Origin of the sequence: Pseudocolwellia agarivorans, assembly GCF_002000085.1 — a bacterium.
In the GTDB taxonomy this organism is placed as follows: Bacteria; Pseudomonadota; Gammaproteobacteria; order Enterobacterales; family Alteromonadaceae; genus Pseudocolwellia; species Pseudocolwellia agarivorans.
The window spans coordinates 1-115,343 of record NZ_MUZU01000003.1; the positions used below are offsets into that span (position 1 = coordinate 1).

Genomic DNA, 115,343 nt, shown 5'->3' on the forward strand with positions numbered 1-115,343 from the left:
CCGCTGAGATAGCAGCTGTTAACGTTGTTTTACCGTGATCCACGTGTCCGATTGTTCCAACGTTGACGTGTGGTTTATTACGTTCAAATTTTTCTTTAGCCATTTTAAAATACCCTGGGTAGATTAACAAAAGTTTAATGGTTTAAGATAAATAGATAGATGTAATCTTTGAATGGTGCTGATAGGCAGATTCGAACTGCCGACCTCACCCTTACCAAGGGTGCGCTCTACCAACTGAGCCATATCAGCATTCGATTTAAAGATTGGAGCGGGTGGCGGGAATCGAACCCGCTTCATCAGCTTGGAAGGCTGAGGTAATAGCCAGTATACGACACCCGCTAAATTCTATCTGTTTATCCTGTTAAAAATGGTGGAGGGAGGTGGATTCGAACCACCGAAGGCTGAGCCGTCAGATTTACAGTCTGATCCCTTTGGCCACTCGGGAACCCCTCCAAATTCTTATTTACTTTTTATCCGTATAAAATAAAAAGTATTAATGGTGCCGACTGCCGGAGTCGAACTGGCGACCTACTGATTACAAGTCAGTTGCTCTACCAACTGAGCTAAGTCGGCACTACATTAAGTGGAGCGAATTCTAGAGTAATGTTTTCAACCTTGCAATAGAAAAAAACAAAAAAATTCATGTTTTTTTAGGTTTAATGTGCGTTTGATGTTTTTTTACGCTGATTGTATTGGAAAACAGCACTTCTAGTATGCTGAATAACGTTTTAGACCTTCAAAAATTAGATCATCAATAATATCTACCTCTGTATATTCTATAAAAGGTAAAATTTGTTTAGCATTACCTCCTAATATAATACAACGTTTAATATTATATGCTTTTTGTGCTTTTTTTATTCCTGAGTTGATCATGCTTATGGTTGCAACCCAAGCCGCATTATTCACGCATTCTGACGTACTTTTACCGAACCCTGTATTGATAACGTGATTGACTTCAAATTTTACTTTAGATGTATTATTACTTAATTGGGATAGTAATAAGTCTACTCCAGAAAAAATCCACCCTCCTTGGTGTATACCTTGTTCATCTAATACATCAAATGTTGTTGCTGTGCCAGCATCAATAATAACAACCCCCGTCTTAGGGAAAACTATCGATGCACCTAATAATGTTAACCAACGATCGACACCTAAGGATTTAGGTTGTTTGTAACTATTGGTTATGCCAAATCGTTTTTGCTCACTTTCAATAAAAGTAACATTTATATTATATAGGCTTGCCCAGTTATTTATTAAATCAGTCAAAGTCCCTAATTTTACACTGCCTATAATAACCTTATTAGCTTGCCCCCAATGTTCTGTTAGCCATTGCTCTGTGATTTGACTATTTTCAATCACAATACGTGTATTACTTTTATCAACAAGATATTTAGTACGGGTATTACCTATATCAACATAAATAATCACTTAGCACCTCGTAAACTTACTTCTCCGCCGTATATGACCTTAATCTTACTATCAATTAACAATAATAAAGCACCTTGGTCGTTTATCCCTTTACATATACCGTGGGTTTGATTATTACCTGTTATTAATGTTACTGGTTGGTCATAAAAATAATCGAGTTTGTTCCATTCATTAACCATTTGCTCTAACCCTGAACCTTTATGTTGCTCTAAGCGATACGTTAAATACTGAATGATAGTTGCAGCCAACTCGTTTCTATTAATATTTATTGGGGTGTGTTGTTGTAAATCGGTCCAAGGTTGGTCAACTTGTTCCCCACTTTTATCTGGCATATTTAAATTTAGCCCTATACCAATAACAGCATGACATGATTCATTAGGTGTCCCTTCTAAGTCAATTAAAATACCTGCCAACTTTAAACCATTGAGATAAATATCATTTGGCCACTTTAATTGCACATCAATTTGATAAAGCGAGTTAATAGCGTCACTTATTGCTAATGCGACAATTGTGTTCAACCCCATAGCAGCCGTCATCCCCTGAGGAAGTGACCAATACATTGACATATAAATATGTGAACCAAAAGGTGAGATCCATTGCCTACCTCTTCGCCCTCTTCCTGCACTCTGGTATTCAGCAATGCACACTTGTGCATTTTGCACATGGTTAGGGATGCGCCGCATTAAATAATCATTTGTTGAGTCAATAATGTTATGTGTTTCAACCATGCAATGGATTTTTTTTGCTGCCAACTCTTTTACAATAAACTCTTTATCTAATAACTCAATAGGACTAACAAGCTTATAACCTTTACCCGTTACGCTAAAAATATCTAATCCCATTTCGGTTAAGCTCTTAATTTGTTTTGAAATAGCCGTTCGACTAACACCTATTTCATCGCCTAATGTTTGGCCTGAAATAAACTCGCCTGACGCTAATTTATTAATCAATAGCTCTTTAATTGCCTTAGCCATTTTTATACTCTACTAAATTCTTTTCGCCTTGCGGAAAAACCATTCTCACTTCAGGCTCTAAATCAATATTAAATACTGACTTAACCTTATTCGTTATATGTATTGCTAAATCAACAATATACTTACCCTGTTCAGCATTATAATTAACCAACACTAAAGCTTGTTTTTCATGCACTCCAACACCTTTATCTTGATATCCTTTTAAACCTGTTTTTTCAATTAACCAGCCAGCGGCTACTTTTACTTTACCATCACCTTGAGGATAACTAGGCATGTCAGGATATTCAGCAGTCAACATTTCCCATTGTTCACCATCGATTACTGGATTTTTAAAAAAGCTTCCTGCGTTAGGTAGCAGGTGCGGGTCAGGTAACTTTGCTTGCCGAACTTTAATCACTTCATCCATGACTTTTTTTGCAGAAACTGAAGGTGCTAAATGTTCTAAGCCTGCGTATGAAAGATTAGCTTGCCAAGCTTTAGGAAAACAAAACGTAACACTGATAATAAGACCTTTGTTTTTTAAACTGTTTTTAAAAATACTTTCTCGATAATCAAACTGGCAATCTACATGCTTATAGACCATTGTTTTTTTAGTTTTAAAATCAAACCACAAAACTTCCTGACAATAATCAGCAAGCTCTACGCCATAAGCACCAATATTTTGCACAGGTGCAGCACCTACACTACCAGGTATAAGAGCTAAATTTTCTAAACCATTAATCCTCTTTTCTATACAAAACCCTACAAAACTATGCCAGTTTTCACTCGCTGCAGCTTTTACAATAGTGCAATGTTCATGTTCTTGTATCTCAATACCTTTAAACTCAGGTTTGATAATAATAGGAGTTGTTTCTTTAACAAAAAGGGTATTAAAGCCCTCTCCTAATATATAAAAATTCGATAAAGATAAATTTGCCAGTTCGACCAAATCATCTATGGTTTTAGGAAAGTATGCGCGCGGAGCAATAGACTCAACATTAAAGCTATTGGTTTCTTTTACAGAAAAAGGGGATAGTGTTTTCATGTGGGTATCATACATATTACGCTAAGTTTTATCAGCGTTAATTATACTAAGACTTATATAATGATGTGTGAAAAAGTTACATCTGCTTACGCATTGGAAGTTTGATGATATTAGCCATATCGTTATAGTACTTATTTTGATATTTATCTGTATCAATATTCTCGCTTTGATTAATCACCACTCCTTCAATAGGCGCATTAACCTGTTTGAGCATGCGTAAACCTTGGGTTATTTGTTCTCGTTTAGTTTTAGAGCTATGAACAACATAGATAACACTATCAACAATTTTAGAAATGATCACGGCATCGCTTACCGCGTTAACAGGTGGTGTTTCAATTATAATCCTGTCGTAAAAGTTACCAAAAACTTTTATTAACATCCCAAAACGCTTCATAGATAAAAAAGCAAGTGGATTAGCAGGTGATATACCTGAAGTAAGAATATCTAATTTAACGTTTTTATCTCTGATAATACATTCATTAATCTGATGCGTTTTTGCTAATAAGTTTGAAAGACCTGGGCGATGAACATCTAAGTTTAAATTTTTAGCTACCGTTGGATGACGTAAATCGGCTTCAATTAATAGTACTTTTTCCATTTCACTAAATGAACGAGCTAAGTGAAGTGCTACAGTCGATTTACCTTCACTAGGTACTGATGATGTTACAGCGATTACTTTTGGTGGTTTTTTCTCACCATTAAATAGTAATGCTGTTCGAAGTGTTCTAACGGCCTCGGTAAAATGATTATCGTTAACTTCTGAATGAGATTTACTATTTAAATCTAATTTAAACTTCGGTAATACAGCTAAAATAGGCGCTTCTTGGAAGTTATCTAATTTTCGTCTTGAATTTAATGTATCAACTAATAACTCACGCATAATAACTACAATCGAAATAGCTAAAAACGACAATATAAAGCTAATCGCGATATATAAACTTTTATTGGGGGCAATAGGTGATTTAGGCAAAGTTGCTTTATCAATAAAACGAACATAAAAGTTTGTTTTATAGTTCCCCATGGCATCGGCTTCTTTTAGGCGAACCAGATAATTTCCATAAAGCTCTTTATTTGTATCAACCTCACGCTGAAGTTGAAAGAATTTATTTTTTAGGCGACTTAATCTTAAAAAGTCTATTTTGGCCGTTGCTAACCTTTGTTTATTTGCTTGTGCTTTTTGCACTGCTGATAAATATTGTTTTTCAATGGAGGTAATTATGTCATTTGTTTGCTGGTGAATACGAGCTTCAATAGATTCAAGTTCTGCTTCTACAGCAATTTTTTTAGGGTGTTTAGGGCCATACCTTTTAGCTAATTCAAACACCTTGCGCTCAACAATTTCTTGCGAACGACGTAATTGGACATAAGTCGCGTGACTACTCACTTCGGTTAATTCCATTAACCCTCGAATATTTTCCTTATTGTTTTGAATATATTCATAGGTCACTTTAAGGTCATCTCTATACTTTTCCGCTTTCAAAGATGATGACGTAAGCTCGGTAAGCTCCGAAGCAACTAAACCTACAATCCCTTGTATGTCGACAATGCCTTCAGATTCACGATAATCTTGCAATGCTAATTCTGATGCTTCTAATTTTTGCCCTAATTCTTCTAACTGATCAACCAACCATTGTGATGTAGTTTCTTTAGACGAATTATAAATTTCATCTTGATAATGTAGATAAGTTTCACCTATTTGATTAGCCACCTGCTTTGATAACTCGGGCGAATACGAACGAAAAGTAATTTTAACTAATTCGGTATCACCAATTGGAGAGATAGTTAAACGCTCTTTAAAAGCACTTACCACGGTGTTTAACGAGGGTGTGTTTTCATTTTTTCCCATGCTAGATAAAAAAGAAATTTTATCGTTGTACTTATTACTATTAAATTCTTCATGCGTAGATAAATTAAGGCGGGTTATTACTCTTTCAGCAAACTTTCGAGATCTGAGTAATTCATATTGAGTTTTTACCTGTTCTTTACTTGCGTTCGTTTCATTAAAAGCATTATTAATAGAAAGTGTGTTACTTGGCTTATTATTACCTATTTGTAATGTAGCTGTTGCGATAAAAGATGGTTTTAAAAGCGAAACATAAAAAGCAATTAATAGTGTAATAAGCAAAGTAAAAAATATAAGCTTCCAACGACGAACCCACAACGGCCTAAGTATTTCACTTAAAGCGATGTCTTCTACGGGTACCTTTATATTTTCTTGATTACGATTCACATTATTCAAAAAAAGCTCTGCTCTATTTTTATTATATCGTCAGGAAATATTTGAGTGGCGACATTAGCCTCTAACTTTACTGTTTTCCCATTCACTTTTCTTGTTATAGTCCAGTCTGTCAGTGAAGCCCTTGATGATAAACCGCCTGCAACAGCAATCGCTTTATCAAATGTAAGATCGTCCTGATAAGGGTAACCTCCCGGCCTATTCACCTGCCCATGAATAAAAAAAGGCCGATATTGAGAAATTGAGACTGAAACTTGTGGTGAAATTAGATAGTCACCTAATAACCCATCATATATTACTTTTTCCAATTCTTTAACTGATAAATTAATCACTTGTATATCATCCAAAAAAGGAAAAGATATAAAACCTGATTTATCAATTTTTACATGTGCTGTGAGATCGTCTTCCCCATAAACAATAATTTGAATTTTATCGCCTGGGCCTAGCTTATAATCATTTGCAAAGGCAAACTGACTAAATAACAGCAGTAAAATTAAAAAACGCATATACAACCTATTTATACAGAATTATTACTGTTTCGACCATTTGACCTTAAACTTTAATTTAAGACAAGTACACAGTAACATTTATGTCACAATCGAGTAAATAAAAGAGATATAAATAGAATATTGAATAGAGAGTACCGTTTAACACGTCACGGTACTATTAATAAGGGTAGTAGTAGGAACTATATTTCTTTAACAAAAACTTTAGATTTTCGCTGAAAGTTGTACATCTTCTTTTTATCTTCAGGCAGGCTGTCCACTGATTTTTCAATAAAACCTTGCTCTAAAAACCAATGAGCACTTACAGTAGTAAGTACAAATATAGAAGATAATTTTTTTTCTTTAGCTAAGTTTTCAAGCGTATTAATTAACCTAACACCTCTATTACCCTTTCGATAATCAGGGTGTATAGCGACACAGGCCACCTCACCTGAATTTTCTTTTGGATATGGGTAAAGTGCTGCGCAAGCAATAATAACATCTTCTTTTTTAATAACAGTGAAACGTTCAATTTCAACTTCAAGAAGTTCTCTAGAGCGCTTTACTAATACCCCTTCTGCCTCTAGTGGAGCAAGTAGCTCTAAAATACCACCAACATCATCTATTGTTGCAGTAGATATTTGCTCTTGGTAATCTTTTGCGATTAATGTTCCTGCGCCGTCACGAGTAAACAGTTCTTGTAACAAGGCGCTATCACTTTCATAATTTAAACAATGGCAACGCTCTACACCGTTCTCACTACTTTGAATAATTGCACGCATCAGTAATTGCTTCACAGGATCATCGGTTGCATCAAGTAAAGATTTAACGGTACTTACACCACAGCTTTTTATTAACTCGCCATGCTCATTCATTAACCCATCGGTATCTGTAAAGGTAATTAATTTATCAGCTTTTAAAGAAATAACGGTTTGCGTAGCTACATCTTCTAGCGATAAATTAAAAACTTCACCAGTAGATGAATATCCTACAGGTGACAATAATACGATAGAGCCAAAATCTAATTGCGTATTAATTCCTACTGTATCAATTCTTCTGACTGTACCTGTGTATTTAAAATCTACACCGTTTTTTACACCTATAGGCTTAGCAATAACAAAGTTACCCGTGCTTACTCTAATTTGTGAGCCGTGCATAGGTGAATTAACCAAGCCCATGGTTAATAGCGCTTCAATATCAAGTCGTAGTGAGCCTGTAGCATCTTTAACTGCCGATAAAGTGCCAGCATCAGTGATCCGAATATTATCTTCCATTAAGGGCTCTACTTTTTGAAGTTTCATACGCTCTTCAATTTGCGGCCTAGCCCCATGAACCAATACCAGTTTCACACCTAAACTTCTTAATAAAGCAATATCGTGAATGATATTGGCGAAATTAGGGTGCGCAACAGCTTCACCACCAAACATTAACACGACCGTTTTTCCACGGTGCGCATTAATATATGGGGCTGCATTTCTAAACCACTTAACGTTATTTTTATCGTTACTATTCATTTACAGGGTCACTACTACCTTATTTATACTATGAGCGTTGAACAATATATTCCATTGCCACTTCGTCTTCAGGGTTTTTATGAGGACTTTGTTCACTGTCTTCAATAATATTATCTGCTAACGAACTTTTCTCAATTAACGCAAAACCTAACTTAGTAAAATATTCAGGTACATAAGTTAACACTATAATTTTTTGTAATTCGATTTCATAAGCAAATTGCAATAAGTATTGAACCATTGCTTGACCTTGGCCTTGATTATGAAATACTTTATCAACCACTACCGAACGAATTTCAGCTAAGCCTTTTTGGTAAATATAAAGTGACGCACTACCAACAACTTGACCATCAATTTCAGCCACAACAAAATTTTGAATGTCGTGAATAATATTGTCTCGACTGCGTGGTAAAATTTCACCTTTGTCAGCCCAATAAGCCACTATTTCAGTAATTTTTTCTACGTCTGACATACGAGCCCGACGTACAGATAATGCTGCAGCAAGTTGTGCATTTAAACGTTGTTGAACTTGTTTTAATGCATGCTGAATTTGTACTTTACCTGGAGCACCAATAACTTGAGCATTTAAGCTCGCATTTTCGCCTGACATAGTATCAAGTGCTTTTTGAACTTGACCTGGTGAGGTTCCACCTAATACTTCACGCTTGTCTAAACAAGATTCAATAGATAAATATTGATAAACGTCGTTTTCAATTTTATCGCTAAATTCTTGTAACTGCGCCAGCGTAAAGTCTTCTAAAGCATGACCCGCATCAATAGCCGCAAGTACAGCTTCACCTACAATGTGATGAGCTTCACGAAAAGGAATATCTTTAGCAACAAGATAATCAGCTAGCTCAGTTGCATTTGAATAACCTTGTTGTGCTGCTGCTAAAGTACGAGAGCGATTAACTTTCAAACCGTCTGCAACTAACACAGCCATTTCCATAACCTCTAACCAAGTATCTAATGCATCAAACAAACCTTCTTTGTCTTCTTGCATATCTTTGTTATAAGCTAATGGTAAAGCTTTCATAGTAACCATCATGCCAGTTAACGAACCAATCACTCGGCCTGCTTTACCACGAATAAGTTCACATGCATCTGGGTTTTTCTTCTGGGGCATTAATGAAGAACCTGAGCTTACTAAATCGCTCATTTCAACAAAGCCAGCTTCACCCGAGTTGTAGAAGATTAGATCTTCAGCAAAACGTGACATATGCATCATGCTAATACTTGCAGATGATAAAAATTCAATCACATGATCACGATCTGAAACAGCGTCTAAGCTATTTAATGTTGCACGACGAAAACCTAAGTTTTGCGCTAATAAATCACGATCAACTGGGTAAGCTGTTCCAGCTAAGGCACCAGAACCTAACGGTGAAGTATCTGCACGGTATAAGGCGTCTTTTAAACGACCAATATCACGATTAAACATTTCAACATAAGCTAAACACCAGTGACCAAAAGTTACAGGTTGAGCACGTTGTAAATGAGTATAACCGGGTAATACGGTATTCTTTTCACGCTCAGCTAAGTCCATCATGGCTTGTTGTAAATTAACTAATGCTAGTAATAATTCACCGCCCGTTTCTTTACACCATAATTTCAAATCTGTTGCTACTTGGTCATTACGGCTACGGCCAGTGTGTAACTTTTTCCCTAAATCACCTGTCGCTTCAATTAATTTGCCTTCAACCCAACTATGAATATCTTCAGCATCTGAAGTTAAAATTTGTTCTGGATCAGCTTCGACTGATGCTTTTAATTCGTTAAGCGCTTCAACTAAACGTGTATGTTCATCTGCGCTTAATACGCCAACACTGTGTATGGCCCCCGCCCAAGCGATTGACCCTACAATATCTTGCACTGCCATGCGGTAATCCACAGGCAGTGAGTCATTAAACTTTTTAAACTGTACACTCGCTTCGCCTTTAAAGCGGCCGCCCCATAATGCCATGCTTAGCTATCCTTATTTTCTGAAGGAGAAGATTCTAACTTACTGCCTTTTTGAGAAAGCGCCGTTATACGGCTAGACAAGCTGAATAAACGAATAAAACCTTCTGCATGTTTTTGGTCATACACATCATCTGCACCAAATGTTGCAAATGCTTCTGAGTATAAAGAGTTAGGTGAACGACGTTGTGTAACTTGTGCCGTACCTTTATACAGCTTAACCACAACATCACCTGTTAATTGTTCAGCAAAAGATGCCGCGCCAGCAAGTTGAGCTTTAGCTAGTGGAGTGAACCAACGACCGTCATAAATAACATGTGAAAATTCTAAGCCGATTGACTCACGGTATTTTAATGACTCTTTATCTAGAATTAATGTTTCTAAACCTTTATAAGCTGCCATTAAGATTGTGCCACCCGGAGTTTCATAACAACCACGAGACTTCATACCTACTAAGCGGTTTTCGACGATATCGATACGACCAACACCATGTGCAGCACCTTTAGCATTTAAGTACATAAGTGCATCGTGAGCTGGAGAGCCATTTTCAGTAAATTCTTTACCATCTACTGATACTAACTCACCTTTAACAAAGCTTAGTTGAACACGTTCAGCTTCATCAGGAGCATCCATTGGATCTACCGTCATAGTCCAAACTTCTTTTGAAGGCTCACACCAAGGGTCTTCTAACTCGCCACCTTCGTGTGAAATGTGCCATGCGTTTGCGTCACGGCTATAAATTTTAGTTAATGAAGCTGAGCATGGAATGTTACGCTCGGCTAAGTAATCTAATAAGTCTTCACGAGAAACCATGTCCCACTCACGCCATGGAGCAATAACAGTTAGCTCTGGTGCCAATGCAGCAAAACAAGATTCGAAACGAACTTGGTCGTTACCTTTACCCGTACAACCATGACATACTGCGTCTGCACCTACTTTTAAAGCAACTTCAACGTGCGCTTTAGCAATAACTGGACGCGCCATTGAAGTACCTAATAAATATTGGCCTTCGTATACAGCACCTGTTTTAAGAATTGGGTAGATGTAGTCTTTAACGTATTCTTCTTTAAGATCGACAACATGACATTCAGAAGCACCTGAAGCGATTGCTTTTTCTTGAATACCTACTAATTCTTCTTCGCCTTGACCAACATCGGCACAAAAGGCAACAACTTCACAACCTTCATAGTTTTCTTTCAACCATGGAATGATTGCTGATGTGTCTAATCCACCTGAGTACGCGAGTACTACTTTTTTAATTTTTTTCTTTGCTGCTAAAGCCATTTTTTATATTCCTTAATCTTTGTAATCGGCATTTATACGGCTTGAAATGCCGGTTACTTTGATTACAAACTGTTTAATTTAAATTTTAATTTACCGTCTATATCAAGTCAGTAAATATGATTAGTTTTGACCGAATACTATGTTTATATAACTTGCTACAAAAGTAAAAAAGTACAATATCAATAAGCACTTTTTTCGTCATTGTCTCAAATAATTAGCATAGTATTTAATCAGCCAGAAGAGTGACTAGAACAGCGTTTTGTGCCCACATTCTATTTTCTGCTTCTTGGAAAACAACTGACATTTCACTATCAAATAATTCTTCGGTGATCTCTTCACCTAAATGAGCAGGCTGACAATGCATAACAACATTTGCCCCCGCTTTATTCATTAATTCGTGATTAACCTGATAAGAGGCAAACTTTTCTAATATTAAAGCTTTTTTGGTAGGATCTTCGTCCCCCATAGAAACCCAAGTATCAGTATAAATAGCATCTTGCTGACCAAGTTCATCAATGTTATTGGTGTAAGAAAATTTGGCTCCTGATTGTGCTGCAAAACTTGTTGTTTTAGCGAGCATTTCTTTACTCGGACCATGACCTTCAGGACATATCAAAGTAAAGTCTACACCTAACGTAGCAGCCATTAACATTAATGAATTTGAAACATTATTACCATCACCAATATAAGCAAGTTTTACTTTTTCTAAGTCGTCAAAATTTTCCGATAACGTAACAAAGTCAGCTAACGACTGACAAGGATGGTATACGTCACACAAGGCATTAACAACAGGCACACTAGCATGTTTTGCTAGACCTTCAATTGAATCATTACTAAATACACGAGCAACAATAGCATCCGCGTAACACGACAAATTATTTGCATAATCACTAATACGTTCACGTTCGCCTAATTTACCATTTTGCTGTCCTAAATATAAAGCATGTCCGCCAAGTTTATTAATCCCCATATCGAAACTTACATGAGTACGTAACGAAGGTTTTTCAAAAATCATAGCAACTGATTTACCCGCTAAAGCTTGTGCATAGTCAGCAGGGTTTGTTTTAATTTTTTTAGCAAGCTCGATTAGTTCAAGTGTTTGCTTTTTACTTAGCTGATCATCAGCTAAAAAATTCTGTAAAGACATACGAGTAACCTTTTAAGTGTTATGCGACATCAATGACATTTCGCGCAATAAGTTATAACGTAATAAATAACCTGAGCTCAGGATAAATACGTTTAGTCAGCTAAAATACGGGTGCCTATATTGTCACCTTTGATCAAATTTACGATTTGATCAGGAGACTGCCAGCTGGCAACCGCGATGCTTCGTCGTAACTGATTAGCAGCTAATAACGCTGCATTTACTTTTGCTGTCATACCGCCAGCAATAACACCTTGTTCAATTAATTGGGCAGCTTGTTTACTACCAAGCTCTACTAACCACTCACCTTCTGCACCTTTAACACCCGGCACATCGGTTAATAGTAATAATTCTGCTTCTAATAATTGGCAAATAGCAACCGCTGCATCGTCAGCATTTACATTAACCAATTGACCATTATCTAACGTGCCAATTGAAGACACAACAGGGAAAAAGTTATTAGCTAATAACGTTTTTAACAAAGTACTGTTATTGGGGCTTGGATCCCCAACGCTTCCTAACTCGGCGTCAGCTAATGTACAACTTACCATGTTGCCGTCACCTAATGATAACCCTACCGCAGCAAGACTTAATTGATTTGCTTCAGCAACAATAGTTTTATTTACATACCCAGCTAGCGTGCCAGCAATAACAGGTATCTGTTCAACTGGAGTTATGCGTTTACCGTCTTTTTTTTGGGTTGTAAAACCCGCTTGTGCTAACTGCGTATCAACAGAACTACCGCCGCCATGCACTAATACAATTTGTTGCTTATCCAATTTAGCTAATTCAACAAATAACGCGTTTAATGCGGATTTTTTTTCAAGAATAGCTCCGCCGATTTTAATCACTAAAGGTTTCATTATCGCTTTTTTCATGACTTAACGCCTACATTAGGAATTAAGCCGTATTCACTCGGTAATCCCATCGTTAAGTTAGCACATTGAACCGCTTGTGATGCTGCACCTTTTAATAAGTTGTCTATTGCTGTACTTACTACCACAACCTGCTTTTCAGCATCATATTTCCAGTGAATATCAGCAAAAGGCGTATAAGCAACATTATCAATTTTTGGCCATGTTGCCGCAATACGTACTAATGGTTTATCGTCATATGCATTATGATAAGCCTGATTAACTTGCTCTTCATTTACACCTGCTTTTAATTGTAACGTTACTGTTGATAATAGCCCTCGTTTATAAGGCGCTAAATGCGGATTAAAAATAACTTGAGCATTGGCTTCCTGACTAATTTCTGGCTGATGCCTATGCTGTAAAATATTATATGGCGTTAAGCTTACTTCATTAAAGCTAGTACCTAATGATGCTTTACGACCTGCACCCGATACACCGCTAATGCCGTTTACAACAATTAAAGAATTTTCAATATGTAGATTATTCGCTGTAATAGGTTTTAAACCTAATAAACTTGCTGTTGGATAACACCCCGGCACGGCAACAATTTTAGAATCTGCAAACGATTCATCTAACCATTCAGCCAAACCATAATTAGCTTGATCTAACGCAGATAAATTTTTATGTTCAAAACCATAATAGGTTGGGTAATCAGCTGCATCTTTCAAACGGAAGCCACCAGATAAATCAAATACTTTGACACCTACATCTAAAAAGATATTGGCCCATTCAGCGCTGTATTCATGAGGTGTAGCAAAAAATACTGCATCAATTTTATCTGCAGAGTTTTTAATATTTTCATCAAACCAAGTTGGAGAGAATGCTTGTAAAGGCAAATCACAAACACCTTGGTATTTAGCATGAAGATCTGAAAATAATAAACCTTCAGATGAACTATTTTCTGACACCAAAAGATGAACAATTGATATTTTATTGTGAGCCGTTAATAAATTAATTAACTCAGCACCAACGTAACCGCTAGCTCCAATAATGGCGACTTTCATACTATTCCTTAAAACGATTTGATATTCGCAATAACTAAAAGGCAATAACACTTATTTTTATTAAATAAAACAGGATGTTAAATAAGAATTTAAAAAATCACAAAAAGGTAGGATTTTTCTCTCTGTATTTTTCCGTGGCGTTATTGATTCAGGTTATCTACACTAGGGTAGCATATTATCATTCGATAACTAGTTATGCAACAAATCAGCATAACTACCCAAAAATAACTTTTAAGACGAATAGTATGAAAAATGTACCTAATTTTACGACTGCACTTAGAGAATTAATCTCAAGCCCATCTATTAGCTCAAGTCAAGAAAGTTGGGATCAAGGCAATAAAGAAATAATTCATTTATTATCGGGCTGGTTTGAATCTTTAGGTTTCAGCATTAGTATTCAAAAAGTCCCTAATACGCGTGATAAATATAATTTATTGGCAAAACTAGGTTCTGGAGAAGGTGGACTATTACTTGCTGGCCACAGTGACACGGTTCCTTTTGATGAAAACAGATGGCAATCAGATCCCTTTTCAATCATAGAAAAAGACAATAAGTTTTTTGGTTTAGGCACCTGTGATATGAAAGGCTTTTTCGCTTTTATTTTACAAGTATGTAAAGACTTAGATCCTAAGAAACTTCAAAAACCTTTATATGTATTAGCTACCGCTGATGAAGAAACAACTATGGCTGGCGCCCGTTTCTTCTCACAAAATCAAGAAATTAAACCTGATGTCGCTATTATTGGAGAACCCACTAATTTAGTTCCTATTATTATGCATAAAGGGCATATGTCTCACAGAATAAGTGTTGAAGGGCAGTCTGGTCACTCAAGTAAACCAAGCTTAGGTGTAAATGCAATTGAAATAATGTATCAAATAATTGGTGCGCTACTTACCTTAAAAGAAAATTTAGCGCTTAACTATAATAATAATGCATTTGATGTATCTGCGCCTACGCTAAATTTAGGAGCAATTAAAGGCGGAGATAATTCTAATCGTATATGCGGGCACTGTGATTTAGATATAGACATGCGTTCATTACCCGGTATGACAGATGATGAATTAATTACTTGTTTAACTGACGCACTCAAGCCCTTAGCAGAGAAATACCCAGGGAGAATAACAATTGATGAACTTCACCCTAGCTCTCCTAGTTTCGAACAAACTCAACCCAGTGATTTAATTGAGTCTGCCGAACATTTTTCAGGGCATAAATGTTGTGCTGTAAATTACGCGACTGAAGCCCCCTTTATTCAAGAATTAGGTTGCCAAACTATAGTGATGGGCCCTGGTTCAATAGATCAAGCTCATCAACCAAATGAATTTTTAGCCTTATCTGAAATAACAAAAACAGAAGCATTACTGGTTAAGATGATCAGCAAGTACTGCTTAAAAAATAAATAACTCGAACTCGGGATAATGGATTTTGTAATTTATAAATAAAAGATAATAAACATAAATACTATCCAAATAACATGGTATTAACCTACTAATGTTGAAATTTATTTAACAAGGCATTTTTATTCCCGATAAAAACCAAGTATCGCATCCATGCAGGCAACGACGTTAGGTGATTAAATAGTAATATTAGGCATAATTGCTTATCCCCAATTCGGGTTAAATAGATATGAACAATTGATTATTTATATTAAGAGAACGTAAGAACAAATAGTCAGTCTATTTGTTCCATAATTTTTGATGCGCTTTTATTGAAAAATATTCATTAGCAAACCAGCAACGAGGGATCAAATCAAGTTCTTTGCGTTCAGTATAGTTTGAAGATAATAATGCTAAGATTTCGTTTAGCCTTTCCTTACTAATTTTACTTAATTTTTTCGCTGCTTCAGGAAAATGTAAATTACGCTCTTTTGACACAATAATATCTTGACCAAAAGAAATAAACGCTAAGTTCCTTGTTGCTGTTCTACAAATGGGTAATTCAGGATTTTCTGGGTATAAATGCTTAACAATTGCATATTCATAACTAAATTGCATTTCTCCATGAATATTTTCGGCAATGTAGGTTACCCCGTAACCCAATGGAAAAATTCCGGTGATAGTGCGTAAAGCATCAACAACCAGTTGGTAACAGACCCCCTTTTCCGCATTTTTATCAAGTACCTGATACACTTTAGGTAAAAGCTTATAATCATATTTCGGTTTTGTTGATAAGATCATTGAAGTGTAAATTTGAGGGACTTTAAGTAAATTACCTATGCCTTTTTTAGGGCTAATACTGCTTTTTAATAACGTTTTAATAAAAACTAGTTTACGTTTTTCAGCTTCATCAAAAGCTTCACGTTCGTCTCTTAAATTCCCCACATATTTTGCCCGGCCAATACCGTCTATCAAATATTTAACCGTTTCTCGATAATCAATTTGAAGTAACTTTTTTCTTTTTTCAACATCTAACATTCTAAACGGGTTTTCTGTTCCGCTCTCACCTTTTAATATAAGCTGTGCTTCTGGGTGATTATTACCTATATCTTGCAATAAAGCGGCCTTTATCAAAGGGAGCTTGACCTCTTCAACAAATCGCTTAAACCCTGCAGGATCAATGCGAGAAAACATTGTATATTTTTGTGGTGGAATATTTGCTAAACGCTCTTTAATGTAGATTTCTGTAATCGCATTATCAATACATAATCTATCTAATAATCTTAAACATAATACGGCTTTGTATAAGGGCTTATTGAGTTCGTTAGATAAGGCGACTTTACTCCCTTCACTAGGGCTAAGCAATTGAATAGTCGCAAGCACTTGTGAAGATTTACGATTATCTTCAGCAAATGTTTCACCTTCAGATAATGAAAGAATATCTCTACATAGCTTATCTAAATGTTGGTGCCTTTTTTCTCGTTCAAGCTCTCTATGCATTAATTCTTTATCAAGCTTAGCTTGTGATTTTACCGTTTCAGATTCATCAATATTTTGTTCTAAAAAGTAAGCAATGGCATAGTCAAGCATAGATTCTTTTTCATAACTTTTACCGAATATTTGCCGTGAGAGTGTTTTCACACTCGTAGTAAAGTTTGTATCTTGAGTCTGCTTTGATAGGGCCATGTAGAAGATCTATTTGAAATATTAACTATAACGTTAGTAAAAAATTAAAAAGAGACAAGTAAATAAAGAATTTATTTTAATAATCATAACGCAATACCTTTTAATTTTACTTGTTGCTGTTTATGCATAAGTTGCTTACAAATAATAGCAAGATCTGAGTGTAAACCTGCCGCAGTAACATCTCTCCCAGCTCCTGCTCCTCTAATCATTAAAGGATTGTCTTGATAACATTGACTAACAATCTTAAAAATATTATCGCAAGGGGTAAGATTAGCAAAAGCATCTGTTTTCGGGAGTATTTCTAAGCTGACTTTAGCTTTAATATTGGCTTGATTGTCATTTTCACAACTCAATGACGCGACATAGCGGATACAAGCATTTTGATTATTAGCTTCAGTAAGCTTATCTGAAAAATAGGTATCAAGCTGCGCAGCTTGAGCAAGAAAATCTTGTGTAGCTAAGTTTTGTAAATGCTCTGGTACTAAATTTTGGCAATCTATATCATCAAGAGAAAGCTCAAAGCCTGCTAAACGGGCTAAAATGAGTAACTTACGCTGTACATCTCTACCTGATAAATCTTCACGCGGATCGGGTTCGGTTATCCCTTGTGCCAAGGCTGATTTTAGCAATTCAGAAAAAGGCACTGAGCCATCATAAGTTTCAAATAACCAAGAAAGGGTCCCTGAAAATATTCCTGAGATTTCTTGAATAGAATCACCACACTCTAATAAATTGGCAATAGCAAAATTTACAGGTAAACCAGCCCCTACGGTTGTATTACCTAACCATAAGCTATGCTGTTTTTTAGCGGTAGCCACTAATTTATTATACTGAGATGTCGAAGAGGATGCCGCCCACTTATTCGCACCAATAACATGAATACCTTGTTCAAAAAACGCTTGATATAACAAGCTAAAAGTTTCACTTGGCGTTATATCTACCACGATAAGTTCATCGTATGGGTGATTAGCTAGCCACGAGAGTAAGTCATCCTGATCATAAGGTTTAGCATCACTTTCGTAGAGAGATAAAGCTTGAGTGACATCAATCCCGTCGCTTTGAATTAATGCTTTTTTAGAAGTTATCAGTCCAACTACGTGAACATTTTCAAGTGCTGGAATACGTTCAACTTGCGCAGGTAACATCTCTAAAAAACGTGCTCCAATGTTACCCAACCCGGCAATAACGACACCAATATGACGAGCATCTTTTGTCATGTCGTGATGAATATTATTTACCATTTCTCCACTACATACCTGAGGCAAAATAGAAATTAAGCTATGCTCATTAGTAGAGCTAACAATATGAATAGGAAGGTATTTTTTTAATGCGCGTTTGAATCGCGCTTTTACATCACCATGTTTAGATACTTCATGCCCTACCACGGCTAAAATTGAAACGGGAGTAAATGACACCTCAGTATCATGACTTGCTAGCCACTGACTTAATGCCTTTTGTTTATCTTGTGTGATCACAATAAAACCGGTGTCAATATCTGAACAAATAGCAGAAAACTGTTTAATAGCTAACTCACCATACGATCCAGTTAAGCTAATAGATTGAGCTAAAATTAAATCATTAAGATAAGTGACTGAAAGTTCAGATTTAGCAATTTGACCAAATCGTCCGATTTCAGTACCACTTGTATAAGGATCATAACTGCTGGCTATATGTAAATGCGTACTATGATTTTCAAGCGGCTGTAACGTTTTTGCATGCAGTACCGGGTTACCTAGTCGCCCTAGTTCTTTAGCAACACCATTAGGTAAACGATGTAATTTTCGTGCTAACGGTACAATACGGGGATCTGCGCTATAAATACCATCAACATCCGTCCAAAGTGTTACATTTAAAGCACCCACCAATGAAGCAACAATAGTAGCCGAGTAGTCACTGCCGTTTCGCCCTAAGGTACAATTTTCTCCAGCTGCATTTTTAGCGATATAACCGGTTATTACAGCTAATTGTTTAGCTTGTAATAAGGTATTAAATTGCTGATGACTCAAGATATCGTCTACTACACAATTTTGGTCATTATTTACCACAAGAAAATCGCGCGAATCAATATAATAACTTGCACATACACGCTCATTCAGTACCGCAGATAATAAGCGTGCTGACCACACCTCACCAAGCGCAAGTATATTCGCTTCATTCTTTTCTACGTGATTAAGGTCAGTATGAGCAACCCAGCCCTTTAACGCTTCTATATCTTGAGTCAGTAATTGTTCTAATTGATTTGAATGTTTTGATACTAAACTATTAATTAAAGACAATTGAGCCGTTTGTAATGCAGTAATAGAATCATTTAACGCTTCTGACGATTCAATAGCTTGCTGATATATAGCCACTAGTGCATCAGTTGTTTTTCCATTAGCTGAAACCACAACAAAATCATTTAACTTACAATGATTTTTAATAATGTTAACAACACGCTCTATACACTCAACATTAGCTAAGCTACTACCACCAAATTTGTGCACATGTACTGCGTGTTTAGCTAATTGATTTTTTTCACTAACTAATTGTTCAATATCATTTACTGAATTCATATTTACCAACATCAATTGTGTTTATTCTTATTTTTGTGAAGCTAAAAGGCCTTGCGATAAATCAGCGATTAAGTCGTCTACGTCTTCTATTCCAACAGATATACGTACCAACGACTGAGTTATACCCGCTTCTAATTGAGCTGATATTTCCATTCCTGCATGTGTCATGGTTGAAGGGTGACTAATTAAACTTTCTACACCTCCTAAAGATTGGGCTAGCGTAAACATATGAAGGTTTTTAAAGAGTTTTTTTACTGACCCAACACCGCCTTTAACTTCAAAGCTCATCATTGCACCAAAACTAGCTTGCTGTTTTTTAGCAATATCATGGCCAGGATGATCAGGTAAACCAGGATAATAAACAGCATCAACAGCATCGTGTTCATTTAAAAATACAGCCACTTTATCAGCATTAATTTGGTGCTGCTTCATTCTTACAGGTAATGTTTTTAAGCCTCTTAATGCTAAATAACTGTCGAACGGAGATCCTGTTATACCTATACAATTTGCCCACCAAGCTAATTCATCGCCTAAAGCTTCATCTTTTGTTATTAACACGCCACCCACCACATCACTATGACCATTAATGTATTTGGTGGTTGAATGAAACACAATATCAGCACCTAAAAGCAAAGGTTTTTGTAAAAGAGGTGACATAAAAGTATTGTCAACGGCAACAAGTGCGCCTACCGCGTGTGCTGCTTTAGTGACTTTCTCGATATCAACAATACGTAACAATGGATTACTCGGTGATTCAATAAGTACTAATTTAGGTTTTTGTTTAAGGGCTTCAGCTAAAGCATTTTCATCGTTTTGATCAACAATAATTAACTTGAAATTGCCTTTCTTAGCGAGATGCGTGAATAATCGGTAACTACCACCATAACAATCATGTGGCACGACAAGCACATCATCTGTACATAATAATTGACAAATAAGGTGTACAGCCGCCATACCTGTGCTTGTTACAACACCTTTAGCACCTTCCTCTAACTCAACAACCGCTTCTGCAAATGTAGAGCGCGTTGGATTACCAGTGCGTGAATAATCATAATCACGTTTTTCATTAAAGCCTTTTAAAGCATATGTACTTGCTAAATGTATTGCAGGCACTACACCGACGTGTTGCTTGTCACTACTAATACCAGCTCTTGCCGCTATTGTTGCCATACTTTTCTTAGTCATTTGAGACTCCAGCTAGGTATAAGATCAATTGAATTAAAGAATCCCTACTTAGGGAGTAATTCAAATTTAAATACAAACTATTGATTTAAAATAGCGTTTATTTTTTTAAAAAATCAATAACTGACTCTATAGCTTTTCACTGGCCTTTAGACCAATAGTAATAAACCGATAAATTCACAACGTTAATGAAACTCTATTTAAGTCATTTTACTTGTTATAAGTCGGTTACTAAAGCGCTAAGCTAGCTAATTCAATATTTCAATGATCATAATTTCAAATAGATGTTTAGATGTCTAAAACTCTAAACGGTTTACTAAACTTGGTCAAGAAATTTTAGACATCTAAACTTCTACACATTCGTTATTGACTCGGCGGCCACAAACAGTAAAATTAGTGAATTAGTGTCTGTTGATATTATTCAAGCAGATGTACCATATTAAAGGGTGAGTAATTTATGGCAGAGTGGAATGACGAATATATTAATCCATACGCCGAACACGGAAAAAAAAGTGAACAAGTCAAAAAGATCACCGTTTCAATTCCTTTACGTGTTCTTAAGGTGTTAACTGACGAAAGAACTCGTCGACAAGTTAATAATCTTCGCCATGCTACTAATAGCGAATTATTATGCGAAGCATTTTTGCATGCTTTTACCGGACAGCCTTTACCTGATGATAATGATTTAGCTAAAGACAATACTGAAAAACTACCTGCTAGCGTTCGTAAAATATTAGAGGCTAAAGGTATTACAGACTTTAGCGCTTATGAAACTGAAGACGATTAGTTCATAAATTATAAAGGCAAGGTTAACAGCCCTTGTTTTTCAGCAATCTCATTAATCACTTTTTTTACTTTCATTGTAATGTAGCCTGATAATATTTTAGGCTCTTTATCTAACAACTTTATTTCTGATTCAGTGATGGCAACAAAACAGCTTATATCTTTATTGTTAATATAAAGCATAACATCATCTGCAACTTCAATTTTATTGCCTAAAGTATTAAGAGATACTAGTTGTAAATACTCATCATGTTTTTCTATATAAAGCTTAATGGTTAAAACGTTATTTTCATCCTCGTACCAACCTGCTGCGAGTGTTTGAAAGTTAACATGAGCTTCTTGTTTATTAATAATACCTTTTAATTTTACATATTCAGCTAATAGCGTTTCGCTAGCCATAATGCTTATTGGTAAATTGTCTTCCATCTATTTTCACTTTATATACAAAAACATTTTAATGATTATATGCTATTTTGCATACGACAATAAAAAAGGGCTTTCGCCCTCCTTTAATATGATAATTTTTTAACTTATCAAAATTAATACTGAAGAACTATAACATGTAGTTTTCAGGTAACTCTAAAGCCGCCACACCCGAATCTACCGCAGCTTGTGCAACAGCACGTGCTACATTTCCACATAAACGTGGGTCCATCGGTTTAGGAATAATATACTCTTTACCAAAGACTAAACTATTTACTCCACTTGCGTCTAATACGGCTTGTGACACTTCTTCTTTTGCTAACGATCTGATTGCATGAACTGCTGCTATTTTCATTTCATCATTAATTGTTCTTGCGCGAACATCTAAAGCTCCACGGAAGATGAAAGGGAAACACAAAACGTTATTAACTTGATTTGGATAATCAGAACGACCCGTAGCAATAATAAGGTCATCTCTTGTGGCATGTGCTAGCTCAGGCTTTATCTCAGGATCTGGGTTTGAACACGCAAAAATAACAGGCTTTGGCGCCATTAATTTAACATGCTCAGCCGACAATAAATTAGGCCCAGAAACACCAACAAAAACATCAGCGCCTTCTATAGCATCTTCAAGCGTTCTTTTATCAGTATTATTAGCGAAAAGTTTTTTATATTCATTTAAGTCATCACGGCGTGTATGCACAACACCTTTAGTGTCTAACATATAAATTTTTTCACGCTGAGCACCACACTTAATCAACAATTCCATACATGCAATAGCCGCAGCACCAGCTCCCATACAAACTATATTTGCAGACTTTATATCTTTGCCTTGAATTTCAAGCGCATTAATCATACCTGCAGCTGTAACGATTGCCGTGCCGTGCTGATCATCATGAAAGACTGGAATTTTGCAGCGCTCAATGAGAGCTTTTTCAATCACAAAACATTCTGGTGCTTTAATATCTTCTAAGTTAATCCCTCCGAAACTATCAGCAATATTGGCAACTGTGTTAATAAAGTCATCAACAGTATTATGTTTAATTTCGATATCAAAGGAATTAATATTAGCAAAGCGTTTAAATAATAAAGCTTTACCTTCCATTACTGGCTTTGAAGCCATCGGACCTAAATTACCTAAACCTAAAATGGCAGTACCATTAGTAATAACCGCGACAGTATTACCTTTACCGGTGTATTTATAAATATCATCTGGATTATTCGCAATGGCTCTCACGGGCTCTGCCACACCGGGACTATAGGCTAAAGACAAGTCTAAACTTGTTTCAGCGGGTGTTGTTAATTCAACACTAATTTTACCCGGAGTTGGAAATTGATGATAATCGAGAGCTTGTTGGCGGAAATCTGTCATGGTTGCATCCTAATACATAAAAGGTAAGGTGTAATACTTCACATTAAAGAACAAATTATACGAATTATGACTAATTCTTAATAACGCAACAAAATAACACGAAACTCTTGCCTTTGCTTTGTATTTTAAATAGTTTTTGACTATATAAAATACTTAGACGCTCTATAAAAAACTAAAGTATGAACAAATAAACAGAATTATTAAGTAATTAAGCATGTAAAGATACAGGCTTACAAACATTATACTAAAATTTTTTATAATGATAGCCGGAGAGTAGCTTGATGAATAATGATTTAGTTAGAAGGGAAATATTAGCAGGTAATAAAAAAGCCACTTAAAAAGTGGCTTTAATCAAAAAAAACTAATTAGTTACTCGTCAAACGGATTAACTAAAATAATAGTTTCATTACGATCAGGACCAGTTGAAATAATATCAACAGGAACACCCGTCACTTCTTCAATACGCTTGATATAAGCAATAGCGTTAGCCGGAAGATTCTCACGTTGAGTTACACCTGCTGTTTTTTCACTCCAACCTGGAAGTGTTTCATATACAGGAGTAATTTCTTCGTAGCCTTCTGCAGCTGTAGGAGAAACAGTAATAATTTCGCCGTTTGGTTTTTTATAACCTGTACAGATTTTTAATTCTTTTAAGCCATCTAAAACATCAAGCTTTGTTAAACAAAAACCTGTAATGCTGTTAATTTGTACTGCACGATGCATAGCAACGGCATCAAACCAACCACAGCGACGCTCACGTCCAGTAGTCGCACCAAATTCGTGCCCTACAGTACCTAAGTGTTCACCAATCTCATCATCTAATTCTGTAGGAAATGGACCTGAACCAACACGCGTTGTGTAAGCTTTAGTAATACCTAAAATATAATCAAGATTACGAGGACCAAAACCACAACCAGTAGAAACACCACCCGCTGTTGTATTTGATGATGTTACATAAGGATATGTACCGTGATCAATATCTAAAAGAGTGCCTTGAGCACCTTCAAACATAATAGACTCACCCGCTTTGCGAGACTGGTCTAATAGCTCAGGTACATCTGCAATCATATTGATAATCACATCACGAACAGCAAGAGCATCAGCCAGTACTTCTTCGTAACTTACAGCGTCAACTTTATAATATTGTGTTAATGCAAAATTATGGTATTCCATAATTTCTTTAAGCTTTTCAGCAAATGTTTCGGTATTAATTAGATCACCAACACGCAAACCTCTACGAGCAACTTTATCTTCATATGCTGGCCCAATACCACGACCTGTAGTACCGATAGGTTTATTACCACGAGCAATTTCACGCGCTGCATCTAATGCATTGTGATAAGGAAGAATTAAAGGACAAGCGTCACTAATTAATAAACGCTCTCTTACCGGTACACCACGTTCTTCTAACATGCCAATTTCGGTCATTAATGCTTTCGGACATAAAACAACACCATTACCAATTAAGCATTTTACGTTTTCACGTAATACACCAGAAGGAATTAAATGTAATACGGTTTTTTGACCGTCAATTACCAAAGTATGACCTGCATTGTGCCCACCTTGATAACGAACTACGTATTTAGCTTTATCTGTAAGTAAGTCAACTACCTTACCTTTACCTTCGTCACCCCATTGAGTGCCTAGAACTACAACGTTTTTACCCATGTTAGAAAATTTTTAATAGAAAAAATTAGGCGAGGATTCTATCAAATATGAAATGACAGTCCAAGTACTAAATACGGCTTTTCATTGAGATTATAAAATACACAAATCAATATTTATCGACGCGATCAATTATAGCTTTTAAATTTAGTAAGTTAGGTATAAAGCCGTAATGCATTAGTGGTTTTATTTATTTAACTAATTAAAGATAAAAACGGTAATTAAAAGCATATTCGCTTGAGTATTAAATGAGTGCTCTTATATATACGCTATTAGCCAACTCGACTACTCAGGTTTAGTTTTGAGGGTTAAATTTTTTTAAGCGGTTTTAAGTTACTGCTGAAACACTATATGAATAGTGATTATTGTATATATTTATTATCAGTAATTTAAAATAGGTAGAAATGATAAGGCCATGAATAAATCATGGCCTTAAAAAATATTAACTAAAAGTTAGCGCTTTATTTAGCTGCAGCAGGATTTTTTAAGTAATGAAAGAAATCGCTATCTGGTTTTATAACCATGATGTCATTCTTACTATTAAAACTGTTTTCATATGCTTCTAAACTTCTAAAAAATTTATAAAAGTCTGCATCTTTAGTATATGCATCAGAATATACTTTAGCAGCTAAAGCATCACCACTACCTCTAATTTCAAACGAGTTCTTTTGAGCTTCAGCCAACATTACTGTTACTTTAGCGTCAATCGTTGCACGAATAATTTCAGATTGTTCTTGGCCTTGTGAGCGATGCTCTTTAGCCACAGCTGTTCGTTCAGCACGCATACGGTCATAAATTGAAGCACTTACTTCGGCAGGTAAATTTATAGCCTTAATTCGTACATCAATCACTTCTATACCCAGATCTTCTCTACTACTTTTGGCGCTAACAAGTGCTTTTTCCATAATAGAATCACGGTCACCTGAAACAATTTCTTTAATCGTTCGAGAACCAAATTCGGTTCTTAAGCCATTATTTACTTTTTGTTTTAATAATGCTCTCGCGTTATCAATAGAACCTGTTGTACGTAGGTAGTAAGTTGAAAAATCAACAATTCGCCACTTAACAAATGAATCTACAATGACATCTTTCTTTTCAGAAGTAACAAAGCGATCTGCGCCTTCATCAAGTGTTTGTATACGAGCATCAATTTTCTTAACCGTGTTGATGAATGGATACTTTAAGTGAAGTCCTGGATCATATACAAGCATATCTCCAGTCGCCGAGTCTCGTTTAATTTTTGAAAATTCAAATACGATACCACGTTGTCCTTCAGACACAACAAACACTGAAGAAACAGTCAGCAAAAATAATGCTGCAACAATAGCAATAATAAAGTTTTTCATCGCTTAGTTTCTCCCACTGTTAAATCTATCAGCTCGGTTACTATTAGTAGTAGTTGACGAGCTATTTGATATCGGCTGCTGGATATTAGGTTGTAACGTTACGCTATTAGACTGCGATGATTGGTTTTGGATTATTTTATCCAATGGTAAATACATCATGTTATTACCACCATCTACATCAACCATAACTTTACTCGTATTAGCGTATACTTTTTCCATAGTGGCAAGATACATACGTTCTCTAGTAACCACAGGAGCCGCCTGATATTCAGGAAGTAATTTATTAAACTTAGCTACATCACCTTCTGCATCTAATACAATTTGTTCTTTATAAGCTAATGCTTCTTGTTCCATACGTTTCACGCGACCACGAGCTCTTGGTTCAATACCACGAGCATAAGCTTCGGCTTCACGTAAATAGCGAACTTCATCTTCCTGAGCAGATATTGCATCATCAAATGCATCTTTAACCTCTTCAGGTGGACGAGCATCCTTAAAGTTAACGTCTACAACAATTAAACCAAGGTTATAAGGTTCGATAATTTCTTCTAGTTCTTTCCAAACAGCTTGTCTTACAACTTCACGGCCACTTGTTAAAACATCATCCATTTTGGCATGACCTACAACATATCGTAATGCACTATCTAAGGATTGACTTAAGCTGTCGTCAGCATTTGTAACACTGAAAATATAATTACGTGCATTAACTACACGATATTGTATTTGCATTTCAACACGAACAACATTTTCATCTTGCGTAAGCATAAAACCTGAAGCGGGTAGGTTTCTGGTTGTTTGAATATCAACAGGTATGACTTTATCGATGAATGTCCATTTCCAACGAAGACCAGGCTCTACATTTCCAGTGTATTGACCAAATCGTAAAACAATCCCCTGCTCTGCTTCTTTAATGGTGTAAAAACCACTAAAAACATAAACAAGAACGGCAACAATAAGGGCAATACTGATGCCTATACTGGAAAAGTTTTTACTCGCTTTTCCACCATTTGATGAATTACCACCAAATATTCCGCCAAATTTATTACCTAAATCTTTAAACAAGTCATCTAAATCAGGTGGACCTTGATTTTTTCCACCTTTATTTTTCCAGGGGTCTTTATCATTATTCCCCGGTTCATTCCAAGCCATGGTGTTCTCCAATAAATACAATTGTTGCTAATATATCAGTCTGTTAATCTATGATAAAGCGTTCTATTACCGCGTTATCTTGTTTTAATAATTTATTCCACTCACGACTAGGTAGTTTTATATCCAATAAACAATTACCTAATTCGTCGTATGATTCATCCGTAATACAATTTAATGCGTACAAGGTACCACGTAGTTTTCCTTCATGAGGAGGTATTGTGAGTTTTTGTGTAACAATTTCTTTACCTAAACGCTCAGCAAGCGCTTGAAAAAGCAATTCAATACCAATTCCAGCGTGGGCTGATAACCACACACGTATAGGCAAGCCGGTTTCATCCCTGTCAATTCGGGGTTCAATATCATCCAATTTATCAATTTTATTACAAACTAGTAATTGAGGAACATCTCCAGCTTCAATCTCATCCAATACATGTTGTACTTGATCAATATTTTCAGAACGTCTTTCATCAGCAATATCAATAACATGCAATAGCAATTCCGCTTCACGTGTTTCCGTTAGAGTTGCTTTAAATGCATCTACAAGATCATGAGGTAAGTGCCTTATAAATCCAACAGTGTCAGCCAAAATAACACGGCCTACATCTTCAACATCTATTTTTCTTAAAGTAGGATCCAATGTCGCAAAAAGCTGATCTGCGGCATAAACATCTGCATTTGTAATATGATTAAATAAGGTCGACTTACCGGCGTTAGTATATCCAACGAGTGAAATGGTTGGAATTTCAGCACGAGTTCTTGCTCTTCGACCTTGTTGTCTTTGACGTTCTACTTTTTCAAGTCGCTTACGAATACTGGTCATTCGTTCACGCAGTAATCGTCTATCGGTTTCCAGCTGAGTTTCACCAGGCCCCCTTAAACCAACACCACCCTTTTGCCTTTCTAAATGAGTCCAACCTCTGATAAGTCGAGTACTCATATGACGAAGCTGAGCTAGTTCAACTTGTAACTTACCTTCATGTGTACGAGCTCGTTGAGCAAATATGTCAAGAATAAGCGTTGTTCTATCAATCACTCGGCATTCACATAAGGCTTCGACGTTTTTTTCTTGTGAAGGTGATAACGTGTGGTTAAATAAAATAACATTAGCTTCGAATAAACGAACAGCTTCCGCTATTTCCTCTACTTTACCACTGCCAACAAAATACTTTGTATGAGGTTTATCACGCTTTCCGCTAATTACAGTAAGCGCAGAAACGCCCGCAGAACTTACAAGCATTTCAAATTCTTGTAAGTCTTCGCGTGCATTTTCGTCTGGAAAATCTACATGAACAAGTATTGCCTGTTCGCCTGCTTGGTAACGATCAAACAATGAAACAATACCTATTTATTAAATTAAAGTGATAAGAAAAAAACTCAGTAATTACTATCATTTAGTACCATATAACTGAGTTTTTTGAATGAAACATTTAAGTAAATTAATATATTCAGTCCAACAGCGAGTCTTCATATTTAGAATATTTATAACTACTTGTACCATCAATATCATTAATCTTGTGAATCCGCAGATTCATTAGATGCTGCTGGTGTAGTAACCACTGCACGAGAAGGTACTACAGTAGAAATTGCATGTTTGTAAACCATTTGACTTACGGTGTTTTTAAGCAATATTACAAATTGATCAAAAGATTCAACTTGTCCTTGTAATTTAATGCCATTTACTAAGTATATTGCTACTGGAATGCGATCACGACGTAAAGCATTCAAAAACGGGTCTTGTAACGATTGCCCCTTTGCCATTGTTTGGCCCTCTTGTTATTTTTAATAGGTTATGGTTATTTAGTAATAACTATAGCTGTGTATTCAGCCAAGCTATTAATTATACATCAATATTTAAACTTTATTTACGATTGAGATAATTTGTTGCAAATTATTTTCATTTTCCATCGTAAGATTGGTTGCTCCTTGCCAGCTACGTAACCAAGTTAATTGTCGTTTAGCCAATTGCCTTGTTGCGCATATGCCTCTATATATCATTTCTTTGTGATCATAATCTCCATCTAAATATTGCCACATTTGTCGATAACCTACACATCTCATTGATGGTAGATCAATATGTAAATCGTGCCGTTCTTTTAATTTAACGACCTCTTGCTCAAAACCTTGAGCAATCATTTGGTTAAATCGTAATTCAATTCTGTCATGCAGAATACTTCGGTTTTTAGGTGTTAAGGCAAACTGTAATACATTACCTTGTAAACGCTCACCTTTAACCTCTGTCAATTCAGTTAGCGACTTCCCTGTTAATCGATAAACCTCTAAAGCTCTTGATAACCTTTGAGGGTCATTTTTATGAATTCTAGCTGCCGATATGGGATCTATTGTTTCTAACTCTTTATGCAGAACTTCCCAACCTTTATCTGCAACTTCAGCTTCTATTTCTTCTCTTACTTTGGCATTTGCAGCCGGTAACGGTGATATACCTTCAATCAGACTTTTAAAATACATCATAGTTCCACCAACCAGCACAGGAATACGATGATTAATATGTGAATGACGAATAGCCTTCAATGCATCACTACAAAAATCTGAGGCTGAATAACTATCTGCCGCATCTATCATATCAATTAATTGGTGTGGATATTGTTGCAACTCTTCGAATGTGGGTTTTGCTGTACCTATGTCCATATCCTTATAAACTAAAGCAGAGTCAACACTAATAATATCAACAGGTAAATGATCTTGCAGCCCCATAGCTAATGCTGTTTTACCAGAAGCTGTTGGCCCCATGATACAAATAATGGGTAAAGATTTATTTATATCAGCGGTAGTTGGCATAATTAAAACGCTAGGTTACATTAATTGATTTAATTCAGATGTAAGGTCTACTGGTGTAGAATTCAAGAGTAAAAGTTTTTCTTTTACATCGGATTGTAAATTTTGTATTTGACTGAATAAGATATTAGCGGAATCAATCGTATAAGTATCTTGTAATAACAAGGAAATAAGCGCTAAAAGCCAATCTTTATCTTCTATTGGTTTTTGTTCATTTTTATTAAAAAGTGTCGTTAATAAATGTAAAAAACTACTACTAACATCTTTATTACGTAAAAAGGCTGGAAATTCCCTTATTTGTACAGCGCTTTTACTTACCACATTAAAAGTAATACCTAATCGCTCAAAACTGTGTTTATTTTGTTCTAAAAATTCAAGCTGGGACTTTTCACTATGAATTTTAACGGGCAGTAATAAAGGCTGACTAACAAACCCTGCTTCCCACTTTTCCGTTAGTTGATTAATTAAGATACTCATTTCAAATTTTGTTAGCGAGAGTAAGCGTAATTCTTGATGAAATAATATTAATGCGCAATTAGGTTGCACAAGATGAAGAACTAAATAGTCAGCTTCTACTTGATTAACATAGTCTGTATCTGCATGTAAGTTATCACTAATTCTTGATGCTTGCTGCTCTAAGGTGTCAGTTGCATTGCTCATTAACTCATAGTAAGCGTCTGTTCCTTTAGCCGAAGGTCGTACACTATTATAGTGAGAACCAGAAGAACTATATTGAGAAGCACTGGCTTCATTAACATACGACAAAGGCTTTATATAACTTTGGTTTACCGTAGGTTGTTGGTACGATGCTTCATATTGTATGCTTTTGCTTTCTGTACACTCTGATGGAACTGTTGCCTTAGTTTCTTCTTGGGCAATATGCTGAAAATCTATTAATGAACTTTGAACTATTCCTTCATCATTAAACGCTCTTTGGCAAACAGAAAATATAAAGTCGTGAATATATCGCCCTTGATGAAACCGCACTTCATGTTTAGCCGGATGTACATTTACATCTACATCCCGATGATTTAATGTTAAAAAAAGTACAAAGGCAGGATAAGTGTCAGGCGGCAATAAATCACTATATGCCTGCCTAATTGCATGGTTAATGAGTTTATCGCGCATCATACGACCATTAACGTAGCTGTAGCATAAATCGTTTTGATTACGCGCAAAACTTGGTTTAGCTAGCCAACCACTAAAATGTAAATCGTCGTGAACACATTCAACTTCTATGGCATGGTCTATAAACTTTTGTCCACAAATTTGCGCGACACGCTTAGTATATTGAGCTTTAGTTGTTGCAGCTCTGTATTGACGTATAATTTTATCGTTATGTATTAAAACAAAGGTTACATCTAAACAAGCAAGAGCAATTCTTTTAATCACTTCTTCAATATGAGTAAATTCAGTTTTATCTGTTCGTAAAAATTTTCGTCTGGCTGGTGTATTAAAAAATAAATCTTGTACGTCTATAGTCGTACCATTGGGGTGTGCGGCAGGTTTAATATCAACAACCATATCTCGACCTTCAGCCGATGCTTGCCAAGCTGATTCCTGATCTGCAGGTTTAGACGTTAATGTGAGGCGTGAAACTGAGCTAATAGAAGCTAAAGCTTCCCCTCTAAATCCTAGGCTGCTTATACTTTCAAGATCATTTAATGTTTTAATTTTGCTGGTTGCATGTCGACTAAGCGCTAAAGAAAGCTCACCTTTAGCTATACCTTTTCCGTTATCAGTGATTTTTATGCGTTTAGAACCGCCCTTCTCAACCTGAATTTTAATTGTGGTTGCGCCAGCATCTAAGCTATTTTCAACTAATTCTTTAATTACCGAGGCTGGTCGTTCAACCACTTCACCTGCCGCAATTTGGTTTGCTAATTGGGCGGGTAATATTTCTATAGACATTATTTTTATTCAGCTCGAGGTATAATTAGCGTTTGACCAATTTTAATTACATTGGATTTGATATTATTTTTTTGTTTTAAATGATTCAATGACACATTATAGCGTTTAGCGATGACACTTAATGACTCACCTGAACGCACTCTATGTTTTTTTAATTGAGTGCCTGCATACAGAGTTCCGTCAGGCGGATTTTCACTAAAAAAGTTATCAACCGCGGTATAAATAGCTTTTGCTAACTTTTGCTGATGAGCCGAACTTGTTAAATTACGCTCTTCTTGAGGATTCGAAATAAACCCTGTTTCAATTAATACAGAGGGAATATCAGAAGACTTCAATACCGCTAAACTTAAGCCTTCTGGCCGGCTTTTATGCATTTTGGTGACTCTTTTAAGTTGTCGTATAACATGCTCTGCAAATGCATAACTGCTCGCCATAGTGTATTCTTTTTTCATATCAGCTAGGGTTATCGCCAAGTTTTTATCTTTTGTTTTTTTGATAGTTTCACCCGCTCCACCAAGGAGTTCTGATTCTTTTTGGCGATTAGCGATCCAACGAGTAAACTCGGAATTAGCTCGTCTTGTTGATTGAACAAGAACTGAAGCTCCACTCGGTTTTGATGAAGTAAAAGCATCCGCATGAATAGAAATAAGAAGGTCAGCCTTACTCTTTCTCGCTAATTCAGTTTTTCTGTCATGATTAACGTAGTAATCACCTTTTCTGATCATTACGGCTTTTAGACCAGGTTGACGATCAATTAATGCTTCTAATTTTTTGGCTATGCTTAAAGTGACTCGTTTTTCGTAGGTACCACGAGCCCCAATAGAACCTGGATCTTCACCACCATGCCCTGCAACAATAGCAATAACAATATCCCTTTTAGTTGGTATGTTAACACTTGCTGTTGCAGTATCTGATTCATTCTTATCATATATATCTATCACCAATCTATCGCCATAAGTACCTGCTGGGGCAAGTGGAAAAATAGATAATTGGTAATTTTGAGCTAACTCTAACACAAGCCTAGTCGTTCCTTTTTTAGTGGATTGACTGGTACGAAGTTTTTTAATTCGATTGTCGCCGTTTAAAACATCATTCAATGCTACAGATAAATGACTATTGGCGAAGTCGATCACTAATCGATCGGGTTTAGATAAGCTAAAATAGGAAAACTCTGGCTTGTTAGATAAATCAAAAACAACGCGAGTACTATCTGGAGCTGGCCAAATACGAACTCCCTTAATGTTATTCGCTGCATAAACTTGTGTCGGCAATAGACAAAACAAAGTAATGAGTAAAATAAGTTGTCTTTTGGTTACAGCAAAGAGCATGAAGGTCCTATAGTAAATGTGTTTTTATTAATTATATTGAGTTAGTTTTTCTAAAAGTAACTGAGATAATGCTGTTTTAGCATCAAAACGTATAGTTCTTTCGGCATTTTTATATTCAATATTAATGATTAAGTCTGCTTCAGGTAAAAAACCCTCACCTTTATCAGGCCATTCAATAAAGCTGCAGTTGTTTTTTCCAAAATAATCCCTAATGCCCATATACTCGAGCTCTTCAGGATCAGCTAACCGATATAAATCAAAATGATAAATATTCCAAAGGCCTAATTCATATGGTTCAACTAAAGTATAAGTAGGACTTTTTACATTCCCTTTATGTCCCATACCTTGTACAAAGCCTCGTGTTAACGTGGTTTTTCCAGCACCTAAATCACCATGTAAATATACAATAAGCCCTTGTTTGAGATCATCTTTAATAATTTTTGCTAATAGACTTCCCATAGCAATAGTTGCTTTAGAGTTTACTAAGTCGTAGGTTAATTCATCAGTTTTATTATTCATTACGAATAGTTCATTTTAATATTCTATTTTACTCATCTCGATAGTTTACCTAAATGATCTTTTGCCGCAATAACAGATCCCGTTAAATTGTTATTTATGTGTAACTTTTTGTGCTTCTTTTCACTAATAACAATTACATATATAAATTTTATACCTTAATCGTATTATTTATCCCATTAAAACGATGATAAACTATAAAAAATGCACTCTAGCCCTAATATCTCATGACAATAACTGCTATCAATTACACTGAGTTAACTGAAAAAATTAAAGTCTGGAGTAAAGAATTAGGATTTTCTCAAGTGGGCTTTTCTGATATAGATTTATCAGCATATGAAAGTAAGTTTACTCAATGGATAGAGAATAATTACCATGGCAATATGGACTATATGGCAAGACATGGGTTAATGCGTACAAGACCTGATGAACTAGTAGAAGGTACACTTAGCTGTATCAGTGTTCGAATGGATTATCTACCTGAAAACGCAAAGTTTGCGCAAATTCTAAAGCAACCTGATCATGCTTATATTAGCCGATATGCTCTGGGCAGAGATTACCACAAGCTCATGAGAAAACGGCTCAAGCAATTAGGAAATAAAATTAGCGGATATTGTGAGGACTTTAATTTTAGACCTTTTGTAGATTCAGCCCCCATACTTGAAAGACCTTTAGCTGAAAAAGCTGGATTAGGTTGGACAGGTAAACATAGCTTAATCATTAATAGAGAGGCTGGGTCTTGGTTCTTTTTAGGTGAGCTATTAGTTAATATTCCCCTACCAACAACAAGCTCGCCAGCGAATGAATGTGGTAAGTGTGTTTCATGCATTAAGATTTGCCCTACCGGTGCGATCACAGAACCTTACGTTGTCGATGCACGCCGCTGTATCTCGTATTTAACCATTGAATTAAAAGAGGCGATACCCATTGAGTTCAGAGCCCCAATGGGTAATCGAATATATGGCTGCGATGATTGCCAGCTTATTTGCCCATGGAACAAGTTTGCTAAAACAACACAAGAAGAAGACTTTAATGCCAGAGAAGAACTAGATAATAGTAAACTGTTATCTTTATTTGCATGGGATGAAACGTATTTTCTTCGGAAAACTGAAGGTTCTCCTATAAGAAGAATTGGCTATGAGTGCTGGCAACGAAATATTGCCATTGCTTTAGGTAATGCTCCTTATGACGAAACGATAATCAAGACATTAAACGAGAAAGTAACGATCAGTTCTCCTATGGTTGTTGAACATATTGAGTGGGCATTACAACAACAAATAGAAAAAAAGAATCAAGCTGTTCAGACAACTAACGAGAGATTAACTGGCCGTTTAATTAGAACCATTGAAAAAGGCTTACCTAGAGATGCTTAGCTGGATGTACGTGTGTTATATTTATATTTTTTAACTGCGCTTTTCGCTCTTCGCAACTAGCTAACACTGTTTTTTTACCTTCATCAGTAAGATTTTTCCAACCAACAATTTCTTTAATATGACGAAAGCATCCCACACAAACATCTTCTTTGTCTAAACAACAATTACGTACGCATGGACTTTCTATCACTAATTTTTCCTTTAAAATATTGCATTAAAATCATTATATCGCATCAGTATAAGCTTTAAGTGATTTCAAGTGTGAACGTAAATACTCAATAGTAGCTCTATATTTTTTCATATGAGTTTCACTTGGAGCATCATCCATCATTTCTTTTAACGATAGACATGACGTGTGAATATTTTTGGCAGCCATCACTTCAGAGACTTTTAAAATAATTTGAATCGGCTTGGCTGTTTGGTTAAATTCATGTTTCTCTATAGCTTTTTCGAGAGAGGTTATCGATTTATCTAGATCATCAATATATTCATCTATCATGTATGCCGCTAGTTCTGAAGAACCTTGATTGAAAGCATATTTTTCCATATCTAAAATATCGCTAGGTTGATAGTCAGTTTCTTCAGCAATAAAAGTCTGTGAGTAATTAATATACTCTTTATCTGAATCATCTAATTTATTCGTTTCATCTAAAAAGGCATCAAACGATTGCTCCTCATTAACAGTAGCAACTGCTTTCTCTTTCACTCCAATATGAACTGCTTTTGATTTAAGCCACGGAGTCAGAATAACGATAAGCGCTTTTATATCTAATACCTGCGGCAAGGTTGACACTTTCCAATGCTTAGTTGCCTTTAAAAGGTTACCTGTTGGAGTATCAAATAGAATATCTTTAAACGTGAAAACGCCACGCAGAATATTCTGTCCTGCGGCTAACATAATGAAAGGTGAGCGTTCAAACTCAGACATAAGTATCAAGTATCGTCCTGATTGCCAATGCTTAACCATGGCAATAGGTTGAGAAACAACATGTACTTTTAACCCCAGCCATTGAAGAATTCTGATCAATAATTGGTGCTCTTCTGGTACAGAAACAGCCAATAGCACCTCAACTCTTGTAGATTGATATTGATATTCGCTCAATACTTCAGCTTCAACAAGCATATTATCAGACGAGTCACTTGCTAATAACTCAAGTATTCTCGCTTGAAAGCTACTTTGACATAATGGCATAGATGATTGATTGTATAGCCCTTCTTTATGATAAGCACTATTAACCGGTGACTGCATAACTAACAATTTAGGTTTTTGCTTTTCAGGTAAGTGATTAATATGTTTTTTAATATTTTCATAATCAAGTCGTGAAACATCGTCGCCAATAATAATCAATGCAATAGGCTGACTAGAAAGGATTTCAGCACTATAATTTTTCGTAAAATCATCAATACTATTTATTGAAAATACTGTGCCATCCGCTGCATTGATAGCATGAGTAATCGCTTTTTGTAAAAATGAACAAGCGCTTACTGAAACAATAGACCGCTGTTTTAAACTGCTTGTTTTTAATGTTTGCTCTAATAGGCTATGTTTTTGCTCAACAAGTAACATGCTGAACATAACTTTGAAACCATCATCTTGCAATTCACTCTCTATTTGATTGATATTAAAGCGCTGCATTAAAGTTTTAATATAAAAAATAATATCAGAAATAGAAGCCGACTTTATGTCTTCATTTACTAATCTACTAACCAAATTAGGAAGTTGTTTTAACTTTTTAACTGGGGAAACGGTTAATGTGAACTGAACTGTTTGAGAACCAGTATCACGATCAATCACTTTTAAACCTAATAACATTTTAGCATTAAATAATTCTGCTAGGGTTACTCTAATAACGCCTAATAACATACGATGAAATAAGCGATGATCGACACTTGTATAATTAAGTAGTAGCCTGTCTGTTAGTAAATAAATTTGATTACGTTGAAGATGAGCTTCCGATATTGCATTAAATACAATCGCATGGAGTTCATCTTTAAAGCTGATATCTGTATTGTTTAACTGACGAGGGCTTTGTTGAAGTCTTGTTACAATATTACTTTGACGACACCAGTCAAAAATTCGCGTTAATTGTCGGTAAACAGGCAAAGAGCTTCCATTAACATCAACTGAGCTCCCCTGACTTTGCAACATGGCTCTTAATACCATTTTACTAAATCTATCTGTTGTTGTTGTCAATTCTTCAATGGAATGTGCTTCCACCGTTTTTAATCTATTTTTTAGTGAAACAATGGTATTTTTTAACTGCTCACTTTTTTCATTTCTACTTAATGTTCCAAACCAGCGGGTACCGTCAAAACCTATAAACATTTCCAATACAATATTATTTTTGGTTTTGATCTGACAAGATTGTGTTATTTGAGAATCGCGAACATTTTTAGCGACAATAATTACCTCTGATAATGACTGAGCCGTTATTAACTGACGCCAATGGTTTACCTTATTATTTGGTGAACTTGCTAACCTTAAAATGTCTTCGTTTAAATGAATATATTGACTAAACGGTTGATACTGCCAAATAGCAATACCATGATTTTTATAAATAAAAGAAAATTCATTATGTTGTGTATCAACCAAAGATTGGTATTGATTTTCACTATGTTCTGGTTTCTGAATTTGATGAATTAAACCGACAATACGTAAATGCTCTGCTGCTGTAACGTAATCAGCCTGCTCTTGCTTTTTATCATCGCCAGCTAATAAATTTTCACATAAATTAACAGTATTTTCGCCATACGCTTTAATCCTACTTTTCAGTTTTAGCAGTATCAATAAAATCAGCACTAAACTAACCAAAACGCCAGCTATCAATCCATAGTAATAATGTTTTGCTGACAGTTCGTACGATACTTTTTCTAGCGTGTTAGCGATAAATGGGGGAACGATATACTGAGAAGATGTGAACTTCACACGTTTATTATCTGAAATATAAAGTTCGTTAAGTGTTTGATTAACTTCTTTGATTCGATTAAAAACTTCCTCAGCCAATCTTAGGTGGCTATACCATTTAGCCAAAACTCTTTGGTCTACATTGAGTAAAGTTTGTAGCTCTTCAATTCGATTTCTTATTGCTATATCCATCGGTTCACTTGTTAATACACTTAGCCAAGTACTTACCGCTAAATCTATTTTTTTGGTCACCGTATCAAAACTATCCACCGACTTATTGATGCTCACGGATTCAAAACCTAAAATCGCTTCATCAAATAATATTAGTGATTTATTCAACTGGCTTAATATTTTAGTCACTTCAATATATTTAATAGCATTACCTGCAGGTATATAGCCGTTTTCACCATTTATAGTGACTTTATGATGCAATACAATTTGATCCTGAGTTTTATTCTCTATTTGTTCAATCAGATTATTAATAAGTAATCGCAACTGAACGATCGCGGTATTTTTCAAAACTTCATTTCTAGGCTCATTAATTTTGATTCGATTTACAATATCTTTTATACGACTAACTTCAGCAGCTATAGAGCCTACTTTCCTTCCATTAATTAAAGGTAATCTCGATATATTATCTATATTTTGTTGAATGAGTGCTAAAACAGAAGTTAATTCACTTGCGGTTTCACTATTTTTAAGAGATAAAAAATATTCATTATTTTCAAATACTAATCTCTGATATTCACGAGTATATTCATATTGAGGGAGTTGTTTTGTTATCAGTTCATTGACTTGAATATTACGTTGATAAAAAAGAAAAGATATAATTCCCACGATCAATAAAATAGATGAAAACAGAAAAATTAATGATCCTGAAATTTGACGATGAAAAGGTATATGTGACTTAAAACTCATGAATATATAATTCTCTATTTACACGTACAAATAAAAATACGCATATGAATTCATTTATTGTGAGCCATAGTTTATTTAAATACAGATAAGAATCAATGTTTATTAATATAAGAGATAGGCTGTAATCACATTAAAGTAATAGCACTACAACCTTTATTCAAAAAGTGAAATAAGTAATTAAAACCTTACAACTTAAAAAAATGTTCTTGATAAACTTTAAGTTCTGCAATTGATTCACGAATATCATCCATTGCTAGATGTGTTCCTGTTTTTACTACTTTATCTAACACTTCTGGCTTCCAGCGTCTTGCAAGCTCTTTTACCGTACTTACATCAAGGTTTCTATAATGGAAATAGTCTTCAAAATCAGGCATATATTTATTAATAAAACGGCGATCTTGCCCTATGCTATTCCCACACATAGGTGATTTGCCTTTTGGTACATATTGCTCAACAAATTTAATCGTTTCTGTAGAAGCTGTAGCTATATCCGTCGTACTTTCTTGACAGCGTTTGGTTAATCCTGATTGCCCATGATGTTCAATACACCATGGATTCATATTCTCTAAAGTTTCATTAGATTGATGAATGGCAAATACAGGACCTTCAGCCAATATATTAAGTTGACTGTCAGTAACAATACTCGCGATTTCCAAAATCACATCCGTTTCTGGTTCTAGGCCTGTCATTTCAAGATCAAGCCAAATTAAATTCGTATCATTACGCGCCATAAATGTTTCCTTGTTCCATGCTAATTCACTTATTATTTATTAATGATCAGACAATGGTTAGATGAATTACTATTTTTAAGTATAATACGTGAGAACAAATAATGTTTAAAACCCTTTAAGCGAATAATAAGCAATAAAATATGATTACTTCTCGTGACTAAACGTAGAAAACTGACTAAAGGTCAGGTTAGACGCATTAATGCGAATCAGGATAAAAAACTCAGTAAAAAAACGGATAGCGTACAATGGCTAGATGATGAGTTAAGTGAACCACAAACCGGTACTGTTATTAGCCGATTTGGTCAGCATGCCGATGTTGAAGACGAGCAAAAAAATTGTCATCGTTGTAACATTCGTCGGAGTGTTAAATCTTTAGTCTGCGGTGATAAAGTTTTATGGCGTTTAGGCAAAGAAACAAAACATAGTATTACAGGAGTTATTGAAGCCGTACATGACAGAACGTCTATTCTAAGCCGACCTGATGTATATGATGGCGTAAAACCTATTGCCGCTAATATTACTCAAATTCTTATCGTGTCTTCTGTTTTACCCGCCTTTAATCCTGATATTATTGATCGATATTTAGTTGCTGCCGAACAAACCGGTATTACACCTATTATTGTATTAAATAAGACAGATTTATTTGATGATACAAACCGCACTATCATTGAAAAACAATTAAGCATCTATAAAGACATTGGCTATCAAATACTCTATGTAAGTAATGAAACACAAGAAGGTATAGATACCTTAAAAGCACAGCTCAATCAGAACGTTAGTATTTTTGTCGGGCAGTCAGGTGTAGGAAAGTCGACATTAACCAATAGCTTAATGCCTGAGCTGGGATTAATAACTAAACAAGTTTCTGAAAACTCAGGATTAGGACAGCATACGACAACTGTTGCCCGATTATTTCATTTTAATGATGGCGGTGATCTCATTGACTCTCCAGGTATAAGAGAGTTTGGCTTATGGCATTTAACACCTGAGCAAGTTTGCTCTGGTTTTATAGAGTTTTCAGATTACATTGGCACTTGTAAATTTAGAGATTGCAAGCATCAAAACGATCCTGGCTGTGCTCTGATTGAAGCGACTGAACAAAATAAAATACATAAAAAAAGGTTGGCTAGTTTTCAAAGAATACTCGCCAGTTTAGACGAAAACACACTAACTTCTCGTTTTAACGATTAAGTAAAAAATTAATATATTGAAAGGAAAACCTGTGATCATTGATAGAATAAAAATAGCACTTCAATACATAATGCCTAAGCATGCTATTTCACGTTTAGTTGGAAAATTTGCTGCAGCGAAAGCAGGTTGGTTAACCACTAAAGCCATTAAATGGTTCATAAAAGCTTACAACATTAACATGAGCGAAGCTAAACTAAAAAATGCAGAAGATTTTGAAACTTTCAATGATTTTTTCACTCGTGAATTGGAAGAAGGCGCTCGACATATCGATAATGACAGTAAAACCCTTTGTTACCCTGTAGATGGCGCAATAAGCCAACAAGGCGATATTGAACAAGGTCAGCTAATACAGGCTAAAGGCTTTAATTATAGTTTAACAAGTTTATTAGGTGGCGATGCGAATGATGCTAAACCTTTTGAAAAAGGTAAGTTTTCTTGTATTTATTTGGCACCTAAAGATTATCACCGTATTCATATGCCGATGGCCGCAACGCTAAGAAAAATGATCTATGTACCTGGTGATTTATTTTCAGTAAATCCCCTCACGGCTCAAAACGTACCTGACTTATTCGCTAGGAATGAAAGAGTAGTCACTATTTTTGATACAGAACATGGATCACTTGCCATGGTATTAGTGGGTGCCACAATTGTTGCTAGCATAGAAACAATATGGGCTGGAACGATTACACCACCTGCTGGTAAAGATGTATTTACTTGGGATTATCCTGCAAAAGGCGTTGATGCCATTCACCTAAAAAAAGGTGATGAAATGGGCCGATTTAAACTTGGCTCTACTGTTGTTTCTACTTTCTCTCCTAACATGATCGAATTTAACAAGTCAGCAGGAGAAGAAACTGTAACGCGCCTGGGTGAACATTACGCAGATATTTGTAGTTAACTTATATGTAAAAATGTATATAAATAATCACAACGTAAATAAAGAATTGCGTAAATAAATAGCAATAAACAACAAAAATGCTACTTAATTACCATAAGCAATAATATTGTTTAATACTTTTTAGTTGCTCATTTTAGCGACAAGAGATAGGATTAGAGGATATAAGTTTACTGTAAAACTTAGCATTTATTATAAATTTCGGGGAAATTCAATGAGTCGTAGTAAGTCTGGTCTCAAACCTACTGAAGCAGAACTAACACTTTTAAATATTTTATGGGAATTAGGGCCTGCAACTGTAAGACAGATTCATGACCACCTCAGTAATACTCAAAACACTGGGTATACAACTGTTTTAAAAATATTACAGATTATGCATGAAAAAACCTTAGTTATTCGTGACGAAAGTAATAGAGCTCATGTATATGCTGCTGCAAACAGTGAGATGCAAACACAATCATCGTTATTGAAAGATTTGGTGTCTAAAGCATTTGGGGGTTCTACCTCTAAACTTGTTATGCGAGCTTTAGATGATTCAACAAGTAGTGAAGAAATAGCAGATATTCGAAAACTACTTAATAAACTAGAAGAACAATAATAAATAATACGGAAGTGTAATGCAGGAAAGCTTTTTAAACAGCCCACTGATATATAGCATAGCACTTACTCTTATCCATTTTTTATGGCAAGGAGTGCTTGTTGCACTCGTATTAAAAACTCTACTGGCATTTACTCCCAATCAAAAATCACAATTAAGATATGCCTTTGCTTCAGGCGCAATGATACTAAATTTAATTTTGCCTCTGGTTACTTTTTTTATTATTTTTAAACCTGATTATCTTCAATTGTCTCAACATCTATCACAAACATCTATAACAGGCTTCGAGTTTACACAAATAATATCGCAGCAAGGTGAATGGTATTCTAACGTAATAGACTATTTACCCTATATAACATTTGCTTGGTTAACTGTTATATCTATTTTATCTTTAAAGTTATTATTTGAATTGTATTCTGTTAATCAACTGCCTAAGCAAGACACCTTGATACCAGATACAGATTTACTTACTCGTTTTCAGGCTTTATCTCTTCAAATTGGTATTAAAAAAGTACCTACTTTATTGATCTCATTAAATACCAGCGTACCTATGGCAATTGGATGGATAAAACCTATCGTGTTAATACCCGTAAGTATGCTTACAGGCCTTACTCCAACTCAATTAGATATGCTAATATTGCATGAGTTGGCACATATTCGAAGATACGACTATATCGTTAACTTTATTCAATCTCTTGTAGAAATCATTCTTTTCTTTCACCCATGCGTAATATGGGTTTCCAACCAAATGCGCAACGAAAGAGAATATTGTAGTGACGATATTGCAGTTAAACACTGTGGCAACCCTATCGCCTATGCTCACACGCTTGCAGATACAGCTTCACTCTGTAATAAACATCGTCATCATTCTATACCTAGCATGGCAATGGCGGCGTCTGGTGGAGATCTAACCCAAAGAGTTTTACGATTGGTAAACGAACATCATTGCTCCTCAAATAACCAAGTAAGTAAGTGGTTTGCATCTTTAACTATATTATCTGTTATTCTTTTTATTTCATCCCAACAACTTATTACACAATTGGAGGTTGAGCTTACCTCTTCGAGCTATACACCTAAAATTGAAGAACCTCACAACAAAAGAGTTCTAAATAGTAATAATGAGTTGTTTAATAAAAATGTAGAAAAAACGAATACTACTAATGATGAGCAATTGGCTAAGTCTAAAAAAGTAAAAGCACAAGTTGACTCACAAAGTATTGAACAAGTTCAAAATAACACTATTGAACAAAAAGAAGTTAATCAATCTAATATTGAAAAAAGTACAATCATCTCAAAAAACAAGCAAAAATTAGATGTATCTACCCAACAGATTTCTAATGATATTGAAGATAAATTAGTAGAAATAGAAGTATCTACTATCAAAAAATACGCAAGCTCAAATAATAAATCGATATCTCAATTAACTTTTAAACAAACAAATTCAAATAAACAAACATCATTAACTAAAAGTGCTTACTCTAAACAGTTAGCTGAATTGAATACCGAACTTAATGATAACGAGTTAAGAACACCAGCTAAAAAGCTAAACATGAGTAACTCTTCAAAGCCTTACCAGAGTACTCAGCAAGCCACTTTAAATTCAAAAACGGAATTTGACAGGCAGCTAACTCAAAGCGCAGAACTTATTTATTCAGTGCCTCCTAGGTATCCTTCTACAGCAAAACGCAAAGGTATTGAACTGGAAGTAAAAGTAGATTTTACTATTGATGCTAAAGGTAATGTGAAAGATATTGTTTTTCCGACGGTAAAACATAAAATAAATTATTTTAAAACATCAGTACGTTTAGCTATTGAGAAATGGCGCTTTAAACCTGCAAAAAATAATGGTGAAGCAATTGATAGTAAAATGTCTAAAATTTTTTCTTTCAGCTTGCACGAGTAATTCACTCCTAGCTATATATCAAAAAATAGAAATATTGAAAAACACAGCCTTCCCTTAGCGACAAAAATTCTTACTTAATTTAAGATGAAACCTAGCATACTCTAATGTATTGTAGGGCACTCATATTTATAGAAAAAGAAAGGCTGTATACAATACATTTATTGTAATAAGTGATTGGCCGTTTCTCCTAGCATCAATCAACCCAATGATGGGGTTAAATATAGCTCAACTGAAAAATAATTTAATAAAATTGTATTATAAATAAGTTATATGGAATGAAGATCATGACGTCCCCACACATATTAATGATAGATGATGATCAAGAGCTTACAGAACTACTCGAAGAGTACTTTGTAAGTGAGGGCTTTCAATTTACTTGTTGTCATGACGGTGAGTCAGGTTTACATAACGCTTATAATAATGATATTGACCTTATATTACTCGACGTAATGATGCCAAAGTTAAACGGTTTTGAAGTTTTAAAAGCCCTTGGAGGAAGACACACAACCCCCATACTTATGTTAACAGCAAAAGGTGATGATACTGACAAAGTTTTAGGCTTAGAGTTGGGTGCCGATGACTATTTACCTAAGCCATTTAAACATAAAGAGCTGCTAGCTAGAATTAATGCCATATTACGCCGCATAGAAATAACTGAAAAAGATGGAATACTTAACACAAACACAGAGCTTTCAGTTAACCATGTAACATTGAACTACGCTACAAGAAAGGTGTTGTGTTATGGGCATGTGATTGAGTTAACGGGTACAGAATATCAATTACTCGAAATGTTAATGATGCAGCCGAATGTTATTGTTAGTAAAAGCGAACTTTCGGAAAAAGTACTACATCGCAAACTTTCCGCATTCGATAGAAGTATAGATATGCATATTAGCAATATAAGAAGAAAGTTATTACCTTATAGTCCTTCAGATAAACTAAAAACAATTAGAGGCGCTGGATATATTTTTTTATCTGGGGAAAATAAATGATCGGCTCAATAACCCGTTATTTATCTTCTATTGGTGTAAAACTTTTTTTATGGTTTTGGCTAATCATTGTTATATCCGTTTCATCAACAAGTTTTATCTCACACCAATTAGCACAAGAGGTAATTATCCTTCCTCCTTTAGCATCAGATATAAAAAAGCTAAAATCGACCACGGCTAAAATCTCAAAGAATACACCTAAAAATATTCAAAAATTTATTCAACAAGCCCATTTCAGTCAAAATTCATTTTTTGTAATTAAAAATATTCAAAATAATAATATCTACCCACAACCCGAAAAATTTAATGATGCAACAGACTATATAAAAAAAAGTACGTTTAACAATCTGACCACGATTAAATTACCCGATAGTCGAATAACTGGGCCTATAAAAATTTCAGCTCAACAAACAAAATATCTTCTCTTTATTGTTCATAAAAATAAGAGAAGTATTCATATGGTTTTAAAACAACTTCCATATTGGTTACTAATAAGTATACCTGTAATTATCAGCTTTATTCTTTGTTGGTTTTTAGCAAAAACATTAAGTAAACCTATTTCACAAATGAAAAAGGTAGCGAATCAATTTGGTAACGGTAATTTAGCAATTAGACTCGAAGAAAATTGTCAACGCAGCGATGAAATAGGTGATTTAGCTCGAACATTTAATAACATGGCTGATAAAATACAAAGTAATGTTGAAGCTCATCAACGTTTACTTGGAGATATGTCACATGAATTACGTTCTCCAATGACAAGACTACAAGTTGCTTTAGCCTTAGCAGATAAATCTAAAGATCAACCAGAGACGCTGAACAAGCATATATTAAGATGCGAAAAAGAAGTAGAAAACCTAGATAACATGCTTTCAGATGTATTATCTTTATCTCGGTTAGAAAGTTCGATGCACCATATTCATTTCGATAAAGTAAAATTATCTGACATTTTAATTCCTCTTATTGAAGATAACCAGTACCTTGCCGAAGACAAAAACATTGCAATAACCTCTAAACTCTTAGACGAGTGTTTTATCGAAGCAGATCCCCAATTACTCTCCAGTGCTTTTAATAACGTATTGCTTAATGCCGTAAAATATAGCCCTGAAAACAGTAAAATTACGGTACAAATGAAATTAGTTGATAATACTGTACTCGTGAGTATTTCAGACCAAGGAAGTGGAGTTCCTGAACATACTACTGAATCATTATTTACTCCATTTTTTAGAACATCAACAGCTCGAGAACGTAAAACAGGTGGTACAGGTCTTGGTTTAGCCATATCAAAGCAAGCCGTATTAATTCATCATGGAGAAATTTCAGCCCAAAATAATGAAACAGATGGGTTAACCGTCACCATTTCATTACCTTTGTTAGCATAAAATAATACCTATAAAATGATAACTCTCAAAAAAATTACGAGAAAATAATACAATGCAAAATGAGCTAAAAGAATTTTGGTCTCAAGGTGAATTTCAGAGTTTTACAGGAAAAAATGCCATAACCATTCGTTATGCTCATTTTAGTAACAAAACAGGTTCACCTACAGTTGTTATTTCTTCAGGGCGTTCTGAAAGTTATTTAAAATACAAAGATATTATTTTTGAGCTTCATCAACAAGGTTATAGTATTTTTATTTTAGATCATCGAGGTCAAGGGCTTTCACAACGTATGCTATCGAATACCCATAAAGGCTACGTGGAACATTTTGATGATTACGCTCATGATTTACACCAATTCATAACCTCAATTGTCAACCCAAAATCAACAAATTCTCTTCCTTATTTATTAGCTCACTCCATGGGCTGTGCAATATCATTAAGAATGTTTCAACTTTTTCCTCAAGTGGTAAAAAAGGCAGCTTTACTTTCCCCTATGATTGCTATAAATACAGGTGTGCTACCTCACTTTCTTGCGCCTTTTATCGTAAATATAGGTAGAGTAATTAATCACATATTTTCAAATGAGCCTTGGTTCTTTATAGGGCTATCAGCATATAAAGCTAAACCCTTTCATAATAATCAACTTACTCACTGTAAAAAACGTTATAAAAGTACAATTAATTTATACGAAGAAAACACAAATATTCAACTCGGTGGAGTTACTTTCCATTGGCTTAGTGAAGCACTTAAAGCAGAGCATAATATTTTCTCAGATTTAAATAAAATCCATACACCTTTATGTGTATTTCAGGCAGCTAATGACAATATTGTAGATAACAAAAAACAAAATATATTTTGCGATGAATTAAATCAGCTCGCCCCTCACTTAAGTGCCAAATCGCCTATAATTATTGAAGGGGCTTGGCATGAGTTACTATTTGAAACAGACGAAATAAGAACTAAAGCACTCACAAGAGCACTACAGTTTTTGGAATATTAAACGACTGATTTAGGATCATGATGAATGAAAACTTCACACGGTGATAACTCTTCCTCAATTTCTTTTTCAATTAACTCCCCTATCGCATGCGCTTCAAATAAAGATAAGTTATCATCTAGCTCTAAATGAAATTGAATAAACTTTACAGGCCCTGCTTGTCGAGTTCTTAGGTCATGCAAGCCATGCGTTTTTTTATGATTAACAACAATATTCGTAATAATATTTTGTTCATCTTCTGTAAGTTCGTGATCCATTAAGTGATATACACTTAACCATACTATTTTTCCCGCTCCCCATAATAAAAATAACCCAACTAAAATAGTAAAAAAGCCATCTGCATTTTTCCAGATGCCTTGGCTTAAAAATAAGGCTAATAACACCCCTATATTGAGAATTAAATCAGATTGGTAATGAAGAGCATCAGCACTTATAGCAACAGATTGTGTTTTCTTAATAACTATTTTTTGGATAACGACTAAGCCCAGCGTCACAATAATGGCCACAATAGTCACTCCTATCCCAACGTCTGAGCGAATTATCGCTTGTGGTGTAATCATGCGTCCTACACCATGAAAAACAAGTAACAAAGCGGACCCCATAACAAAAGCTGATTGTACGAGACCAGCTAAGCTTTCCGCTTTCCCATGGCCAAATCTATGCTCATTATCGGCAGGAGCAAGTGCATAACGCAGAATAACCACATTCATTAGAGAGGCAAAAAGATCCAATAAAGAATCGGTTGTTGACGCTAACATAGCACTGGCATCAGTAATGAACCAAGCGTATAGCTTTATAACAACAAGTAGTAATGCAGCACTTGTTGCACTGTATGCTGCAATTTTCACTAAAGTATTATACTTTTTGTCGTGAGTTACTGTATCCAAAATAAGTCCCTACTTATTGACCTAAACACTTAATTATCAATTAATATACCTTAAAAAGTCGGTACCAAAATTAAATATCTTTTAGCAAGGCGACTAAGATGCGTATAATTAATATATTAGACAAAATAAAGAGTTTTAGCATGTTAGACGTTGTACTTTTTCAACCTCAAATCCCACCTAATACTGGGAATATTATTCGCTTATGCGCAAATTCAGGTTTCAGATTGCACTTAATTGAGCCTTTGGGGTTTGATTTTGATGATAAAAAATTAAAACGCGCAGGTTTAGACTACCACGAATTTGCAGCAACTAAACGCCACGCAAATTTTGATAAATTTTTAGCTGCAGAAAAACCTAAACGAATATTAGCAATAACGACTAAAACCGATAACTATTATGGCGATGTAAAATTTACTGAAGGTGATTATTTACTTTTTGGTTCTGAAACGAGTGGGTTACCAGAAGAAGTGAGGCAGCAAATACCGGATGAAAATAAAATACGTATTCCCATGTTAAAAGGTAGTAGGAGTATGAACCTATCGAATGCAACAGCAGTAATCGTATACGATGCTTGGAGACAACTAGGCTTCCCTAATGCAGTATAGCTTTATACTATTCGTATGTACGTTCTCGCGAAAGTAAATCAGCCGCCGCTAATTTTGCAGGTTTATCACAGTATAATACTTGATAAACTTGCTCTACGATTGGCATTTCAACATTCATTCGTTTAGCCAACATATACACTTCATGAGTATTTCTGTAACCTTCAACCACTTGACCAATATCTTTCATAGCTTGCTCAGTATCAATACCTCTACCAAGAGCTAAGCCAAAACGTCGGTTTCTTGATTGATCATCTGTACAGGTTAATACTAAGTCACCCAACCCAGCCATTCCCATAAATGTGTTAGCTTCTGCACCAAGAGCAGTACCTAATCGAGTCATCTCAACTAACCCGCGAGTAATAAGTGCTGTTCGAGCATTAGCACCAAAACCTATACCATCAGCCATACCTGCACCAATAGCAATAACATTTTTTACTGCTCCGCCTAGCTGGACACCAATAAAGTCATTATTACTATACACGCGAAATGTTTTTTCACAGTGAAGTAGATTGGAAATATCTTTAACAAACTCATCATCTGTGGAAGAAACAGAAATTGCGGTAGGTAATCCCATAGCCATTTCTCTGGCAAAAGTAGGGCCAGATAAAACTGCTAAAGATATCTCATCCCCCAAAACTTCACGTGCTACATCTTGCAAAAGACGACCTGAATCCGGTTCTAAACCTTTTGTTGCCCAAGCAACACGAGAAGAACTATCAAGAAAAGGTTTGATTTGTTTGAGTGTATCCGCGAATGCATGACTTGGAACAACCACAAGAATATTAGCACTAGAACGGACAGCTTCACCTAAATCACTTTCTAAAATTAAAGTCTTAGGGAACACACAACCGGGGAGATACTTACTATTCTCTCTGGTTGTGTTCATTTCAGTAATATGTGCGCTATCACGCGCCCACAAAGTTGTTCTGTGACCATTACGTGCTAATGATACTGCAAGAGCAGTACCATAAGAGCCAGCACCAATAACTGAAATGCTTTTATTACGAGGTAACATTAAAATTAATGAGTCTCAATTCCTGAAGGCGTACCTTCAGTTTCAGCAGCTTGTGCTTTTTGCTGAACATAAGAAGCAAATAATGCTTCAAAGTTAACCGGTGCTAAATTCAGCTGAGGGAAAGAACCTCTACTTACAAGGTTAGCAACCGTTTCACGTGCATATGGAAATAATGTAGTAGGACAAAAAGCACCAATAGCATGAGCTAACTGAGCTTCAGGTAAGTTACCAATAGTAAAAATACCCGCTTGTTGTACTTCTGCTAAAAATGCAGTTTTTTCATTAACAATTGCAGTAACAGTTAAAGACAATACAACTTCATATGTATCTTCAGCGAGTTTGTCTGAACGAGTATCAATATCTAATTTTACTTCAGGCTTCCAATCTTGCTGAAAAATAGCTGGAGAATTTGGCGTTTCAAATGAAACATCTTTTGTATAAACACGCTGGATTGCAAATTGAGGAGCTGATTCAGATGTTGCTGCTTCGTTGTTTTGAATGTCATCAGACATAATAAATATTTCCTATTTTAATGGTACTCAACAGCACCTAATTATTTTATTCAATATGAACACATTATAATTTATATAATGTTAATTTTACTTTAGTAACTCGTCTAATTTACCACTTGTGTGTAATGCATATAAATCATCACAACCACCAATATGGTTATCACCAAAAAAGATTTGTGGAACAGTATATGCTCCATTACTACGCTCGATCATCTTAGTACGAAGATCGTTATCGCCATCAATTTTAATTTCATTAAATGTTACATTTTTTTGTGCTAAAAGCGCTTTTGCTCTCATACAATAAGGGCATGTTACTTTAGTATAAATGTCTACAACAGGCATAATATCTCTACTTATTTATTTTGAAACAGGTAAGCCACCACTCACCCAGGAATTCATGCCGCCTTTAAGTAAACTGGTTTTTGTGAATCCTGCTTTATACAAAGAATTCGCAACTTTAACAGCAGTTAAACCAGCAGCGCATACTACAATGATGGGTTTATCTTTATATTTTTCAAGGCTTGCAAAGTCATTCTTGTTAGCTTTTTCGCTACTTAAATGTTGTGCATCAAGAATATGCCCAGCTTTAAATTCTTTTTCTCCTCTAATATCTACAACAATACCTTCTTCTTTATTCATCAAAAAAGTAAGCTCTTGCGTGCTGATTTTTTTAACTGGAGATAGTTGAATTTTGATCGTTGTGTATATAAGTAAAAGTACAATCCCACCCCAAGCTCCACTCAATAAAGGATGATTGCTTGTAAAAGCGATAAGTTGTTCCATAAAAAACCATTTTCTCTATAAATTTGCCAATAGTATACAGGCTATTAAGTTGTTGCCGCAATAAAGAATAGGATCCGCTTGCTAGTTGTTTAAACTAACACTGATGAAAGTTAAAAAGGATTATTTTATCCGCATCAACACAAGAAATTATATCTTCGCCTTGGTATAATGTGTCACTATTCATTTTTTCGTAGCGTACCATATATAACATTTGGGCTATTGATATATAAACTCAGTTCTATAGGAAAACTTTATGTCACATAAAAAATCAACTGTACTCATTATTTTAGATGGTTGGGGTTATCGAGAAAATCAAGATTCAAATGCTATCTTTCATGCTAAGACGCCTTTTATAGATAATTTAATGACAACGTGCCCAAGTATGTTAATTGAAACTTCAGGCATGGCTGTAGGTCTACCTGATGGGCAAATGGGGAATTCTGAAGTTGGGCATGTAAACTTAGGTGCTGGTCGAGTAGTTTACCAAGATTTCACTCGTATCACTAAATCCATTGCAGATAATGAATTTAATAGTAACCCAACATTATCAGCTGCGGTGAATAAAGCCGTAGAAAATGATAAAGCAGTTCATATTTTTGGTTTACTTTCTCCAGGTGGAGTACATAGCCATGACGAACATATTATGGCCATGATAGAACTTGCTAAAGAAAAAGGTGCCAAAAAGGTCTACCTTCATGCATTTTTAGATGGTAGAGACACCCCGCCACGTAGTGCTGAATCACCAATAACTAAAGCACAAAATAAATTTGAAGAATTATTTTCTGATCCTGACTCCACAGGACAAATTGCTTCAATTATTGGTCGTTATTACGCGATGGATAGAGATCAACGCTGGGATCGTGTTGAGAAGGCATACAACTTAATAGTTGATGGCGAAGGCGAATACCAATTTAACAATGCTATTGATGCACTAAATGCCGCATACGAAAGAGATGAAAACGACGAATTTGTTGATGCTTCTGCTATTTTAGATGCTGATGGTAATACAATAAAAGTAAACGATGGCGACTCACTCATTTTTATGAATTTTAGAGCTGATAGAGCAAGACAATTTAGCCGTTGTTTTACAGAGAAAAACTTTGAAGGCTTTACTCGTAATAGAACTCCTGAATTATCTAGCTTTGTTACGCTTACCCAATATGCTGATGACATTGACGCAGCTAATGCCTTTCCTCCAGTAGCATTAAATAATGTTATGGGTGAATGGCTAGAAAAAAACAATAAAACCCAATTGCGTATTTCTGAAACAGAAAAGTATGCACACGTTACATTTTTCTTTAGTGGTGGCCGAGAAGATGAATTTACGGGCGAAAAGCGTATTTTAGTTCCGTCTCCTTCTGTAGCAACTTATGATTTACAGCCAGAAATGAATTCCAAACTATTAACAGATGAATTAGTAGCTGCGATTAAAAGTGGCGAGTACGACTTTATTGTTTGTAATTATCCAAATGGTGACATGGTAGGTCATACAGGTGACTTTGATGCTGCAGTAAAAGCTTGTGAAGCTGTTGATGGCGCAATTAAACAAGTTGTAGAAGCGGTAAGAGCAACAGGCAGCGAATGTTTAATTACAGCGGATCACGGTAATGCAGAACAAATGCTTGATCCAATTACTGGTCAAGCTCATACCGCACATACTTGTGAGCCTGTCCCATTAATTTATGTTGGTAGAGAAGCAACTCCTGCAGAAACAGGTACATTAAGTGATATTTCGCCTACTATTTTAAAACTAATGGGATTACCTCAACCTGAAGAAATGACAGGCTTCATATTAATGAATTTAAAAGATTAATATTTATTAATGAAGTTTCTTCATTTTATTAAAATCACGATAAGATTATGCACATTACTTTGTGTGTTTTCTTTATCGTGTTTAGCTACCCCTTTTTTAGATAATCAATCATCTACAAACAAAAAATTAAAAGATGTTAAATCTGAAATTTCTAACGCACAATCAGCACTTAATGACGTCTTAAAAAAAAGAACGCGCCTGGAAAATCAACTCAAAGAGAGTGATATTGCAATTTCATCAATCACACAAAAAATACAAGAAAATACAAATAACAAAAAGATTATTCAAAATAAATTAACAGAACTTGAAAAAAACAAAAGTACATTAATTACAAGTAAAGCACTTCAAGAAAAATTACTAGCAAAACAGCTAAGAGCTGCATATTCAGCAGGACATCATGACTATATAAAATTACTTCTCAACCAAAAGAACCCTGCAACCATTCAACGTACTATTACTCACTATCAATATGTTAACAATGCTCGAATTAAAGAAATAGAAAATTTTAAAAAGACAATAGATGAACTTATTCTTGTAGAAGAGAAACATAAAAAACAATCAATCGCATTAGATACAATTACAAATGAACTTGCTATCAATAAAAAATCGCTAGAACAAAACAAAGAAAAAAGAACAAGCACTTTAACACTTATAAAAAAAGAACAATTAACTAAACAACAACAGTTAGACAAATTGATTTCCGAAGAAAAAAGCTTAAAAGATACGTTAAACAAACTTGAGCTATTAGCCAAAGCGAGTAAAAATTTAGACGGGCTTGCTAAATTAAAAAGAAAATTAAAATGGCCTGTATCTGGACGTATTACCCACAATTTTGGCACCCAAAAACATGGTTATATTAAGTGGAAAGGTGTATTAATAAAGGCAACGCTTGGTAAACAAATAAAGTCTATATATAACGGTAAAGTGTTATTTTCTGATTGGTTAAAAGGTTACGGACTAGTAACTATTATTGATCATGGCAAAGGCTACATGAGCTTATATGGGTATAATCAAACCTTACTCAAAAAAGTAGGTGACTACGTAGAGCAAGGTGAACCTATTGCATTAGCGGGACAAAGTGGAGGGCAATCTCAGCCAGGACTCTATTTTGAAATTCGTCATGCAGGGCAAGCCCAAAACCCCAAATTATGGTGTAGGTAAACTAAAAACACGTTAAATACTAATATTTCAATTCGATTTACAAAGCGTAAAATGTTAATCTTCACGCCCATTAACTAACCACCTCAGACTTTTATCTTGCGTATATTTCTCTTACTCATTTTCAGTATTACTTCTTATTCGTCTATTGCAGTTCAAGATAAAATTGCCATTATTATTGATGATATTGGATACCGAAAAACAGATGTTAATGTATTAAACCTTCCTCCTAATGTTACATTATCTATTTTACCTCATACGCCGTACGGAAAAGACCTCGCAGAGCAAGGTTTTTTAGATAAGCATGAAATCATGCTGCATATTCCTATGGAAGCTGAAAATGGAAAATTTTTAGGCCCTGGTGGCTTAACAAGCCATATGAATGAAATGGCGATCCGTACAAACCTAAAAGAAGCATTTGCAGAAATTCCCTTTGCTATTGGTATTAACAATCACATGGGAAGTTTACTCACTGCGTTACATCAACCTATGTCATGGGTAATGAAATTTATTAAAGAACAAAATGTTATTTTTATCGACAGTGCAACATCATCACATAGCAAAGCGGCTTCAATAGCCAAAAAGCTTGGGATACCAACTCGGCAAAGAGATATTTTTTTAGATAATGATCTTGAATATAACTACATAGCGAAACAGTTTTCGTTACTTATAAAACAAGCTAAAAAGCATGGCATAGCAATTGCCATAGCTCACCCTCATCCCGAAAGTATAGAATCAATCAATAAATTATTACCACAATTAGCAGAAGAAAATATTAAACTAGTTTCTATATCTCAGTTATTTAATCAAAAAAAAATAGTAAAAAGCAAACAGCTCACTGATTAACGAAATATGTATTTTTGCCACTTTACTATGGTAAAAATTTAAATTTTAATATTGTTTTCTTTCAATAACTGATGAAGGTATTTAACTGGAATTGCATAAGTAATACCGCTAGGTTTGCTTATTACAGCTTCCTTACTCTCTTGAATGAAAACTTTATTTATAATACCAACAACTTCACCCGTTTCTTTATCATACATGGCGCTACCGCTATTTCCGGGATAAGCGGTTGCGTCTAATTGATACACCATAAAAGGATCACGTAATTGTTTAAGCATTCTCATACTTAATTGTTTTATATCATTAACCGGCGTTATTGTAGGAGTGATTGCAGCAATAATCCCTCTATGGGTTACAGGATACAGTCCAAGTACAGCACCAATAGGAAAACCTGTAAACGCAATATCAGATCCCTCTCTGATATATTTAGAACCAGCAAGAGTCATAGGAGGTAATGGTAACCCGGACACTTTCAAAATAGCTAAATCATACTTTTTAGATTCAGCAACTAGAGATGCTTTTCTCATTAAAGCCGTTTTTCCTGTACCTACAAACACAGCCACTTCTTGCAGCAGCTGCTCATCTAACTCTTGCGATACAACATGATAATTAGTGACAACGTATTCTCCATTAGCTATAACAAAACCGCTCCCTTTTAATATATTTTTTGGATGTCCCGTTGGTGTATAAATGCCAATTCCAACAATAGAAGGTTTTACTTTTTCAAGCGTATCGGCCAATTCGGCAGAAGCAGTTTGAAATAAAAAGATAGATAACAGCAAAAGACATTTAAATAAATAATTCATTAGAGACCCTTTTAATTTTCAATATCTTAACAGATAAATAAATTTAAATATTCATTATGACTTACTTTACGCGTATTTTTAGCCATAATTAAAGCTATATTTAGTCAATATGTACAAAAAGTTATTAAAACTTATATGTGTGTATTTTAGCTCCATAAAAAACAAGGCTTTGCATTGAAAAAATTAGCATTAAACCTTGTTATACTGTTATATTTATAAACAGTTAATCGTTATATATCTAAGTAGAGTGCTATAAATTATGAACTCATACTCCATTGCCGATAATTTTAATCATTTTTTTAAAATTAAATTTGCCAATAACAAACTACTTAGGCAGGAAGCCTTCAGAATTCGTTACGGTGTTTACAGTCGAGAATTAGGATGGGAACCTGAAAATGAATTAGAGTTAGAAACAGACGAATGTGATGATTACTCATATCATTGCTTATTAGAACACAGACGCACAAACGTTTATGCTGGCTGTGTTAGGCTTGTGATCCCTCCTGTTTCAAACCCCACTCTCCCATTACCTTTTGAAGCTAATTGCTTACATAGTGCAAGAACTGACATTGTAGATTCAACTACCTTTGCAAGAGGCAGTTTTGGGGAAATATCAAGACTAGCCGTTTTAGAAACATTTAGACGCCGTGCTAAAGAAAAAAGCGTGCCTTTTGTTCTTCAGGATATTAACCCTGAAACGGTATATACCGAAGAGGAACGGAGAAACTTTCCCAATATAGCTATGGGATTATATTTAGCGGCGGTAGCACTTGCCGACATCTGCAGACATAGAGGCATGTTTGTTATGATGGAACCTAGATTAAATAAAAGATTACAACGCTTTGGCTTACCCTTTGAACAAGTGGGTGATGAAATTGATTATCATGGTCTAAGAGCAATGTTTTATTTAGATAAAGATAACTTTAATTCTCAACTTTCAGACGAATTACTAGCTCTTTATAAAATAATTTATAATGATTTAGCCCAACAAATGAGCCTTATTCCGTTTTCGGACTGTACGGATAAATAAAAAGGAAACAAAACATGAGCCACTCTTTTAATTACGAACTCGCATTTTCTCGTAATATTGGCTGGGTTACAGATGAAGAACAAGCAATATTAAAAACCAAACGTGTTGCTATAGCTGGCATGGGAGGCGTTGGCGGCTCTCATGTATTAACCTTAGTTAGACTTGGTATTACCAAATTTCACCTTTCTGATTTCGACGAGTTTGCTTGTGAAAATACGAATCGCCAAGCTGGGGCTAATGTTGATACTTACGATAAAAAGAAACTTGATACTATGGTTTCCATGGCCAAGGCAATCAACCCCGAAATAGAATTTAAACTATGGCCTGAAGGTATAACACCAGAGAATACTGATGAGTTTCTGGAAGGTGTAGATTGCTATGTTGATTCTTTAGACTTTTTCGCACTTGAAGCAAGAAAACTTGTATTTAAACTGTGCGCAGAAAAAGGTATTCCAGCTACAACAGCAGCCCCAATCGGAATGGGTACAGCTTATTTGAATTTTTTACCTGGCAAAATGACTTTTGAAGAATACTTTCAACTCGATGGTTACTCTGAGAATGAGCAATATTTACGTTTTTTTCTAGGATTAACACCCGCAGCCTTACAACAGGCCTATTTAGTTGACCCAAGTAGATTAGATCTAGCGAATAAAAAAGGGCCTTCTACTATAATAGGCTGTCAACTTGCCGCGGGGGTTACCGCAGCTCAAGTCGCTAAAATATTCTTAAATAGAGGTGATGTTTTAAACGTTCCTCATGGCTTGCATTTTGATGCCTATACAAATCAATACAAAAAAACATGGCGTCCTATGGGCAACAGCAATCCAATACAAAAACTGGCCTTTAAAATAGGGAAAAAACGTTTACTCGATAACCCTCCCCCTCAAAAAGCCGCTGACAATCATGAACTAACTAATGCTGAAAAAATAATTGATTTAGCAAGGTGGGCTCCAAGCGGTGACAACACGCAATGCTGGCGATTCAAACTGATTGATGAAGATAACTTTATTATTATCGCTAATGACACTCGTGATTCTGTTGTTTATGACTTAGATGGCCATTCGAGCCACCTAGCTCACGGAGCTCTTTTAGAGACTATTGATATTGCAGCAAGTCAATATGGATTTTCGGTAAATATTGAACCTGACTATTCAGACAAAACCCTTTTACAAATAAAAGTATCTTTAAGTAAAGATGATTCTGTTAAAACTCATGCTTTAGCGCCATATATCAAAACTAGAACAGTTCAACGTCGTGCTATGGGAGTTAACCCGTTAACGCATGCGGAAAAAGAACAATTAATACAAGCTCTACCTGAAGGCTATAGTATTCAATGGTTTGAAACTAAAGAAGATAAATTAGCGATCGCCAAACTGAATTTTTGTAATGCAAAAACCCGCTTAACCATGTACGAAGCTTATAACGTACACAAAGAAATAATAGAGTGGAATAAACAGTTCAGCGAAACCAAAATACCTGAGCAAGCATTAGGAGTAGACTGGCCTACGGCAAGATTGATGCAATGGTTATTTAAAAGCTGGGGAAGAGTTAAGTTTTTCAATACTTTTTTAGCAGGAACCATACTCCCCCGAATTCAGCTTGATTTCATTCCAAGCTTAAAAAGCTCTGCTCATTTCGCTATTGTAGCAAGTAAAGCGCCTGAAACGATCGAAGAGTATATTAATGCGGGTAGAGCGTTGCAAAGGTTTTGGTTAACAGCAACAAAATTACAATTAGGCTTTCAACCCGAACAAACACCCGTTATTTTTTCTAGGTATATAGATAATGACATTCAATTTACTCAAGATAATGACGTTATTGCAAATGCGAATAAAGGAAAGGCTATGTATGAGTCTCTTCTACAACAGCCTAAAAACACGGTATTTCTTGGTCGTGTGGGACGTTCTAAAGCACCAAAATCTCGTTCAATCCGTAAACCACTAGATGACTTAATCATTCGATAAAAACATAATAAGCCAGTAGGAAGCTATTGGCTTATTTATCATTAGATAACAACTTATCAAAAAAATGAATAAAGTTAAGCACTAGCAAAATACCATTCTATGATGATAGAAATCAATTTAACAACCTTTCTCTTTCATCAAACCAATAGATACAAAAAAGCCGAATATTAATTCGGCTTATAGTTTAAGTTATTTTGTTTACTATGCTTTACGGCGACGAGCTCCAGCAAAACCTAATAAACCTAACCCAAGAATAGCTACTGAAGCTGGCTCAGGAACATTAAAAGTCATATTTCCATCATGTTGAATTTGGAAGTTTTGCGTTCCACCAACTACTGGGTAATTAAAATTTAAGCCTAATATATCTTGTACTGTAACAATCAATGTAGCTGATTTCGCAATTGCAGCTGTAGATAAATCAACTCCATTTTGATCAAAGAAGTAGCCTGTTGAGAAGTTAAGGTTTAAATCTAGTCCACAAAAACCTTTATTTTGTAATGGCCCTGGTGTGATATCAATTGAACAACCTCCTTCATTTAAACCAAGTGAAGCAATTTGAGTTCCACCATCAAGCACTCCATTTCCAACATTAGTTGTATCTACGTATAAACCTGATGTACCAGCATTAAAAGTAACTTCTAAAGTACGTTTGCCATTGACATCTGTTGTTGTAGCTATTCCTGAAAAAGCATATTTATAAAACACTTCATAAGCAGCATCAACACCTAACTGTGTAGTACCCATCTTGAAGTTAACAATATCCGTAACACCTTCTTCAGAAAATGCTTCATTAACAGTGATGTTACCATTATTGTCAGAATCGGTTTGCGTTACATTAGCTTTATCTGTATCAAAATCAATAAAATCAAATACTACTTTTGAACCTGCAGTAAGGTTAAAAGAAGAATCGTCAAATGTAACAACATCAGCTGAAGCTGCAAAAGAAGCACTGGTAATTAAAGAAGCTAAAAGTAATTTTTTCATCGTTATGTCCTTGTGTTTTTCGTTAATTAATGATTTCTCTATCATTAAATCTACATACTAGCACGCGCATGAATGCAAAAAACACACCAAATAAAAATTAAATATAAAAAACAAAATCTTAAAAAAAACAAATTTATAAGAATTTTTTTTTTGTAAAAAAAACCGACACTATTAATATTAAAATTGTTTCATCAACGTATTATATTGAGCCTTTAAGTTTTCAGGAATACTCGTGAGCTTATCGAGTTCACTTTTAGCCTCACTTCTTTGGCCTAATAAAAGGTAAGTTTCAACTAAAGTTAATTGCAGCTTTTCATTAATAAAAGTCTTATTTTCTGCATTTTTAAGAAGCTCTAAAACCTTATTACTCTTATTATTAGCAATTAATACCGTTACAAGCGTATCGATAGTTGTACTAGATCTTTTATTCTTATAAGCTTTTTCTGCATATAATAATGCTTCATCAAAATTAGATTGATTGTAGATTGCCCACGCAAGATTATTTAAAACCGCTACATTATTCGGATATTTATCTTCTAAACTTAGATAAAGTTTCTCAGACTTTTGTGGATTATTCTTTAATAATAACTCAGCTAATAGCGCTTTATTGGGGTCGGTCAAAGGAAATGAAGCCTCATGCTTTTCCAGTATTTCAATAGCCTTATTATCTTCACCACTTTTAATTAAAGCTTTAGCCCAACTAAGTGCTAACTCATTACTAGGCTTATTCTCATACAATTTAGAAAATTGCTCGGCTGCATATTTAACTTTATTTTTCGTCAAGTTTAACTGAGCTTGAAGATAAAGAACGTTTGGATTATTAGGGTAGTTAGAATAAAGTTCGCTAATTATTGTTTCAGCAGAATCGTCCCTTTTTAACATTAAAAGCATATTAGCTTTTAATAAGAGTAATTGTTCCTTAGTATCAACAACATTTAATGCATCATTAATGACAGTTAAAGCAAGTTCAACGTTACCAAGTTGCTCTTCTACAGCAGCATATTCTACCCAAATATTATGGTCTACAGGTTTAAATTCTGCTAAAAACTGGTACAACTCTTTAGCTTCTTTTAATTTTAAATCACTTACATACAATTTTGCTAAGCCCCTTATATATCGAGGACTTTTTTCTTTTATGTTTGAAGTTTCAAGTAACTTTATAGCTTCTTTGGTTTTACCATCTGCACTTAAGTTTATTGATAGGTCAACCATAATATCTTCATTATTAGGATATTTATTAAGTAAACCTTCTAAATAACTAATTGTTTCATTTATTTTATTTAATTGAAGATTAATATAAGACAAGCGTGCTACAGAGGCTTTATGAGTAGGCTCAAATGCTAATATTGTTGTAAAATACGATTTAGCTTTTTTCCAATCCTTATTATTAAATGCAAATTCTCCCAGGTAATAGTTTGCCGGTATATTACCTTCATCAATAAGTAAAACCTGATTAAAAATCTCCTCAGCTTGCTTGCCGTCGCCTTTATTTACATAAATAAAACCTTCTAGCAGAGTCCCCTTTATTTTTTGTTTTTCTGTTGATTTTAACTGTTCAGCCACTTTAAATGCGCCAGCATAATCCTTTTTATTGATATAGTGAGTGGCTAAAATTAATGATGCGCCTACAGACTTATCACTACTTTGTGCTAACTTCTCTAACAGAGGCATTTGACTTTCGTCGCCTTGAGATAATTTCAAAGCACTATATTGGAGAGCGAGATCGCTGTTTTCAGGATTAGCCGTCACTACTTTTTTAAGCAGTCTTTCAGCTACATCGTTTTGCCCTTTTTTGGCAAAAGCTTTACTTGCTGCATTAATAATATTGATATCATTAATATTTGTTGCATTCATGTCTTCAAAAGATAATTCGGCTTCGCCATCAAAACCGAGTTGTAATTGCAGCATAGCTAGCAATTTTTTTACCTCGTGATTTGCAGGAAGGAATTGACCTATTTTACTTAAATGACTATAGGCTAACTCTAATTCGCCTAATTTAAATGCACTCATTCCTGCAATTAATTGCCCCATATGCAATGAGGGAGTTATGTTAATTGCTTTTTCAGCATGTATTTTTGCTTCAGCATATTTCTTATGATTGTAATCCACTTGAGCGTTATATAAGTTAACAATAGGGTGGTCTTTATATAATTGGTTCAGTAAAGATAAATGTTTTTCTGCATTTTCAAAATCTCCAGCACCCAGTAAACTATTAATTAAATAGAGTTTTACTTGAAAATGACGTGGGTGAAGTTTTAAATAAGCGGAATACATTTCAGTTGCTTTATCAAATTGAAATTGCGCTTGATGTAAATGCCCTGAGAGTAATAGCGCTTCAGAAAATTCATTTGATTGAGATAATATCTTGTTCAATGTGTTAGAAACGTCTTCAAACTTTTCACTTGAAAAATTTAACCAAGCATTACCAACTTGACTATATAGTGAGTCTTCACTGAGCATTGAAGCTTGCCCAATATAATCTTCAGCCATATCCATTTTTCCATCAGAAATAGCTGATAAGCCCGCATAAGTGAGGATCATGACATACTGTTCATCATTATATCCTCCTGAGTTATCCGCCAGCTCATACACTTCTTTGTATTTACTCAAAAGCATTTTAACTTTAGCTATCTTGGGTAATAATCCAGGAAAGTCAGCACCTAGTTCAAGTGCCTTATCCAATTCTTTTTCCGCTGAAAACAAGTCTCCCTCATTTAAATAAACAGTCCCTAATTCATAACGAGCTTCTATATTTTTAGGCTCCATTCTAACGGCATTTTTTAAAGATAATATAGCACTTGCATGATCCCCTTGCTCTACTTGAGATTTAGCTTCTGTAATATATTCATCATACGACAAGTTTTTCCCACAACCGCTTAAATTAGCCATAGCGATAATTGCCGTTAGCGTTAAAATTTTAATATGCTTGTTTTCCATTATTATATGCTCTTATGTTATTAAAACTTAGGGATTAAAGGCGTTTTTTTAGTTCCGCAACACGTTGTTTCTGCCCACTAGTTAAGAGAGTTATAGATTCGATAATCTGCTCTGCTTTTTTCAAGCGTTTATTTGCAATTAACACTTCGATGTAATTCAACGTCACATCATTATTTTTTCCTTCGGACAATTCGTAAGCTTTCACTAAAAGGCTTAGCGCCTCGCTCTTTTTATCCATTTTTAACAATATCATAGCCTGAGTATCAATAACATTTACAAACTCTGGCGCTAATTTATACGCTTCTTCAGAATAAGTTAATGCCTCCTCAAAATTACCTTGCTCCATAGTTAACCAAGCTACATTATTCAAAACCATAACATTGCCAGGATATTGTTGGAGAATTTTTTTATAAGAGGCAATAGCTTTATTCGGATCAACTGTTACATAAATACTAGCCAGTATTGCTCGTACAGCATTATCACTATCATTTTTTGCTAAATGCTTTTCTAACAAGGTTATTGCTTTATTATTTTCACGATGACCTTGATATGCTCCAGCTAGAAGAATAGCATTCTTAGATGAAGGAAAAGCGTCATAAAACTTAGATAATAAGAGTGTTGCATTAGCGTAGTCTTCACTTAAAAGTGCAATTCTCCCTTCAATTCCATAAGTTATTTCAGATTTAATACCTTCTTTTTTCAACTCTTGATAATATGCTTTAGCTTCTCTTACATCTTTATTATCGAGTAAAAGTTGCATCTTCCCCATTTTCAACATGTCATTGTCTGCATGTTGCCCTCTTAAAGCTTTATCAATTAAGTTTATTGCGTTTTCAATATTATTACTTCGTGCAAAGTAATCGGCTAACATGACTACTGGCTCGATATGATATGGATTTGTTTTGATCCAATCTTCTAATACCGTCTGCGATTTATGAACGTTGTTTAAACCGCTATGACTAAGTACTTTCAATTGCCATAATTTTTTAGGTGTTTTGACTGTTGTTTCGTATTTATCAATAACGTTAATGGCTTCATTAAACTTTTTAGCTTTTATCAATAGCTCTGTATATAACATACCTATCGTTTGGTTTTTCTCATCCGACTTATACAATTCTTTAATTTTATCAAAGGCTTCTTCATTATTAAAAACAGAATAATATTGTCTTAAAATGTTTACATTTTCAGGAAATGAGTCGATAGCAATGCCAGAGAGACGCTTAGCTTCATCTACATCTTTAGCAATAATGGCTAAATTGGTTAACTCGAGTAAGGCAAATACACTATTTTGAATTGCTAAACTTTTATCAAGCTCCACTTTGGCTTTTTCTATTGCACCTTGTTTTAAATAAACAGCCGCTAAAACATTATACCCACCTGGTTTTTCAGGATACTTCTCTTTCCACTTTTCAGAAATAGTAATAGCTTGTTCGTAATCCTTAGCCTGTATTGCAGCGTAAGCAAGTGCTAACTCAGCACCTAAAAAATCAGGTTGTAGAGCAACTGCATCTTTTAAATTTTGCATACCTGATGGGTCATTTAACATTAACTTTAAAATACCATCGCGCATATTTTGTTCTGCACCTTCTGGTGCGCTATTTAATGCTTTCTTTGCAACAGCTTTAGCATTATCAAAAGCGCCTAATTCAGCTAGTTGATAACTTAATGATGAAAGAAACTTTTCATCTTCTGCCGTAGTTGAATGGAAACCTTCTAGTGTTTCAGGGATGTCTTCTACCATGCCTAACTGTAACTGACTTACAGCAAACATTTTTCTTGCAGGATGCTCAGGCACTAAATATTTAACAACAGACTCTAAATGATAGTGGCTTTGTTCATAGTTGCCTAAAAAGTAAGCACTGACTCCTGCAATAAGTTTAAGTGGTCCTTGATTAAATTGAGATTTGAGTGCTGTTTCAGCATATTCTTTAGCTTTTTGATAATTTTTCAACTCAAATTGCGACATGGCTTTAACGTAATTTGCAAAAGGTTGGTTAGGAGCTGCACTTAAAATACTATCAGCATACCTTTCTGCTTCTAAGAATTTTTCTTCTTTTAACAAAGACTGTGCTAAAAATAAGACAATAACATTAGATTTAGGTTGTAATTTAGCATACTTTAAATAGCTTTCGGTGGCTTCTTTATGCTCTCCTAAAGCTGTACTTATTTGCCCTAAAAGTAATAAAGAATCAACCTGCGTTGGAGAAATAGCAAGAGCCTTATTAACATGACCTTTTGCAAGTTCTAGCTTATTTTCCGCCATTTCTAAATAAGCATTTGCTAACAGTGTGTAAGTATTATTAGGTAATAATTTATTTGCCGACTCAACACTCTCTGAAGCTAGCTCCATATTATTTGTGCGTATAGCAGCAAGTGTTTTATAAGCTAAATAATGAACCTTTGTGTCATCAATCAAATTAGCTGTATGTTTATCAAGATCTAATAAATCTTCATCTGCAGTGGTTAAAAGGTATGCTCGTGCCAATAATGGAATTAATTTATTTTCGTCATATTTAAAGTCGTATGCTTTTTGTAGCTCTTTTACAGCGCCGACACCAAAACCTTGACTTAAATATGCTTCACCTAATAAAAATCGAGCTTCCCCGTTTTTAGGTTCAATCTTCACTGCATTTTTTAATTCGATTAATATAGAGTCAATCTCTGTAGACTTAAAGCTTTTCGCTTTTTCAATATGAGTGCGAGCCGTATCGTTTTCACCACACCCAGCTAGTACGGATATGACCCCTACGCTTACCAATAACTTTGCTAGCTTCATTTCTACGAATTCCTTTATCAGTTTATTATCTAAGAGAAAAATGTATTCACATAATATTTTTATTTGATTATTCTAACGCTAAACTAAATATTTTACAGAAATTTTTATAGTGCAGTTAAGTTCAAAAACAAATGAAATTATAGAAACACCAAATTACTCATAGTCACTTCAATTAAACATTGTTAAAGTGCTATCTATAAACGGAAATGGAAATGAACTTTTAAATACGGAGTAATAAAAGCTAAATACAATAGCTTTAATCCATTTAGATATTCATAAACCTATCACTAAAGTTCGGTTGTACTAAAAAATGAATATACCAAACAATTACAAGCCTTTTGTTGGCGTAGTTTTATTATTTGCCATAATCTCTCTATTAAACATCCCTCTTTTAGCGACATTATGGAGACACAGCTTTGACGATGGGACATACTCTCACGCTTATTTAATTCCTTTTATTGTTTTATATCTTTATTTTAAACTTTCTGAAATTGGTAAATTAGTTTATCGCGACAAACTATCTTCATTATCTATTGTTATGTTATTGGTTTCAGGCGGAGCTTTATTTGTAACCTCTAACGCTCAAATAAGCATAGGTTTTTGGTTATCTTTTTTAGCTATTGCTGTAGCGGGTATTCATACTTTATTTCGATTTAATTGGTACGTTATTTTCCCTGCCTGTTTTTTAATATTTATTTTTCCTCTATGGGGGTTACTTACAAATATATTACAAGACATATCGGTAATTGCCGTAACTTATATGATGAGCTTTACCAACATACCTACCTATGTAGAAGCACAGTATATAACTATCCCTTCCGGTGTATTTGAAATTGCTGATGGTTGTAGTGGTTTACGTTATATCATTGTATCTCTTGCAATAAGTTCTCTGTTTATCTTTCTTTATATAAACAATATTAAAAAGGCATTGATCTTTTTATCTATTGCAATATTAGGAGCATTAATTACTAATTGGATACGAATAACAGCTCTTATTTTAATTGGCGACTATACCGAAATGCAAAGTAGCTTAATGGAAGATCATAATACTTTTGGTTGGTATTTATACATACCGTTTATGTTCTTACTATTTATGTGGGGTAATAAATTAGCCAATCATGACCTATTGTCAGACACGCCTAATAATATCGCATCAGCAAGTAGTGTTTATCCTGCACGGGTGAATACTTTAATTCTCTTCGTCACTATCATTATTTCATCAACGACGCTAAAATCATTATTTCTAAACGACTTATCATCAAGCACTGAAATATCAGAGATTAAACCGATCATTAAACGCTATACCACTGTAGAGCAAATATCATCGAGCACCGCCAACACGCCTGATATTTACTTAAAGTACTTTTTCAATGGTACGTTAGATAATGGCAAACCAACGGCTCATGACAATATTTATATACCACTCGGCTGGCATTCCATAAATCAAGAGATCATTGGTTCTTGGATGTATGTAACTATTTCTAATAAAGAAAAAACTGCATTAATTCGTTATAGCTTTGAAATTAATAACCAAAAAAGAGCCTCCAGTGGTTCATTCAAGAAGCTACGAATACTTGAAACATTAAAAGGTAATAGTGAAACTTATTTATACTGGCAGTATTCCGATTGTTCAAATAGATGTGACCAAAAGAAAAAGTTACTACAGCAACTCAATTAATCATTAAATAAAATTCATACGCAAAGATTTATATGATTAGTTAATTTTTAGAGCAGACTCAAAGATAGATTTTATCCAAAAAATAATATATGAGGTTATAAATGAGTAAATGATGGCATTAATGGCACATATCACTTAAAACTATGGATAAGCATTAGTGCATGTTAATGTTTGGTGAAATTCATATATAAGATATGTTTCATTGATAGAACGGTTACATTAACAAAATATATAACTCTAAAAAGTTCCTACTGAAATAATATTACATAATTTATCAGAAAATTAAGATAAGCAAAGATCAACAGACCTAGCTATAATAAGAAAATCGATGATAGTAATTGTTTATGAATTACTTACTTATTACTTTATATGAAGATCTGCGATTTTTATGTTGAAAAGGATGCTAAAAGATAATGAATGTTTGTCATAGTATGTTAAAGGTTAAATTTATTTATGTGTTTTTTATTCTGCTACTCATACTGTCGTGTGGTGAGAGTGGAGTTACAAAAACTAGTGATGAAGTTACGCAAACTAGTGATGAAGTTACGCAAACTAGTGATGAAGTTAAAATTATCTCAATTGAGAGTGATGGACTACTGTATGAAGCAAGCGACGTATCTGTCACTGGCAACATATTAGCACCAGATAGCAATCAATTGTCTTATCAATGGAACCAAATATCAGGTGTTCCCCTCACTTTAAGAAATACAACTCAGCAAACAGCAATGTTTACTATTCCTAATTTAAAAACTAATGAAGAAGTTACTCTCGAGTTAACAGTTAAAGACACTAACAATGCGACTCAAACTAGGCAAACTAAGCTTACATTATTATATATTAACACCCCCCCTATTATAGAAATAGAACCAAAAGTTACAGTTAACGAACTTTCAGAAGTCGTACTCTCCGGAAATATCATTGATGAAGAAGGTGATGTAACAAGTCAATGGCAACAAAGCTCAGGTACAACTGTAGAAATAACGCCATTGCAAGGTTTGGGAATATCATTTGAAACACCTAAAGTTAGCACTATCGAAACATTAACCTTTGAGCTAACAGCAGTAGACACTGATGGTGCCATGGCTGAAGAAACAATCACTGTCACAGTGTTACCTTACACAGATGAGATTCCACAACATGTTTTACTACTAACCAACGACAGAATTAACCAAGTTAAAAGAAAAATAGCAGAAGATGATACCGCATGGAATGATCTCACAAATAACCTTGTGAGATATTTTAACCAAATACCATATAATTCAGGAGAATACGCAGGTAGCTTTGCTTTAGCTTTCTATGTGTCAGGTGAAATGAAATACATGGAAAGGGTTATTGAACTATTAGAACATACCTACTTTAGTGAGCCTGATATCGGCTGGAAGTATTACCAGGACCGCAACGCTTTCAGAAGCGCATCTCGCTGGGCTATTATGGGTTACACATGGATAAAATTATATATACCACTTACGCAACAAATAAAAATAGAAAATATACTCTCTCTATGGGGTGAGTACTGGCTGGAATACATTGATTTTGAAAATGATTTTAAAAACTTCCGAATTGGTGATAGTGATGAAGTAACTTCGCTAGCTGAAAACCTAACTCTATTAGGCTATGCACTAAATGGTTCACCCAAATACATTGACTTAAGCCAACAACTTTTAAATGCAGGCGACGCTCTACTTAATCGCTTTGTTGTTGATTATTACATGAAAGACATAATGGCAGGCGGAGCTTGGGCCGAAGGCTCAGACTATGGCCCTGCTACACAAGCACATTGGATGAGAATATTTATGATCAATAAAGATCAGCGTGATATTCCTTATCCAATTAATTACGCTCATGACGCTCTTCAAGTGCTTATACACCAAACACTCGCTAACTATTCAGGAGTTTATAAATATGGTGATGAAGAACGCGCTACCGATTATGAGCCTGTGTTTGACGACAATCGTTACCTCTTTGCCTTTGAGTTAATGGGTTTGTTAGAGGATGAAGAAGATATTGCACAATTAACTCAATGGTTCAACACGCTATTAGCCAAAGAGGGTTATAAAACAACGTCAATAACCACTCATTTTCAACGTTTATTACATCATGATCCAAAACTTAAAAATAATGTGCCCGTTTTCCCAAAAAGCACAATCAACATATCCCCTGGGGTGGGTATTGTGAGTAGTAGAAGCAATTGGACGAGCTCAGCCACTAACCTCTATTTTATCAACAGAGAAATACGTGTTCATCATGAGCATAGAGATGCATTATCCTACGACTTAGCCTATAAAGGAAATTGGATTACTAAAGAAAAAACTGGATATGATGGTGTTGCTTCCTCAAGTTTGGCCCATAATACAATTTTAATAGAAAATGCTGACAAGGGCTCATCGAACCCAACTCTTAGAGCCGCAGGAACACCAAAATATCTGCATATATCCGATGACCAATATACAACATTGATTTCTGCCGATGCCACAGATACATACAATATGTCGGGTTATTATGCTACGAATTATGCGGAATTAGTCAATAGACAATTAGCTTTTATTAAACCAAACATAGTTATTGCCTATGATCATGTAAAAACTTTTCCTGATCAAATAAAAGATTTAATACAATATAGCGATCAAGGCTTAACTCAAGGTATGAGCCATACAAGATGGGTAAAAACCATTCAGCACTTTCAAGCGAAGCCAGAAAGACAAGAGCTATCAAGTAATACCTTTGTAATCAATGATGGTAAGAACCAAGTCTTATTTCAAAATATTTGGCCAATAAATACAAATATAGAAGTAGTTGATGAACAAAAACTATGGGCTGACATCGTTGAATATCAAATACCAGAGAATCAAAAAAAATGGCATTTAAGTATTTCTAATGATTCAAAAACCCCTGATAGTGAAATTATTAATATCATACAATTTGCTTCTGTAGATGAGGTGAAAAATTTTGATCAATATCCAATAGTGATGACAAAAGAAAATGGGTTAATAAAAAGTAACAACATTATTGGGGTGGCCGTTTCCTCATCTTCTGAAAAATTTGTAATACTCTTTAATCAATCTCCAAATAAAACTATAAACAATGTCGAATATATCCTCCCAAGTGGTTATGATGATGCATTAGTGTATGGCATTGGAATTGAATTAAAATAACATATAATAGATGCAAAATAGATTACCTTTTTGATTACAATAACTAACTTTACAAACCTTGAGAAAACATTCACATGAGAAAAGGCATTATATTAGCCGGCGGCAGTGGCACTAGACTTTACCCTTTAACAAAAGTTGTCAGTAAACAATTAATGCCTGTTTACGATAAACCAATGATTTATTACCCGTTAGCAACCTTAATGCAAGCAAGTATCAATGAAATTCTAATTATTTCAACACCTGAAGAAATACACAGATTTCGTGATTTACTTGGCAATGGTGATAATTTTGGCATCAAGCTCTGTTATGAAGTACAAGCAAGCCCTGATGGTCTTGCACAAGCATTTATCATTGCAGAAGAGTTTTTAAATGGTAATTCAGCCGCTTTAGTACTTGGCGATAATATGTTCTATGGTCACGACTTAGTCAAATCACTTAAAAATGCCAATGTACAAATGTCAGGCGGAACTGTATTTGGTTATCATGTGTCTAATCCTAGATCATACGGTGTTGTTGAATTTGACAAAAACGGTACTGCCATTTCAATTGAAGAAAAGCCTGAAGTGCCTAAATCAAACTATGCCGTTCCTGGTATCTATTTCTTTGATGAACGCGTAGTAGAATTTGCTAAAAAGGTAAAACCCTCAGCACGGGGCGAATTAGAAATAACCGATGTTATCGACCAATATTTACAAGCCGGTGAGTTACGTGTAGAAATAATGGGTCGAGGCACTGCTTGGTTAGATACGGGTACCCATGACGATCTTCTCGCGGCTGCACAGTTTATTGCCACAATAGATAAACGACAAGGGTTAAAAGTAAACTGCCCTGAAGAAGTTGCCTATCGAAATGGCTGGATATCAGATCAAAAATTAAAAGAAATTGCTGGACCATTACGTAAAAGTGGCTACGGCGAATACTTATTAAAACTAATTAACGAGACGGTTTTTTAATGAAGGTTATAGAGACCAAAATTGCGGATGTAAAAATTTTAGAACCAAAAGTGTTTGGTGATGAACGAGGTTTTTTTATGGAAACCTTTCGCGACGATACTTTTAACAAGTTATGTTGTACACGAACATTTATCCAAGATAATCACAGTAAGTCAACTCAAGGTATCTTAAGAGGCTTGCATTATCAACTACAACAAACTCAAGGTAAATTGGTAAGAGTTAGTGCCGGCGAAGTATATGATGTTGCGGTAGATATGAGAAAAGATTCCCCAACCTACGGACAACATGTGGGTGTAATATTATCAGCTGAGAACAAGCATCAACTGTGGGTACCAGAAGGTTTTGCTCATGGCTTTTATGTCATGAGTGAATCAGCTGAGTTTGTCTATAAGTGTACCGACTATTACGCACCAGAACATGAAGTTTCAATGTTATGGAATGATCCAGAATTAGCAATTCAATGGCCACTTATTAACAATGAGTTGCCCCAATTGTCTGCGAAAGATAAAAACGGTTTAGCTTTCTCAAATGCGCCAACATTTTAATAACATCATGACACTAACAAGGTTTTAAAATGAAAATTGTTGTTATCGGAAAAAGTGGTCAACTAGCAACCGAATTAAGTTACCTAGCAAGTGATGAAATAGAGATCACTTGTTTAGGTCGACATGATATTAATATCGAAGATAAAAGTGCCATTGAAAAAGCGCTAACGTACTTAAACCCTGATGCGGTAATAAATGCTGCCGCATACACTGCTGTCGACCTTGCAGAGAAAGAATCTGAACAAGCAAATCAAATTAATGGCTATGCAGTAGGTTATTTAGCACAAGTTTGTAATTCACTTGCCATGCACTTAGTTCATCTATCTACCGATTTTGTTTTCGATGGCAATAATTCAACGCCCTACTTAACTACCAATAAGCATGCGCCCGTTAATACTTATGGTGCAAGTAAAGCGATTGGCGAAAAATCACTCATAGAAATCATGCCTAAAAACAGCTGCATCATCAGAACCGCATGGGTCTATTCAACTCACGGTAATAACTTTGTAAAAACCATGCTTACTTTAATGGAAAACAAGCCTGAATTAGGTGTTATTAGTGATCAGATAGGTACACCAACTTATGCAAAAACATTGGCAAAGGCATGTATTCACGCAGCGGTAAATAAGCTACCAGGTATTTATCATTGGACCGACCAAGGTGTTGCTAGCTGGTATGACTTTGCTGTTGCCATCCAAGAGCTAGCATTAGAGAAAAATTTAATTAGTAAAAGCATTCCAATTAAAGCAATTACTACTGCTGACTACCCAACACCAGCAAAAAGACCAAGTTTTAGCGTGTTAGATAAATCACAAAATGTAAATACATTTCCATCAGGGTTAATTATGCACTGGCGACAACAGCTTAATGGCATGTTAAATGACTTAAAAAATAGAGAAAACTTATAAATGAAAAAATTACTCGTTACTGGTGGAGCAGGGTTTATTGGCGCAAATTTCGTGCATTATTGGACGCAACACTACCCTTCAGACAAGGTTGTCGTGATTGACGCGCTTACATACGCAGGTAATATAGCTAATTTAGCCTCAGTAAAAAACAATCAAAATTTTACCTTTGTTCATGGTGATATTTGCGATCAGAACCTGATAGAAACACTATTAACTGAGCATGATATTGACACGGTAGTGCACTTTGCTGCTGAATCTCATGTAGACCGCTCGATAACAGGGCCTGATGCTTTTATTGAAACCAATATTCTTGGTACATACGCATTACTAAAAGCCGCGAAAATAGTATGGTTAGACGCGCCTAAAGCCGAAGGAAAAGAACCTAAAGAAAATCATCGATTTCATCACGTATCAACCGATGAAGTATACGGCACATTATCTTCGGCTGATCCTGCATTTACTGAAGATACCGCTTACGCACCTAATTCTCCTTATTCAGCCAGTAAAGCAGCAAGTGACCATTTAGTTCGTGCCTATCACCACACTTATGGATTAAATGTCACAACCAGTAATTGTTCAAATAATTATGGCCCTTACCATTTCCCTGAAAAGCTTATTCCGCTTGTTATTACTAACATTCTTCACAATAAATCATTACCTATTTATGGTGATGGCCAGCAAATTAGAGATTGGTTATACGTAGAAGATCATGCTTACGGCATAGACTTAGTATTGCAAAAAGGTCTAATTGGCGAAAACTACAATATTGGTGGTAATAACGAATGGGCAAATATCGATATTGTTAAAGAAATATCAACACTCGTTGAAAAGGCCTTTGCAGATGACAAGTCATTACAACAACGCTTCCCAGACGCCAAAGCCGCCATTAGCGCCAATACGGAATCATTGATTACTTATGTAACTGACAGACCGGGTCATGATCGCCGCTATGCTATTGACGCAACAAAAACCAATAACGAACTTGGCTACAAACCCAAAGAGTCCTTTCAAACGGGTATAGAAAAAACTGTTCAATGGTACTTAAACAATGAACAATGGTGGCAAAGTATAATGGATGGCAGTTATGCGGTTTAAATAACTTAATAATCAATGCACATATAAAATCGTCTATAAAGAATAGGAATAATCAGTTTAAAGAGTCGAGTAATAAGTGAATAAAAATAACCTTTATAGACCAGTTCTGAATGCTCTAAGAGCAATAGTTTTAATAATACCAACATAGAATGCAGAACTTTTGTTATTTTCGGCTAAAGTCAGCTATTGCATCCCCCAATCACTTGCGACCATATACTATTAAAATGTTAAAAATAAAAAAATCATATCTAAATATTGTAACCCAAACATTATATTGGTTTTTATTTCTAACCTCTTTAGCTATTATTTTATCGAAAATATTCCCTCACAGTGATGCATTGCTTACGTTAAAGTACATAGGTTTTTCCTTGCCTCGTTATTGGTTTATATTCTGTTGCTTGCTTTTAGCGACTCAATGGCAGCGGTTAAGTGCCCTGAAAAAATACTCTTTTCCTCTGATTTTTGCCACGAGTTTTTATTATTTAGACTTTCAATTAAATATTATGCCTAAAGACCTAAATACAAAAAACTTGAACTCGTACACGCTTGTCTCTGCCAACCTCGGTGAAGGTGTAGAACTAGAGCGTTTGGAGTATTTAATAAGACTTTACAACCCCGATATCTTTACATTTCAAGAATCTCAAAATCTAAGTAATTTTGAGACCTTTAAAGATTATCCATTTAAAGACTGCAGAGGTCACTTATGTTTCATCAGTAAACATGAGTTTAAAATGATTAATTTTTTAGAATACTCCATGTTTAGTGGGTACGGTAATTGGGCTGCTTTTTATGAAGTAGAAATCAATAATATTAAAGTCAGTATTGCTAATGTTCATTTACCAACAGTTAGGAGAGTCTTTAACAATTATAGTAATTTTGATGATATTCATTCCAGTAGAGTTATTTCCGCAAGTATTTTGAACCAATGGGCTTCTTTGAAGAAAAACGTTATCATTGCTGGAGACTTCAACATGACAGTAACTGACAACTTGTATCAACGAAACTTTATCGAGTATCAAAATGCTATTACGGATTATGGTTTGGGTTTTAACAATACTTTTGACTACATCTACAGAGGTTTTACGATACCAGGAGTAAGAGTAGACCACATTTTATTTTCAAGAGAATTTATCATTGAAAAAGCGAATACTTTAGAGAGTTTAGGTGGTGACCATCGGCCTGTTTTATCGACGTTCACATCAAATAATGGTGAAATGTAATGCATAAGATTAACCTAGTAAAATTTTTATCTATAATCTTTATTTTGATAATCTCTTATACAGGACAGACGGAAGAATATTCTATTAAGTTTTTAGCTCCTGTCAATAAATCAATATTGCTCTTGCCTGTACCTAACATGCACATAGCATTAAATTCTGTATTAAAAATTAGTCAGCAAGATAAAGTAATAAACGCTTCATTCTCTTTACTTAACACATGGAACACAGATAAAAATCAAAAATTTGTCCGGTTATTAATCATTAAATTAGAAAATGTAAATCAAATAAAAAATGATGAGTATAAAGAACTCACCTTAAGTTGGTCTCATTCTAATCAGAACCTTCAACTAGAAGCTCCTATTTTTGAAACACAACCCTATTTAATATACCCAAATAAATCATGGTTAGCAGAAAGCATTTTATTGCACTCTGAAACTAAAGACACAAATAGTGCTTGGTACACACAAACACAATCTTTATATGCCAACTTTGTTACTAATGAGGAGTTATTAAATGAGAATGGCTATCCTAGCACTCAACATTCTCAATGGTTGTTTGATCGCCCGAGAGCCATTTATCAATTGTATATTTTAACTGGTGATAGTAAATGGCTAAAGAAAGGTTCTAAGTTAGCCCTCTTTTACTTAAAAAATTTAGACAATACAGGAAAATTCAAATTAAAAGAAAATTTCGACTTAAAATATTTAATGCCTAACGGCTTACTTTACCATTACTTTCTAACAGGTGATAACCAAATAAAAAACATATTAGAAGTTCTTTTTGAAAGATCATTAAGCTGGACTCCTCAATACGACAACGAATACTCATTCTGGACTGAACGTCACCAAGCTGCAGCATTAAACATAGCGATAGCTTATTGGGAATTATCTGGTAATCAAAGAGCTAGAAAAAGAATAGATGAAATTGTTGAGGCGACTGTTCAAATGGTTTTTAATCCTATAAATAATTGGCCATTAAGAGGCTGCCCTCAACATACATATAAATCACATGAAGGTAAATCAGGCGTTTCACCTGTTTGTTCACCATGGATGATGGCATTACTAGGTGATGGTTTATGGCGTTATTACCGTTTAACTGATGATAAAAAATCTGCTGCCTTACTCAATGCCTTTGGAGATTTTATACCTAACCATGGAATTCATTTTGCTGACAAAAGATTAAAAAATATGGTACTCCCACTCTACCTTTCTTCAATGGATAACAAACTCCTAGAAATAAAAAATCAATGGACTGATGGTCAACATTCATGTGATGTTGCTAGTCTTATTGGTAAATCTTTATATATAAAAAGAAAAACAAATGAAGATCTTTTTTTGCTAAAAGAGCTATTCAATGTGTTTTTACAACAATGTAAAGACATTAACAAAAAATCTAGAAATGCTAAAAAAGAATATCTACCTATGTTACCACCTCGACGATTTGGTTGGACATATTCAACAACAAGTGATTTACCTTGGTTAGATTATTGGTTAAATCAAACTACAAATAATGAATAAAAAAAATTTTGAATGGCATATAATTAAAAATATTGCCGAACTCAATAAAATATCTACGCAGTGGGCTTCACTTATTGAAAGCACCACAGGTACACCCTTCTTTTCTCATCCTGACTGGATTTTAAATTGGTACAATATTTACTGGCAAGAAAATTGGCAGCTATATGTTATCGTTGGTTTTCATAATAAAAAATTAACGGTAATACTGCCTAGTTATCTTCAACATTCAACGTCTTGGCCCAATATTTCTACTCTATATCCATTAGGTCAAGGAGAACCTGAAAATGAAGAAGTTTCATCTGAATATTGCGATCTAATTGTAAATTCTGAAGATCTCGAGCAAGTTATCACGGAACTTGCCCCTTTAATCTTAAACATAAAAATTGATCAAATTATATGGCGCTCAGTGTTAATTGATAGTGCAATCAATGAATTGTTAACAAGACTCTTTAACTCTCCAAACGTAATAACTAATTATCAGTACTACATTGAACAGCCAAAGTGGTCTATCGACCTACTAAGCAAAAATACACGATCACGCTATAAACGAGCTTGTAATCAATTCACTAAGTTAGGTGCCAAATTTCAATGGGTTAATCCTAACGAATATGATCTATACGTCCAAAATATGATTGAGTACCATCAAGGTCGATGGACTGAAAAAGGTAAGCTTGGTGCATTTTCACATAAAAATTTTCAACTATTCCACCAAAAACTAATGAAACTTGATAATGGTAAACTTGTAGCGATGAGCGCTATTATTATTAAAAACAACCCCATTGCAATAAATTATTACCTAGCCAGCAATAACACGTTATATTTTTACCAATGTGGTTGGGATGAATTAAACTATGCGCGGCTTTCGCCAGGATTAATTTTACATCTATGGTCTATTACAAATAGTCAGCACTCAATATATGACTTTATGATGGGTGAATTAACTGATAGCTACAAAGCGAAGTATGGTTGTGACAAAAAATCAATGACTAATATTATTATTCCTATTAATAAAGTAAAATTAATATTAAACAAACTAATAAAAAAATCAAATATATTAAGAACTTGAATTGTTCATTTGGTCTATTAAAATAACGTTGTAAACTATGAACAATATACTAAAATTAAACTTTCTAGAACCTAAGGCTTTTTTCTAATGACAAGGCAACTCCCTCAAGCTAAAGAAAAGGATTCCACTCTAGCCTTCTTTTTTCTATTTCTTTACACTTTTGCTTCACTCATTCGTCCTCACGAGATGTGGCAAACCAGCGTTGATTGGATAATTATTAAAGTCTTTGCCATTATTACCTTCTGTCTAGTATTAGTTGCCCAAAGACCGTTAAAATTCCCCCCTCAACACTGGATGTTATTCTTATTGCTACCATTAATTATAATGTCGGGTTTTTTCAATGGTTCCGGTATGTTTGGAATTGATGAAGCAAATAAATTGCTTGTTAGTGCAGTAATTCCTTTGTTTTTGATGACAACTTGTATCACGACCATTAAACGCCAACATATTCTTATGGTTGTATGTCTTATTGCAGCGATGTTAATGGTACATAACGGTTATGTACAACAAACCGCCTTTCAAGGGTTTGGCTGGGCGTTAAATTCTCATTCCGTAGGTTATATCGATTTAGGAGAAAGGCGTATTACCTATCTGGGTTTTTTTAATGACCCTAACGACCTTGGTATGTTTCTAGTCATGAATATACCCTTTGCGATTTATTTTTATAAAAAAGGACAATTTTTATTAAAATTAACTATGTTAGTTATTTTGGCCGCTCTCACTTATGGCATATACTTAACTGGTTCTAGAGGTAGTATGTTAGGTGCAGGCGGGTTAGTTGGTATTTACATTCTCGTGGTAAATGCAGGCCCAAAGTTATTTATTTCGGCTGTCATACTATCCCCCATTGCAGCTACTGTTGTAGCCTCATTACAAAGTAACATTGATGCCTCAGCAAATGGACGACTAGAAGCTTGGTATGCTGGAATACAAATGCTATTGTCTAACCCTATTTTTGGTATCGGTAAAGGCAACTTTTTTGATTACCATGGCTTAGTTGCTCATAATTCATACATCCATGTCGCTGGGGAGTTAGGGGTTCCCGGTTATTCTTTATGGGGAGGAGCTTTAATTTTTACGATCATAACTGGCTATCTATTTATTAAAGCAAGTAAAGTAAACAATAATACTGGCATTGATACATCGGCATTAGATGAAGATAAAAACAAAGCAATTAAAAACGAACAAATGCTCAACAAAACCTTATTCTTCTCAATGATTGGCTTTATGATCACAGGCTTTTTTATCAGCCGAATGTTTACGTTATTATTATTCATTTTTATGGGTATGGCTATCGCCTCTCATATTCGTATGGTTAAACTCAAACCTGAATACCAAGAATATTTCAATAACTCACTCGCTTTAAGGTCTATGGGTTATTGCTGGGTTGTTATCGTTGCTGTTTATATTTCTTTAAAGTTAGGACTTTAGTATATCATTACAATCCTGAACGACTTTTTATTTCAAAAGTTTCCTCAGCATTGATTATATTCATATAAGGCTGGGATAATAGGCACCATAAAATCTGGCATTCTGGCTGCTGTAAAGTTACGCAAGCATTATAAACTTCGTTGCAAAGAGATCTTATCCTAGTATTTTTTGTATTCATAGCATATGCGATAATACCAGTATTCATAACTCGGTTATTAGCGAAATAGCCTTGGGTTAGTTTAGCATTAATAAAATCAATAGTTTTATCCATATGCTTAGCATACCTTTCCTGCCCTTTAGCTTCATCTACTTCGTGCCATATGCTTGGTTTTAGCTTAGCCTCGTACCGAATAAGAATTCCTTTTTCGTTCCTCTGAATAATATTAAAAATATCATCGGTAATTCGTCGACTGTCCATATATATAATATGTTCAAAATGGCTAAAACTAGTATTATAAATCTGTAAAAACTTAACTTTCTTAGCAAGCAATGAGGAAGCTATACTTTCCCCATTACTAAGCTCTCCCTCAACAAAACAGAAAAGCCACCCCTTAAACTGAATTTCAGTTTTTAACTTTTTATTATTTGAATAAAAGTAACAGCAACCAACCCCATTAGGAGCATGAGGAATTATAGAAATAAATCCCAACGTATCTAAAAACTTAAATGGTAAGAAGTTTTTTATTGTTGCGTAAATCCATATCTTACAGGTCTTAAATGAATTAACTTTTTGTGGTTTATTAAATCTAAGACCAAACCAGCACGACAATACAGCTACGTTGTTCATTTATTCAACCCCTGCCACTTTGAGTTCAAAAGTATAATTATCCATAATTATGCTAGGAGTACCTACACAACATATATATCTAAGAATTAATCAAAGCGCTAATTTTGTCAAAATTCTCCATATATTTGTTAGTTAAATATTTTTCTTTGTTGATAAGATCTTGCTTAGGGATACTCATTGCTCTATCTATTGCATCTGACAATTCATTAGGTAAAACACCGCTAGGCATTTCTGGCAGATCCCACGTTGCCATATAATTTCGTTGTTTACGTAGTTTTGGTAATAAACCAACTCTTGGAACATAAAAAGCCATTGAAGTTATAAGACCATGTAAACTCGTACCGCAGTAACACTCTGAATTTTTTATAATATTCATCACATCGAATACGCCACCATCAACATATTCAGCAACCTTAATATTATTATCTAAATAGCGCTTTATTTTCTCTATTCCGTGAGAGTCGCTATGACCCGCGGCATTTCCAATTGCAATAAAAACAATAGTTAAATCATGTTTATTTGCTATAGCAGTTAAGTTCTGAGCAAACTCCTCTTCTAAACCTGCACTATGAGCCGATGAAATTTGGAAAACTAAATATTTGTTTTCTAATTTATTGATCAATGTACTTGCCTTCTCTCCTGTTTTTTTGTTTATTTCCTCTTCAGAAAATATACTTGACATCACAGTCGCAGAATCAGGATATATATCATTAACATTAGCACCTATTCTTCTAATATTATCAGATGAAAACTCGTCTCGAACTGTTACATAATCAGCATCATTTAAAGCTGCCGAAAGAGATTTAGCAGACTCACCTTCAACGCCTGATACAGCTGTAGCACCTACAGAGTTATAAATTAACTTCATGTTACTATCAAGATCTTTTGACGTTAGATCGAATGGGTTATCAGATTTCAAACCAATAATATTTTTTATTATTTTTTCAGTTAATTTAGGAATGTAACGAGCAAATGTGCGCTGAAATATTGAAAAAGAGAAATCAGATAGTAAATAACTATAAGCAGAAAGCCAATCACAAGAAACAACATCGCCTCCAGCAAGAATAATAGTAACATCAGGCTTACTCCCTTTTAGCGCTTTTTTAATGCTGACAGTAGGCAATGCATTAAACTCTGTTAAATCACTATCTATTAATCCTGCTATTACAATTTTTTTTTCAGGAAATTTTTTAGATAACATTTTTTCCATAACAAGAGGGAACAATAAGTCACCATAATTATGCCTATCAAATGCACCATACAATACAACGTCATTCATCTTTTTAATTTCCTTTAAATATTTTTCTTAGTGTAGGCATAAAAACACCACTTTTTATCATTTCATACAAATTTAAAATTATATTTTTGACTTAAATAGTACTCTCCCTTTAAACATTAATGCTTTTTTTTCTATACAGTGCCAAGAAAAGTAAGACAACAATGCAGTTATAAGGAGAGAATATAAACATAATTCTAAAGGGCTAATCCCTGGTATAAAAGCAATTACACTTTGCTGTATTGGCCATGCATAAATGTAAATACCGTAAGAATAATCACCATATTGGTTAAACTTACGAATCCAGCCTTTAGGTATATAAGCGATATAAAATATAACATAAAATATAACAACATTATAAACGATAAAAAAAAGGTCAATATGTATTGTTGATATTAATAGAGATACAACTGCAGCATAAAATATATGCTTAGATAGCACCAAACTATCTTTAAAAATATAACATGCAGTCCCTATAAAAAATAATGAGTACAGTCTGAAATCTTCAGAAGAAAAATATGAAATGGGTAAAAAAGTATAAAAGTAATCAGAAATATAAATTAACATACCTAATAAAGGTATCAGTAAATAGAGTAAACGATCATTTAAAGTGTGTTTTGACCATACAATCACTCGATGAATAACAATACTACAAAAAACTAACAGGCAATATGCTCTCACTTCAAATGGCAATGTCCATAATGAACCATTCACCACACCAGCCCAAGGTAATGATTCAAATACACCAGGTAAGCGGGCTTCTTCTCCCCAAAAAAGTACAGCATTCTTAGCAAGAAAAATATAGGTTTGGGTATCCATCAAGTATTCTTCTAATGGGTAAGTTGTAAAATATACACCAACAAAAAACACACAAAATAATAGAGCTACAAACAACCCGGGGTAAATACGAAGAAACCTTGCCCACAAAAAATTAAGTAAGTTCTTTTTAACAAATAAACTGTTTGCGATTAAGAAACCACTTGAAATAAAAAATATATCAACGGCAATCTGCCCAAATGACATACCAAAAAGCAGCTTAAAAGGCTCTGTATCACTACTTCCCATAGCTAAAGAAAAACTATGACTAAATAAAACCCCAAAAGCAGCAATAAAACGGATTAAGTTAAAATTATTATCTCTCGACGCTAAAAAATGTACCAAAGGTTTACGCAAAATGTCTTCCTCAATAAAGAGCTCTATTGTGAAAGACTAATACTAAAATAATTCAGCATGAAGCTTTAATTAGTTTTCACCACACTATAAATGACCAGAAATCACTCTACTGTTTACGAATGATTTTTTTACTAATAGAAATGAAGTAATCTCCTGATATTTTTCTTAAATTCGTATCGAGTACCAATAGCCAACTGAGTATTAAAAAGAATACAAAACTCACCGCGCCGTACAAAACAAGCTCAAACCAAGTAACTTCTATCATAACAACAAGAGAAAGCCATAAACCAACACCAAAGACCAAAAAATTAGCCCAGAATAATTTACGAATAATTAGCCAAAATTTTAATTTATTATAAAAACTGTACAACCATAAACTTAGCACGACATTAGCAATAAAAGAACCGATAGACGTACCTATAGCCACACCGATAAGTCCATATTTCAAGCCTAGTACAATAGACAATGAAATATTAGTAATAGCCCCTAAAAGACTCACTAACGAAATATATTTATGCTGAGCCTGTGCCAACAATACTTGATTAACTGATGTATAAATTGATTGGCAAAAGAAAGTAAAAATCAAAAAATACAGTATATTTGCAGCCGACTCAAACTCCTCACCAACCCAAAGAATGATAAAGGCTTTCCCTAAAATAATTAATGGTCCAGAAAATAGTGTCGCAAAGAACAAATTTATCATTATCGCATTGTGAAATAAGTCATCTAAGTTCTCATTCTTCGACATTTTCTTCATAAAAACCGGAGACAAAAAACCATTCACTGTAAAAACAAACGACTTAATATGTTCAGCTAAGCGATTAGCTACACCATAAACAGCAACTGATGAAAGACCAATAAGCTTAGTCACTATAAATGGATCAGCTTTTGAATTTAAGGTATTAGCAACACCATTTGCTACAACATGTTTTGAAAAGGCAAAAAGTGATTTCAACTCGTCTTTAGAAACTAACTTAAAGCTGAATCCCATTGCAGGGTAAAGTTTCTTTATGTAATAGATCTTCACTCCATTCGTTAATACATCTGCAAAAAGAGTGGCGATTATAGCCCCCCAGATATTCATCGTAGGTATCAATAAAAAGATCAAAACAGACTTTATTAACACATTAACCATAACCAAATTAGAGTCAATATCTAGCCTTAAGAAGGCCGTAATGAAGCCATGAAAAGGGTTCATTAGAAAGTCCATCAGTATCTTTGCTGAAAGAACAAATAAAGCCATCCTCAATGCATCAGCATCAACCGTAGCCCCAAAAAAATCAGCTGAAAATAAAGCAACGCAAGTTAATAAAGCAACAGCAGCAAAACCAAGACAACCAAAAAGTACAATACTTGTGGAAAAAACAGTATTTACTTCTATAGGATCGTCTTTCTCCAAAGCTAATATAGTATGGCGTTGAACTGCAGAGGGAAAGCCTAGTTCAATCACGTTAAACCAACCAATTATCGATAGAATCAGCAACCAAAATCCGTATCCATTAGCGCCAAGTACATTGATAAAATAAGGAGTAAGTAATAATGAAGATACAACTAATACAATTCTTTCTATAAACCTGAAAACCGAACTCTTAAAAAATAGTTTTTTAGTACTCATTGTTCAGTACTCGTGGAAAAACATTCATAATTAACTCTTTGTAGATAATGGCTTTGTCTTTTACGCTATTTAACAAATTAGATAGCGCGTTTGGTTTTTTGCATGAATCGCCAAATAAAATTAGGCACGATTTTAAATAACCTGCCTTTTACTGACAGTTTACTGTTGTTTTTTAATTTAGAGGCTTTAAGTAATGTGTCGCCTGCTAGATTAAACATCCCATTATAAATGTAGGTATTTGCGTATCTCACATGCAGATTCTGCTTAATTTCGTTCCAATCTACTGACTTGTTATGCTTCTCAGCCATAGGTTGAATTTTATCTAAACAGACTAACTCCGCAGCATGCATTTTTTCTTCATTTGATGAATAGTTATCACCATGAAATACATGAATAGCTAAATGCTCAGGTACAAAATCAAGCTCACAAACTAACGCAAGTTTTAACCATGCCAGCCAGTCATCTACTCCCATTAGGCTACGTTCATCATCAAACGCTTGAGTTTCTTGTAATAAGTTTTTGCGAGCAATAGCCGTACAGCATGTAAACATATTGACCTGTATAAGCTTATCGAAAACGTCGCCACGATATTTATTATCAAAACTGGGCTTATTCTGCTTATTTAAATGGGTATAGTCAGCAATAGCCCCACAGTAAACAAGACCCACCTTAGGGTTTTCAAATAAAGGAACTTGTTTACTTAATTTAGTTGGTAGCCAAAAATCATCTTGATCACAAAAAGCAACAAGCTCTCCACTCGCTCTCTCTATACCATAATTTCGAGCTGCCGCAACACCCCCATTTTTTTTATGAAAACCTTTAATAGAGTTATATTTTTCAACTAAATTATTTATTAATTGTTCAGAATTATCTTTACTGCCATCGTTAATTAGCAATATTTCAACGTTATCGTAGTCTTGAGCTAAAATGGTATTAACCGTTGCTTCTAGGTATTCAACCCCGTTATATACGGGTATAACAACAGAAACTAATGCGTTCATGCAAAGTCCTTAAAAATTAGTGTTCAATCAGCTATAAAGCTTTATATATTTTTGTGCGACTGTTTCTAGTGAATAACCTTGTTCCACTAATTTATAAGCTTCGCTACCCCACTTTTCAATAAGTTGAGGGGTTTCGGCTATATCAGTTAACCGTCTTGAAAGCTCTTTATCATCGTTATAATTGAATAACTGACCTGTTACATTACTTTCTACTAGTTTAGGGTTTCCACCAACCTTAGTCGCTAACACAGGTATACGTCGCGCCATAGCTTCTAAAATAGCAATGGATAAGCCTTCCATTTCAGAAGTCACAACCATGACATCGATGTGTTTATAAATTTCCTCTCGATCGACTAACATGCCATGGAAATAAACATTGTCAGGAAAAGCACTCTCGGCCGCTGTAGACTTTAATAACTCTTCACACGGACCATTACCAAAAAAGTGAATTTCAAACTTATTTGCTACTGATTTAGGCATTAATGAGATAGCTTTTAACAAACAGATCTGATTTTTCAAAGGTACCATTCTAGCGACGGAGCCTAATTTTATTTTAGTTTTTTGTTGTTCAATTGGCTGCTGATGACTTTCTTTTGGAATTAAAATACCGTTATCAACCACTGATTGTGGCTTACTTTGCCAACCATTTACTTGATTAAACACTGTTTGTCCTTCATTTGAAACAAAGGTAATTTGATCGACAATTGAATAGGTTATTTTATGCATAACTCGCCACTTAAACTGATTAAATGGTTCAGCTCCGTGACGTGTATAAATAACTTTTTTTCGTCTACATAATATTGGGCTATAACAAGTAAACAATAAGGTGAAGGGCGAATGAAAATGTAAAACATCAAACTCGCTTACCACACGTTTAAATGTTTGTATTTTCTCTAAGCGGCTACCTTTAACAAAATACACAGGAATATTATTTTTTATACATTCAGCAACTAAAACATCATCCTCTTCACCAAAGGATAAAATAACACTATTAAGCTTTAATGATTGACGTTGTTCAATAGCTAAGTCGATAACAAAACGCTCTGCGCCACCTATATTTAAACTTGATAATATATGCAGCACACTTTTAGGCTTACTAGTCACGTTTTCTCCTGATGTGCTTTCTATATTTTGCACACTGTTACTCGTCTTTTACCTGAAGGAGTTAGAGGAATATCATCCACAATATCAAAATTAATGGCTAAACTATCTTCCGAATATTTATTGATTATTTTCTCTATCGGCTGAAAATCTGGCGATGTACTTTGATCATTAAGTACAATTTTTACGTTAATAGATTCTAACTCTGTTTGTACAACTTGAAACTTTGCAATCCAAGAAAAATCTTTAAACATATGTGGAAATAACTCTCCAGGAAGTAACTGACCATTAGGACATTTTATAATGTCTAACTTCCTTCCATCAACAGAGTTCATCATAGGTAGCGGGTTGCCACAGTCACATGTTTCATGAGATAGGGTTGCACAATCTCCATTAAGATATCGCACAAGTGGCATGCCGTAATTCGTTAGGTCGGTTATGGCAATGTCCCCACTTTCACCTGTTACACTTTTGCCATCAACAAGGGTCTCAACCACGAGTTGATCAATGTTGATGTGCAAGCCTTGCTGTTTTTTACATTCAGAAGAGATAAGCATCACTTCACGACAGCCATAAGTATTATGCACAGGACAATTAAATGCTTTTTCGATGAGTTCTCTTTGATGTTCATAAAGGGCTTCGGCCCCTGTAACAATAGTCTTTGGCTGATGCATTTTGATATTGTTAGCGATAATATATTTTGCTAATTCAACAAGAGGGTTTACGTAGCTTACAATCGCATCGGGTTTTATTTTATTAATACGCTTGGCATATTCATCAATATTACTGCTGTTCATTTCAAAAGAGTTAAGCATGTAGTTATTAAAAAAACGATGGTAAAGATCTTCTTTAAGCTGACGAAATGCAGATACCTTACCTAAACTAGCACCCCATAAATATACAGCTTTAGTACCTAAATCAGCACCGACTTCACCATACCCGCGCCATGCGATAGCTAACCTGGCTTCATGGCTTTCCATATTTAACTCAAAATGAAAAGGTTGCCCTGTAGAGCCGCCTGTAGATTTTTTTATGTTTGTTGCTTTATTACATGCTGGCACAAGCTCGTCATAGTAGGTCATAACATCTTGTTTAGTTAATACAGGTAATGTTGAAAATTTTTCGAGGCTGTCTATTTGTTCTACTGATTCGATACCGATACTTTGCCAAACTCGCTTGTAGTAAGGTACATTGTTCCAACAAAAGTGGAGGAGTTTCTCAAGTTGTTGCCATTGATAAGCTTTAAGTTCGTCTTGCTTCCAACCTAAACGTTCATTCGCCTCATTAACCTTTTCTACAACATTACTTTTTTTTAAGGTTGTATAATAAAAAGGAAACAACACTTTAATAAAAAAATTTTTATAATTCATTTTTACTTCCAAACACTTTTATGTACTTTTCTTAATAAAAGCTTTAATAACTTATGAGATAGCTGTGTAGCGTTACAATTACTATCGACAGATATTCTTTCAATACAAAATTCATCTAAGTTTTTAGAAGTATTTATGCCTGAAATAAAAGAAAATGATATTTGGTAATATTTCTTTATAATTTTAACTGTCTCTGGAGTAAAGCTATCTTTACCGCCAACTGGATAAGCAAAAGCTTTAATACTTGTATTGAGCTCTTTTTCTATAAGTTCTTTGGAAGTTTTGGCTTCATAATCTTGCTCTTCGATACGTAAATGAGACATGATTCTATGACTGCAAGTTTGTGAGCCAAACTCCATACCTGCGGCGCTCATTTCTCTTGCCATATCCCAAGTCATGAATAGAGGCTCTTGGTCCATAAGTTTAGAGTCAGGTATTTGTAATTTTTGCTCTAGCTCTATGAGTATTTCTTCAATAGTTGAACCATTATTTATTTTAACAACATCAAGCACTTTTCTAATACTTGTAGGCACATCTTCTTTAGACAAAGTGATGCTATCAGGCCAATTATTAAGTTTAATTTCATCAACTTGAGCATGACGAACCAGATAAGCAATTCTATCCCACCATGGAATTTCAGCATTATTCATAAAATTAGTGGCTAAAAAGAAAGTTGCCGATATTTTATTTTCTAGCAGAATAGGAAATGCTTTAGTGTAGTTATCAATATAACCGTCATCAAAAGTAATTAATGCGTACCTTTTGTCTCGGATTTTTCCATTCAGTATTATAGAAATATCATCAAGAGTAATAATGGTGAAATGTTGCTTAATATATTCCATATGCTCAGAAAAATTCGCTTCATCACAACTGAAAACATTAGGATCATACTCGGTTAGGCTAGCTTCGCCTATTCGATGATAGTTAAAACAATAAAGTCCATTCGGCAGAACTGCATTAGCTATATATCTACCGACTGCATGTTTAACATTTGTAAGCATCCTGGCTCCCATACAGCTATAGCTGCTTAAATGTCGGTTTAGCTAGAATAAAGTCTCTGTACTCATTAGGATTGCCATCTTTACCAGCCTCTGCAGCTTTAGCAATATTGTACATCTCTCTTGCTGATACATAATGAAGAATGTAATTTTCACCATCGTTATATTTTGTTTCTAAATAGGTATGCATGTCATGTCTAGATTGACCAAGCAAAGTATCCATATCAGCTTCTTGAGTACCATGAGTATGCACTTTGATGAAAGTCCATTCTGGTCTGCCCTTTACATGTATATGTGAGCTAACCCATTGATCAATTCTACTTTTCAGTGGTGGGCATGCTTTTCTCACGTCAGCATTTTCTACATGCGGTAAACCTTTTGCCGTTCGCCACTTAAAGTTTATTCCGATAGGCCCTTGAATTAACATGATATCACCAGACTCATTTTTACCCACTTCAACATCAACACCACTATCATGACTCTTACACATACCCGGTCTTCCCGTTGCATAATAAATCGAATTAATCTTACTCGTTTGAGCTGGACTTGGTGTTGCAGGCAATGTCATATCGACATAACAACCTGTTTGATTTAACAAAGCCAGTTCATTATCAATACCACACATATAACCATCGGGTAGTGAATTATCAAGTGACCAATTACCATGGATAAAGGCATACATGATTTGTTCAGTTTCAGGATGAACAGGTAATGCACCATGTTCATGATGTAGTTTATAAGCAAAATCAGTCATGACTTTAGTGAAGTTTTCTGGCGTGTCATTATCGTGATGTAAATGTATTTCTATTTCACCAAAGCCGCGGTAACACATATCTGATAATTTGGCTAAATGTTCATGTCTGTATTCTTCTTCAGGATAAAAGAATGAATGTTTAGGCATCACGCCATCAGCATCTATATGTTGCTCAGCCATTAAAGGATAATCTTTAAACCAACGATCAACCCTTTCACGCTCTAATTCAATATTATCGCGATTTTTCCATTGGGGTTCAAAATGATCTACAAAACAAAATAAAACATGGATAGGTTTATCTGTTTTAGGGTTGTTTAATCTATTTTTTAAATAAGGAAAGAACCACATATCCATATTCTTCTTTTTTAATACTAGCCAAAATAAAGTACTTGCGGCTAACAATAATAGTACCGTGATAAAGCCTAACATTATTTAGTTTCCCCTTGTCTTGCTGTTCGTTGCCAGCCGCCGTTCTTTTGACCTTTTAAAAAGAGTAAGAAGCCTTTAGCTAATGCTGTATTCATAGATAAAAAGAAGCTGATAATAGCGACGATACTACCGACTTTAATGCCTTGACTGATTTTTTTAGTCCCGTACCAACCAATAGCATAAAAAGCTATTTGTCCAATTAATAGAGTAATATATAAAGGTTCTCTCAATAAAAATAAATTAGAAAAAAATACTAGCAGCATTAAGTGTGGCGCATACCATCTAAAGACTTTATGAGACCAATAACAAAAACTAAACCAGCCCTGTGTTGGCGACAAAGCCCATAAATTACTGTTGAAAGCTTTATAATTACCAACACCAATTCTTACTCGACGGCCCACTTCATCATGCAAAGATGGGGCAACCTCTTCGGAAGCGATTGCTTTATCATTATATAAAACCTCATAGCCCTGCTTTTTAACATTCATTGCAATGCAAAAATCATCAACAATTGTGTCTTTCGATAAAGGAATATATAACTCTTTGCGGATAGCATAAATAGCACCATTAGCTCCTAATATACCACCTAAAGCAGACTCACATTTTTTAAGGAATTGTTCGTACTTCCAATAGAGACCATCTTTATTTTGATTACCGTCGTCGGTAATTAATAAAAGCTCACCGGAAACCGCACCAGTTTTTTCAGAAAAACTATTCATTAGTATATTAACAGCATTAGTTTCAAATTCAGTATTTGCGTCGGTGAAAACTAAAAATTCAGCTTGAGATTCCGCGACCAGATCATTAAGAATTGATATTTTCCCTCGGTTCTCTTCAAAATCAAATGCCTTAACTCTAGGATCAGTGAAACTTGTAATTATTACACCGGTATTATCTTTACTACCGTCGGATGCAACAAGCACATTTAAATTGCCTTCGTAACTTTGAGCTAAAGCATTTTCAATGCGTTCTTTTATACATGACTCTTCGTTATACGCTGCAATAATGATATCAACATCAGGGTATTCTTTAAGCTCGGAACTTCCAATACTTTTTGGCGTAACAAATACTTTCAACAATAAAGGAAAAATAAGATACGAATATACCAATAGAGCTAAAGAGATCCAGAATAGGGTTAGCATTTTTTTTCCTGAGATTTATTAATTATTCTTCCGGGAATACCAACAACAGTTACATTGCTCGGTACGTCTTTAACAACAACAGCATTAGCACCAATTTTAACGTTGTCGCCAATAGTAATGCCACCAATAATTTTTGCTCCTGCTCCAATAAAAATGTTATTCCCTAATAGCGGAGCCTTCCCTTTTTCGTCACCGATAACAACACCACTTTCAACGGTAATATCGATTCCACCGCGTACTTTCGAATTGATAACAACACCTACAGGATGCATTATCACAAACCCTTTATCAAACATAGCTTGAGCACCAATAACACAGCCATTAATCACTCTATTTAACCAAAGGGTAATCAACGCTATAGGAGATAAACGGTACTTCATTAAAAACTGGGTAGCTCTGTATAGGAAGTTAGCTGAAGTGCCGTCACTCACTAAAGTTCTAAAGGTAGATACTTGATATCCTTCACCCATTAGAATTTGTTTTTTACGTTTTATATCACTTTTTAGGTATTGCATTAGCTGCTTCCATTCTTTGTAGAACACACTCTACGTTTTTTTGCCAATCAAACCCTCTAGAATGCTCCAATATTTTGCTTTGTTCCCATTCAATAGTTAGAGCTTCTGAAATTGCTTTTTCTAGTTGAACGGTATTTTTAGACTCAACTAATAACCCCACATCTTTTGTTACTACCTCAGGTATCCCTCCGACAGTTGTAGCAACAACAGGAATACCGCATGCAAAAGCTTCAAGTAACACGTTAGGCACGCCTTCTCGGTAACTTGGTAAAACAAGTAAAGAGCTGGCTCTAACCTTTTCAGCAACAAGATTTAAGGGAATTGAACCATGCACATTAATATTTAAATTTTGTGCTTGAGTGCATTGATTAATCGATTCTTTTAACGGTCCTTCACCTATAATATCTAGGTTTGCATCAGGATGGTATTTTTGCACTTCGGCAAAAGCTAATACAAGTTCATTTAGGCCTTTAGTGGGGATTAAACTACCAACAAATATAATACGCTTTTCATTAGTTGATTGGCTGTTTGGATAAAATATGTCTCGATTTACACCGTTATAATTCACAAGTAATTTTTCTTTAGCAATGCCTGTATTTTCAAGAGAATCAGCTAAAGCTTGGCTAGCACAAAAGATAGTACCGGCTTTTGAAAGCCACTTTTTAATAAGCTTACGCCTAGATGGAAATAATGTATTTTCATTAACATCAGTGCCATGAACTTTTACGAATAAAGGCAACTTCAACCATTTATTAATCATAGAAGATGCTACAGCATCAGGAAATCCCCATGATGTATATAAAACGTCTGGCTTGTGTTTCTTCATCCAAGGCAACATAAAGAACAATGAAAATGCCTGAAAAAAAGGTACCAATCTTCGACCTATCTTAGGTATATAAAAATATGGACAATATTGCAGATTATTATTCGATTTACAGGCGGCTCTATTCTTGAAAAATTCAGTCCAAGGGAGTAGTAATACAATTTGAACATTATTATTTGCTGCTAATAAGTCGAACTGTTGCTTATTAAAACTTGCTCGATTAGGTCCCCAAGGTACGGGATACAAATTAGTAATTATTAGAATATTTTTACTTTGTGCTGACATTACTTGGCCAGTCGCTCATAAACAGAAATATACTGTTTTGCGGTATTTAACCAGTTTCTCTCTTCGGTCACAAAAGCCAATCCAGTTTCACTAATTTGGGTTAAAAGCTCTTCATCATCAATCACATTTAAAATTGTATTAGCTAATGCTTCACTGTTATCAGCTTCAAATAGAAAACCTGTTTTATTGTGCTCTATAAGTTCACGATGACCACCGATATCAGAAGCAATAACAGGCTTGAATTGTGCCATTGACTCTAACGGTTTAAGTGGTGTTACTAACTCTGTTAATCTAATACTTTCACGAGGAAACACCATCACATTAGCCAAGCTATAATAGTCTCCAACATTTTCAAAAGGTACTCTGCCAACAAAAGTGACAAATTTGTCTAACTTCAATGCTGACACTTGTTTCTTTAAACTATCTAGCTCATTACCCGCACCTACGAGTAGTAGATGAATATCATCACGAGTCTTCGAAATAATGCTTATCGCATCAATAGCATATGACAAGCCTTCGTATTTAAAAAAGGTACCAATAAATGCAACCACTTTTTTTCCTGATAAATTAAGAGACTTTTCAAGTTCAGCATTACGTTCATGTAAAGGCTTAAAGTTATCGATATCAACTGCATTAGGTGTTACATAAAGTTTAGATTCAGAAATACCACGCTTTATTAAATCTTGTTTTAAGCCATTACATATACAACTTACTGCATCAGCTTTATCAAAAGCGCTTTGTTCGATGGCTTTAATTGTTTTATATTTTAAGCTACCTTCAGTAGTTTTTCCTGTATCAACCGCTGCATCTTCCCATAAAGCTCTAACTTCGTAAGTCACAGGAATATTATATTTTTTACCTACTTTAATTGCAGCTAAAGCATTAAACATTGGGGAGTGTGTTTGAATAACATCTGGTTTATCAGCAAGTACAGCTTGCTCAATTCTTTTAGCTAAGTGATTAATATGATGAAGATAGTTAACAAATGGTATTTTTGTTAAAAAAGAACGAGATATTTGAGTACGTTCGTATACAACGCCATCTACATTCTCTTCCATTTCCTTAAAGTCTTGATATCGCTGACTTGTAAGTTGTCTAGTGATAATACCAAGTTTTCTTTGATGTCTAATAATGGCATCAGATCTTAATGAATAACCACTGATGTTGGGTCGTGAATATTCTAATATGTGTAAAACTTTCAATTGAAATCCTTAAAACCACGTACAAAAACTAAAATTATCGACCCTTACCAAATAAGACTATTTCGACTGTTCTTATCAAAATCAATAAATCTAATAAAAAGCTTCTATGTTTTATATAATAAAGATCGTATTTCAGCTTTTCTAAAGAATCTTTTTCTGTAGAACCATATGGGTACTTTAATTGTGCCCAACCTGTAAGGCCTGGTTTTACATTGTGCCTTTCATTGTAGTAAGGTATATTTTTAATTAATTGCTGTACAAACTCAGGTCTTTCTGGCCTAGGCCCAACAAATCCCATATCGCCTAAAATAACATTATATATTTGGGGTAACTCATCAATTCTATATTTACGAATGAACTTTCCAATTTTAGTTGTACGATCATCATTTAGTTGCGCCATTTGTGCGCCATCTTTCTCAGCATCAATACGCATACTTCTAAATTTAATAATATTGAAGGCTTTACCATCTAAACCAACTCGTTCTTGAAAATAAAAAACAGGCGCCTTTAATCCTTCATCAAGTTTAATTAGAATCGTAGTAATTAGCATGACGGGCCATGTAATCAAAAGAAGAGTAAATGCCATACTCGCATTAAAAAACCAATCTAAAGTATTTCTTAAATGGTTAGCCGATGAAAAACCATTCGAGTATATAACCCAGCTTGGATAAATAAGATTAACGGCTATTTGCCCCGTTTCTCTTTCAATGAAATCTAAAATTTCAGTAATTTCAACACCACGAATTTTACAAGCAAACAGTTCATCAACAGGTAAGTTATTTCGTCGTTCATCACTCGCGACTACAATTTCATCTATTCCGTGTTCTAATGCGTAATTTACTAAAGAGCCATCAAAGTCAATGCGATTTTCATTTACAACACCGGCATCTAAATCACCTTCCATCACAATAAAGCCATGAACATGAAAACCCTGTCGATCAACATCTCTTCTCATTCTTTTTTCAATAATAGACGCTCTTTCTCCAGCACCTAAAACTAATATTTTTCTTTTATTAAAACCAAAAAAATCTAGTTTTAAAGTGATATAACGAAAGCTACAACCTAACACTAAACTCATCAATGATGACATTGCTAAAATATCAATAGGTAAAGATTTAATCCCATAAAAAGGATTAATTAAGGTAACGATAAAGAAACCTATAGCAACAGCAACTAATTGACGTCTGGCCACTCCTCGGAAATTCTCTCGAAGTTTAGAGTCATACAAGCCTAAAGCTAGTGAAGAAAGTTGAATAACCAAAGCAAAAACAAAGGAATACACGAAAAGAGTATTAATAGGAGTATTTATATTACTAATGAAATTAAATAGATCATTAATATATACAGTAATTAACAACGCACCTGCAAATAAAAGCAATTCCACTAATACTATTGTTTTACTACCCATAGACAGATCTTGAAACTTAGGACTAGACATATGAAATTAACATTCCCTTATGAAATATGCTTATAATGCTTTGAAACTGGTGCATATTAGAATTCATACCATTACAAATGTAAAGATACTAATAAGCTTATAGTATCAATATAATTAATTATTTAACATCAATTAAATAATGTGCATCGCGACCAAAAATAAAATACAATCATAAAAATATATATCTCTTTTAATTTTGACAATAAAGGTTACCACCATGGAAAATCGCTGGATTAAACAATTTATACTTACTATTTTGATATGCTCAGCCCAGTTTCTATTGGGCTGTAGTTCTCATAATACGCTACCATCGGCTACAGTACACTCATCTACCACGGTAGATGTATCATCTTACAAATATTTAATTGGTGCAGGTGATGTTGTTAACATATTTGTTTGGCGAGAGCCTGAAGTATCTGGCACATTTACTGTTAGACCTGACGGTATGATAACGACTTCATTAGTTGAAGATATTAAAGTTTCAGGCAAAACACCTACAGAGTTAGCTAGAACGATAGAAAATGTTTTAAGCACTTATGTTAAAGAGCCTGTAGTTACTGTTACTGTTAACGAATTTAATGGTCCTTTTAGCGAGCAGATACGCGTTATTGGCGAAGCTACATCTCCTCGTGCAATAAATTATAAACAACACATGACTTTGCTCGATGTTATGATTGGTGTAGGCGGATTAACAGAGTTTGCAAATGGTAATGGCGCTTTATTGGTTAGAGTAGAAAATGGCGAACAAAAACAATATCAAGTTTTAATTGAAGATTTAATTAAAAACGGTGAGATATCGGCTAATGTTGATGTGTTACCTGGCGATATTATTGTAATCCCTGAAACGTGGTTTTAAATATAGTTATAACGAATAAAATTTAAATTTTATTGTAATATTTTATCCCATATTTTTAGAGGTAGGGAATGCAAGAAATAATTGAACAAGTATTGGATTATTTGAAAGGTATATGGATAAAACGTAGATATCTAATGATATCTACTTGGATTATCTGTCCTATTGGATGGTTGTTTATTGCTCAGCTAGATGATGTATATGAATCCGAAGCTATCGTTTTTGCAGATACGCAATCTATTTTAGGACCATTATTAAAAGGTATAACTGTTGAAACTAATACAGAAGCCCAAATTCAATTAATGGTTAAAACCTTACTAAGTCGTTCAAACTTAGAGCGTATCACTCGTATGACTGATTTTGATGTACGAGTTAAAAACGATAAAGAATATGAATTGCTCATCGATAGCCTAAAAGAAGATATAATCATTAAAAAAACGGGGGGGAAACGTCAGAATATCTTCAAAATTTCTTTTGAAGACAAAGATCCCGAAATGGCCAGAGATGTTGTTCAAGCAGTGCTTACTGTATTTATCGAAACAACGATAGGTGAAAATAGAAACGATTCTGATTCTGCACAAAAATTCTTAACAACTCAGATTAATGAATATGAAAGTAGACTATTAGCAGCAGAAAATAGACTAACTGATTTTAAACAAAAATATAACGACGTTTTACCTAACCAATATGGTGGATATTACCAAAAACTGACCGTTGCGAAAGAACAATTAAAAGGTATTGAGCTTGGACTTCTTGAAACTCAAACGCAATTAAAATCAGCAAAAGCTCAGTTACCCGATAAAAACACCGAAAAAAGTCAAGCTCCTGACAGTATAAAAAATAATAATTCAATTGAAACAACTTATGATGAGCGCATAACCGAATTAGAAACATCATTAGACAGTTTACTTGTTAGATATACAGAGAAGCATCCTGATATTATTGAAATTAAAAACAGACTAGCACACCTTAAAAAGCAACGAAGTGATGAGATTGATAAGTATTTAGAAACATCTACTGATGAAAATGCTAATTACTCATTAAGTCAAAGCCCTGTTACTCAAGGGATTTTAATGCAAATAAATCAACTAGAAAATCAAGTTGCTTCATTTACTGTTAGAGCTGAAAACTATAGAAAGGAAGTAGCTGATTTAGAAAGCAAAATACATATTCTTCCCGAAATAGAGGCTGAGTTAGTAGCCCTTAATCGAGGTTACAACATCACCAAAGAAAAGTATGAAGAATTATTAACACGTAGAGAAACAGCTCAACTAGCTAAACAAGCTGACGACTCTAATAGTAAAATAAAGTTTAATGTCATTGAACCCCCGCGAGCACCTGCAGAACCAACAGGGCCAAAACGCATCTTACTTACTATAGTAATGTTATTTTTAGGGCTTGGTGCTGGAACAGCTTTATCTCTCTTGGTGAGTCAAATAAATCCTGTGGTAACTTCAGGCTCTCAAGTATCAAGGTTAACGGGTATCCCTATTTTTGGTGTGGTTTCAGCATCCGAACATTTAGGGTTGCAGAAATGGCATAAAAAGAAAACGCTGATATTTATCATATCAAATATACTATTACTGATATTATTAGCTGCTTTTCTAGCTTACGCTTTATATCCTGAAGCAATTAAAGCACCGTTAAGAAGGATTTTTTAAATTATGAGTACTATAGAAAAAGCTTTAGCTAAACAAAATAGTACAGATACATCTAAAGTTGAAGTATCTGCTCAAGAAAATATAATTCAAACACCTTCTGAACATATTAAGAATCAAATATCAGAAGATTTAAAAATAGATAAAGTATCTTTAGCTGAGCGCGGCTATCTTATTGATTCAGGTTCGAGACAAAGCATCAAAGACGAATTCAGACAAATAAAACGTAAATTATTAAATAATGCTTTTGGTGCCGCTTCTAAAACATTAGATAACAGTAACCTTGTAATGGTAAGTAGCTCAAAGCCTAATGAAGGGAAAACATTTGTTTCAATAAATCTTGCACTCAGCATCGCCTTAGAGCAAGATAAAACAGTTCTTTTAATAGATGCGGATGTATTAAGACCTAGTATCAATAGAGAGCTAGGAGTGGGCAATGTTCCCGGATTAATTGAATATTTATTAGGAGAAAAGGCGGGGATAGCTGATATAATTTATAATACAAATATTGATAAGTTAAAAATTATACCAGCCGGTGAACCTCACCATTTATCAAACGAATTATTAGCAAGCGATAAAATGGAATCACTAGCGAAAGAATTAGCAGAGCGCTACCCTGATAGAATAGTGATTTTTGATTGCCCTCCATTAATCGGCGTAACCGAAACTCTTGTGCTCGCCAACTTAATGGGGCAAGCAATAGTTGTAGTTGAAGAATCCAAAACTCAACTCTCTGACATTCAAAAAGCTACTGAAAACTTAAGTGATGATTTAGCTTTAGGTTTAGTTTTAAATAAAGCAATAAAATCCCATAAGGATATGTATGGCTACTATGGCTATGGATATGGTTCGAAAGCATAAATATTTATTAAGTATAGTTTTATTATCTACGCACTCATTAGTGCAAGCTAATGAGTGGACTTTTGATCCTGCTATAAAAATTAATGAAACTTATTCCGATAATATTAACTTTAACAACCAAAATAAAAATTCTACGTTTGTTAATCAAACCGGCTTAAGTTTAAGTTCAACATATATTGCTCAGTATGCTTCATATAATATTGATCTTGAATCATTCTATGCCTCTTATAGTCATGATAGCGCCCTTAATGATAGCTTCATTTCTTTGGATGGCGACTTTAATATTCAATTATGGCCAAATGGTATATCTTTAGTAGGCTCAGCATCAATACAAAACAGCCCTCGTAATACTTCTGCTAATGTTTACGCTGATATAGTATCAGGGGATACAGTTCAGGTGGAACGATACTCAAGTGGTTTGAGTTATAACATTAGCAATAGCCAATACAATTTATCATCGACTTTGGTATATAACACGACAAGATCAGAAGATAACATCTCTGAACAGGATGGCTATACTGCAACACTTAATTCAAGAAATGGTAATAATAGTCGTTATATATTCTGGGACTTATCCAATAACTATAATGAACGGGAAAATAACAACCGTACAAGCCGATCATATCAAAGTGAAACTAAAATAGGTTTGATCACACCTTACAAACTTAATCCCTTTATACGTTATTATGATGAAGATAACTCTGGTAATTTAGCTTCTAACCAGCAGATAGAATCAAATTCGTATGGTGCTGGTCTACGCTGGTTATTGACACCACGTTTGATAGTAGACCTATCGTACAATATCCCTTTAAACAAAAGTAAATTAACAGATAACGAACAAAAAGATAATTACTACGACATTAGTATTAATTGGCAGCCATCGAGAAGAACCACTTTAAACGCTAATATTTCTCAACGTTTTTATGGCGATAGCTACAATCTAAATTTAACTCATAAAAACAAGCGATTAACTAATACAATAATTTACGATGAATCAATTCAAACATTCACTAGAGATAGCTTTGAAATCGATAATGAAGGTTTTTTTCTTTGTCCACAAGACATAGATAACTTTACTTACGATCAGTGTTTTATCAATAATACAAACCCGTTAGACGATAATTCATTAAGAGTTATACCTAGCCTAAAACTAGTTGAAGATGATAATTTTTCTTTAAATAAAAGACTAAATTGGATTTCATCTTTAGCATTAAGTCGTACAACCTTTAGATTAAGCCTTCAGCGCAATGAACGTTTAAACCTTTCTACTAACGTTGAAGGTTTACGACAGAATGCTGACTTTTCAATATCTAGAAAGATAAGTGGTTATTCGACAATAGAAGCATCTGCTTCATATACAGAAACGAATAACTTTATTAATTTACCTCGCGAGCAAAATAGTCAATATAGATATTACAAGATCAACTACAAAAGAGAGCTCAACAAAACACTTTCATTTGATATAAATATAAGCCATTTAAATAGAGCATCAGATCCTGCAGTATTTGTATATAAAGAAAATCGTATAAGTTTAGAATTGAAAAAGGTTTTATAGCAGTATGTACGAAAGTTATTATGGATTTAAAGAACGCCCTTTTCAGCTTAGTCCTGATCCGCGTTTCTTCTTTGCATCTAATCACCATCAACGTGCAATGTCTTATCTACAGTACGGATTAGATCAAGGCGAAGGCTTTATTGTTATTACAGGTCCAATAGGGACAGGTAAGTCTACACTTGCTCGTAACCTATTAAACAATATTAAAGATTCTAAAATTGTTGCCGCGCAACTCGTCACGACTAAGCTTAATCCCCAAGAATTATTAGAACTGGTTATCTCAGAGTTTAATATACAGACTAACGGAAACAGCAAAGCAGAATTGCTTCAAGCCATTGAAAAATTTTTAATCTCTCTACATCAACAAGGTAAAAAAGCATTACTGTTAGTGGATGAAGCACAAAACTTACCACTTGAAACTGTAGAAGAATTAAGAATGTTGTCTAATTTTCAATTAGACAACAAACCACTAATTCAAAGCTTTTTATTAGGGCAAGAAGAATTAAAAGGAATTATACAGGCGCCATCAATGGAGCAATTCAGGCAACGCATTATTGCTTCAGCCCATTTAAAACCATTAACAACCGAAGAAGTTAAAGAGTATATCAATCATCGACTTCAACAAGCAGGCTGCACTAAAGAAAATGTATTCTCTGAGTCGGCTTTTGAGATTATTCATGCAAAAACCTTAGGCGTACCTCGAAAAATCAATATTTTTGTAGATCGTTTATTACTTTTTGGTTTCCTCGAAGAGCTTTCATGTATTGATGATAAAGCTATTAATGAAGTTGCTATTGAAATGGAAGTGGAGCTTACAGGTTCTATTAATAATAATGTTTTAGAAAGCAATGAACCTTCTCAAAAACAAGCTATTGTTAATTCACCTGAAAAAGTTGAAAATATTAAAGATGTTTTGCGAGAAGTTGAAGAAATACTCGAAACCTCAATTAAACAAAAAATAAAAATGGCGAGGTATGTCGATAAACTACTTAAGCATAAAAATAGACTTTACGCTGAAACAAACTTTGATGATAAAAAATAAAATCATGATAAAAGAGCTTAATTTTAAGCTCTTTTTAATTTATAACTAGCAATCACCTATACTCCTATCTTCGCTATAATACGCATCGACAGTCCTTTAATATTACGAGATTTTTATGAAAGTATGGATCCATTTTGTCAGAGCGCCTGTTCGCGTAATATCTATCAGTAAAAGGCGAACCCATTCTAAACTAAAACGCCAAATGGTAGGACTCAAATTAGCACTTTCTCAGGAAAAGGCTGAAACTAAAGAAATGCTAAGTACGTACAAAAAGTACACTCGAAAACAAGCCACTCCCGAAGAGATGATAAACGCGAATAAACAATTCATAGATATATTAAAAGGCTTAGGGTTAGGCGTATTTGCGGTTTTACCTTTCGCACCTATTACCATACCAATACTTATAAAAGTAGGCAAAATGGTTGGCGTAGATATTTTACCTAGCTCGTTTAATCGAGATAAAAAATCAAAATAAGTGCCTATGTTACCTAATTCTGTACTATTTCAAATAACTGATAGACTGATCAGTTACACATTGAGTAAAGCTTTTTTTTCGTTCTTCTTTAGATAAAGAAGAAATAGCTTTTTTCACCAATTTCATTCTTTCTACTTTTTTATCTTCAGGTAAATCATCTAGCTGACCATGAAAACATCCTAATAGACCATAATTAATAGCCGTATCAGAGCTTACTAACTCTCCTCCCAAGCAACTCTCAAGCTTCTCAGCTAATCTTTCCTTACTCATTTTTGTGATAAGTGTATCTAAAGTATATTTACCATAGGCATTATTATTGGCGTTATTGCACGCAAATAAAATATCTGCCACAGCAACGATAGGAATTAAATTATTATGCTGTTCATTGAACTTATTTTTGAGCCACTGCTGATGCTCTGTTAATTCATTTACTTTAGGATTTTCAGCTGATAAAGCAGTAAAACTAAGCGTCAGTGATACGACTACAGGTAATGTTAATACAAAAAACTTCATATAAGATCTTATCCAGGAAAACTTAGCGCTATTTTACTAAAAATACAGGGAAGTTCATATTCCAATTTGTAAATGAGACTTCTCATTCATACCACCCCATGGTTAAATAAGAAAATGTCATTAGTGAAATAAATTTTAGGCGAAATTAATTATGTTTAGACGCGTTATTTTTTCATGTTTTATTCTTATTAGCCTAACAAGCAATAGCTTTGCTCACCCCCCATCTGAAGAGTTACAGCAACTATTACAGCAACATAAAGGAAGTGTCATTTATGTTGATTTTTGGGCCTCTTGGTGCGGTCCATGTCGTAAATCATTTCCTTGGATGAATGAAATACAACAAAAATACGAAAACTTAAAAATTATAAGTGTAAATGTTGATAATGAAAGGGCTTTAGCTGCTGAATTTTTAAGCAAAGTCTCCGCAAACTTTCCGATCATCTATGATCCTAAAGGTAAAATAGCCAAAAAGTACAAACTAAAAGGTATGCCGAGCAGTTATATATATAACAAAGCGGGGCTACTTGTTAGCTCTCACGTAGGCTTCACAGAATCTAAACAAAAAAAATACGAAGAAGAATTACAATACCTTTTAGCTCAGTGAAGCGTTAACCCTAACAAGCAACCCAAGTATGACTGACTAAGGTTTTACCTTCGTGAATTATGCTTCCAGCAAAGCAATCTTTTGCGTTAATCACTCCAACCCCTTTTGGGGTTCCAGTCATAACAACATCACCATCTTCTAAAGTCATAAATGATTGTAACTCTGCTAATATTTCTGCAGGAGAATACATCATTAAACTAACATCTCCTTGTTGAGTTAATACATTATTTATTGTGAGTTGAACTTCGTAATTACTCCGCATATCCTCAATCAGGATAAACTCACTAAAAACTGCCGCGCCATCAAACGACTTAGCTCGCTCCCAAGGTAAACCTTTTTCTTTCAAGCGAGTCTGTAATTTACGTTTAGTTAGATCTAAGCCAAAACCTATAGCAGTAAATGCCCCTTTTTCATATATAAAGCAAATTTCTCCTTCATAATGTAATGGCTCATCATGTACTGAAATTAAGGTGCTACTAATCGATGAGTTAGGCTTAGTAAATACCACCATATTTTCTGGTATTTCATTACCTAACTCAGCAATATGTTCTACATAATTCCTTCCTATACATACGATTTTTGAAGGTGTTATTAATTTTTCATTTACCTTAATTTTATTCAAAATATTTACCTTAAATTTCTAATGCTTTATTGACCAAATTAGCTATCGCTAAACTTGCCGTAAGTCCCGGAGATTCGATACCAAACAAATTAACCAAACCTTTAATACCGTGTTTAGTTTCATCTTGAATGATAAAGTCATTAAACTGATTTTTATTTAATTTAGGTCGAATACCCGCATAGTCAGGCTGTAATTTACTTCCATCAATTAAAGGGAAGTAGTTTTGTATTGCTCGTACAAACTTGCCTTTTAATAATTCAGGAACAGTGTAATCTATCCCGTTAATAAACTCGGTATCTGGGCCAAACTTTAATTGCCCTGACATATCAATTGTTGCATGAATACCTAAGCCATTTTCAGACGGTACAGGATAAATTAAATGCTTGAATGGACTTACGCCTGAATACGAAAAGTAATGCCCTCGGCAAAAATTAACGTTAGGGATAAACTTTTCAGATAATGAACGAATACATCTGGCAATTTTATCAGCATGTAAGCCTCCACTATTAATTAAATTTCTACATTGAAATATAAAAGTTTCTCCCTGACAACTCACCTTCACTATAAAACCATTTTTGATCACTTCAACATTCATGAGTTCGGTCAGTGGTGAAAATAATGCGCCATTAGCCTCTGCTTCAGCAAGCAAACTTTGCATAAAACTATGTGAATCAATAATACCTGTTGAGGGTGAATATAATGCTGAAGTCGATTTTACTTGAGGCTCTAAATTATTAACCTCTCTACGACTTAATATTTTTAAATCTGAAACATGATTCGCTTTTGCTTTACATAAAATATCACTAAGTAAACTATCTTGCTCATTGTCAGTTGCGACAATAAGTTTACCGATACGAGAAAAGGATATATTGCGATTCGTACAATATTGATAAAGCAACTCTTTACCTTCAACACAAAATTTGGTTTTTAGTGTATTTTCAGGGTAGTAAATACCGGCATGAATCACTTCGCTATTACGACTACTGGTTTCTTCACCAAAAGAAGTATTTTTATCAATAATTAATACATTAGATAAAGTTTTACTCAGCTGAGCTGCTATAGCCAAACCAACAACACCTGCACCAACTATAAGTGTATCAACAGTTTCCAAGCGTCCTCTGAATAAATTTACAAAATAAATTAATCATACCAGTTTAATTAGTGAGATTGGTATGACTAAAATAAAAGCTACACTCAAAAAGCTTTTTTATTCATGTATTACTAAGTACTATACTGATGCCATATCAAGATGCGGATGAATAACCGATTACACGATAGTTTGACTCATTGTAAACATGCACCGACAAACAAATAACAATAAAAACAAAATATTAGGTATTAATTATGATCAAAAGAGCCATGGACATTATTATTTCATTAATAACCTTATCTTTATTATTCCCTGTGATACTTTTTACCGCGATCATATTATTTAGCCTCAAATGCCGTCCTGTTTTATTTAAACAACCTAGGCCCGGATTGAATAACCAAGTATTTAACATGTATAAATTTCGTTCAATGAACGATATGAAAGATAATAAGGGTGAGTTATTACCAGACAGTGAACGTTTAACGCCATTCGGTAAATTTATACGCAATACCAGTATTGATGAATTACCTGGGTTGTGGAGTGTATTAAAAGGCGATATGAGTATTGTAGGGCCTCGTCCTTTACTAGTTGAATATCTTCCCTTATACACAACAGAACAAGCTCGTAGGCATAACGTAAAACCCGGCATCACTGGTTGGGCACAAGTAAACGGACGTAACACCCTTTCTTGGGAAGAAAAGTTTGCATTCGATGTATGGTATGTGGACAACCGAACTTTTTGGCTAGACATTAAAATTATTTTTATGACAATTAAAAAGGTTTTTGCTCAAGCAGATATCAATGCATCTGGCGAAGCAACTATGACTAAGTTTAAAGGCTAAGGATTAAATATGAGTACATTAATTATCATAGGTGCAGGTGGCCACGGAAGAGTTGTTGCTGATTGCGCACAACAAATAAATACATATCAAGAAATATACTTTTTAGACGACAGCTTCCCTGAACGTAAAAACAATAGCATTTGGGACATTATTGGCAAAATAGATAAATATACTCGTTACCTTGATAACGCTGATTTTATTGTGGCCTTTGGCAACAACAAACTTCGTCAACAAATGCTAAACACCTTGATCAACGCAAATGCAAAAATTGTCTCTTTAATTCATCCCCGTGCTTACGTAAGCCCGCATTCAACTATTGAAGCAGGTGTTGTAGTATTTGCCCAATCGGTTATCAACATTGGCAGTACCATTAAAACCGGTTGCATAATTAATACAGGAGCAACGATAGACCACGACTGCACAATAGAAGCTATGGTACATATATCTCCAGGAGTTAATATTGCTGGAGGAGTCATCGTTGGTGAGCGTTCATGGATTGGTATTGGAGCATCCGTTATAGAAAGCATTACACTGGCACCCAATACACAAGTTGCAGCCGGCTCAAGCATTATTAAAGCAACACAAAAAAATTCGCTATACGCTGGTGTACCTGCTGTTTTTAAAAAGTCTATTCCATCAAAAAATAATTTATAGGATAAATCGTGCTAAATACTGAGTTTTCACCTTGGCCTAATTTTACAGAAGAAGAAATAACAGCAGTATCTAAGGTACTTGCTTCTAATAAAGTAAATTATTGGACAGGAGACGAAGGAAGAAAGTTTGAAACCGAATTTGCAGCTTATACCGACTGTAAATACGCGGTAGCCCTTGCCAACGGAACTCTCGCATTAGATCTCGCATTACAGACTTTAGATATTGGGCACGGTGATGAAGTTATTGTTACTTCAAGAACCTTCATTGCCTCTATTAGTAGTATTGTAAATGCAGGCGCAACGCCAGTATTTGCAGATGTAGAACTTGATAATCAAAATATTAGCGCTCAAACAATTTCGACGGTATTAACCGACAAAACCAAAGCTATTATTTGTGTACATCTAGCTGGTTGGCCATGTGAAATGGACGACATTATGACATTAGCCGAGCAACATAAGCTTTTCGTGATTGAAGATTGCGCACAAGCTCACGGAGCAAAGTATAAAGGCCGTTCTGTTGGTAGTATTGGGCATATCGGTGCTTGGTCTTTCTGCCAAGACAAAATAATGACGACTGGTGGCGAAGGAGGCATGCTTACAACGAATAATGAAAAATTATGGCGTAAAGCTTGGGCTTTTAAAGATCACGGAAAATCGTATCAAGCTGTATACGAAACCGAACATCCTCCAGGATATCGATGGTTACATGAATCTTTTGGTACCAATTGGCGCTTAACAGAAATGCAATCAACCATTGGACGCATACAAGTGAAACGCATGCCGCAATGGACAAAAATTAGAACACAATACGCTAAAGACATATTCAATGTTTGCCAAAATTATAACTTTATTAATGTGCCTCAAATACCTGATTATATCGAACACGCTTTTTATAAATGTTACGTCACAATAAACCCTGAAAATTTACCTCGCTCATGGAATCGAGATAAAATTATCAACGCTATAACAGCACAAGGCGTTCCATGTTTTTCAGGCAGTTGTTCAGAGGTCTATAGAGAGAAAGCTTTTGAAAATACATCATATTTACCTAAAAATCCGCTTAAAAATGCTCAAAACCTTGGCGAGAACTCATTGATGTTCCTCGTGCACCCAACACTAAAAAAAGAAGAAATATCAAAGACTTGCAAAACATTAACCCAAGTGTTCGATCAAATAGTATGCCTTTAACTTTTTTATATGAAAAAAAAGCATGACAACGCCATAAAAAATTGTGAAGATATTGTTACTATAGTGTTACACGGATGTCCTATTTTACTAATAAAAACAATAAAAAAGGCGTTGTATCATGATCAGAAAAATAGATCTCATTCCAAGTTATTTAAAACTTATTATGGGGGTTGGTTTTGACCTTTTAGCGTTATCCATTGCGTTCTTTTTGGCTTACTTTATACGAATGGGCCTTAATAATACTGCATTCACGTTATCTGAACTTTTTGTATACCTAACTATTACCTTATCTACACTCTTACTTTTTACCTATTTCGATGTCTATCGATCCGTTGTACGCTACTTTAATGCTAAAGCATTTCTGAAAATCTTTATTATATTAATTTGTACTACCACTATTTTTTATCTTGCTGGTTACATTTTTGATGCATTTATTCCTCGCTCTGTACCTATCGTATTTTTTGTACTCGCTATTTTACAAATTACCAGCATTCGCGCTTTATTTGGCATTATCTTCGAGAAAAAGCTTTTTAACGAACGCGAAGGCGTTGTTATCTACGGAGCAAGCACAACAGGCCGAGAGCTTGTTAACGCCTTAACGCTAGGAAAAAAATATCAACCTCTTGCGTTTATTGATGAAAAAACACGCTATCAAAACCGAAATGTTTTAGGCTTACATGTATATTCTCATAACAAAATAGGTAACTTACTTAAACGATTTGGCAAATTTAAAGTCCTTATTGCTGTGTCTAATGTTGATCCACATCGACTTAAAGAAATTGTTGCCGCCTTAGAACCTCATGCGCTTGAGCTACTTACAGTACCCACCATGTCAGATATAGTCTCAGGCAAACGAAGTATTGATCAGTTACGTGAAGTATCTGTTAAAGAATTATTAGGTAGAAAGTCCGTTGACCCCGTTCCTGAATTACTCTCGGCCAACGTGACTAACAAAGTGGTTATGGTGTCGGGTGCCGGCGGCTCAATAGGTAAAGAACTTTGCCGACAAATACTATTAAATGCACCTAAAAAATTGGTTTTGCTAGATATCAGTGAAGCTTTTTTGTATGAAATTCATCAAGAACTGACAGAATTTCTTGCAGAAACGAATAACCCTTTAGAAATAATTCCGCTTATTGGTAATGTACAAAATGACACCTTAATGAAATCTATTTTCGTGCAACAACACGTTCAAACTATATATCATGCTGCTGCTTATAAGCATGTACCTATGGTTGAAGGTAATGTTATTTCTGGTGTTAGTAATAATATTTTTGGTACTTATGCTATAGCAAAAGCAGCTGTCGCGAGTAAAGTAGAAACCTTCGTGCTTATTTCAACAGACAAAGCTGTTAGACCCACTAATGTAATGGGTGCCACCAAGCGTATGGCTGAACTGGTGTTACAAGGTCTTGCAAACAAACAAAAAGAAACACGTTTTGCTATGGTTCGCTTCGGTAATGTACTTGGCTCTTCAGGTTCCGTTGTGCCTTTATTTAAAAAACAAATTGAGCGTGGTGGTCCTATCACCATTACTCATCCAGATATTATCCGATACTTTATGACCATACCTGAAGCTGCTCAATTAGTTATCCAAGCAGGAGCCATGGGAAAAGGCGGCGATGTCTTTGTTTTAGACATGGGTGAACCTGTAAAAATTGTAGATTTAGCCCATAAAATGACTCACTTAATGGGATTTACTATCAAAAATGATGATAATCCTATGGGAGACATTGCTATTGAATACAGTGGCCTAAGACCAGGAGAAAAACTTTACGAAGAGTTACTGATTGATGATCATGCCCAACAAACGTCCCACGAACGTATATTAACGGCAAATGAAAAGTCTATACCGTGGGATGATGTCACTACTATCCTTGAGCATTTAAGCCAAGCCATTACTAATGATGACGACAAGCAAATTAGACAAATACTAGTAAATGCTCCCCTGGGTTATAACCCTTCAACGGCAGAACAGAAAGAAAAAACCCTTTCACAATTTACAGATACACTATCTATTCTAAAACCTAATATACAACAGCCCGAATTAATAGGCGCACTTTAAAGTAAAGCACGCTTTTCTTACTTTCTAATCAATAACCATGCTTGAGCATAATCAGGCATGGTTTTATTAGCCTGATGGTAATCTTCCCAACCTTTATAGCTATCAACCAATAAATCTAACTGAAATAGATTATTGTCAAATGCTCCACCTTGATCCGCTAAAACGCCCATTCTACTTACCTGCTCACCTTCTTGAATAAAGCTCACTAAAAAAAGCTTTCCTAAACCCAACTCTTTAACATTGCCAGCAAAGGTTACATGAGGTTTAACTGCAATTTTACTCGCCAATGTTTTCCCGTACCCCATAATGCTAGGTACCTCAGCAAAGTACCAATAACGCGCTTGCTCTCTTTTACCTATACTATAATCGTAAGCAATGCCATTATTACGATGCACATTAAAATAACGTATTTCGTTATTTACCGTCAGCACACCTGTGCCCTGCAATAACACATCGTGTAACGACTCTTCGCTTATCCATACCAAAGGTTTAGCTAAATTATTTTTTAATAACGCGCCCGCAATAACCTCTTGTCGAGTATATTTAAATCGTGTTAGCGCTTTGTTCTCATCGGCTTGTTCAAGCGAAAGTCCCTTTTCATCATAAGGTAAAGCATACAAAGCTTGATTAAACTCTGCCGTTTTTACGGGACTCGCTGATAATGTTTTAGTGTAGTATTTAGTTAAAAATATCTGATCATTAGGAATGTTATTCAACAACCGCGATTTAACTTCATTATTACTTTTTTGTGCGATAGCTTTCGCTGTTTTAACATCCGGCATCCAGCGATAAAAAGTAAAATGCTGTTTTAAAAACTCAATATTATGTAATCGACTTTGTCTTTTAGCTCTCACATCATCACGATACGTGTCGCAAATAAACGTTAAGGTATCTTTAACTTGCTGTAGTGATATTTTATCTTCAAATACATGCCCTACTTTTACCGCAAAGGTATCTTCAGCATAAGTATTTAAATAGTGTTGTGTATTTTCAGCAACAGCACACAACTGGCTAGCTTTAAAGTTTTTCATTACCCCTAAATCAGGATCTTTAACAATGCTAAAAGTAAACGCGAATGAGGTATGAGAAAATAAAATAACCAATAACAATAAAACTTTATTTAGCATGGAGTGCCCTAAATTAATGAAGTGTTCAATAATAACTAGCATATTAGCGTAAATATAATGGCCTGACTATTTTGCACTCTCTTTGCCCCAACCAAAACAAACTGTCATAATAGCCCCATCATTACTACTGGTTTTAACTTATGACTATTGAAAATACTTTACGCGAAAAACTACAATCTGAATTCTCTCCACTCTTTTTAGAAATTGAAAATGAAAGTCATAATCATGGTGGTAGTTCTACTACAAGTCACTTCAGAGTTGTTATCGTAACCGACGCCTTTGAAGGCTTGCGACTTATTGGCAGACACCGCAAAATAAACGCCTTATTAGCCTATGAACTTGCCAACGAAATACATGCGTTAGCATTACATACGTTTACCCCAAAAGAATGGGAAGAAAAAGAACAAAAAGCAGCGCTATCGCCTGCATGTGCAGGTGGTTCAAAAGCTTAATATGAAAGTCAGTGCTGCTTTATCAAAATCGCCTATTGAAAAAATCAGCCTTGATAACCACAGCATTTATATAAAACGAGACGACTTACTTAACCCACATTTCTCAGGTAATAAAGCGCGTAAATTTGCTTATTACCTTGAGCACAACTCAACAAGCATAACTAAACTCGTTAGCTATGGTTCAATTCAAGCCAACTCTTTATATTCTCTAGCGGCACTAGCCCACTTAAAAGGTTGGCAGCTTGATTATTATGTTAGCCGCATTCCTGATTGGTTAAAGGATTCTACCTTAGGTAATTACGGACAAGCATTAGCTTTAGGCGCAAAAATTATAGTGGTTGATAGCTCCTTACTTACCGACTCAAATAACCTTGATGGCTATATGCATCAGTATGCTGAAACCTTACCTGAAACCTCATTATTTATCCCCGAAGGTGGTCGAAGTTGTCACGCCAGCCTAGGTGTTTATACTTTAGCAAAAGAAATAGCTGACTATTGCAATACTCATAAGCTTTTTGAAAAAGATACTTTTGCAAAAACTAACCAAGCACAAGTTATGTTACCTTCAGGTACAGGCACTACCGCGTTATTTTTACAAACGTGGTTTAAAGAAAACAACCAGCCCATTAAGGTATTAACCTGTGCGTGTGTTGGTGATGATGTCTACCTAAAAAAACAATTCAATCAACTAAATCCTGATCAAACGCAATGGCCAACCATCATTTCTAGCCGCAAAAAATTTCACTTTGGACAGCTCAATAAAAATCACTACTTGTTATGGCAACATCTACTTAAAGAAACCGGTATTGAGTTTGACTTACTTTACGATCCCATAGGTTGGCATTGCTTACTTGATTACTTATCAAATAACTACGCATCAAACAATAACTCAACTATTCCCACCTTTTATATTCATCAAGGTGGTTTAGTGGGTAATCAAACCATGCTCCCCCGTTACCAACGTAAATACCCCGAACTGTTTTAAACAATTTGTTTCCTTTTAACTCTAGTTTTTATTTAAAAGACTAAAGCTATTTAACATCGCCTTTGATAAAATTAACGTTCCCAAGCCCTTTATTCAATCAGCCAAGGATAGCTTTCATGCCATCAAAATCATTACCTCTTTATAAACGCATACTATTTACAATACTTGCTTTTATATTTGCGCTTTACTGTTTAATTTGGGTGCTTTCTTCACCTATTATTAAACATTTTGCGAAAGAGCCTTTGGCTGAATACGGGTTAACACTTTCGTCTGATTCTACAATCAGCTTTAATCCGTTTTTAACACGTATTACCGTTGCTGATTTAGCGCTATTAAAAGACAACAGTCCGGTGTTAAAAGCTGAACAGTTAGCTTTACAACTTGCGCTACACAAAATCCCTTTTGATATCATTAAATTAGAAGAATTCTCTATCAAGGGTGTCGTTGTTAATGTTGAAAAAACTAACGACGATTTATGGGTAGCAGGCGTAAACCTTACCCCTAAAAGTGCCGAGTTAGATCCGCAAACCAAACCTGAAATAGAAGAAGCCACCGAAAAAAATAAAAAAAGCACACCCACAGAACCATCACCTTACCAAGTGCAACTAGATAACTTAGTCTTATCTAATACCACCATCGATATTTTGTTAAACGGTTCACCACATGCTTTCGATATTAAAGAACTACTGATCAGTAATATTAACGCAAGCCAAGCGCAACAATCGGCTAACCTTAAACTCAACGCTTTATTTGATAAGGCAGCTATCAAGCTAACCAGTGAGTTCAATTTACAGAATAATGAAGGCGATATAAGCAGTAAGTTAATAGTAAGTAAGTATTCACTTAACAACATAAAACATTTAATAGAACCTGTTGAATCACTTGACGGTTTGTTTTCATTTTCAAGTAATCAAAACGTAAAAATCACCTCACAAGGTATGGATATTACGGTTAAACAAGCCGAGTTAAGTACTGAAAATGTGATCACAAGTACTAAAGAACAAAACATTAGTTTAGAAAATTTAGTTTATAGCATGAATGATTTTTCAATGAACATTGCTAACAACGAGCTTGAAAAAAATCAGTTAAAAGCTATCACAGGTACAGCCCAACTCACCTTAAAAAATGCTTTAGTTGAAGCTTTGCCAAGTCATAATGAAAAAAGCGAAAACGACAAATCACAACAAATACTATCGTTCGCACAACTTAACGTTAATAACATTACGCCTAAATTATCTGCAGTGTCAGAAAGTGACTTAACATTAGCGCCATCAGTATTTATTGAATCGCTTGATCTAAACCAATTACTTTTTTCTCAAAACACGACAAACGAATTACCACCAGTTGCAACAATTAATAATATTAATATAAGTGATATAGCAGGCTCAGCCGAAGCACTGTCAATCAACGAAATTAATATTGATAGCATCACAAGCCATATTATTTTAAATAAAGAAAAAGCCTTAGCGAACCTTGTTACTTTAACTCCAGCGAAAGAAACAGAAAGTGAAGCAGTTCAGGAAGTTGAGCAAACCGCACAAACGCAAGATACGGCTACAAGCTCTCCTAAAGTACCTGAAACGGCAACGCCTGAAACAACCACTCAAAAGCCGTTTTACATTAGCGTAAACGCTTTCAATATCATTAATAAAAACCAAATCGACTTTATTGATAATAGTGTTAATCCCATTTATAAACGCAGCTTCATGATTGATGAACTTACTATGGGTAAACTTAGCAACTTACAAGAAAGCACAGAAGCTAAAACACCTATAACATTAAAAGGTCGTAGTAACGAATATGCAAACTTCGCCTTTAACGGTTTTATTCAGCCTTTCGCAAAGAAAAAAACCTATCACATTAAAGGTGATTTAAACGAACTATCATTACCTGATGTTTCAACCTACATGAAAGACGCCTTAAAACTTGAATTAAAAAGTGGTCAACTCAATACAAAACTTGATGTTACTTTAATAGATGACGATATAGATGGTGATGTAAGCATTAACATTAATGGTCTTGAAACTGCAGCTGCCAACAACCACGAAACAAATTTAGTAAAAGACCAAGTAGGCATACCGTTTAACGTAGCTTTAGGTATGCTTAAAGACGGTAACGGCGACTTAATACTCGATGTACCACTGTCAGGTAAAACATCTTCACCTTCGTTTGGTATTAGTAGTTTTATTGCGCTTATAACTAAAAAAGCCGTAATGTCAGCAACTCAAGATTACTTAATGACAACCTTTGTTCCTTACGCAAATATAGTATCTGTCGCAATGACGGCCGGAGAGTTTATATTAAAATTACGCTTTGAAGATTTACCTTATGAACCTAAACAAGTCACTCCTAACGAAAAACAGGCTGAATACATAAAACAATTTATTGCCGTAATGAAAGATCAAAAGAACACCCGCGTAAAAATTTGTGCCATCAGCACTCCTTCAGATATTGGTTTACCTGCTAAACACAAATTATCGGAAGCTGATATAAAAGCACTGAAAACAATAGGTGATGAACGTGAAAGAGCGTTCAAAGCGAGCGTAGTACAAGATAAACAAATAGAAACGGGTCGAATATTACTCTGTACACCTCAAATAGATAATAGCGAAGGTGCTATACCTAGAATGGTGATATCAGTTTAATACCCATTTAATCCTGTCACCAATCAAGATATATATTTCAAAATACTCCTTGAATGGTGACGGGTATATTAGAAAAATAAGTATTCTCAATAAAATGAGTACAGAACCTTTAATTAACCTAAAATATCAATAAAACAAAGCTCCAGTATTGTAAGATTTAAAAAACTAATATTTCTACTGAAGTTAAATTATATCCATTTAGCAAGTTGCTAATCCACCCTACAATTATGTTCAATCATCACAACAAATAACCACATTTATTAACTATTTGTTACCTAACTACTCTCTTACAATACCACCATAGATAAATAATTATCCAAGGCTAAATCACTACTCTTTATTCTAATTATTGAATAAAGACCTAGGTGTAGGATTGATATATACCCGTAACCATTCAGATGCTCTGAAATACATATTTTGATTGGTTACGGGTAAGCCCTGTATTCACTAACGTTAGAGGTATTTATGATTGTAATTAGGCCCGTATCACTAAACGATTTAGATAGATTGTTTCAACTTGCACAAAAAGTAGCACCGGGCATGACAACTTTCCCACCTGACCGAGCCGTGCTACTCAATAAAATACATGCTTCTAATAGCGC

At 34.7% G+C, this 115,343-nt stretch carries 97 protein-coding genes and 4 tRNA genes (1 of these 101 running past the window's edge); 41 read left to right on the top strand and 60 right to left on the bottom strand.

The window, feature by feature from the left end:
• The 16 genes from B0X80_RS05685 to argC form a co-directional block, all read right to left on the bottom strand.
• A partial coding sequence (locus B0X80_RS05685) for a GTP-binding protein (protein ID WP_245825411.1) occupies positions 1-103 on the bottom strand: 103 nt, incomplete at its 3' end.
• 70 nt (positions 104-173) lie between these two features.
• Positions 174-249: transfer RNA gene (locus B0X80_RS05690), tRNA-Thr, on the bottom strand.
• A 15-nt stretch (positions 250-264) separates the two neighbouring features.
• Positions 265-339, bottom strand: a tRNA-Gly gene (locus B0X80_RS05695).
• Between the two features lie 29 nt (positions 340-368).
• Positions 369-453: transfer RNA gene (locus B0X80_RS05700), tRNA-Tyr, on the bottom strand.
• A 44-nt stretch (positions 454-497) separates the two neighbouring features.
• A tRNA-Thr gene (locus B0X80_RS05705) sits at positions 498-573 on the bottom strand.
• Positions 574-708: 135 nt separating this feature from the next.
• Positions 709-1,428, bottom strand: a complete 720-nt coding sequence (locus tag B0X80_RS05710) for a type III pantothenate kinase (protein ID WP_077338870.1) — start codon at positions 1,426-1,428, stop codon at positions 709-711.
• Complete coding sequence (gene birA, locus B0X80_RS05715) at positions 1,425-2,402, bottom strand: bifunctional biotin--[acetyl-CoA-carboxylase] ligase/biotin operon repressor BirA (protein ID WP_077338872.1); 978 nt, start codon at positions 2,400-2,402, stop codon at positions 1,425-1,427. The genes B0X80_RS05710 and birA overlap by 4 nt, the downstream gene beginning before the upstream one ends.
• Positions 2,395-3,426, bottom strand: a complete 1,032-nt coding sequence (gene murB, locus B0X80_RS05720) for a UDP-N-acetylmuramate dehydrogenase (protein ID WP_175623883.1) — start codon at positions 3,424-3,426, stop codon at positions 2,395-2,397. Before murB ends, birA begins: the two co-directional genes overlap by 8 nt.
• A gap of 76 nt (positions 3,427-3,502) precedes the next feature.
• Complete coding sequence (locus B0X80_RS05725; RefSeq protein ID WP_245825412.1) at positions 3,503-5,656, bottom strand: GumC family protein; 2,154 nt, start codon at positions 5,654-5,656, stop codon at positions 3,503-3,505.
• 5 nt (positions 5,657-5,661) lie between these two features.
• Positions 5,662-6,168, bottom strand: coding sequence for a polysaccharide biosynthesis/export family protein (locus tag B0X80_RS05730; RefSeq protein WP_077338877.1), 507 nt, complete (start codon positions 6,166-6,168; stop codon positions 5,662-5,664).
• A 182-nt stretch (positions 6,169-6,350) separates the two neighbouring features.
• Complete coding sequence (gene argA / locus B0X80_RS05735; RefSeq protein WP_077338879.1) at positions 6,351-7,661, bottom strand: amino-acid N-acetyltransferase; 1,311 nt, start codon at positions 7,659-7,661, stop codon at positions 6,351-6,353.
• Positions 7,662-7,689: 28 nt separating this feature from the next.
• A complete protein-coding gene (gene argH / locus B0X80_RS05740; RefSeq protein WP_077338881.1) occupies positions 7,690-9,621 on the bottom strand; it encodes an argininosuccinate lyase in 1,932 nt (643 codons plus the stop codon).
• Positions 9,622-9,623: 2 nt separating this feature from the next.
• Positions 9,624-10,901: an argininosuccinate synthase gene (locus B0X80_RS05745; protein ID WP_077338883.1), complete on the bottom strand. Its 1,278-nt coding sequence runs from the start codon at positions 10,899-10,901 to the stop codon at positions 9,624-9,626.
• A gap of 226 nt (positions 10,902-11,127) precedes the next feature.
• On the bottom strand, positions 11,128-12,048 hold the full coding sequence (locus B0X80_RS05750) for an ornithine carbamoyltransferase (RefSeq protein WP_077338885.1): 921 nt from the start codon (positions 12,046-12,048) through the stop codon (positions 11,128-11,130).
• Positions 12,049-12,140: 92 nt separating this feature from the next.
• The gene (argB, locus tag B0X80_RS05755) at positions 12,141-12,923 is read right to left on the bottom strand and encodes an acetylglutamate kinase (protein WP_077338887.1); all 783 of its coding nucleotides are present in this window, start codon (positions 12,921-12,923) and stop codon (positions 12,141-12,143) included.
• Positions 12,920-13,963, bottom strand: a complete 1,044-nt coding sequence (gene argC, locus B0X80_RS05760; protein ID WP_077338888.1) for an N-acetyl-gamma-glutamyl-phosphate reductase — start codon at positions 13,961-13,963, stop codon at positions 12,920-12,922. The genes argB and argC overlap by 4 nt, the downstream gene beginning before the upstream one ends.
• Before the next feature lie 245 nt (positions 13,964-14,208).
• On the opposite strand from argC, the gene argE reads away from it, so the two are divergent.
• A complete protein-coding gene (argE, locus tag B0X80_RS05765; protein ID WP_077338890.1) occupies positions 14,209-15,366 on the top strand; it encodes an acetylornithine deacetylase in 1,158 nt (385 codons plus the stop codon).
• Positions 15,367-15,639: 273 nt separating this feature from the next.
• Here argE and B0X80_RS05770 read toward each other — a convergent pair whose 3' ends face one another.
• The 3 genes from B0X80_RS05770 to metB all read right to left on the bottom strand — a co-directional run bounded on the left by B0X80_RS05770 (position 15,640) and on the right by metB (position 20,762).
• Entirely contained in the window at positions 15,640-17,025 is a 1,386-nt protein-coding gene (locus tag B0X80_RS05770; protein WP_077338892.1) for a hypothetical protein, read from the bottom strand.
• A gap of 83 nt (positions 17,026-17,108) precedes the next feature.
• A complete protein-coding gene (gene metL, locus B0X80_RS05775; RefSeq protein ID WP_245825402.1) occupies positions 17,109-19,577 on the bottom strand; it encodes a bifunctional aspartate kinase/homoserine dehydrogenase II in 2,469 nt (822 codons plus the stop codon).
• Between the two features lie 27 nt (positions 19,578-19,604).
• Positions 19,605-20,762, bottom strand: a complete 1,158-nt coding sequence (gene metB, locus B0X80_RS05780) for a cystathionine gamma-synthase (protein ID WP_077338894.1) — start codon at positions 20,760-20,762, stop codon at positions 19,605-19,607.
• A 454-nt stretch (positions 20,763-21,216) separates the two neighbouring features.
• On the opposite strand from metB, the gene metJ reads away from it, so the two are divergent.
• Complete coding sequence (metJ, locus tag B0X80_RS05785; protein WP_077338895.1) at positions 21,217-21,546, top strand: met regulon transcriptional regulator MetJ; 330 nt, start codon at positions 21,217-21,219, stop codon at positions 21,544-21,546.
• 8 nt (positions 21,547-21,554) lie between these two features.
• On the opposite strand, the gene B0X80_RS05790 is transcribed toward metJ, so the two are convergent.
• The 11 genes from B0X80_RS05790 to tsaE form a co-directional block, all read right to left on the bottom strand.
• Positions 21,555-21,968, bottom strand: a complete 414-nt coding sequence (locus tag B0X80_RS05790; RefSeq protein WP_077338897.1) for a hypothetical protein — start codon at positions 21,966-21,968, stop codon at positions 21,555-21,557.
• A 127-nt stretch (positions 21,969-22,095) separates the two neighbouring features.
• A complete protein-coding gene (locus B0X80_RS05795) occupies positions 22,096-23,337 on the bottom strand; it encodes a malic enzyme-like NAD(P)-binding protein (protein ID WP_077338899.1) in 1,242 nt (413 codons plus the stop codon).
• Positions 23,338-23,706: 369 nt separating this feature from the next.
• A complete protein-coding gene (locus tag B0X80_RS05800; RefSeq protein ID WP_077338901.1) occupies positions 23,707-25,005 on the bottom strand; it encodes an adenylosuccinate synthase in 1,299 nt (432 codons plus the stop codon).
• A 458-nt stretch (positions 25,006-25,463) separates the two neighbouring features.
• Positions 25,464-26,348, bottom strand: a complete 885-nt coding sequence (gene hflC, locus B0X80_RS05805) for a protease modulator HflC (protein WP_077338902.1) — start codon at positions 26,346-26,348, stop codon at positions 25,464-25,466.
• A 3-nt stretch (positions 26,349-26,351) separates the two neighbouring features.
• On the bottom strand, positions 26,352-27,497 hold the full coding sequence (hflK, locus tag B0X80_RS05810) for an FtsH protease activity modulator HflK (protein ID WP_077338904.1): 1,146 nt from the start codon (positions 27,495-27,497) through the stop codon (positions 26,352-26,354).
• Between the two features lie 43 nt (positions 27,498-27,540).
• Positions 27,541-28,827, bottom strand: coding sequence for a ribosome rescue GTPase HflX (gene hflX, locus B0X80_RS05815; RefSeq protein WP_077338905.1), 1,287 nt, complete (start codon positions 28,825-28,827; stop codon positions 27,541-27,543).
• 176 nt (positions 28,828-29,003) lie between these two features.
• Positions 29,004-29,255 carry an RNA chaperone Hfq gene (gene hfq / locus B0X80_RS05820; protein WP_077338906.1) on the bottom strand — a complete coding sequence of 84 codons (252 nt, stop codon included), beginning with the start codon at positions 29,253-29,255 and terminating at the stop codon, positions 29,004-29,006.
• Between the two features lie 93 nt (positions 29,256-29,348).
• Positions 29,349-30,293 (bottom strand): tRNA (adenosine(37)-N6)-dimethylallyltransferase MiaA, encoded by a 945-nt coding sequence (miaA, locus tag B0X80_RS05825; RefSeq protein WP_077338908.1) that lies wholly within the window; start codon positions 30,291-30,293, stop codon positions 29,349-29,351.
• A gap of 15 nt (positions 30,294-30,308) precedes the next feature.
• Positions 30,309-32,201 carry a DNA mismatch repair endonuclease MutL gene (gene mutL, locus B0X80_RS05830; RefSeq protein WP_077338909.1) on the bottom strand — a complete coding sequence of 631 codons (1,893 nt, stop codon included), beginning with the start codon at positions 32,199-32,201 and terminating at the stop codon, positions 30,309-30,311.
• A 5-nt stretch (positions 32,202-32,206) separates the two neighbouring features.
• Positions 32,207-33,529: an N-acetylmuramoyl-L-alanine amidase gene (locus tag B0X80_RS05835; RefSeq protein ID WP_077338911.1), complete on the bottom strand. Its 1,323-nt coding sequence runs from the start codon at positions 33,527-33,529 to the stop codon at positions 32,207-32,209.
• 27 nt (positions 33,530-33,556) lie between these two features.
• Positions 33,557-34,048, bottom strand: coding sequence for a tRNA (adenosine(37)-N6)-threonylcarbamoyltransferase complex ATPase subunit type 1 TsaE (gene tsaE, locus B0X80_RS05840; RefSeq protein ID WP_077338913.1), 492 nt, complete (start codon positions 34,046-34,048; stop codon positions 33,557-33,559).
• A gap of 224 nt (positions 34,049-34,272) precedes the next feature.
• Here tsaE and queG point away from each other — a divergent pair, with 224 nt between their 5' ends.
• Entirely contained in the window at positions 34,273-35,418 is a 1,146-nt protein-coding gene (gene queG / locus B0X80_RS05845; RefSeq protein WP_077338914.1) for a tRNA epoxyqueuosine(34) reductase QueG, read from the top strand.
• On the opposite strand, the gene B0X80_RS05850 is transcribed toward queG, so the two are convergent.
• From B0X80_RS05850 to orn, 3 genes are all read right to left on the bottom strand, one after another.
• Positions 35,405-35,608 carry a DUF1289 domain-containing protein gene (locus B0X80_RS05850; protein ID WP_245825403.1) on the bottom strand — a complete coding sequence of 68 codons (204 nt, stop codon included), beginning with the start codon at positions 35,606-35,608 and terminating at the stop codon, positions 35,405-35,407. The two genes, queG and B0X80_RS05850, sit on opposite strands and share 14 nt — an antisense overlap.
• A 33-nt stretch (positions 35,609-35,641) precedes the next feature.
• Positions 35,642-39,241 (bottom strand): hypothetical protein, encoded by a 3,600-nt coding sequence (locus B0X80_RS05855; protein ID WP_077338916.1) that lies wholly within the window; start codon positions 39,239-39,241, stop codon positions 35,642-35,644.
• Positions 39,242-39,426: 185 nt separating this feature from the next.
• Positions 39,427-39,972: an oligoribonuclease gene (gene orn / locus B0X80_RS05860; RefSeq protein WP_077338917.1), complete on the bottom strand. Its 546-nt coding sequence runs from the start codon at positions 39,970-39,972 to the stop codon at positions 39,427-39,429.
• A gap of 153 nt (positions 39,973-40,125) precedes the next feature.
• Here orn and rsgA point away from each other — a divergent pair, with 153 nt between their 5' ends.
• From rsgA to B0X80_RS05895, 7 genes are all read left to right on the top strand, one after another.
• A complete protein-coding gene (rsgA, locus tag B0X80_RS05865) occupies positions 40,126-41,163 on the top strand; it encodes a small ribosomal subunit biogenesis GTPase RsgA (RefSeq protein WP_077338918.1) in 1,038 nt (345 codons plus the stop codon).
• 70 nt (positions 41,164-41,233) lie between these two features.
• Positions 41,234-42,061, top strand: coding sequence for an archaetidylserine decarboxylase (asd, locus tag B0X80_RS05870; protein ID WP_425439693.1), 828 nt, complete (start codon positions 41,234-41,236; stop codon positions 42,059-42,061).
• A 211-nt stretch (positions 42,062-42,272) separates the two neighbouring features.
• A complete protein-coding gene (locus B0X80_RS05875) occupies positions 42,273-42,656 on the top strand; it encodes a BlaI/MecI/CopY family transcriptional regulator (protein ID WP_077338920.1) in 384 nt (127 codons plus the stop codon).
• A 19-nt stretch (positions 42,657-42,675) separates the two neighbouring features.
• On the top strand, positions 42,676-44,559 hold the full coding sequence (locus B0X80_RS05880; protein ID WP_077338921.1) for a M56 family metallopeptidase: 1,884 nt from the start codon (positions 42,676-42,678) through the stop codon (positions 44,557-44,559).
• A 284-nt stretch (positions 44,560-44,843) separates the two neighbouring features.
• Positions 44,844-45,551 (top strand): response regulator transcription factor, encoded by a 708-nt coding sequence (locus tag B0X80_RS05885; protein WP_077338922.1) that lies wholly within the window; start codon positions 44,844-44,846, stop codon positions 45,549-45,551.
• Positions 45,548-46,927, top strand: a complete 1,380-nt coding sequence (locus tag B0X80_RS05890; RefSeq protein ID WP_077338923.1) for a HAMP domain-containing histidine kinase — start codon at positions 45,548-45,550, stop codon at positions 46,925-46,927. The genes B0X80_RS05885 and B0X80_RS05890 overlap by 4 nt, the downstream gene beginning before the upstream one ends.
• A 52-nt stretch (positions 46,928-46,979) precedes the next feature.
• Positions 46,980-47,927 (top strand): alpha/beta fold hydrolase, encoded by a 948-nt coding sequence (locus B0X80_RS05895; protein ID WP_077338924.1) that lies wholly within the window; start codon positions 46,980-46,982, stop codon positions 47,925-47,927.
• On the opposite strand, the gene B0X80_RS05900 is transcribed toward B0X80_RS05895, so the two are convergent.
• A complete protein-coding gene (locus B0X80_RS05900; RefSeq protein WP_077338925.1) occupies positions 47,924-48,811 on the bottom strand; it encodes a cation diffusion facilitator family transporter in 888 nt (295 codons plus the stop codon). The genes B0X80_RS05895 and B0X80_RS05900 overlap by 4 nt on opposite strands.
• Before the next feature lie 140 nt (positions 48,812-48,951).
• Here B0X80_RS05900 and trmL point away from each other — a divergent pair, with 140 nt between their 5' ends.
• Positions 48,952-49,416: a tRNA (uridine(34)/cytosine(34)/5-carboxymethylaminomethyluridine(34)-2'-O)-methyltransferase TrmL gene (trmL, locus tag B0X80_RS05905; RefSeq protein WP_077339183.1), complete on the top strand. Its 465-nt coding sequence runs from the start codon at positions 48,952-48,954 to the stop codon at positions 49,414-49,416.
• Positions 49,417-49,423: 7 nt separating this feature from the next.
• Here the strand turns inward: trmL and gpsA are convergent, their stop codons facing one another.
• From gpsA to B0X80_RS05925, 4 genes are all read right to left on the bottom strand, one after another.
• Positions 49,424-50,431, bottom strand: a complete 1,008-nt coding sequence (gene gpsA / locus B0X80_RS05910; RefSeq protein WP_077338926.1) for an NAD(P)H-dependent glycerol-3-phosphate dehydrogenase — start codon at positions 50,429-50,431, stop codon at positions 49,424-49,426.
• Between the two features lie 5 nt (positions 50,432-50,436).
• A complete protein-coding gene (gene secB / locus B0X80_RS05915; RefSeq protein WP_076417765.1) occupies positions 50,437-50,943 on the bottom strand; it encodes a protein-export chaperone SecB in 507 nt (168 codons plus the stop codon).
• An 87-nt stretch (positions 50,944-51,030) separates the two neighbouring features.
• On the bottom strand, positions 51,031-51,285 hold the full coding sequence (gene grxC / locus B0X80_RS05920; protein WP_077338927.1) for a glutaredoxin 3: 255 nt from the start codon (positions 51,283-51,285) through the stop codon (positions 51,031-51,033).
• A 15-nt stretch (positions 51,286-51,300) separates the two neighbouring features.
• Positions 51,301-51,726 carry a rhodanese-like domain-containing protein gene (locus B0X80_RS05925; RefSeq protein WP_076417763.1) on the bottom strand — a complete coding sequence of 142 codons (426 nt, stop codon included), beginning with the start codon at positions 51,724-51,726 and terminating at the stop codon, positions 51,301-51,303.
• Positions 51,727-51,979: 253 nt separating this feature from the next.
• Here B0X80_RS05925 and gpmI point away from each other — a divergent pair, with 253 nt between their 5' ends.
• From gpmI to B0X80_RS05940, 3 genes are all read left to right on the top strand, one after another.
• On the top strand, positions 51,980-53,539 hold the full coding sequence (gpmI, locus tag B0X80_RS05930) for a 2,3-bisphosphoglycerate-independent phosphoglycerate mutase (protein WP_077338928.1): 1,560 nt from the start codon (positions 51,980-51,982) through the stop codon (positions 53,537-53,539).
• 9 nt (positions 53,540-53,548) lie between these two features.
• Entirely contained in the window at positions 53,549-54,700 is a 1,152-nt protein-coding gene (locus B0X80_RS05935; protein WP_077338929.1) for a murein hydrolase activator EnvC family protein, read from the top strand.
• A 96-nt stretch (positions 54,701-54,796) separates the two neighbouring features.
• Positions 54,797-55,543, top strand: coding sequence for a divergent polysaccharide deacetylase family protein (locus tag B0X80_RS05940; protein ID WP_077338930.1), 747 nt, complete (start codon positions 54,797-54,799; stop codon positions 55,541-55,543).
• A 38-nt stretch (positions 55,544-55,581) separates the two neighbouring features.
• Here B0X80_RS05940 and B0X80_RS05945 read toward each other — a convergent pair whose 3' ends face one another.
• Positions 55,582-56,346, bottom strand: a complete 765-nt coding sequence (locus tag B0X80_RS05945) for a S1 family peptidase (protein ID WP_077338931.1) — start codon at positions 56,344-56,346, stop codon at positions 55,582-55,584.
• Positions 56,347-56,605: 259 nt separating this feature from the next.
• Here B0X80_RS05945 and B0X80_RS05950 point away from each other — a divergent pair, with 259 nt between their 5' ends.
• A complete protein-coding gene (locus B0X80_RS05950; protein WP_077338932.1) occupies positions 56,606-57,376 on the top strand; it encodes a PEP-CTERM/exosortase system-associated acyltransferase in 771 nt (256 codons plus the stop codon).
• Positions 57,377-57,390: 14 nt separating this feature from the next.
• The gene (locus tag B0X80_RS20675; RefSeq protein WP_077338933.1) at positions 57,391-59,340 is read left to right on the top strand and encodes a ThiF family adenylyltransferase; all 1,950 of its coding nucleotides are present in this window, start codon (positions 57,391-57,393) and stop codon (positions 59,338-59,340) included.
• Positions 59,341-59,541: 201 nt separating this feature from the next.
• Here B0X80_RS20675 and pepA read toward each other — a convergent pair whose 3' ends face one another.
• The 3 genes from pepA to prsT (B0X80_RS05970) all read right to left on the bottom strand — a co-directional run bounded on the left by pepA (position 59,542) and on the right by prsT (B0X80_RS05970) (position 66,037).
• Complete coding sequence (gene pepA, locus B0X80_RS05960; protein WP_175623884.1) at positions 59,542-60,324, bottom strand: flocculation-associated PEP-CTERM protein PepA; 783 nt, start codon at positions 60,322-60,324, stop codon at positions 59,542-59,544.
• Positions 60,325-60,501: 177 nt separating this feature from the next.
• Complete coding sequence (gene prsT / locus B0X80_RS05965) at positions 60,502-63,261, bottom strand: XrtA/PEP-CTERM system TPR-repeat protein PrsT (RefSeq protein ID WP_077338935.1); 2,760 nt, start codon at positions 63,259-63,261, stop codon at positions 60,502-60,504.
• 34 nt (positions 63,262-63,295) lie between these two features.
• Positions 63,296-66,037 (bottom strand): XrtA/PEP-CTERM system TPR-repeat protein PrsT, encoded by a 2,742-nt coding sequence (gene prsT, locus B0X80_RS05970; RefSeq protein WP_077338936.1) that lies wholly within the window; start codon positions 66,035-66,037, stop codon positions 63,296-63,298.
• A gap of 310 nt (positions 66,038-66,347) precedes the next feature.
• Here prsT (B0X80_RS05970) and xrt point away from each other — a divergent pair, with 310 nt between their 5' ends.
• The 10 genes from xrt (at position 66,348) to B0X80_RS06020 (ending at position 79,602) form a co-directional block, all read left to right on the top strand.
• Positions 66,348-67,715, top strand: coding sequence for an exosortase (xrt, locus tag B0X80_RS05975; RefSeq protein WP_077338937.1), 1,368 nt, complete (start codon positions 66,348-66,350; stop codon positions 67,713-67,715).
• Between the two features lie 413 nt (positions 67,716-68,128).
• Positions 68,129-70,867 carry a PKD domain-containing protein gene (locus B0X80_RS05980; RefSeq protein ID WP_077338938.1) on the top strand — a complete coding sequence of 913 codons (2,739 nt, stop codon included), beginning with the start codon at positions 68,129-68,131 and terminating at the stop codon, positions 70,865-70,867.
• Between the two features lie 74 nt (positions 70,868-70,941).
• Entirely contained in the window at positions 70,942-71,820 is an 879-nt protein-coding gene (gene rfbA, locus B0X80_RS05985; RefSeq protein WP_077338939.1) for a glucose-1-phosphate thymidylyltransferase RfbA, read from the top strand.
• Entirely contained in the window at positions 71,820-72,365 is a 546-nt protein-coding gene (gene rfbC / locus B0X80_RS05990; protein ID WP_077338940.1) for a dTDP-4-dehydrorhamnose 3,5-epimerase, read from the top strand. The genes rfbA and rfbC overlap by 1 nt, the downstream gene beginning before the upstream one ends.
• 29 nt (positions 72,366-72,394) lie before the next feature.
• Entirely contained in the window at positions 72,395-73,273 is an 879-nt protein-coding gene (rfbD, locus tag B0X80_RS05995; protein WP_077338941.1) for a dTDP-4-dehydrorhamnose reductase, read from the top strand.
• Complete coding sequence (gene rfbB / locus B0X80_RS06000; RefSeq protein WP_077338942.1) at positions 73,274-74,368, top strand: dTDP-glucose 4,6-dehydratase; 1,095 nt, start codon at positions 73,274-73,276, stop codon at positions 74,366-74,368.
• A gap of 368 nt (positions 74,369-74,736) precedes the next feature.
• A complete protein-coding gene (locus tag B0X80_RS06005; RefSeq protein WP_175623885.1) occupies positions 74,737-75,588 on the top strand; it encodes an endonuclease/exonuclease/phosphatase family protein in 852 nt (283 codons plus the stop codon).
• A gap of 137 nt (positions 75,589-75,725) precedes the next feature.
• On the top strand, positions 75,726-77,105 hold the full coding sequence (locus tag B0X80_RS06010) for a hypothetical protein (RefSeq protein ID WP_139345296.1): 1,380 nt from the start codon (positions 75,726-75,728) through the stop codon (positions 77,103-77,105).
• Positions 77,098-78,171, top strand: coding sequence for a GNAT family N-acetyltransferase (locus B0X80_RS06015; RefSeq protein ID WP_077338945.1), 1,074 nt, complete (start codon positions 77,098-77,100; stop codon positions 78,169-78,171). The genes B0X80_RS06010 and B0X80_RS06015 overlap by 8 nt, the downstream gene beginning before the upstream one ends.
• 87 nt (positions 78,172-78,258) lie before the next feature.
• Positions 78,259-79,602 (top strand): O-antigen ligase family protein, encoded by a 1,344-nt coding sequence (locus B0X80_RS06020; protein ID WP_077338946.1) that lies wholly within the window; start codon positions 78,259-78,261, stop codon positions 79,600-79,602.
• 7 nt (positions 79,603-79,609) lie between these two features.
• Here the strand turns inward: B0X80_RS06020 and B0X80_RS06025 are convergent, their stop codons facing one another.
• The 14 genes from B0X80_RS06025 to B0X80_RS06090 form a co-directional block, all read right to left on the bottom strand.
• Complete coding sequence (locus B0X80_RS06025; protein ID WP_077338947.1) at positions 79,610-80,389, bottom strand: hypothetical protein; 780 nt, start codon at positions 80,387-80,389, stop codon at positions 79,610-79,612.
• A gap of 79 nt (positions 80,390-80,468) precedes the next feature.
• Positions 80,469-81,668 carry a polysaccharide pyruvyl transferase family protein gene (locus tag B0X80_RS06030; protein ID WP_077338948.1) on the bottom strand — a complete coding sequence of 400 codons (1,200 nt, stop codon included), beginning with the start codon at positions 81,666-81,668 and terminating at the stop codon, positions 80,469-80,471.
• 78 nt (positions 81,669-81,746) lie between these two features.
• Entirely contained in the window at positions 81,747-82,838 is a 1,092-nt protein-coding gene (locus B0X80_RS06035; protein ID WP_175623886.1) for an acyltransferase family protein, read from the bottom strand.
• A 106-nt stretch (positions 82,839-82,944) separates the two neighbouring features.
• The gene (locus B0X80_RS06040) at positions 82,945-84,453 is read right to left on the bottom strand and encodes an oligosaccharide flippase family protein (protein WP_077338950.1); all 1,509 of its coding nucleotides are present in this window, start codon (positions 84,451-84,453) and stop codon (positions 82,945-82,947) included.
• A gap of 77 nt (positions 84,454-84,530) precedes the next feature.
• Positions 84,531-85,454 carry a glycosyltransferase family 2 protein gene (locus tag B0X80_RS06045; RefSeq protein WP_077338951.1) on the bottom strand — a complete coding sequence of 308 codons (924 nt, stop codon included), beginning with the start codon at positions 85,452-85,454 and terminating at the stop codon, positions 84,531-84,533.
• A 27-nt stretch (positions 85,455-85,481) separates the two neighbouring features.
• Complete coding sequence (locus B0X80_RS06050) at positions 85,482-86,558, bottom strand: glycosyltransferase family 4 protein (protein ID WP_175623887.1); 1,077 nt, start codon at positions 86,556-86,558, stop codon at positions 85,482-85,484.
• Positions 86,559-86,578: 20 nt separating this feature from the next.
• Positions 86,579-87,925 carry a phenylacetate--CoA ligase family protein gene (locus B0X80_RS06055; protein ID WP_077338953.1) on the bottom strand — a complete coding sequence of 449 codons (1,347 nt, stop codon included), beginning with the start codon at positions 87,923-87,925 and terminating at the stop codon, positions 86,579-86,581.
• A gap of 2 nt (positions 87,926-87,927) precedes the next feature.
• A complete protein-coding gene (locus tag B0X80_RS06060; protein ID WP_077338954.1) occupies positions 87,928-88,938 on the bottom strand; it encodes a polysaccharide deacetylase family protein in 1,011 nt (336 codons plus the stop codon).
• A 4-nt stretch (positions 88,939-88,942) separates the two neighbouring features.
• Positions 88,943-90,106, bottom strand: a complete 1,164-nt coding sequence (locus tag B0X80_RS06065; RefSeq protein WP_077338955.1) for a hypothetical protein — start codon at positions 90,104-90,106, stop codon at positions 88,943-88,945.
• Positions 90,106-91,248 (bottom strand): glycosyltransferase family 2 protein, encoded by a 1,143-nt coding sequence (locus B0X80_RS06070; protein WP_077338956.1) that lies wholly within the window; start codon positions 91,246-91,248, stop codon positions 90,106-90,108. Before B0X80_RS06070 ends, B0X80_RS06065 begins: the two co-directional genes overlap by 1 nt.
• Positions 91,242-91,763 (bottom strand): serine O-acetyltransferase, encoded by a 522-nt coding sequence (locus B0X80_RS06075; protein ID WP_077338957.1) that lies wholly within the window; start codon positions 91,761-91,763, stop codon positions 91,242-91,244. Before B0X80_RS06075 ends, B0X80_RS06070 begins: the two co-directional genes overlap by 7 nt.
• On the bottom strand, positions 91,744-92,871 hold the full coding sequence (locus tag B0X80_RS06080) for a glycosyltransferase (protein ID WP_077338958.1): 1,128 nt from the start codon (positions 92,869-92,871) through the stop codon (positions 91,744-91,746). Before B0X80_RS06080 ends, B0X80_RS06075 begins: the two co-directional genes overlap by 20 nt.
• A complete protein-coding gene (locus tag B0X80_RS06085; protein WP_077338959.1) occupies positions 92,871-94,073 on the bottom strand; it encodes a TIGR04063 family PEP-CTERM/XrtA system glycosyltransferase in 1,203 nt (400 codons plus the stop codon). The genes B0X80_RS06080 and B0X80_RS06085 overlap by 1 nt, the downstream gene beginning before the upstream one ends.
• A gap of 34 nt (positions 94,074-94,107) precedes the next feature.
• The gene (locus B0X80_RS06090) at positions 94,108-95,511 is read right to left on the bottom strand and encodes a TIGR03013 family XrtA/PEP-CTERM system glycosyltransferase (protein ID WP_077338960.1); all 1,404 of its coding nucleotides are present in this window, start codon (positions 95,509-95,511) and stop codon (positions 94,108-94,110) included.
• Positions 95,512-95,728: 217 nt separating this feature from the next.
• Here B0X80_RS06090 and B0X80_RS06095 point away from each other — a divergent pair, with 217 nt between their 5' ends.
• From B0X80_RS06095 to B0X80_RS06120, 6 genes are all read left to right on the top strand, one after another.
• Positions 95,729-96,367: an XrtA/PEP-CTERM system exopolysaccharide export protein gene (locus B0X80_RS06095; RefSeq protein ID WP_077338961.1), complete on the top strand. Its 639-nt coding sequence runs from the start codon at positions 95,729-95,731 to the stop codon at positions 96,365-96,367.
• A 68-nt stretch (positions 96,368-96,435) separates the two neighbouring features.
• A complete protein-coding gene (locus B0X80_RS06100; RefSeq protein ID WP_077338962.1) occupies positions 96,436-98,025 on the top strand; it encodes an XrtA system polysaccharide chain length determinant in 1,590 nt (529 codons plus the stop codon).
• Between the two features lie 3 nt (positions 98,026-98,028).
• Complete coding sequence (locus tag B0X80_RS06105; protein ID WP_077338963.1) at positions 98,029-98,883, top strand: XrtA-associated tyrosine autokinase; 855 nt, start codon at positions 98,029-98,031, stop codon at positions 98,881-98,883.
• The gene (locus B0X80_RS06110; protein ID WP_077338964.1) at positions 98,846-100,438 is read left to right on the top strand and encodes a TIGR03016 family PEP-CTERM system-associated outer membrane protein; all 1,593 of its coding nucleotides are present in this window, start codon (positions 98,846-98,848) and stop codon (positions 100,436-100,438) included. The genes B0X80_RS06105 and B0X80_RS06110 overlap by 38 nt, the downstream gene beginning before the upstream one ends.
• Before the next feature lie 4 nt (positions 100,439-100,442).
• Positions 100,443-101,480, top strand: a complete 1,038-nt coding sequence (locus B0X80_RS06115) for an XrtA/PEP-CTERM system-associated ATPase (RefSeq protein ID WP_076417727.1) — start codon at positions 100,443-100,445, stop codon at positions 101,478-101,480.
• Between the two features lie 115 nt (positions 101,481-101,595).
• Entirely contained in the window at positions 101,596-101,955 is a 360-nt protein-coding gene (locus tag B0X80_RS06120) for a hypothetical protein (RefSeq protein WP_077338965.1), read from the top strand.
• 24 nt (positions 101,956-101,979) lie between these two features.
• Here B0X80_RS06120 and B0X80_RS06125 read toward each other — a convergent pair whose 3' ends face one another.
• A complete protein-coding gene (locus B0X80_RS06125; RefSeq protein WP_077338966.1) occupies positions 101,980-102,468 on the bottom strand; it encodes a hypothetical protein in 489 nt (162 codons plus the stop codon).
• Positions 102,469-102,619: 151 nt separating this feature from the next.
• Between B0X80_RS06125 and B0X80_RS06130 the strand changes: the two genes are divergently transcribed.
• Positions 102,620-103,072 (top strand): TlpA family protein disulfide reductase, encoded by a 453-nt coding sequence (locus tag B0X80_RS06130; RefSeq protein WP_077338967.1) that lies wholly within the window; start codon positions 102,620-102,622, stop codon positions 103,070-103,072.
• A gap of 10 nt (positions 103,073-103,082) precedes the next feature.
• On the opposite strand, the gene B0X80_RS06135 is transcribed toward B0X80_RS06130, so the two are convergent.
• Together B0X80_RS06135 and B0X80_RS06140 are read right to left on the bottom strand one after the other, a co-directional pair.
• Positions 103,083-103,694, bottom strand: a complete 612-nt coding sequence (locus tag B0X80_RS06135) for a fumarylacetoacetate hydrolase family protein (protein ID WP_077338968.1) — start codon at positions 103,692-103,694, stop codon at positions 103,083-103,085.
• Positions 103,695-103,704: 10 nt separating this feature from the next.
• A complete protein-coding gene (locus B0X80_RS06140; protein WP_077338969.1) occupies positions 103,705-104,805 on the bottom strand; it encodes an NAD(P)/FAD-dependent oxidoreductase in 1,101 nt (366 codons plus the stop codon).
• 233 nt (positions 104,806-105,038) lie between these two features.
• On the opposite strand from B0X80_RS06140, the gene B0X80_RS06145 reads away from it, so the two are divergent.
• From B0X80_RS06145 to B0X80_RS06160, 4 genes are all read left to right on the top strand, one after another.
• A complete protein-coding gene (locus B0X80_RS06145; protein WP_077338970.1) occupies positions 105,039-105,626 on the top strand; it encodes a sugar transferase in 588 nt (195 codons plus the stop codon).
• 9 nt (positions 105,627-105,635) lie between these two features.
• Positions 105,636-106,280 (top strand): acetyltransferase, encoded by a 645-nt coding sequence (locus B0X80_RS06150; RefSeq protein ID WP_077338971.1) that lies wholly within the window; start codon positions 105,636-105,638, stop codon positions 106,278-106,280.
• A gap of 8 nt (positions 106,281-106,288) precedes the next feature.
• Complete coding sequence (locus B0X80_RS06155; protein ID WP_077338972.1) at positions 106,289-107,467, top strand: DegT/DnrJ/EryC1/StrS family aminotransferase; 1,179 nt, start codon at positions 106,289-106,291, stop codon at positions 107,465-107,467.
• Between the two features lie 118 nt (positions 107,468-107,585).
• Entirely contained in the window at positions 107,586-109,532 is a 1,947-nt protein-coding gene (locus tag B0X80_RS06160; protein ID WP_077338973.1) for a polysaccharide biosynthesis protein, read from the top strand.
• Positions 109,533-109,549: 17 nt separating this feature from the next.
• Here the strand turns inward: B0X80_RS06160 and B0X80_RS06165 are convergent, their stop codons facing one another.
• Positions 109,550-110,659 (bottom strand): MltA domain-containing protein, encoded by a 1,110-nt coding sequence (locus B0X80_RS06165; RefSeq protein ID WP_077338974.1) that lies wholly within the window; start codon positions 110,657-110,659, stop codon positions 109,550-109,552.
• A 140-nt stretch (positions 110,660-110,799) separates the two neighbouring features.
• Between B0X80_RS06165 and B0X80_RS06170 the strand changes: the two genes are divergently transcribed.
• The 4 genes from B0X80_RS06170 to B0X80_RS06185 form a co-directional block, all read left to right on the top strand.
• Positions 110,800-111,111 carry a BolA family protein gene (locus B0X80_RS06170; protein WP_077338975.1) on the top strand — a complete coding sequence of 104 codons (312 nt, stop codon included), beginning with the start codon at positions 110,800-110,802 and terminating at the stop codon, positions 111,109-111,111.
• 1 nt (position 111,112) lies between these two features.
• Positions 111,113-112,096: a pyridoxal-phosphate dependent enzyme gene (locus B0X80_RS06175; protein WP_077338976.1), complete on the top strand. Its 984-nt coding sequence runs from the start codon at positions 111,113-111,115 to the stop codon at positions 112,094-112,096.
• 116 nt (positions 112,097-112,212) lie between these two features.
• Positions 112,213-114,741 (top strand): DUF748 domain-containing protein, encoded by a 2,529-nt coding sequence (locus B0X80_RS06180; protein ID WP_077338977.1) that lies wholly within the window; start codon positions 112,213-112,215, stop codon positions 114,739-114,741.
• A gap of 465 nt (positions 114,742-115,206) precedes the next feature.
• Positions 115,207-115,343, top strand: partial view of an arginine N-succinyltransferase gene (locus B0X80_RS06185; RefSeq protein WP_077338978.1) — the start only. The gene runs 892 nt beyond the window's last position; the window shows 137 of its 1,029 coding nt (coding positions 1-137); the start codon lies at positions 115,207-115,209; its stop codon lies beyond the right edge, outside the window.

Coding starts and splice junctions, on each gene's coding strand:
- birA (WP_077338872.1), bottom strand. CDS start 2,402: ATGGCTAAGGCAATTAAAGAGCTATTGATTAATAAATTAGCGTCAGGC.
- murB (WP_175623883.1), bottom strand. CDS start 3,426: ATGAAAACACTATCCCCTTTTTCTGTAAAAGAAACCAATAGCTTTAAT.
- B0X80_RS05730 (WP_077338877.1), bottom strand. CDS start 6,168: ATGCGTTTTTTAATTTTACTGCTGTTATTTAGTCAGTTTGCCTTTGCA.
- argA (WP_077338879.1), bottom strand. CDS start 7,661: ATGAATAGTAACGATAAAAATAACGTTAAGTGGTTTAGAAATGCAGCC.
- argH (WP_077338881.1), bottom strand. CDS start 9,621: ATGGCATTATGGGGCGGCCGCTTTAAAGGCGAAGCGAGTGTACAGTTT.
- B0X80_RS05745 (WP_077338883.1), bottom strand. CDS start 10,901: ATGGCTTTAGCAGCAAAGAAAAAAATTAAAAAAGTAGTACTCGCGTAC.
- B0X80_RS05750 (WP_077338885.1), bottom strand. CDS start 12,048: ATGTCTTTACAGAATTTTTTAGCTGATGATCAGCTAAGTAAAAAGCAA.
- argB (WP_077338887.1), bottom strand. CDS start 12,923: ATGAAAAAAGCGATAATGAAACCTTTAGTGATTAAAATCGGCGGAGCT.
- argC (WP_077338888.1), bottom strand. CDS start 13,963: ATGAAAGTCGCCATTATTGGAGCTAGCGGTTACGTTGGTGCTGAGTTA.
- argE (WP_077338890.1), top strand. CDS start 14,209: ATGAAAAATGTACCTAATTTTACGACTGCACTTAGAGAATTAATCTCA.
- B0X80_RS05770 (WP_077338892.1), bottom strand. CDS start 17,025: ATGGCCCTATCAAAGCAGACTCAAGATACAAACTTTACTACGAGTGTG.
- metL (WP_245825402.1), bottom strand. CDS start 19,577: ATGAATTCAGTAAATGATATTGAACAATTAGTTAGTGAAAAAAATCAA.
- metB (WP_077338894.1), bottom strand. CDS start 20,762: ATGACTAAGAAAAGTATGGCAACAATAGCGGCAAGAGCTGGTATTAGT.
- metJ (WP_077338895.1), top strand. CDS start 21,217: ATGGCAGAGTGGAATGACGAATATATTAATCCATACGCCGAACACGGA.
- B0X80_RS05790 (WP_077338897.1), bottom strand. CDS start 21,968: ATGGAAGACAATTTACCAATAAGCATTATGGCTAGCGAAACGCTATTA.
- B0X80_RS05795 (WP_077338899.1), bottom strand. CDS start 23,337: ATGACAGATTTCCGCCAACAAGCTCTCGATTATCATCAATTTCCAACT.
- B0X80_RS05800 (WP_077338901.1), bottom strand. CDS start 25,005: ATGGGTAAAAACGTTGTAGTTCTAGGCACTCAATGGGGTGACGAAGGT.
- hflC (WP_077338902.1), bottom strand. CDS start 26,348: ATGAAAAACTTTATTATTGCTATTGTTGCAGCATTATTTTTGCTGACT.
- hflK (WP_077338904.1), bottom strand. CDS start 27,497: ATGGCTTGGAATGAACCGGGGAATAATGATAAAGACCCCTGGAAAAAT.
- hfq (WP_077338906.1), bottom strand. CDS start 29,255: ATGGCAAAGGGGCAATCGTTACAAGACCCGTTTTTGAATGCTTTACGT.
- miaA (WP_077338908.1), bottom strand. CDS start 30,293: ATGCCAACTACCGCTGATATAAATAAATCTTTACCCATTATTTGTATC.
- mutL (WP_077338909.1), bottom strand. CDS start 32,201: ATGTCTATAGAAATATTACCCGCCCAATTAGCAAACCAAATTGCGGCA.
- B0X80_RS05835 (WP_077338911.1), bottom strand. CDS start 33,529: ATGCTCTTTGCTGTAACCAAAAGACAACTTATTTTACTCATTACTTTG.
- tsaE (WP_077338913.1), bottom strand. CDS start 34,048: ATGAATAATAAAACTGATGAATTAACCTACGACTTAGTAAACTCTAAA.
- queG (WP_077338914.1), top strand. CDS start 34,273: ATGACAATAACTGCTATCAATTACACTGAGTTAACTGAAAAAATTAAA.
- B0X80_RS05855 (WP_077338916.1), bottom strand. CDS start 39,241: ATGAGTTTTAAGTCACATATACCTTTTCATCGTCAAATTTCAGGATCA.
- orn (WP_077338917.1), bottom strand. CDS start 39,972: ATGGCGCGTAATGATACGAATTTAATTTGGCTTGATCTTGAAATGACA.
- asd (WP_425439693.1), top strand. CDS start 41,234: ATGCCTAAGCATGCTATTTCACGTTTAGTTGGAAAATTTGCTGCAGCG.
- B0X80_RS05875 (WP_077338920.1), top strand. CDS start 42,273: ATGAGTCGTAGTAAGTCTGGTCTCAAACCTACTGAAGCAGAACTAACA.
- B0X80_RS05880 (WP_077338921.1), top strand. CDS start 42,676: ATGCAGGAAAGCTTTTTAAACAGCCCACTGATATATAGCATAGCACTT.
- B0X80_RS05885 (WP_077338922.1), top strand. CDS start 44,844: ATGACGTCCCCACACATATTAATGATAGATGATGATCAAGAGCTTACA.
- B0X80_RS05890 (WP_077338923.1), top strand. CDS start 45,548: ATGATCGGCTCAATAACCCGTTATTTATCTTCTATTGGTGTAAAACTT.
- B0X80_RS05895 (WP_077338924.1), top strand. CDS start 46,980: ATGCAAAATGAGCTAAAAGAATTTTGGTCTCAAGGTGAATTTCAGAGT.
- trmL (WP_077339183.1), top strand. CDS start 48,952: ATGTTAGACGTTGTACTTTTTCAACCTCAAATCCCACCTAATACTGGG.
- gpsA (WP_077338926.1), bottom strand. CDS start 50,431: ATGTTACCTCGTAATAAAAGCATTTCAGTTATTGGTGCTGGCTCTTAT.
- secB (WP_076417765.1), bottom strand. CDS start 50,943: ATGTCTGATGACATTCAAAACAACGAAGCAGCAACATCTGAATCAGCT.
- grxC (WP_077338927.1), bottom strand. CDS start 51,285: ATGCCTGTTGTAGACATTTATACTAAAGTAACATGCCCTTATTGTATG.
- B0X80_RS05925 (WP_076417763.1), bottom strand. CDS start 51,726: ATGGAACAACTTATCGCTTTTACAAGCAATCATCCTTTATTGAGTGGA.
- gpmI (WP_077338928.1), top strand. CDS start 51,980: ATGTCACATAAAAAATCAACTGTACTCATTATTTTAGATGGTTGGGGT.
- B0X80_RS05935 (WP_077338929.1), top strand. CDS start 53,549: ATGAAGTTTCTTCATTTTATTAAAATCACGATAAGATTATGCACATTA.
- B0X80_RS05945 (WP_077338931.1), bottom strand. CDS start 56,346: ATGAATTATTTATTTAAATGTCTTTTGCTGTTATCTATCTTTTTATTT.
- B0X80_RS05950 (WP_077338932.1), top strand. CDS start 56,606: ATGAACTCATACTCCATTGCCGATAATTTTAATCATTTTTTTAAAATT.
- B0X80_RS20675 (WP_077338933.1), top strand. CDS start 57,391: ATGAGCCACTCTTTTAATTACGAACTCGCATTTTCTCGTAATATTGGC.
- pepA (WP_175623884.1), bottom strand. CDS start 60,324: ATGAAAAAATTACTTTTAGCTTCTTTAATTACCAGTGCTTCTTTTGCA.
- prsT (WP_077338935.1), bottom strand. CDS start 63,261: ATGGAAAACAAGCATATTAAAATTTTAACGCTAACGGCAATTATCGCT.
- prsT (WP_077338936.1), bottom strand. CDS start 66,037: ATGAAGCTAGCAAAGTTATTGGTAAGCGTAGGGGTCATATCCGTACTA.
- xrt (WP_077338937.1), top strand. CDS start 66,348: ATGAATATACCAAACAATTACAAGCCTTTTGTTGGCGTAGTTTTATTA.
- B0X80_RS05980 (WP_077338938.1), top strand. CDS start 68,129: ATGAATGTTTGTCATAGTATGTTAAAGGTTAAATTTATTTATGTGTTT.
- rfbA (WP_077338939.1), top strand. CDS start 70,942: ATGAGAAAAGGCATTATATTAGCCGGCGGCAGTGGCACTAGACTTTAC.
- rfbC (WP_077338940.1), top strand. CDS start 71,820: ATGAAGGTTATAGAGACCAAAATTGCGGATGTAAAAATTTTAGAACCA.
- rfbD (WP_077338941.1), top strand. CDS start 72,395: ATGAAAATTGTTGTTATCGGAAAAAGTGGTCAACTAGCAACCGAATTA.
- rfbB (WP_077338942.1), top strand. CDS start 73,274: ATGAAAAAATTACTCGTTACTGGTGGAGCAGGGTTTATTGGCGCAAAT.
- B0X80_RS06010 (WP_139345296.1), top strand. CDS start 75,726: ATGCACATAGCATTAAATTCTGTATTAAAAATTAGTCAGCAAGATAAA.
- B0X80_RS06015 (WP_077338945.1), top strand. CDS start 77,098: ATGAATAAAAAAAATTTTGAATGGCATATAATTAAAAATATTGCCGAA.
- B0X80_RS06020 (WP_077338946.1), top strand. CDS start 78,259: ATGACAAGGCAACTCCCTCAAGCTAAAGAAAAGGATTCCACTCTAGCC.
- B0X80_RS06025 (WP_077338947.1), bottom strand. CDS start 80,389: ATGAACAACGTAGCTGTATTGTCGTGCTGGTTTGGTCTTAGATTTAAT.
- B0X80_RS06030 (WP_077338948.1), bottom strand. CDS start 81,668: ATGAATGACGTTGTATTGTATGGTGCATTTGATAGGCATAATTATGGT.
- B0X80_RS06040 (WP_077338950.1), bottom strand. CDS start 84,453: ATGAGTACTAAAAAACTATTTTTTAAGAGTTCGGTTTTCAGGTTTATA.
- B0X80_RS06045 (WP_077338951.1), bottom strand. CDS start 85,454: ATGAACGCATTAGTTTCTGTTGTTATACCCGTATATAACGGGGTTGAA.
- B0X80_RS06055 (WP_077338953.1), bottom strand. CDS start 87,925: ATGAATTATAAAAATTTTTTTATTAAAGTGTTGTTTCCTTTTTATTAT.
- B0X80_RS06060 (WP_077338954.1), bottom strand. CDS start 88,938: ATGGGAGCCAGGATGCTTACAAATGTTAAACATGCAGTCGGTAGATAT.
- B0X80_RS06065 (WP_077338955.1), bottom strand. CDS start 90,106: ATGTTAGGCTTTATCACGGTACTATTATTGTTAGCCGCAAGTACTTTA.
- B0X80_RS06070 (WP_077338956.1), bottom strand. CDS start 91,248: ATGCTAACCCTATTCTGGATCTCTTTAGCTCTATTGGTATATTCGTAT.
- B0X80_RS06075 (WP_077338957.1), bottom strand. CDS start 91,763: ATGCAATACCTAAAAAGTGATATAAAACGTAAAAAACAAATTCTAATG.
- B0X80_RS06080 (WP_077338958.1), bottom strand. CDS start 92,871: ATGTCAGCACAAAGTAAAAATATTCTAATAATTACTAATTTGTATCCC.
- B0X80_RS06090 (WP_077338960.1), bottom strand. CDS start 95,511: ATGTCTAGTCCTAAGTTTCAAGATCTGTCTATGGGTAGTAAAACAATA.
- B0X80_RS06095 (WP_077338961.1), top strand. CDS start 95,729: ATGGAAAATCGCTGGATTAAACAATTTATACTTACTATTTTGATATGC.
- B0X80_RS06100 (WP_077338962.1), top strand. CDS start 96,436: ATGCAAGAAATAATTGAACAAGTATTGGATTATTTGAAAGGTATATGG.
- B0X80_RS06105 (WP_077338963.1), top strand. CDS start 98,029: ATGAGTACTATAGAAAAAGCTTTAGCTAAACAAAATAGTACAGATACA.
- B0X80_RS06110 (WP_077338964.1), top strand. CDS start 98,846: ATGGCTACTATGGCTATGGATATGGTTCGAAAGCATAAATATTTATTA.
- B0X80_RS06115 (WP_076417727.1), top strand. CDS start 100,443: ATGTACGAAAGTTATTATGGATTTAAAGAACGCCCTTTTCAGCTTAGT.
- B0X80_RS06120 (WP_077338965.1), top strand. CDS start 101,596: ATGAAAGTATGGATCCATTTTGTCAGAGCGCCTGTTCGCGTAATATCT.
- B0X80_RS06125 (WP_077338966.1), bottom strand. CDS start 102,468: ATGAAGTTTTTTGTATTAACATTACCTGTAGTCGTATCACTGACGCTT.
- B0X80_RS06130 (WP_077338967.1), top strand. CDS start 102,620: ATGTTTAGACGCGTTATTTTTTCATGTTTTATTCTTATTAGCCTAACA.
- B0X80_RS06145 (WP_077338970.1), top strand. CDS start 105,039: ATGATCAAAAGAGCCATGGACATTATTATTTCATTAATAACCTTATCT.
- B0X80_RS06150 (WP_077338971.1), top strand. CDS start 105,636: ATGAGTACATTAATTATCATAGGTGCAGGTGGCCACGGAAGAGTTGTT.
- B0X80_RS06160 (WP_077338973.1), top strand. CDS start 107,586: ATGATCAGAAAAATAGATCTCATTCCAAGTTATTTAAAACTTATTATG.
- B0X80_RS06165 (WP_077338974.1), bottom strand. CDS start 110,659: ATGCTAAATAAAGTTTTATTGTTATTGGTTATTTTATTTTCTCATACC.
- B0X80_RS06170 (WP_077338975.1), top strand. CDS start 110,800: ATGACTATTGAAAATACTTTACGCGAAAAACTACAATCTGAATTCTCT.
- B0X80_RS06175 (WP_077338976.1), top strand. CDS start 111,113: ATGAAAGTCAGTGCTGCTTTATCAAAATCGCCTATTGAAAAAATCAGC.
- B0X80_RS06180 (WP_077338977.1), top strand. CDS start 112,213: ATGCCATCAAAATCATTACCTCTTTATAAACGCATACTATTTACAATA.